This is a genomic window from Dyadobacter sp. HNCC25DJ183, from assembly GCF_056895175.1.
Genome location: NZ_JBXHAP010000002.1, coordinates 57,672 through 173,014, shown reverse-complemented (window position 1 = coordinate 173,014; position 115,343 = coordinate 57,672). Strand labels below are relative to the sequence as shown.

108 protein-coding genes, 1 tRNA gene and 1 riboswitch (2 of these 110 cut by a window edge) are annotated in these 115,343 nt (G+C 45.4%); of the genes, 57 read left to right on the top strand and 52 right to left on the bottom strand.

Annotated elements, in window-relative coordinates; translation table 11 throughout:
* From AC1XTG_RS04760 to AC1XTG_RS04735, 6 genes are all read left to right on the top strand, one after another.
* On the top strand, positions 1–930 hold the 3' portion of the coding sequence (locus AC1XTG_RS04760; protein ID WP_484841199.1) for an ABC transporter ATP-binding protein. The gene continues 882 nt to the left of window position 1, outside the view; only the last 930 of its 1,812 coding nucleotides appear in the window; the start codon falls outside the window, past its left edge; it ends in the stop codon at positions 928–930.
* Positions 930–2,759, top strand: a complete 1,830-nt coding sequence (locus AC1XTG_RS04755) for a MutS-related protein (RefSeq protein ID WP_056279632.1) — start codon at positions 930–932, stop codon at positions 2,757–2,759. The genes AC1XTG_RS04760 and AC1XTG_RS04755 overlap by 1 nt, the downstream gene beginning before the upstream one ends.
* A 134-nt stretch (positions 2,760–2,893) precedes the next feature.
* On the top strand, positions 2,894–4,210 hold the full coding sequence (gene rseP / locus AC1XTG_RS04750; protein WP_484841198.1) for an RIP metalloprotease RseP: 1,317 nt from the start codon (positions 2,894–2,896) through the stop codon (positions 4,208–4,210).
* Entirely contained in the window at positions 4,185–4,748 is a 564-nt protein-coding gene (locus AC1XTG_RS04745) for a DUF6702 family protein (protein ID WP_484841197.1), read from the top strand. Before rseP ends, AC1XTG_RS04745 begins: the two co-directional genes overlap by 26 nt.
* Before the next feature lie 164 nt (positions 4,749–4,912).
* Positions 4,913–7,390: an endopeptidase La gene (lon, locus tag AC1XTG_RS04740; RefSeq protein WP_200942712.1), complete on the top strand. Its 2,478-nt coding sequence runs from the start codon at positions 4,913–4,915 to the stop codon at positions 7,388–7,390.
* Positions 7,391–7,501: 111 nt separating this feature from the next.
* A complete protein-coding gene (locus AC1XTG_RS04735) occupies positions 7,502–8,998 on the top strand; it encodes a tagaturonate reductase (protein ID WP_484841196.1) in 1,497 nt (498 codons plus the stop codon).
* A 70-nt stretch (positions 8,999–9,068) separates the two neighbouring features.
* On the opposite strand, the gene AC1XTG_RS04730 is transcribed toward AC1XTG_RS04735, so the two are convergent.
* From AC1XTG_RS04730 to AC1XTG_RS04710, 5 genes are all read right to left on the bottom strand, one after another.
* Positions 9,069–9,734 (bottom strand): bifunctional 4-hydroxy-2-oxoglutarate aldolase/2-dehydro-3-deoxy-phosphogluconate aldolase, encoded by a 666-nt coding sequence (locus tag AC1XTG_RS04730; RefSeq protein WP_056279621.1) that lies wholly within the window; start codon positions 9,732–9,734, stop codon positions 9,069–9,071.
* A gap of 39 nt (positions 9,735–9,773) precedes the next feature.
* A complete protein-coding gene (locus tag AC1XTG_RS04725; protein WP_056279619.1) occupies positions 9,774–10,769 on the bottom strand; it encodes a sugar kinase in 996 nt (331 codons plus the stop codon).
* Positions 10,770–10,917: 148 nt separating this feature from the next.
* The gene (uxaC, locus tag AC1XTG_RS04720; protein WP_484841195.1) at positions 10,918–12,342 is read right to left on the bottom strand and encodes a glucuronate isomerase; all 1,425 of its coding nucleotides are present in this window, start codon (positions 12,340–12,342) and stop codon (positions 10,918–10,920) included.
* A gap of 54 nt (positions 12,343–12,396) precedes the next feature.
* On the bottom strand, positions 12,397–13,590 hold the full coding sequence (gene uxuA, locus AC1XTG_RS04715) for a mannonate dehydratase (protein ID WP_484841194.1): 1,194 nt from the start codon (positions 13,588–13,590) through the stop codon (positions 12,397–12,399).
* A gap of 171 nt (positions 13,591–13,761) precedes the next feature.
* Positions 13,762–14,373: an RNA polymerase sigma-70 factor gene (locus tag AC1XTG_RS04710; protein ID WP_056279613.1), complete on the bottom strand. Its 612-nt coding sequence runs from the start codon at positions 14,371–14,373 to the stop codon at positions 13,762–13,764.
* Positions 14,374–14,651: 278 nt separating this feature from the next.
* On the opposite strand from AC1XTG_RS04710, the gene AC1XTG_RS04705 reads away from it, so the two are divergent.
* Positions 14,652–15,671, top strand: coding sequence for a LacI family DNA-binding transcriptional regulator (locus tag AC1XTG_RS04705; RefSeq protein WP_056279612.1), 1,020 nt, complete (start codon positions 14,652–14,654; stop codon positions 15,669–15,671).
* Positions 15,672–15,693: 22 nt separating this feature from the next.
* On the opposite strand, the gene AC1XTG_RS04700 is transcribed toward AC1XTG_RS04705, so the two are convergent.
* Positions 15,694–16,974: a DUF349 domain-containing protein gene (locus tag AC1XTG_RS04700; RefSeq protein WP_056279610.1), complete on the bottom strand. Its 1,281-nt coding sequence runs from the start codon at positions 16,972–16,974 to the stop codon at positions 15,694–15,696.
* 71 nt (positions 16,975–17,045) lie between these two features.
* Here AC1XTG_RS04700 and ettA point away from each other — a divergent pair, with 71 nt between their 5' ends.
* From ettA to AC1XTG_RS04675, 5 genes are all read left to right on the top strand, one after another.
* Positions 17,046–18,713: an energy-dependent translational throttle protein EttA gene (gene ettA / locus AC1XTG_RS04695; RefSeq protein ID WP_056283128.1), complete on the top strand. Its 1,668-nt coding sequence runs from the start codon at positions 17,046–17,048 to the stop codon at positions 18,711–18,713.
* A gap of 152 nt (positions 18,714–18,865) precedes the next feature.
* Entirely contained in the window at positions 18,866–20,251 is a 1,386-nt protein-coding gene (locus AC1XTG_RS04690) for a UDP-N-acetylmuramate--L-alanine ligase (RefSeq protein WP_484841193.1), read from the top strand.
* Positions 20,252–20,268: 17 nt separating this feature from the next.
* The gene (locus tag AC1XTG_RS04685) at positions 20,269–20,865 is read left to right on the top strand and encodes an LOG family protein (RefSeq protein WP_484841192.1); all 597 of its coding nucleotides are present in this window, start codon (positions 20,269–20,271) and stop codon (positions 20,863–20,865) included.
* Between the two features lie 14 nt (positions 20,866–20,879).
* Positions 20,880–22,466, top strand: a complete 1,587-nt coding sequence (locus tag AC1XTG_RS04680) for an OmpA family protein (protein ID WP_484841191.1) — start codon at positions 20,880–20,882, stop codon at positions 22,464–22,466.
* 51 nt (positions 22,467–22,517) lie between these two features.
* Positions 22,518–23,735, top strand: a complete 1,218-nt coding sequence (locus tag AC1XTG_RS04675; protein WP_484841190.1) for a TCR/Tet family MFS transporter — start codon at positions 22,518–22,520, stop codon at positions 23,733–23,735.
* Here the strand turns inward: AC1XTG_RS04675 and AC1XTG_RS04670 are convergent.
* From AC1XTG_RS04670 to AC1XTG_RS04660, 3 genes are all read right to left on the bottom strand, one after another.
* Positions 23,729–24,340 carry a cytochrome c oxidase subunit 3 gene (locus AC1XTG_RS04670; RefSeq protein ID WP_056279600.1) on the bottom strand — a complete coding sequence of 204 codons (612 nt, stop codon included), beginning with the start codon at positions 24,338–24,340 and terminating at the stop codon, positions 23,729–23,731. The two genes, AC1XTG_RS04675 and AC1XTG_RS04670, sit on opposite strands and share 7 nt — an antisense overlap.
* A gap of 80 nt (positions 24,341–24,420) precedes the next feature.
* Entirely contained in the window at positions 24,421–25,230 is an 810-nt protein-coding gene (gene ispE / locus AC1XTG_RS04665) for a 4-(cytidine 5'-diphospho)-2-C-methyl-D-erythritol kinase (RefSeq protein WP_056279598.1), read from the bottom strand.
* Positions 25,231–25,240: 10 nt separating this feature from the next.
* Positions 25,241–26,704 (bottom strand): M28 family peptidase, encoded by a 1,464-nt coding sequence (locus AC1XTG_RS04660; RefSeq protein WP_484841189.1) that lies wholly within the window; start codon positions 26,702–26,704, stop codon positions 25,241–25,243.
* A 318-nt stretch (positions 26,705–27,022) separates the two neighbouring features.
* On the opposite strand from AC1XTG_RS04660, the gene AC1XTG_RS04655 reads away from it, so the two are divergent.
* Positions 27,023–28,507: a xylulokinase gene (locus tag AC1XTG_RS04655; RefSeq protein WP_484841188.1), complete on the top strand. Its 1,485-nt coding sequence runs from the start codon at positions 27,023–27,025 to the stop codon at positions 28,505–28,507.
* Between the two features lie 59 nt (positions 28,508–28,566).
* Here the strand turns inward: AC1XTG_RS04655 and AC1XTG_RS04650 are convergent, their stop codons facing one another.
* The 3 genes from AC1XTG_RS04650 to AC1XTG_RS04640 all read right to left on the bottom strand — a co-directional run bounded on the left by AC1XTG_RS04650 (position 28,567) and on the right by AC1XTG_RS04640 (position 31,179).
* Entirely contained in the window at positions 28,567–28,902 is a 336-nt protein-coding gene (locus AC1XTG_RS04650) for a single-stranded DNA-binding protein (RefSeq protein ID WP_484841187.1), read from the bottom strand.
* A 587-nt stretch (positions 28,903–29,489) separates the two neighbouring features.
* Entirely contained in the window at positions 29,490–30,047 is a 558-nt protein-coding gene (locus AC1XTG_RS04645) for a DUF4411 family protein (RefSeq protein ID WP_484841186.1), read from the bottom strand.
* Positions 30,031–31,179: an ImmA/IrrE family metallo-endopeptidase gene (locus AC1XTG_RS04640; RefSeq protein ID WP_484841185.1), complete on the bottom strand. Its 1,149-nt coding sequence runs from the start codon at positions 31,177–31,179 to the stop codon at positions 30,031–30,033. Before AC1XTG_RS04640 ends, AC1XTG_RS04645 begins: the two co-directional genes overlap by 17 nt.
* 287 nt (positions 31,180–31,466) lie before the next feature.
* Between AC1XTG_RS04640 and AC1XTG_RS04635 the strand changes: the two genes are divergently transcribed.
* The 7 genes from AC1XTG_RS04635 (at position 31,467) to AC1XTG_RS04605 (ending at position 35,684) form a co-directional block, all read left to right on the top strand.
* Positions 31,467–32,390: an IS1595 family transposase gene (locus AC1XTG_RS04635; RefSeq protein ID WP_484841184.1), complete on the top strand. Its 924-nt coding sequence runs from the start codon at positions 31,467–31,469 to the stop codon at positions 32,388–32,390.
* A 3-nt stretch (positions 32,391–32,393) separates the two neighbouring features.
* Positions 32,394–32,540 carry a hypothetical protein gene (locus AC1XTG_RS04630; protein WP_484841183.1) on the top strand — a complete coding sequence of 49 codons (147 nt, stop codon included), beginning with the start codon at positions 32,394–32,396 and terminating at the stop codon, positions 32,538–32,540.
* A gap of 131 nt (positions 32,541–32,671) precedes the next feature.
* On the top strand, positions 32,672–33,580 hold the full coding sequence (locus tag AC1XTG_RS04625) for an Abi family protein (RefSeq protein WP_484841182.1): 909 nt from the start codon (positions 32,672–32,674) through the stop codon (positions 33,578–33,580).
* Positions 33,581–33,583: 3 nt separating this feature from the next.
* On the top strand, positions 33,584–33,838 hold the full coding sequence (locus tag AC1XTG_RS04620) for a hypothetical protein (protein WP_484841181.1): 255 nt from the start codon (positions 33,584–33,586) through the stop codon (positions 33,836–33,838).
* A 23-nt stretch (positions 33,839–33,861) separates the two neighbouring features.
* Positions 33,862–34,038 carry a DUF1737 domain-containing protein gene (locus tag AC1XTG_RS04615; RefSeq protein WP_484841180.1) on the top strand — a complete coding sequence of 59 codons (177 nt, stop codon included), beginning with the start codon at positions 33,862–33,864 and terminating at the stop codon, positions 34,036–34,038.
* Positions 34,039–34,417: 379 nt separating this feature from the next.
* Complete coding sequence (locus tag AC1XTG_RS04610) at positions 34,418–34,777, top strand: hypothetical protein (RefSeq protein WP_484841179.1); 360 nt, start codon at positions 34,418–34,420, stop codon at positions 34,775–34,777.
* A 31-nt stretch (positions 34,778–34,808) separates the two neighbouring features.
* Entirely contained in the window at positions 34,809–35,684 is an 876-nt protein-coding gene (locus AC1XTG_RS04605; protein WP_484841178.1) for an aldo/keto reductase, read from the top strand.
* A gap of 85 nt (positions 35,685–35,769) precedes the next feature.
* Here AC1XTG_RS04605 and AC1XTG_RS04600 read toward each other — a convergent pair whose 3' ends face one another.
* Positions 35,770–36,351 (bottom strand): hypothetical protein, encoded by a 582-nt coding sequence (locus tag AC1XTG_RS04600; protein WP_484841177.1) that lies wholly within the window; start codon positions 36,349–36,351, stop codon positions 35,770–35,772.
* Positions 36,352–36,468: 117 nt separating this feature from the next.
* On the opposite strand from AC1XTG_RS04600, the gene prfA reads away from it, so the two are divergent.
* Positions 36,469–37,542, top strand: a complete 1,074-nt coding sequence (gene prfA / locus AC1XTG_RS04595) for a peptide chain release factor 1 (RefSeq protein WP_484841176.1) — start codon at positions 36,469–36,471, stop codon at positions 37,540–37,542.
* 6 nt (positions 37,543–37,548) lie between these two features.
* Here the strand turns inward: prfA and AC1XTG_RS04590 are convergent, their stop codons facing one another.
* The 4 genes from AC1XTG_RS04590 to AC1XTG_RS04575 all read right to left on the bottom strand — a co-directional run bounded on the left by AC1XTG_RS04590 (position 37,549) and on the right by AC1XTG_RS04575 (position 39,756).
* Positions 37,549–37,941: a hypothetical protein gene (locus tag AC1XTG_RS04590; RefSeq protein ID WP_484841175.1), complete on the bottom strand. Its 393-nt coding sequence runs from the start codon at positions 37,939–37,941 to the stop codon at positions 37,549–37,551.
* Complete coding sequence (locus AC1XTG_RS04585; protein WP_484841174.1) at positions 37,938–38,135, bottom strand: type II toxin-antitoxin system HicA family toxin; 198 nt, start codon at positions 38,133–38,135, stop codon at positions 37,938–37,940. Before AC1XTG_RS04585 ends, AC1XTG_RS04590 begins: the two co-directional genes overlap by 4 nt.
* 95 nt (positions 38,136–38,230) lie before the next feature.
* Positions 38,231–38,791: a thioredoxin family protein gene (locus AC1XTG_RS04580; protein ID WP_484841173.1), complete on the bottom strand. Its 561-nt coding sequence runs from the start codon at positions 38,789–38,791 to the stop codon at positions 38,231–38,233.
* 41 nt (positions 38,792–38,832) lie between these two features.
* Positions 38,833–39,756, bottom strand: a complete 924-nt coding sequence (locus tag AC1XTG_RS04575; RefSeq protein WP_484841172.1) for a DMT family transporter — start codon at positions 39,754–39,756, stop codon at positions 38,833–38,835.
* Positions 39,757–39,818: 62 nt separating this feature from the next.
* A riboswitch (cobalamin riboswitch) is annotated at positions 39,819–40,020 on the top strand.
* A 59-nt stretch (positions 40,021–40,079) separates the two neighbouring features.
* Here AC1XTG_RS04575 and AC1XTG_RS04570 point away from each other — a divergent pair.
* Both AC1XTG_RS04570 and AC1XTG_RS04565 read left to right on the top strand, forming a co-directional pair.
* Positions 40,080–42,026 (top strand): TonB-dependent receptor plug domain-containing protein, encoded by a 1,947-nt coding sequence (locus AC1XTG_RS04570; RefSeq protein WP_484841171.1) that lies wholly within the window; start codon positions 40,080–40,082, stop codon positions 42,024–42,026.
* Positions 42,027–42,060: 34 nt separating this feature from the next.
* On the top strand, positions 42,061–43,137 hold the full coding sequence (locus tag AC1XTG_RS04565; protein ID WP_484841170.1) for a YncE family protein: 1,077 nt from the start codon (positions 42,061–42,063) through the stop codon (positions 43,135–43,137).
* Positions 43,138–43,212: 75 nt separating this feature from the next.
* Here AC1XTG_RS04565 and AC1XTG_RS04560 read toward each other — a convergent pair whose 3' ends face one another.
* The 4 genes from AC1XTG_RS04560 to AC1XTG_RS04545 form a co-directional block, all read right to left on the bottom strand.
* Positions 43,213–43,956: a tetratricopeptide repeat protein gene (locus tag AC1XTG_RS04560; RefSeq protein WP_056279580.1), complete on the bottom strand. Its 744-nt coding sequence runs from the start codon at positions 43,954–43,956 to the stop codon at positions 43,213–43,215.
* A gap of 68 nt (positions 43,957–44,024) precedes the next feature.
* Positions 44,025–45,362, bottom strand: a complete 1,338-nt coding sequence (locus AC1XTG_RS04555) for a DEAD/DEAH box helicase (RefSeq protein ID WP_484841169.1) — start codon at positions 45,360–45,362, stop codon at positions 44,025–44,027.
* 111 nt (positions 45,363–45,473) lie between these two features.
* Positions 45,474–48,116 (bottom strand): valine--tRNA ligase, encoded by a 2,643-nt coding sequence (locus AC1XTG_RS04550; protein WP_484841168.1) that lies wholly within the window; start codon positions 48,114–48,116, stop codon positions 45,474–45,476.
* A gap of 75 nt (positions 48,117–48,191) precedes the next feature.
* A complete protein-coding gene (locus AC1XTG_RS04545; protein WP_484841167.1) occupies positions 48,192–50,009 on the bottom strand; it encodes a sensor histidine kinase in 1,818 nt (605 codons plus the stop codon).
* A gap of 171 nt (positions 50,010–50,180) precedes the next feature.
* Between AC1XTG_RS04545 and AC1XTG_RS04540 the strand changes: the two genes are divergently transcribed.
* The 15 genes from AC1XTG_RS04540 (at position 50,181) to AC1XTG_RS04470 (ending at position 66,494) form a co-directional block, all read left to right on the top strand.
* Positions 50,181–50,981: a T9SS type A sorting domain-containing protein gene (locus tag AC1XTG_RS04540; RefSeq protein WP_484841166.1), complete on the top strand. Its 801-nt coding sequence runs from the start codon at positions 50,181–50,183 to the stop codon at positions 50,979–50,981.
* A gap of 150 nt (positions 50,982–51,131) precedes the next feature.
* The gene (locus AC1XTG_RS04535) at positions 51,132–51,707 is read left to right on the top strand and encodes an adenylate kinase (RefSeq protein WP_484841165.1); all 576 of its coding nucleotides are present in this window, start codon (positions 51,132–51,134) and stop codon (positions 51,705–51,707) included.
* 27 nt (positions 51,708–51,734) lie between these two features.
* Positions 51,735–52,742 carry a GTPase ObgE gene (obgE, locus tag AC1XTG_RS04530; RefSeq protein ID WP_484841164.1) on the top strand — a complete coding sequence of 336 codons (1,008 nt, stop codon included), beginning with the start codon at positions 51,735–51,737 and terminating at the stop codon, positions 52,740–52,742.
* A gap of 75 nt (positions 52,743–52,817) precedes the next feature.
* Positions 52,818–55,994 (top strand): T9SS type A sorting domain-containing protein, encoded by a 3,177-nt coding sequence (locus AC1XTG_RS04525; RefSeq protein ID WP_484841163.1) that lies wholly within the window; start codon positions 52,818–52,820, stop codon positions 55,992–55,994.
* A 161-nt stretch (positions 55,995–56,155) separates the two neighbouring features.
* Entirely contained in the window at positions 56,156–58,291 is a 2,136-nt protein-coding gene (locus AC1XTG_RS04520) for a T9SS type A sorting domain-containing protein (protein ID WP_056279567.1), read from the top strand.
* 194 nt (positions 58,292–58,485) lie between these two features.
* Positions 58,486–58,860: an NADH-quinone oxidoreductase subunit A gene (locus tag AC1XTG_RS04515; protein ID WP_056279563.1), complete on the top strand. Its 375-nt coding sequence runs from the start codon at positions 58,486–58,488 to the stop codon at positions 58,858–58,860.
* Positions 58,861–58,886: 26 nt separating this feature from the next.
* A complete protein-coding gene (locus tag AC1XTG_RS04510) occupies positions 58,887–59,429 on the top strand; it encodes an NADH-quinone oxidoreductase subunit B (protein ID WP_056279561.1) in 543 nt (180 codons plus the stop codon).
* A 5-nt stretch (positions 59,430–59,434) separates the two neighbouring features.
* Complete coding sequence (locus AC1XTG_RS04505; RefSeq protein WP_484841162.1) at positions 59,435–59,935, top strand: NADH-quinone oxidoreductase subunit C; 501 nt, start codon at positions 59,435–59,437, stop codon at positions 59,933–59,935.
* 18 nt (positions 59,936–59,953) lie between these two features.
* Positions 59,954–61,180: an NADH dehydrogenase (quinone) subunit D gene (gene nuoD / locus AC1XTG_RS04500; RefSeq protein ID WP_056279557.1), complete on the top strand. Its 1,227-nt coding sequence runs from the start codon at positions 59,954–59,956 to the stop codon at positions 61,178–61,180.
* Between the two features lie 29 nt (positions 61,181–61,209).
* The gene (locus tag AC1XTG_RS04495; protein ID WP_031528927.1) at positions 61,210–61,707 is read left to right on the top strand and encodes an NADH-quinone oxidoreductase subunit NuoE family protein; all 498 of its coding nucleotides are present in this window, start codon (positions 61,210–61,212) and stop codon (positions 61,705–61,707) included.
* Between the two features lie 27 nt (positions 61,708–61,734).
* Positions 61,735–63,075 carry an NADH-quinone oxidoreductase subunit NuoF gene (gene nuoF / locus AC1XTG_RS04490; RefSeq protein WP_439558743.1) on the top strand — a complete coding sequence of 447 codons (1,341 nt, stop codon included), beginning with the start codon at positions 61,735–61,737 and terminating at the stop codon, positions 63,073–63,075.
* Between the two features lie 32 nt (positions 63,076–63,107).
* The gene (locus AC1XTG_RS04485) at positions 63,108–64,223 is read left to right on the top strand and encodes an NADH-quinone oxidoreductase subunit G (RefSeq protein ID WP_056279553.1); all 1,116 of its coding nucleotides are present in this window, start codon (positions 63,108–63,110) and stop codon (positions 64,221–64,223) included.
* Between the two features lie 27 nt (positions 64,224–64,250).
* On the top strand, positions 64,251–65,330 hold the full coding sequence (nuoH, locus tag AC1XTG_RS04480; protein WP_056279552.1) for an NADH-quinone oxidoreductase subunit NuoH: 1,080 nt from the start codon (positions 64,251–64,253) through the stop codon (positions 65,328–65,330).
* 18 nt (positions 65,331–65,348) lie between these two features.
* Complete coding sequence (locus AC1XTG_RS04475) at positions 65,349–65,942, top strand: NuoI/complex I 23 kDa subunit family protein (RefSeq protein ID WP_484841161.1); 594 nt, start codon at positions 65,349–65,351, stop codon at positions 65,940–65,942.
* 33 nt (positions 65,943–65,975) lie between these two features.
* Positions 65,976–66,494 carry an NADH-quinone oxidoreductase subunit J family protein gene (locus AC1XTG_RS04470; protein WP_056279547.1) on the top strand — a complete coding sequence of 173 codons (519 nt, stop codon included), beginning with the start codon at positions 65,976–65,978 and terminating at the stop codon, positions 66,492–66,494.
* Positions 66,495–66,566: 72 nt separating this feature from the next.
* On the opposite strand, the gene gcvP is transcribed toward AC1XTG_RS04470, so the two are convergent.
* The 3 genes from gcvP to AC1XTG_RS04455 form a co-directional block, all read right to left on the bottom strand.
* Positions 66,567–69,461 (bottom strand): aminomethyl-transferring glycine dehydrogenase, encoded by a 2,895-nt coding sequence (gene gcvP / locus AC1XTG_RS04465; protein WP_484841160.1) that lies wholly within the window; start codon positions 69,459–69,461, stop codon positions 66,567–66,569.
* A 132-nt stretch (positions 69,462–69,593) separates the two neighbouring features.
* Complete coding sequence (locus AC1XTG_RS04460) at positions 69,594–69,797, bottom strand: hypothetical protein (protein ID WP_056279543.1); 204 nt, start codon at positions 69,795–69,797, stop codon at positions 69,594–69,596.
* Positions 69,798–69,891: 94 nt separating this feature from the next.
* Entirely contained in the window at positions 69,892–71,148 is a 1,257-nt protein-coding gene (locus tag AC1XTG_RS04455; protein ID WP_484841159.1) for a metallophosphoesterase, read from the bottom strand.
* 157 nt (positions 71,149–71,305) lie between these two features.
* Between AC1XTG_RS04455 and AC1XTG_RS04450 the strand changes: the two genes are divergently transcribed.
* On the top strand, positions 71,306–71,527 hold the full coding sequence (locus tag AC1XTG_RS04450) for a hypothetical protein (RefSeq protein ID WP_229238527.1): 222 nt from the start codon (positions 71,306–71,308) through the stop codon (positions 71,525–71,527).
* Here the strand turns inward: AC1XTG_RS04450 and AC1XTG_RS04445 are convergent.
* Positions 71,524–72,084 carry a YqgE/AlgH family protein gene (locus AC1XTG_RS04445; protein ID WP_056279539.1) on the bottom strand — a complete coding sequence of 187 codons (561 nt, stop codon included), beginning with the start codon at positions 72,082–72,084 and terminating at the stop codon, positions 71,524–71,526. The genes AC1XTG_RS04450 and AC1XTG_RS04445 overlap by 4 nt on opposite strands.
* A 151-nt stretch (positions 72,085–72,235) precedes the next feature.
* Between AC1XTG_RS04445 and AC1XTG_RS04440 the strand changes: the two genes are divergently transcribed.
* The gene (locus tag AC1XTG_RS04440; RefSeq protein WP_484841158.1) at positions 72,236–72,757 is read left to right on the top strand and encodes a gamma carbonic anhydrase family protein; all 522 of its coding nucleotides are present in this window, start codon (positions 72,236–72,238) and stop codon (positions 72,755–72,757) included.
* Here AC1XTG_RS04440 and AC1XTG_RS04435 read toward each other — a convergent pair.
* Entirely contained in the window at positions 72,754–73,389 is a 636-nt protein-coding gene (locus tag AC1XTG_RS04435) for a DedA family protein (RefSeq protein WP_056279537.1), read from the bottom strand. The genes AC1XTG_RS04440 and AC1XTG_RS04435 overlap by 4 nt on opposite strands.
* Before the next feature lie 51 nt (positions 73,390–73,440).
* Positions 73,441–75,324 carry an ABC-F family ATP-binding cassette domain-containing protein gene (locus tag AC1XTG_RS04430; RefSeq protein WP_484841157.1) on the bottom strand — a complete coding sequence of 628 codons (1,884 nt, stop codon included), beginning with the start codon at positions 75,322–75,324 and terminating at the stop codon, positions 73,441–73,443.
* Between the two features lie 139 nt (positions 75,325–75,463).
* Here AC1XTG_RS04430 and AC1XTG_RS04425 point away from each other — a divergent pair, with 139 nt between their 5' ends.
* The 3 genes from AC1XTG_RS04425 (at position 75,464) to AC1XTG_RS04415 (ending at position 78,203) form a co-directional block, all read left to right on the top strand.
* Positions 75,464–76,450: a formylglycine-generating enzyme family protein gene (locus AC1XTG_RS04425; RefSeq protein WP_056279533.1), complete on the top strand. Its 987-nt coding sequence runs from the start codon at positions 75,464–75,466 to the stop codon at positions 76,448–76,450.
* A 27-nt stretch (positions 76,451–76,477) separates the two neighbouring features.
* On the top strand, positions 76,478–77,821 hold the full coding sequence (locus AC1XTG_RS04420) for a Gfo/Idh/MocA family protein (protein WP_484841156.1): 1,344 nt from the start codon (positions 76,478–76,480) through the stop codon (positions 77,819–77,821).
* 187 nt (positions 77,822–78,008) lie between these two features.
* Positions 78,009–78,203, top strand: coding sequence for a hypothetical protein (locus AC1XTG_RS04415; RefSeq protein WP_082489056.1), 195 nt, complete (start codon positions 78,009–78,011; stop codon positions 78,201–78,203).
* 1 nt (position 78,204) lies between these two features.
* Here the strand turns inward: AC1XTG_RS04415 and aroC are convergent, their stop codons facing one another.
* Positions 78,205–79,284 (bottom strand): chorismate synthase, encoded by a 1,080-nt coding sequence (aroC, locus tag AC1XTG_RS04410; RefSeq protein ID WP_484841155.1) that lies wholly within the window; start codon positions 79,282–79,284, stop codon positions 78,205–78,207.
* A 3-nt stretch (positions 79,285–79,287) separates the two neighbouring features.
* Positions 79,288–80,589, bottom strand: a complete 1,302-nt coding sequence (locus AC1XTG_RS04405) for a BatD family protein (RefSeq protein WP_229238526.1) — start codon at positions 80,587–80,589, stop codon at positions 79,288–79,290.
* A gap of 185 nt (positions 80,590–80,774) precedes the next feature.
* Between AC1XTG_RS04405 and AC1XTG_RS04400 the strand changes: the two genes are divergently transcribed.
* Positions 80,775–80,978 carry a hypothetical protein gene (locus AC1XTG_RS04400; protein ID WP_031528945.1) on the top strand — a complete coding sequence of 68 codons (204 nt, stop codon included), beginning with the start codon at positions 80,775–80,777 and terminating at the stop codon, positions 80,976–80,978.
* A 73-nt stretch (positions 80,979–81,051) separates the two neighbouring features.
* Here the strand turns inward: AC1XTG_RS04400 and AC1XTG_RS04395 are convergent, their stop codons facing one another.
* The 6 genes from AC1XTG_RS04395 to AC1XTG_RS04370 form a co-directional block, all read right to left on the bottom strand.
* Positions 81,052–82,803, bottom strand: a complete 1,752-nt coding sequence (locus tag AC1XTG_RS04395; protein ID WP_484841154.1) for a tetratricopeptide repeat protein — start codon at positions 82,801–82,803, stop codon at positions 81,052–81,054.
* An 88-nt stretch (positions 82,804–82,891) separates the two neighbouring features.
* Positions 82,892–83,848, bottom strand: coding sequence for a substrate-binding domain-containing protein (locus tag AC1XTG_RS04390; RefSeq protein ID WP_056279523.1), 957 nt, complete (start codon positions 83,846–83,848; stop codon positions 82,892–82,894).
* 221 nt (positions 83,849–84,069) lie between these two features.
* Positions 84,070–84,894, bottom strand: coding sequence for an energy transducer TonB (locus AC1XTG_RS04385; protein ID WP_056279518.1), 825 nt, complete (start codon positions 84,892–84,894; stop codon positions 84,070–84,072).
* Between the two features lie 31 nt (positions 84,895–84,925).
* Positions 84,926–85,507 (bottom strand): ExbD/TolR family protein, encoded by a 582-nt coding sequence (locus tag AC1XTG_RS04380; RefSeq protein WP_056279516.1) that lies wholly within the window; start codon positions 85,505–85,507, stop codon positions 84,926–84,928.
* Between the two features lie 37 nt (positions 85,508–85,544).
* Positions 85,545–86,159: an ExbD/TolR family protein gene (locus AC1XTG_RS04375; RefSeq protein ID WP_056279515.1), complete on the bottom strand. Its 615-nt coding sequence runs from the start codon at positions 86,157–86,159 to the stop codon at positions 85,545–85,547.
* Between the two features lie 64 nt (positions 86,160–86,223).
* Entirely contained in the window at positions 86,224–87,063 is an 840-nt protein-coding gene (locus AC1XTG_RS04370) for a MotA/TolQ/ExbB proton channel family protein (protein ID WP_056279512.1), read from the bottom strand.
* A 625-nt stretch (positions 87,064–87,688) separates the two neighbouring features.
* Between AC1XTG_RS04370 and gatC the strand changes: the two genes are divergently transcribed.
* Positions 87,689–87,976: an Asp-tRNA(Asn)/Glu-tRNA(Gln) amidotransferase subunit GatC gene (gatC, locus tag AC1XTG_RS04365; protein ID WP_056279510.1), complete on the top strand. Its 288-nt coding sequence runs from the start codon at positions 87,689–87,691 to the stop codon at positions 87,974–87,976.
* Positions 87,977–87,982: 6 nt separating this feature from the next.
* Here gatC and AC1XTG_RS04360 read toward each other — a convergent pair whose 3' ends face one another.
* From AC1XTG_RS04360 to ruvX, 3 genes are read right to left on the bottom strand one after another with little or no spacing between them, the layout of a single operon-like run.
* A complete protein-coding gene (locus AC1XTG_RS04360; RefSeq protein WP_484841153.1) occupies positions 87,983–88,774 on the bottom strand; it encodes an amidohydrolase in 792 nt (263 codons plus the stop codon).
* A gap of 40 nt (positions 88,775–88,814) precedes the next feature.
* The gene (gene def, locus AC1XTG_RS04355; RefSeq protein ID WP_484841152.1) at positions 88,815–89,396 is read right to left on the bottom strand and encodes a peptide deformylase; all 582 of its coding nucleotides are present in this window, start codon (positions 89,394–89,396) and stop codon (positions 88,815–88,817) included.
* Between the two features lie 12 nt (positions 89,397–89,408).
* Positions 89,409–89,846 (bottom strand): Holliday junction resolvase RuvX, encoded by a 438-nt coding sequence (gene ruvX / locus AC1XTG_RS04350; protein WP_056279505.1) that lies wholly within the window; start codon positions 89,844–89,846, stop codon positions 89,409–89,411.
* Between the two features lie 115 nt (positions 89,847–89,961).
* Between ruvX and recJ the strand changes: the two genes are divergently transcribed.
* Positions 89,962–91,692, top strand: coding sequence for a single-stranded-DNA-specific exonuclease RecJ (recJ, locus tag AC1XTG_RS04345; protein WP_484841151.1), 1,731 nt, complete (start codon positions 89,962–89,964; stop codon positions 91,690–91,692).
* 10 nt (positions 91,693–91,702) lie between these two features.
* Complete coding sequence (lptB, locus tag AC1XTG_RS04340; protein ID WP_056279500.1) at positions 91,703–92,434, top strand: LPS export ABC transporter ATP-binding protein; 732 nt, start codon at positions 91,703–91,705, stop codon at positions 92,432–92,434.
* 351 nt (positions 92,435–92,785) lie between these two features.
* Here lptB and AC1XTG_RS04335 read toward each other — a convergent pair whose 3' ends face one another.
* Together AC1XTG_RS04335 and recO are read right to left on the bottom strand one after the other, a co-directional pair.
* Entirely contained in the window at positions 92,786–93,505 is a 720-nt protein-coding gene (locus AC1XTG_RS04335) for a hypothetical protein (RefSeq protein WP_484841150.1), read from the bottom strand.
* 72 nt (positions 93,506–93,577) lie between these two features.
* Positions 93,578–94,273, bottom strand: coding sequence for a DNA repair protein RecO (recO, locus tag AC1XTG_RS04330; protein ID WP_484841149.1), 696 nt, complete (start codon positions 94,271–94,273; stop codon positions 93,578–93,580).
* 297 nt (positions 94,274–94,570) lie between these two features.
* Here recO and AC1XTG_RS04325 point away from each other — a divergent pair, with 297 nt between their 5' ends.
* Positions 94,571–96,463 (top strand): amidophosphoribosyltransferase, encoded by a 1,893-nt coding sequence (locus AC1XTG_RS04325; RefSeq protein WP_056279494.1) that lies wholly within the window; start codon positions 94,571–94,573, stop codon positions 96,461–96,463.
* Between the two features lie 102 nt (positions 96,464–96,565).
* Positions 96,566–97,081, top strand: coding sequence for a DUF6265 family protein (locus tag AC1XTG_RS04320; protein WP_229238525.1), 516 nt, complete (start codon positions 96,566–96,568; stop codon positions 97,079–97,081).
* A 53-nt stretch (positions 97,082–97,134) separates the two neighbouring features.
* Here AC1XTG_RS04320 and AC1XTG_RS04315 read toward each other — a convergent pair whose 3' ends face one another.
* The 7 genes from AC1XTG_RS04315 to AC1XTG_RS04285 all read right to left on the bottom strand — a co-directional run bounded on the left by AC1XTG_RS04315 (position 97,135) and on the right by AC1XTG_RS04285 (position 105,185).
* Complete coding sequence (locus AC1XTG_RS04315) at positions 97,135–97,581, bottom strand: DMT family transporter (protein WP_056283106.1); 447 nt, start codon at positions 97,579–97,581, stop codon at positions 97,135–97,137.
* Between the two features lie 38 nt (positions 97,582–97,619).
* Positions 97,620–97,931: an NADH-quinone oxidoreductase subunit NuoK gene (gene nuoK / locus AC1XTG_RS04310; RefSeq protein ID WP_056279492.1), complete on the bottom strand. Its 312-nt coding sequence runs from the start codon at positions 97,929–97,931 to the stop codon at positions 97,620–97,622.
* On the bottom strand, positions 97,928–98,449 hold the full coding sequence (locus AC1XTG_RS04305) for an NADH-quinone oxidoreductase subunit J family protein (RefSeq protein ID WP_484841148.1): 522 nt from the start codon (positions 98,447–98,449) through the stop codon (positions 97,928–97,930). Before AC1XTG_RS04305 ends, nuoK begins: the two co-directional genes overlap by 4 nt.
* A gap of 28 nt (positions 98,450–98,477) precedes the next feature.
* Positions 98,478–99,809 carry a 4Fe-4S binding protein gene (locus AC1XTG_RS04300; RefSeq protein ID WP_484841147.1) on the bottom strand — a complete coding sequence of 444 codons (1,332 nt, stop codon included), beginning with the start codon at positions 99,807–99,809 and terminating at the stop codon, positions 98,478–98,480.
* 130 nt (positions 99,810–99,939) lie between these two features.
* The gene (locus AC1XTG_RS04295) at positions 99,940–101,184 is read right to left on the bottom strand and encodes a glycosyltransferase family 4 protein (protein ID WP_484841146.1); all 1,245 of its coding nucleotides are present in this window, start codon (positions 101,182–101,184) and stop codon (positions 99,940–99,942) included.
* A 3-nt stretch (positions 101,185–101,187) separates the two neighbouring features.
* Positions 101,188–102,906: a heparinase II/III family protein gene (locus tag AC1XTG_RS04290; RefSeq protein WP_484841145.1), complete on the bottom strand. Its 1,719-nt coding sequence runs from the start codon at positions 102,904–102,906 to the stop codon at positions 101,188–101,190.
* A 176-nt stretch (positions 102,907–103,082) separates the two neighbouring features.
* Entirely contained in the window at positions 103,083–105,185 is a 2,103-nt protein-coding gene (locus AC1XTG_RS04285) for a bi-domain-containing oxidoreductase (RefSeq protein ID WP_484841144.1), read from the bottom strand.
* Between the two features lie 70 nt (positions 105,186–105,255).
* Between AC1XTG_RS04285 and AC1XTG_RS04280 the strand changes: the two genes are divergently transcribed.
* The 3 genes from AC1XTG_RS04280 to AC1XTG_RS04270 all read left to right on the top strand — a co-directional run bounded on the left by AC1XTG_RS04280 (position 105,256) and on the right by AC1XTG_RS04270 (position 107,713).
* Positions 105,256–106,413 (top strand): Gfo/Idh/MocA family protein, encoded by a 1,158-nt coding sequence (locus AC1XTG_RS04280; protein ID WP_484841143.1) that lies wholly within the window; start codon positions 105,256–105,258, stop codon positions 106,411–106,413.
* Positions 106,414–106,424: 11 nt separating this feature from the next.
* On the top strand, positions 106,425–107,330 hold the full coding sequence (locus tag AC1XTG_RS04275) for a sugar phosphate isomerase/epimerase family protein (RefSeq protein ID WP_484841142.1): 906 nt from the start codon (positions 106,425–106,427) through the stop codon (positions 107,328–107,330).
* Positions 107,331–107,494: 164 nt separating this feature from the next.
* Positions 107,495–107,713 (top strand): hypothetical protein, encoded by a 219-nt coding sequence (locus AC1XTG_RS04270; protein ID WP_484841141.1) that lies wholly within the window; start codon positions 107,495–107,497, stop codon positions 107,711–107,713.
* Positions 107,714–107,836: 123 nt separating this feature from the next.
* On the opposite strand, the gene AC1XTG_RS04265 is transcribed toward AC1XTG_RS04270, so the two are convergent.
* The 3 genes from AC1XTG_RS04265 to ubiE all read right to left on the bottom strand — a co-directional run bounded on the left by AC1XTG_RS04265 (position 107,837) and on the right by ubiE (position 109,424).
* Positions 107,837–107,911: transfer RNA gene (locus tag AC1XTG_RS04265), tRNA-Val, on the bottom strand.
* Positions 107,912–108,018: 107 nt separating this feature from the next.
* On the bottom strand, positions 108,019–108,753 hold the full coding sequence (gene porT, locus AC1XTG_RS04260) for a type IX secretion/gliding motility protein PorT/SprT (protein WP_484841140.1): 735 nt from the start codon (positions 108,751–108,753) through the stop codon (positions 108,019–108,021).
* Positions 108,702–109,424 carry a bifunctional demethylmenaquinone methyltransferase/2-methoxy-6-polyprenyl-1,4-benzoquinol methylase UbiE gene (ubiE, locus tag AC1XTG_RS04255; RefSeq protein WP_484841139.1) on the bottom strand — a complete coding sequence of 241 codons (723 nt, stop codon included), beginning with the start codon at positions 109,422–109,424 and terminating at the stop codon, positions 108,702–108,704. Before ubiE ends, porT begins: the two co-directional genes overlap by 52 nt.
* Before the next feature lie 153 nt (positions 109,425–109,577).
* On the opposite strand from ubiE, the gene AC1XTG_RS04250 reads away from it, so the two are divergent.
* Positions 109,578–110,393, top strand: coding sequence for a hypothetical protein (locus AC1XTG_RS04250; protein WP_484841138.1), 816 nt, complete (start codon positions 109,578–109,580; stop codon positions 110,391–110,393).
* Positions 110,383–110,955, top strand: coding sequence for a hypothetical protein (locus AC1XTG_RS04245; protein WP_484841137.1), 573 nt, complete (start codon positions 110,383–110,385; stop codon positions 110,953–110,955). Before AC1XTG_RS04250 ends, AC1XTG_RS04245 begins: the two co-directional genes overlap by 11 nt.
* Positions 110,956–110,996: 41 nt before the next feature.
* On the opposite strand, the gene AC1XTG_RS04240 is transcribed toward AC1XTG_RS04245, so the two are convergent.
* Entirely contained in the window at positions 110,997–111,254 is a 258-nt protein-coding gene (locus tag AC1XTG_RS04240; protein ID WP_484841136.1) for a hypothetical protein, read from the bottom strand.
* Positions 111,255–111,453: 199 nt separating this feature from the next.
* Positions 111,454–112,038, bottom strand: a complete 585-nt coding sequence (locus AC1XTG_RS04235; protein WP_484841135.1) for a hypothetical protein — start codon at positions 112,036–112,038, stop codon at positions 111,454–111,456.
* Positions 112,039–112,478: 440 nt separating this feature from the next.
* Here AC1XTG_RS04235 and AC1XTG_RS04230 point away from each other — a divergent pair, with 440 nt between their 5' ends.
* The 3 genes in view from AC1XTG_RS04230 to AC1XTG_RS04220 are tightly spaced (at most 9 nt apart) and all read left to right on the top strand, a layout consistent with a single transcriptional unit that may run on beyond the window.
* Positions 112,479–113,747 carry a site-specific integrase gene (locus AC1XTG_RS04230; RefSeq protein WP_484841134.1) on the top strand — a complete coding sequence of 423 codons (1,269 nt, stop codon included), beginning with the start codon at positions 112,479–112,481 and terminating at the stop codon, positions 113,745–113,747.
* 2 nt (positions 113,748–113,749) lie between these two features.
* The gene (locus AC1XTG_RS04225) at positions 113,750–114,439 is read left to right on the top strand and encodes a hypothetical protein (protein WP_484841133.1); all 690 of its coding nucleotides are present in this window, start codon (positions 113,750–113,752) and stop codon (positions 114,437–114,439) included.
* Between the two features lie 9 nt (positions 114,440–114,448).
* On the top strand, positions 114,449–115,343 hold the 5' portion of the coding sequence (locus tag AC1XTG_RS04220; protein ID WP_484841132.1) for a virulence RhuM family protein/type II toxin-antitoxin system death-on-curing family toxin. 65 nt of this gene lie beyond the right edge of the window; only the first 895 of its 960 coding nucleotides appear in the window; it begins with the start codon at positions 114,449–114,451; its stop codon lies beyond the right edge, outside the window.

The following is a 115,343-nucleotide window of genomic DNA, read 5'->3' as shown; positions in this document are numbered from 1 at the left end:
TCTGATCTGTTTACTTTCATACTGTACACCACTTTCATCGGCGCCTCCATTGGCGGAATGGGCGATCTGTATGCGCAGGTTAACAAGACAATCGGCGCATCGGAGCGTATCTTTGAGATCCTGGAAGAAGAGCCTGAGATTACCATTGACAGGGCGAGGAATGCAGGTACCAGTGTTGTCCGCGGGGATATTTTGTATGATAATATCCACTTCTCCTACCCTTCCCGGCCCGATCTGCCTGTACTGAGAGGAATATCGCTCCGCATTCATGCAGGCGAAAAAATCGCGCTCGTAGGATACAGCGGCGCGGGCAAGTCTACTATTGTCCAGCTGCTGATGCGCTTTTATAACTATCAATCGGGGCGGATTATGATTGACGGAAAAGCATTGTCGGAGTTCGGGATTTCTGAGCTGCGCAAAAACATCGCGATCGTACCTCAGGAAGTGATGCTTTTTGGCGGTACTATTTACGAAAACATCTCCTACGGAAAGCCTGATGCCACCAGGGAAGAGATTTACGATGCTGCCAGGCGCGCCTATGCGCTCGACTTCATTGAATCGTTTCCGGAAAAGTTTGAAACTGTGGTGGGCGAAAGGGGTATCAAGCTTTCAGGCGGACAACGCCAGCGAATTGCAATTGCACGCGCCATTTTGAAAAACCCGAAAATCCTGATCCTTGATGAAGCAACCAGCTCTCTCGACGCAGAGTCTGAAAAGCTGGTACAGGTTGCATTGGACGAGTTGATGAAAGATCGTACCACGATTGTAATTGCGCACCGGCTGGCCACTATCCGCAAAGTGGATATGATCTATGTGATCCGCGAAGGAATGATCGCCGAATCTGGCTCGCACAATGAATTATCGCTGCTGGATAACGGATTGTACGCCAATCTGATCAAATTGCAGTTTGAAACTGCCCAAAGCAATTAATGGAAAATACCACCGCACAAGACCCGCCCGCAGCTTTTTTCGAGGCCAGGCTCAGAGATGCCCGTGTAGCAGAAGCCGCCGCTCAGCAAAAGTCTAACGAACTTTCCTTTGCCCGGCTGGCTGTGTTCGTGACTATCATTCTTTTTGTCTGGTTAATGATCCGGTCAGGTGAAGCAGTCTGGGCACTTGCGATTGCCGTACTCGTTTTTGCGTTTTTGTTTCTCATGCGAAAACACCAGCAGGCTAAGCAGACGCGCGATTTTCACAAGAACCTGCAAACTGTGAATGAAGACGAACGGGAAAGACTTTCACTACGCTTCAAACGCACTGACAACGGCATGCAGTACACCGAAAAGCAGCATGCTTTCCTTTCGGACCTGGATATTTTCGGCGAGTATTCCCTTTACAAACTACTGAACCGCACACGCACTTCCGAGGGTAGTAAAAGACTTTCAAACTGGCTCAAAAATCACGCGACTACCGCAGATATACTGGCGCGCCAACAAGCCTCGGCCGACTTCAAAAAACACCCCGAGCTGATGCAAACCTGGGAAGCGACTGCATTGCTCCACGAACATGCAGCCGCGCAGGTAGGTGCATTCCGCGCCTGGTCTACAGAAACCCTTGATCCCAAACTTGCGACGCTTTTGAAAATGCGGTGGTTCCCCGTGGTAACGCTGTTGGTAATTATTCTGGCTGTTTCGCAAATAATTCCAATTTGGACAGTACTGGCCTGCTATGGAGTCCATTTCTATATTTTGAAACAATTCCAGGCTGTAATCCAGATTACTACAAACAAGACAACCACGCTTGGCAAAACATTGGTTGCCTATGCAGATCTGTTGAAAATAGCAGAATCTGCGCCTTACACTTCCGGTTGGTGGATGCAGAGAAAAGCGTTGATACAAGACTCTTCCCAATCGCTGCACCGTGCCGGCGCATTGTTCGAGCGGCTCGACTACCGCAACAATCCTTTTTTCAGCCTCGTTGTAGGTATACCTTCCTTATGGGACGTGCATTGCCTGGCTGGTCTGGAAAAATGGAAGCAGGCCAACCAATCAAAAATGTGGCACTGGCTCGATGTGCTCGCAGATGCCGAAGCGATGAACTCACTGGCGGGGCATGCATTTGCAAATCCTGAATATGTTGTACCCGAAGTGACTGAACATGCAGCAGTTTCTGTCCGTACAACAGCCATGGGCCACCCGCTTATTCCTGCAGAAAAGCGTGTGAGCAATGATTTCGAATTAACCGGAACTGGCTCAACGATGCTGGTGACAGGATCAAATATGTCTGGAAAAAGTACATTCCTCCGCACAATCGGGCTTAACCTGGTCCTGGCGCAGATTGGCGCAGTGATCAGTGCAACTGCATTCTCCTGCTCGCCGCTACGTGTTTTCAGCAGCATGCGCACCCAGGATTCGCTGGAAGAAAGTACCTCATCTTTTTACGCAGAGTTAAAAAGGCTCAGATTACTTCTTGAACTATCCGGTGAAAACGCAGCGCCCGTTTTCTATCTTCTTGATGAAATCCTGAAAGGTACCAATTCAGCAGACCGGCACCGCGGCGCTGAGGCGCTGATCAGACAATTGCACGGTAAAAATGCATCAGGACTGGTTTCCACGCATGATCTGGAACTGGGCCAATGGGGAGAAACAGAGGGGTACGTGCATAATTTCCATTTCCGCTCCGACGTAGAAGAAGGCAAACTGCATTTTGACTATCGGCTTTACAAGGGCATTTGCCGGAGTTTCAATGCCTCCGAATTGATGCGGATGATGGGGATAGAAATCGCGGTTCCCGACAAAAATACCGCTGCATCAGAGTAAGGGGCCATTTTTATCCTTATCAAAGCTTTTACGTAACTTTACTGATTACATTTACGTTTCTAATGCGGGAGCGTAATATCCGCCTGGATAAGCTTAATAAATAAATTACCAATAACGATTACGAAAAAACCTGAATGGAAGTATTAATAATGGCCGGACAGCTCATCCTGGGCTTGTCCATCTTGGTAGGACTACACGAATGGGGACATATGGCCGCGGCCAAAATGTTTGGAATGCGGGTTGAAAAATACTTCATTGGTTTTCCTCCTAAAATTTTCAGCATCCAGCGCGGCGAAACAGAATATGGAATAGGCGCTATTCCTTTGGGAGGTTTTGTGAAAATATCAGGTATGATCGACGAATCGATGGATACCGCTACAATGAACCAGGAGCCACAACCCTGGGAATTCCGCTCGAAGCCAGCCTGGCAGCGCCTGATCGTGATGCTGGGAGGTATTATCGTGAATGTGGTTGTCGGGATCTTCATTTTTATCCTGATCGCTTACCGTGAGGGAGACCAGTTCCTGTCGAGCTCGGAAGTAAATAAATATGGTATTGTTGCAGGTGAGCTTGCACAAGAGATCGGGTTGAAGACTGGTGATAAGATCGTAAAGGTGAATGGAAAACCTTTTACGAATTTCAGTGAAATCGTGAGCTCGGAAGTTTTTCTGGGCAGCAACAGTTCTTACACAGTCAATCGCGACGGAAAGGAAGTAGTAGTTGAAATACCTAACAATTTCATCGAAAAACTCTCGGACCCGAAAGAAAAGGGAAATTTCATTCGTGCACAGGAACCGTTTACGATTGGAGAACTGATCCCTGGCTTGCCTGCTGAGAAAGCTGGTCTGCAAACAGGAGACAAAGTACTTTCGCTGAATGGAAAACCGATCCAGTTTTTCCACCAGATGCAGGACGAGCTGAACAAGGTAAAAGGAAAGCAGGTTACCATAGTTGTTCAGAGAGACGGTGCACAGAAAAGCATTCCAATGAATGTTTCAGAAGATGGAACAATCGGATTTTACAGAAACAGTCTTTTGAAATATACAACAGTTGAATACACACTTGGCGAAGCGATATCAGTGGGTACCAAAGATGCATTCAATGTTGTTTTTGATAATATTAAAGGTTTTGGTAAAATCTTCCGCGGTGAAGTTTCCGCTTCAAAAGCATTGAGCGGCCCAATCGGTATTGCGCGTATGTTCGGCGGGATCTGGGACTGGAGCCGCTTCTGGTATCTGACCGGCTTGCTCTCCATGGTACTTGCGTTCATGAATGCACTCCCGATCCCCGCGCTTGACGGAGGTCACGCGGTTATACTATCTTACGAACTCATTTCCGGCCGTAAACCTTCCGACGCATTCCTCGAAAATGCACAGAAAGTGGGTATGGTATTACTGCTCGGGCTGATGGCATTTGCGATCTTTAATGATGTTTGGAAAGCTGTTTTTTAAAGGGGAGAAAGGACGAAAGGGAGGATGGAGGAAGGGATTGAGTGTTCCCGCCTCCTTCCTCCTTTTCTCCCTTTCCTCCTTCCTCCTTCTCACCTCCTTTGCCTCGAAGCATGAGTACCACGTTTCGGTAACGCACATGCAGTTCAATCCTGCTCAAAAATCCTTTGAGGTGAGCATCCGGATCTTTACCGATGATCTTGAAAAAGGATTGTCCCTGAGCAACGGGAACCAGCGCTTTGTTTTAAAAGACAATGACAAGAATGATCCGCTGGTTGAGAAGTACATCCGAAAAGGCTTTGCACTAACGGACGCGGGTAAAAATCCTGTGGCTATGCATTACGTGGGAAAAGAGCAGGAGGACGACGCTACCTGGATCTATCTGGAAATTCCGTTTCAGGGAAAAACCGAAGGTTACCGTCTACAAAACAGCACACTGATGGAGGTGTTCGACGATCAGGTGAATATGACGAATTTGAAGCTTGCATCGGAGAAAAAAACCTTTCTTTTCAAAAAGGGCCAGACCGTACAAGCACTTTAAAAACCGCCAAAACCGACCTGACAAGCACCAATTGGCATAGCTATTTTGTTTTATTATTCCCTTTCTTTTGAAAGGCCTTATTTATATATTGGGAAAAGATTATCTGTCATTTTGACAGAATGCCTATGAAATTTGAACCTTCTGACTTATATAGTCGGCTACTAATGTCTGATTCCGACATGGATAGCCTCGAAATTGTTCCACTTGGCGGACCCGACGGTTCCGATGAGCCTTTTGAACTTCCGAATGAACTTGCCATTTTACCAATCAGACAGACTGTACTCTTCCCGGGAATGGTTATTCCTGTGACCGTAGTGCGCCAAAAAGCGATCCGTCTGGTTAAAAAGATATATCGTAATTCTGATATCAATCAGCGCATACTCGGTGCCGTGACGCAGGCTATTCCTAACAAGGAAGATCCTACCGCGGAAGATCTTTACAACATTGGTACAGTTGCCCAGATCCTGAAAATGATCACGTTGCCCGATGGAAATGTGACAATTATCGTACAGGGAAGGCAGCGTTTCGAAATCAAGAACATCATTCATGAAGAGCCTTATCTCACAGCGGAAGTGCGTGCGATAGAGGATTCGTTCGTGGGCCCAACCAAGAAAGAGTCGAAGGCGCTGCTTCAGTCGCTGCGCGACGGAGCACACAAGATCATGCGGCTGAACCCTGAGATTCCTCAGGAAGCGCGCATTGCATTGGACAATATCGAAAGCCCTATTTTCCTGATCCATTTCCTTTCTTCCAACATCAACGTGGAGGTTGCTGACAAGCAAAAGCTCCTTGAAGAAAGAAACGGTCACAAGCAGGCCACGCTCCTGCTCCAGTATATGATGCGGGAAATTGAAATGCTGGAACTGAAAAGGGAAATCCAGACAAAAGCCAGCTCAGATATTGACCAGCAGCAGCGCGATTATTTCCTTCGCCAGCAGATCAAAGTATTGCACGATGAGCTTGGAATGGATAGTCCCGAGCGTGATCTCGACGAAATACGCCTGAAAGCCAGTCAGAAAAAATGGTCTGATCAGGTTCGCATTCATTTTGACAAAGAACTGAACAAACTCCAGCGGATTAACCCGATGGCACCTGAGTACCCGGTAACAATGAACTACCTGGAAACGCTGGTTGATCTGCCCTGGGGACAGTATACCAAAGACAATTTCGATCTGGTACGCGCACAGAAAGTACTTGATGCGGATCACTTTGGATTGGAAAAAGTTAAAGAACGAATTATTGAGTACCTCGCGGTTTTGAAGCTGAAAGGTAATCTGAAAGCGCCTATCCTCTGCTTGTACGGACCTCCGGGAGTGGGTAAAACCTCTTTGGGCAAGTCCATTGCAAAAGCATTGAACCGTGAATACATCAGAATGGCGCTGGGTGGGGTACATGATGAAGCCGAGATCCGCGGACACAGAAAGACTTACATCGGCGCAATGCCAGGTAAGATCATCCAAAACATTAAAAAAGCAGGTTCAGCAAATCCGGTCTTTATCCTGGATGAAATAGATAAAGTAAGCTCCGATTACCGAGGCGATCCTTCTTCTGCATTGCTGGAAGTGCTTGATCCTGAGCAAAACTCTTCTTTTACCGACAACTACCTGGAAGTTGAATACGATCTTTCCAAAGTATTGTTCGTAGCGACAGCCAACTCGCTGGATACGATCCACCCTGCATTGCGTGACCGGATGGAGATTATTGAAATGACGGGCTACACAATTGAAGAAAAATTGCAGATTGCAAAACGCTACCTCGTTCCGAAGCAGCGTAAAGACCACGGGCTAAAATCGGGCGACCTGAAAATTGACGATACTGCATTGCTACGCATTGCCGAAGGATATACGAGGGAATCAGGAGTGCGGAACCTTGAACAGAAAGTAGGTACCGTCGTGCGGAAAATTGCTAAGTCGGTGGCAATGGAGCAGGAATATCCGAAAACCCTCCGCGCTGACCATGTTGAAAAATTCCTGGGTCCGGAAATATTTGACAAAGATCTTTATCAGGACAATGATTTTGCCGGCGTAGTAACCGGCCTCGCCTGGACTTCGGTGGGTGGCGAGATCCTTTTTATTGAAACAAGCCTGAGCCGTGGAAAAGGCAACCTTACCTTGTCCGGTCAACTGGGCGATGTAATGAAGGAATCAGCGGTAGCTGCATTGTCTTACCTGAAAGCGAATGCAGACAGGCTCGACATTGATTACCGGATCTTCAACCAGTACGATCTTCACGTACACGTTCCGGCAGGAGCTGTTCCGAAAGACGGACCTTCGGCCGGGGTGACGATGGTAACTTCAATGGCGTCCATTTTCACGCAGCGCCGGGTTAAGCCTTATATCGCTATGACCGGTGAGATCACGTTGCGCGGGAAAGTGCTTCCGGTAGGAGGAGTGAAAGAAAAGATACTCGCAGCGCGCAGAGCGGGCGTTAAGGAGATCATTCTTTGTCTTAAAAACCGGAAGGATGTAGAAGAAGTACCGGCGAACTACATTAAGGACCTGTCGTTCCATTATGTTGACACGATCGACGAAGTACTTGCGATTGCATTGCTGCCTGAGAAGGTTAAAAATCCGATCAAGTTTGTTTTCCCTGACGAGAAGAAAGAAAAGGAAGAAAGTGGCTTTGTTACCATTGATGCTTAGGCTCGGTTTTTTAGGATATAGATAATTGAAGAGGCGCTTGATGGCGCCTCTTTTTTGTTAGGGGTTACCATTTGTAATTGGCGTCACATTAATGTACTTATTTCTTTAAAAATGTCTTTACCGCAACTTTCACCCGAACTCCTGGATCAACGTCCTGACCTGCTGCCAAATCACCGGCAGCCGCTTGCTTTGCCCGAAAAAATCATCCAGTTTGGCACAGGCGTGCTTTTGCGTGGCTTGCCCGATTATTTCGTAAATAAGGCTAATCAGAAAGCGATTTTCAATGGAAGGATTGTGGTTGTAAAGTCCACCGGAAGCGGCGGAACAGACGCATTTAAACAACAACAAAACCTGTACTCGCATAGCATTCGCGGGATCGACAACGGGCGGCAGGTGGACGAAACCGTCATTAATGCTTCAATCAGCCGGACCCTGAGCGCCAGTACGGAATGGGCCGACATATTAAAATGCGCTGCTGATCCCGCAATACGAATTGTGATATCCAATACCACGGAGGTGGGCATTCAGCTGACCGATGACGATATTTTTGCCTCACCTCCTGCTTCATTCCCAGGTAAGTTAACCGCGTATTTGTATGAGCGCTTTAAAACTTTCGGCGGGTCAGAAGAATCGGGAATGGTGATTGTACCTACGGAGTTAATTGTAGGAAACGGGCCAAAATTACGCTCGATTGTAATGGAGCAAGCTTCGCGTCACCAGCTTGAAGATGCATTCATCAGCTGGCTCGAAAATGCAAACCATTTTTGCAGCTCGCTTGTAGACCGTATTGTTCCCGGTAAACCTGATGCAGAGAGTATAGAAGAACTTTCAGGAAAGCTTGGTTTTCAAGATGATCTGATGATTATATCAGAAGTGTACAGCCTATGGGCGATTGAAGGCGATGCATATATCCGCTCCGTGCTCAGTTTCGCGGAAGCAGACAGCGGGGTCGTGATTGAACATGATATCGATCTGCATCGCGAGTTGAAGCTGCGCCTGCTGAATGGTACGCATACATTGTCTGCGGGACTCTGCTATTTGCATGGACTGGAAACTGTGCGTGAGAATATGGAGACACCAGAAACTGCCAGTTTTGTAACAAACCTGATGCTTAATGAGCTTGCCCCTGCAATACCTTACCCGGTAGACCCGGCACGCGCAAGGGATTTTGGAAGCCAGGTACTGGATCGTTTCCGCAACCCATTTATCAGGCACCAGCTGATTGATATTACCGTACAATACACGGCGAAGATGAAAATGCGTAACGTTCCTACTCTGCTGGAACACTACAAGCATTCAGACCAGCCGCCGCTGCTATTTGCAAAAGGCTTTGCCGCTTTTCTGAAATTCATGAAACCGGTGGTGCATAAAGACGGCAACTATTACGGAGATCTGGATGGACGCCCTTACTCGATCCGTTGCGACTCTGCCGCTTATTTTGACGAGAAATGGAGGAATGCCGCTTCACCGGTGGACCTTGCCGAACAGGTAATGAGCGATATTGAGTTATGGGATACTGACCTGACATTGCTCCCCGGCTTCGCCAATGCAGTAAAGGAAAACATGGCTGAGAATGCAGAAGTACTGACAATTATTCCTAAGAATTAGGAGTTAGTTCCAGGCGGACCGGAGTGCTGATTTCTGGTCCGCCTGAGAAGTTTTATTATGCCAAAAGCTCCTAGCTGTTCTGACGGAATTCTTTGACGAGCGCGATACTTTCGGCTACTTTTTGCTCGATCCAGGGATAGTTTCCTTCTGCAACAATGTCCTTTGGAAACAGGTTGGAACCCAGGCCGACTGCATATACGCCAGCGCCAAACCACTCGCTAATACTTTCGCGTGTCGGCTGCACTCCGCCGGTTACCATAATCTTCACTTTTGGCATTGGTCCACGAATAGCCCTTACAAATGCGGATCCTACAACATCTCCCGGAAACAACTTAACTACCTCTGCACCCGCCTGCTGCGCATTATATATCTCTGTAAGCGTAGCCACGCCCGGAATCCAGGGTATATTCGCCTGTGCGCAGGCACTCCCAACTGCCGGGTTGAGACAAGGTGTTACAATGAAATCTGTCCCCGCATCTATGAATTTCTGAGCAGTCTCAGCATCATAAATGGTACCAATTCCAAGGGAAAGTCCTGGCAAGCTTTCCTTCGTATATGCCAGCAGTTCCTTGAAAACGGTAAATGCGTTCTCCCCGCGATTTGTAAATTCAATTGCTCTCGCGCCGCCACGGTAGCTTGCATTAACAATCTCCTTGGCAACTTCTATATCGGCATGATAGAACAGGGGCACAATACCCACTTCGTTCAATAGTACCAGTGTTGTTTCTTTATCCATAATAATGCTTGTGACCCCGCGTTACCGGGTACCTGATTTTTATCTTTTAATTCTACCCGAAGTTTCACCCTGCCTGATCGCTTCCACTTCGTCAATCGTCGAGATCAATGCATCTCCTTCTATCGTATGCTTCAATGCGGACGCTGCAACTCCGAACTCCAATGCTTTTTGCTGATCGTTGAAAGTGATCAATCCGTGAATCAGACCGGCAATAAAAGCATCTCCGCCTCCTACCCTGTCAATAATCGGGTTAATCTCGATATCCTCTGTTTCCAGGAGTTCGCTTCCATTCCACAAATAAGCCCGCAGCAGATTGTGGGAGGCACTTATAGAGGTTCTTTTTGTATCGACAACTGTGCTAACCTGCGGATAAGCCTTCTGTAAGTTGACGCAGGACTCCCGGAAATCGTTTCCTTCAATGCCGAAAATCTCTTTAATATTCTCCTTGTTTGCAATCACGATGTCAGTTCCCGCAGTAAGCTCCGGCAAAATGTCTGATGGCTTTTTGCCGTACTTCCACAGATTCGCCCGATAGAATATATCTCCTGAAACGGTCAGTCCGTACTTTCTGGCAACTTTGATCCCGTCCAGCAATGCATCTGCTGCGCCTTGTGACAATGCAGGTGTAATCCCTGCCCAGTGGAACCATTTGGCATCTTTCAGGATACTTTCCCAATCAATTTCTTTCGGATCGATTTCCGCCAATGAGGAATTCGCGCGATCATACACGATCTGACTTCCGCGCAATGCAGCTCCCATTTCAAGAAAGTATACTGCCATTCTCGGCCCGCCGTAGATGATATGTGAAATATCAACACCGTGAAATTGCAGGTACTGCGCCGCAGCCCGACCAATTGGAGAATCAGGAAAACGGGTTACGTGAGCAGTATGATGTCCCCAGTAAGCAAGTGCCGTTGAAACATTCGCCTCGCCGCCTGCATAGGTAACGTTAAGTTGCCGTGCCTGTTCAAAACGGGAGAAACCGGGAGTGGAGAGCCGCATCAGGACTTCACCGAAAGAAACTATTTGAGCCATATTTTAGATAATGCCTTTCGTACAAATCAGCTTTGAAGAGGCGTTGGTAAAGGTTAAGAATTGATCAAAAATAACACTTAACATCAAAATAGCCCACAACTAAGAGTCTGGGCTATCTAATTACATTTTATGAGAATCTAGTTTTTTTTCAAAAATCAAAATACCTGCTGGCATTGTGATACGAGATATCCTGTACCATTTTACCCAGCCACGGAATATCGTTTGGCAACTCACCGTTGTCCACATCGTTCCCGATCAGGTTACACAATATCCTTCTGAAATATTCGTGACGCGGATAAGACAAGAAGCTGCGCGAATCAGTCAGCATTCCAACAAAGCGGCTGAGTAGTCCCATGTTCGATAATGCATTCATTTGCCGCTCCATTCCGTCTTTCTGGTCCAGAAACCACCAGCCCGAACCGAATTGCATTTTGCCCGCTACGGTACCATCATTGTAGTTGCCCGTCATTGTGGCCAGCACTTCGTTATCTGCCGGATTGAGGTTATAGAGTACTGTTTTAGCAAGTTGATCGGTAGAATCCAGCTTGTTCAGGAACTTCGATAGTGCCTGCGCCTGGCTATAATCTCCGATAGAATCCCAGCCGGTATCAGGTCCAAGTTCCCGGAGCATTCGTGCATTGTTGTTCCGCAATGCACCTAAATGGAATTGCTGCGTCCACGACTTTGCATGGTCCATTTTGGCAAGATCAAAAAGTAACATTGACTTGAATGCAGTACGATCCGCCTCACCTGCAAGCTGGCCCGATCTGGTTACATTGAATGCATTTTTAGCTGCCTCCTCGTCGAAGCTCGCGTAAATATGTTCCAGTCCATGATCAGAAAGCCGCCCACCCATGGAAGCAAAGAAATCGTGACGGTTTTGAAGCGCCGCCAAAAGATCGTTATAATCTGAGATTGACGACTTCCCGGAACTTGCCGCCAGTTTCTCCAGATAAGCATTGAAATCTTCCGGACTATCGATCAGGAGCATCGCCTTGTCCGGCCGGAAAGTTGGAAGGACCTTGATATTAAGCCCGCTTTGTTCTATCAGCTTGTGATATTCAAGAGAATCTGTCGGATCATCCGTGGTACAGATCACCTTCACATTCATTTTATTAAGCAAGCTTTTTACTGAGAAATCAGGCTGCTTCAATTTGGCAGAGCACTCTTCATAAATTTCCCGGGCAGTATCCTTATTGAGCAGGATATCCACATCGAAGTACCTGAGCAATTCAAGGTGGGTCCAGTGGTAGAGCGGGTTCCGCATCGTATAAGGTACCGTAGCGCCCCACTGCTCAAACTTTTCCCAATCGCTTGCCTCACCTGTACAGTATCGTTCATTGATACCATTGGCCCGCATTGCCCGCCATTTGTAATGGTCGCCATACAACCATATCTGCGTAAGATTATCGAATTGCCTGTCCGCTGCGATCTGGTCGGGCGGCAAATGGCAGTGATAATCTATGATCGGCATTTCTTTCGCATATTCATGGTAAAGAACACGCGCTGTTTCTGAGCGAAGGAGAAAATCTTCGCTAATGAATGTCTTTTGTGCGGTAGCGATTGTTGTCATCTTAGTGAGCTTTTTCTCTTATACCCCCTGCCCCCTTTGGGGGGTTCGGGAGGTTCAATTATTCAACCCTCTTTCAATTCCGTATTCCAGTCCACGTAGTTCCGCAAGCCCACGCAAGCGGCCGATTGCTGTATATCCGGGATTAGTACGCTTTCCGGTTGTCAGGTCATCGAGCATGCGGTGTCCGTGATCTGGTCGAAAAGGCATGCGGAGGTCAGTTCTCCCTTCTTCTTTTCTCCTTTTTTGTTCCAAAACAAGCCCCTTCATGACACTGTACATATCTACGTCGCCGTCCAGGTGATCGGCTTCGTAAAAGCTCCCGTCGCGTTCTCTCCGCGTCGCGCGCAAATGAATGAAATGAATCTTGCTTCCCAGTCTTTCCACCATTCCTGCCAGGTCGTTATCCGCCCGAACACCATACGATCCCGTGCAAAAACAAATGCCGTTTGCCTGGTTATCGTAAGCTTCCAGCAGCATCATCGCGTCGGTTTCAGTACTTACCACGCGCGGCAAACCCAAAATAGGATACGGAGGATCGTCAGGGTGAATGGCCAGTCTGATACCCGCTTCTGCTGCTACGGGACCTATTGCCTGAATAAACTGGTACAAATGCGTTCTCAATTCCAGATCGCCGATTTCCTTGTAAGTGTCAAGCACTTTCCGGAACTCTTCGATTGTAAAACTCTCTTCGGAACCCGGTAATCCCGCGATTATATTCCGGACCAATCGCTGCACGTCTTCTTCCCTGGCAGCATCAAGCCAGCTTTTCGCTTTTGATTTCTGCTCGTCGGTATACAGTTCCTGCGCTTCCGGCCTGTTTAGCAGATAAAGATCAAAGGCAGCAAACTGCGCGGCATCAAACCGTAATCCTGTCGATCCGTCTTTCATAGGCGCGTCCAGGTCCGTTCTTGTCCAGTCGAGGATCGGCATGAAGTTGTAGCAGACCGTGTCAATACCGCATGCCCCAAGGTTGCGGAGACTTTGCTGATAATTGAGAATATACTTTTCAAAATCTCCCGTACGCGTTTTGATAGCCTCATGCACAGGCACACTTTCGACTACAGACCAGGTAAGCCCGGCCTGCCCGATCATTTCTTTTCTTGCTAAAATTTCATCTACCTCCCAAATCTGACCGTTGGGGATGTGGTGCAATGCTGTTACGATTCCGGTGGCGCCTGCCTGTCTGATATCCTGCAAAGAAACAGGATCATTAGGCCCAAACCACCGCCAAGTTTGTTCTAGGGACATTTTTAAGGGGCTATCGGCTTTCGGCTCTCGGCCGTCGGCTTTTAGCAGTTTTAGTTAAATGCTTTTCAGAATGACCTGTCAGCAAAAGTGATTATTATGGTTGTCTCAAAAAAAAAGCCGATTGCCGATTGCCGACAGCCGAAGTTTCTAAATTTCCGACAGCCGAAGTATCTAAGCTACCAACCTATGCTCAGGAACGCGCTCTCTTAGTACTTTCAATGCGCGGCTCATCTGAGTTTCAACTGTTTTGACCGAGATGGCGAGTTTTTCGGCTATGTCACGATAACGTAGCCCTTCTTCGCGGCTCAGCCGGAAAATCAGCTGGCATTGTCTTGGCAGTGCCTGAATGCAATCTTCCACGTGCTCGTAAAACTCGTTGAACGACAATTCCTCGCAGGGAGAAAAGTGGTCAGCGTGGGTCATGTTCCATTGCACGGAATCCAGCGATTCCCGCTCATTCTGCCGGTGTATCCTCAATTTGAGATAATCCAGCGCCTGGTTGCGTACAGCGCGGTAAATGTAAGCCTGAAAAGAAGTATGCACTTCGATCTGCTCGCGATTTTTCCAAAGTTTCACAAACACATCCGAAACAACTTCTTCGGCGATTTCGCGGGTGATTACTACACGCATGGCGTAGTTGCAAAGTGATCTGTAATGGTGGTTGAAGAGCTCGCGGAAAGCATGGTAGTCGCCGTTCGCCACTACTTTGCCGAACAGGTTCTCCAACAAATTTTTCTGATTTGTAGCAGAAGATGTTTTACAGGTAAACGATTTTGCTTCCATGTATTCAGGCTGGGTTGGTTTAGAAAATTTCCGTGATTGGTAGTGGTGTGCAGTAGCTGATCTTCGTCAACAGTGAACCGAGTTTAACCATTGATTCAGTGATACACAAAAATAAATCTTGAAAAAAAGCAATTATTTCACGCAACCGTTCCCGGAACCGTTCCCGTTCCCGGAATTTTTCCCGGAACTTCTGCTGTAATGCGGTAAATTGTGCAACCATCCGACTTTGGTGCATTTCACAGGTTTTTTAGTAAGATTGCATTATTCCCATATCCTCCATGAAAAAGGTTTCCATTACCATCAAAGAGATTGCACGACAACTGAATATTTCCAAATCGACAGTGTCGCGCGCATTAAGGGATAGCAGCGAAATCAGCGAGGAAACCAAGAAGAAAGTCATCAACCTGGCTGAGCAGCTCAACTATTACCCCAACCCTATTGCAATCAGCCTGCTGAAAAACCGTACACAAACGATCGGGGTGATCGTGCCGGATATTGCCAACCGTTTTTACTCTTCGGCTATCGGCGGTGTTGAGGATATTGCTTACAGCCGCGGGTATCATACCATGATTTATCAGAGCCACGAACTTTTAGAAAGAGAGCGTTCTGCTTCCAGGCACATTGCTTCCAGGAGGGTCGACGGACTGGTGGTTGCGATTTCAAGTCAGTCTGAGAATATTGACCATTTCGTCTCCCTGCAGGAACAGGGTATTCCGGTCGTGTTTTTTGACCGGGTAAGTGAGGCAATGCAAACGCATAAAGTAAGAGTAGACGATTACAAAGGCGCATTCGAAGCCACAGAACATCTGATCAGTCAGGGCTGTCGCCGGATCGCGCATATAGCCGGCCCAAAGCCCGTTTCCATTACACGGTTCCGTTTGGAAGGCTACAAAGATGCATTGCGCAAACATGGGATTGATTTTCAGGAAGAATGGGTACTGCATAGCGAGATTACCCAGGCAGGTGGTACCGAGCGTACCTATCAGTTAATGGCACTCCGTGAAAGGCCCGACGCTATTTTCGGCGCAAGTGACCGTATTACAATGGGCGTGCATTCCGCATTGCGGCAGCTCGGCTACCGCATGCCCGACGATGTAGCAGTGGTAGGCTTTTGTGACCTGGCCATGTCGTCGCTGCTCGATCCGCCGGTGAGCTCCATTACCCAGCCCTCCTTTGAAATGGGGCAGCAGGCCACTTCTTTGTTACTGGATTTGATAGAAAGCAAAAATACCCCGGCCGAATTCGAGACCAGGGTATTGCCTTCTAATTTGGTGATCAACAAATCTTCTATGAAGTGATCGTATCGTTAACCGGTGAACGTCACCCGGTAATGGTTTTCAACTTTCTGTCAAATTCAGCCAGAATGCGTTCTTTCATCTGAACCTTACGCTTCTGAATATTGATTCGGCCTGCTGCCTGCTTGTCTAGCTCAGGATCGCCGGTAGCTGTTCTGTCGAATTCAAGGATTGCAAATTCAAGATCGCTCTTTTCACGTTTTGCAAGCCATTCCAGCTCCCTATACTTGGTGCGAAGCTGTTCCTCCTGACTTTTCAGTTCAAATGCAGGGTACTTTCTGCTGATCACGCGCGCCAGGTAGCTTAACTCAAATATTTTATCGCAAACCATTCTGAAACGCTCCGCAAGCTCCTTGTCGGCCAGCTTGAATGGTATTTTGATCTCTTTCCACTTGCTAAGCAGCACTTTCGCTTCCTGCGATGCTTCAACGATATCCTGTGAGCGCAGCAGTGTTTCTGCTTGCGCCAGCAGCTTTTGTTGTTCCACAATCCGCGGGTCTACGCGTACTTTCGGTTCAATGCCTTTTGCAAGATTGTATTTATCATAAAACAATTTCAGGAAGTGCCTGTAAGCCTTGTTCACTTTGAAAAAGCGCTTCGGCGGTACTTCTCCTACATTATTCCACGCATTGCGCACATCGCGTGCCTTGGCATAAGCATCGTCCAGATCGCGTGAATAGCTGAGTGTTTTCGTAATCTTAATCAGCTTTTCGTACTCTTCAATGCGTTGCTGGTTAATCTTATTCTGTTCGTCGAAATAGTCACGGCGGCGCTGGAAGAAATCGTCGAGTATCTGCTGGAATGTGCTTTCCACTTCCTCCTGATACTCTTTTTCAACCGGCCCCGTACGGATCCATTTTGCTTTTATTTCCTGTATCTGATCGGTTGCGGCAGCATAGTCTTCAATGGCGGCAGCCACTCTGACATCCTCGATCAGTGCACGTTTTATTTCAAGATTTTTGAGCTGGTTAACTTCGATCAAGCCTTTCAGGTACTCCTCTTTCTCTTCCAGTCGCTGCAGCAGAGGGACAAAATCCCCGAGTGCGTCAAAACCTTTAAGCTTACGTTGCAGCTGGATCAGTTTGGTCAGATAAGAGCCTTTGTTGAGGGCTTCATCTATTTCCTTCTCCAGTTGCTCGACTTTGTTCAGGACGATATTAAACCGATTTTTAAAATAATCTATCGCCTCCTGCTCTGTCCTTTTAACTTCTCCAATTTGCCGGTCGGGGAAATCTAAATACCCCTTTAAAAATACTTTGCTGTCCTTAACGTAGCCGTATTCATCATTCAATGTGGCATTTTCCATTCTTCCAATTTTTTTATCTGCTAAGTGTAGGGATATATAACGATATTTGTTACGCACAAATTAAACAAAAAATGAGTAACGAAACCATTATTTTCTCAATGTCTGGGGTCAACAAAATCATTCCTCCCAACAGGCATATTATTAAAAATATCTATTTATCCTTTTTTTATGGTGCAAAAATCGGGGTTCTTGGATTAAATGGTTCAGGGAAATCAACGCTGCTGCGGGTTATTGCCGGAATCGATAAAGACATCCAGGGAGACGTCGTTTTCTCGCCCGGTTACTCCGTCGGAATGCTTGAACAGGAGCCTAAACTAGACCCAACCAAAACCGTCAGAGAAGTTGTTGAAGAAGGTGTTCAGGAGATTGTCGATCTTTTAAAAGAGTTTGACCAGATCAATGAAGCCTTCGGTGAGGAAGATGCAGACTTTGACAAATTACTTGAAAGACAAGGTGAGGTTCAGGAAAAACTAGACGCAGCTGACGCGTGGAACCTTGATAACCGTCTTGAAATTGCAATGGATGCATTGCGCTGCCCACCTTCGGATGCGCTGGTATCGACACTTTCGGGTGGTGAAAAACGCAGGGTAGCATTGTGCCGGCTCCTGCTCCGCCAACCCGACGTGCTTTTGCTGGATGAACCAACCAACCACCTTGACGCCGAGTCGGTACTCTGGCTTGAAGAGCATTTAAGACAATATAAAGGTACTGTCATTGCGGTAACCCACGACAGGTACTTCCTCGACAATGTAGCCGGCTGGATCCTGGAACTGGATCGCGGCGAGGGAATTCCGTGGAAAGGCAATTATTCTTCGTGGCTGGAACAAAAGCAGGAGCGACTGAAAAAAGAAGAGAAAACAGAATCAAAACGCCAGAAAACGCTGCAACGTGAGTTGGAGTGGGTTAGAATGGGCGCAAAAGGCCGTCAGGCGAAGTCTAAAGCACGTTTGGGCGCATACGAGAGATTGCTTGGAGAGGAAGGACGCGAGAAAGAAGAGAAATTGGAGATCTTCATACCTGCCGGACCAAGACTGGGTAACAAAGTGATTGAGGCACATAATGTTTCAATGGGCTTTGGTGACAAGCTGCTTTACGAAAACCTCAATTTTGCATTACCTCCAAATGGAATTGTTGGTATTATCGGGCCAAACGGTGCGGGTAAAACAACGCTTTTCAAACTCATCACCGGACAGCTGAAACCACTTACAGGCCACTTCGATGTGGGCGAGACTGTGGAGCTGGCTTATGTTGATCAGGAACACGATAATCTTGACCCTGTTAAAACAGTATATCAAAGCATTGCCGACGGAAATGACTGGATTATGATCGGCGGCAAACAGTCGAATGCAAGGGCTTATGTGAGCCGGTTTAACTTCGGTGGCGGCGATCAGGAAAAGAAAGTAGGCAACTTGTCTGGTGGAGAAAGAAACCGGGTACACCTTGCCATGACGCTCAAAGAAGGCGGTAACCTGCTGCTGCTCGATGAGCCGACCAATGATTTGGACGTAAACACATTACGCGCATTGGAGGAAGGTCTGGAAAATTTCGCGGGTTGCGCAGTAATCATTTCCCACGACCGGTGGTTCCTCGACCGCGTAGCTACCCATATTCTGGCATTCGAAGGCGATTCGCAGGTGTATTGGTTTGAAGGAAACTTCTCTGAATACGAAGAAAACAGGCGCAAAAGACTTGGCGGAGACGCCACGCCAAAGCGCATTAAGTACAAAAAACTGGCTTAGCCGTCGCGTTGAGCAACGCCTTGTCACATTGAGTTTGCAAGCTTGTCACGTTGAGCGCAGTCGCGTTTCGACTGCGCTCAACGTGACAAGCTTGCTCATTTGCTCAAAGATCAATTCTTGCTAACTTTCGGACAAATCAGTTTTCCCAATCAATGAGTCCAAATTCGTCCTTGCCTAAAATACACTTCATCTCAATAGGTGGCAGCGTCATGCATAATCTTGCCATCGAGCTTCACCTGAAAGGATATATCGTTACAGGATCAGACGATGAGATATATGAACCTTCGGCCAGCAGGCTTGCTCAATACGATCTCTTGCCTGCTGTTACTGGTTGGTTCCCTGACAAGATAACTTCTGATCTTCAATCCGTTATCCTGGGAATGCATGCCCGCCAGGACAACCCTGAACTTGCCCGTGCGCGGGAGCTGGGGATCAAAGTGTACTCCTACCCTGAATACATCTTTGAGCAAAGCCAGAGCAAGCAGCGCGTGGTCATTGCCGGAAGTCACGGCAAAACTACCACCACATCCATGGTCCTGCACGTTTTAAAATATAATAACCGCATTTTCAATTACCTGGTAGGAGCGCAGATCGAAGGTTTCGATAACATGGTGAAGCTATCCGAAAATGCACCGGTGATCATTGTCGAAGGTGATGAATACTTTACCTCCCCGCTGGATCCTACCCCGAAATTCATGCATTATCAGCCGCATATCGCATTAATCAGCGGCATTGCGTGGGATCATTTCAATGTATTTCCAACCTGGGAGTCTTATGTGAAGCAGTTTGAGCTTTTAGCAGATTCCTTGCCAAAGGCGGGCGCAATCATTTTTGACGAAACCGATGATATGCTTAATGTGATCGGACAAAAAGAGCGTCCGGACGTAGCGAATATCGCTTATAATGTACACCCCAACAAGATTGAAAATGGTAAAACAATCCTGCTTACCGCAGAGCAGGGTGAAGTGCCGGTTTTGGTTTTTGGTAACCATAACATGAAAAATATCAGCGGCGCGAAGGCTGTATGCGAGCGGCTGGGCGTGACCGATGAAGAGTTTTACAATGCCATTCAAACATTCAAAGGCGCATCCAAGCGGCTTGAACTCCTGGGCAGCTCCGACTCGGTGAGCGTTTACCGCGACTTTGCGCACGCGCCGTCCAAAGTGGAAGCAACCACTGCCGCATTAAAAGAGCAGTTTCCCGACCGGCAGCTGGTAGCCTGCGCCGAGCTGCACACTTTCAGCAGCTTGAACAAAGCATTCCTGACTCAGTACAGAAGAAAGCTGAAAGCAGCCGATGTTGCGGTTATTTACTACAATCCCCAAACCGTAGAACATAAGCGGCTTGAAGCGCTTTCGGAAGAAGATATCCGCGCTGCATTCAAGAGGGATGATTTGAAGATTTTCACTGATGCGAGGCAGCTGGAAACATTCCTGAAATCGCTAACCTGGCAGAATGCGAACCTGCTCATGATGAGCTCTGGTACATTCGGTGACTTAGATTTGAAAGCATTGAGCAATGCGATTCTTGAAGCATAATCCACAACACTGATACCATGCAATCCATCGTAGTTTATTGCGGATCAAACCCCGGGAAAAAACCTGTTTATGCTGAAAATGCCTACGAACTCGGGCACGAACTGGCTAAACGAAACATCAAACTGATTTACGGCGGTGGCAATATGGGCTTAATGGGCCGGGTTGCCGACGGCGCAATGGATCACGGCGGTTTTGTCACGGGGATCATACCCAACTTTCTGTCTAAACTTGAAAATGCCCATAAGACACTTTCAGAGCTGCATTTTGTAGATACCATGCACGAGCGGAAAGCCAAGATGGTTTCGCTCTCAGATGGTGTGATTGCGATGGCTGGCGGGTATGGGACTTTCGATGAATTGTTTGAGATACTAACCTGGGCGCAGCTCCGGATTTTCCACGGACCCATTGGCCTGCTCAATGTAAATGGATACTACGATTTGTTACTTCTTCAACTGGACAAAATGGTTGAAGAAGGCTTTTTACATCCGCAGAATCAACAGTTGCTGGTAGTTGCTAATAATTCTGCTGAACTATTGGAGAAAATGGAGATATTCCGACGCGAAAATCCGGAAAATAAGCCTCTTGATAGCTCGTTATATGTAGATAACAACTAGTTAGCCTCCCCTGCATGATTCGTATTTCAATTTTGTACCTTTTTGTATACCTGACATCTCTCAGTGCTTTCGGGCAACTGGAAAATCTTGGAAAAACTGTAAATACAGAATACAACGAGATCAGCCCCATTATCTCTCCTGATGGAAAAACCATTTACTTTTCGAGGGTAAGTCACCCGCAAAATACGCACGGGGCAAAAGGCAGTCAGGATATCTGGTATTCTGAATTGAAAAATGATAAATGGACACAGGCACGGCGGCTTCCTTCTCCATTGAACAAGGAAGATTACAACTCGTTATATAGCATTACTCCCGATGGAAATACGCTTTTGTTAAAAGGCGCTTACAAGAACGGCGTCTACGAGACACGGGGATTTTCAACAAGCAAAAAGACGGCGCGGGGTTGGTCGGCACCGAACAAGATCGAAATTCCGGGTTATGCCAAGATCAGCAAAGGCCAGTTTGACTGCGGTTATCTGTCCACAGATGGCAAAACGCTCGTTATGTCTTTCAGCGAAAAAAAGAACAGCAAAGTCGATAATATGTACGTCAGTTTTAAACAGAAAAACGGTACATGGACCAAGCCGATGGATTTGGGACCCGAAATCAATACGAACGAATTCACTGAAACTACACCATTTCTCGCACCCGACGGCGTTACCCTTTATTTTTCGAGCGATCGCAAAGGCGGGCAGGGAAACAATGATATTTATTACAGCAAACGGATCGATAAATCCTGGAAGAGATGGAGCCGGCCTGTGAATCTCGGACCTGCCATTAATACCGATGGTTATGATGCTTACTACACCATTTCAGCGCTGGGCGACTATGCGTATATGGTGTCTTTTAAGGATACCGAAGGGAAAGGAGACGTTGTAAGATTTGATCTCCGGCCTAAAACAACACCTGGCGACACAGCTTCCGAAGCTCCCATTGCAAATATCCCGGCAGCTGACCCCGTGGTGATGATCAGCGGAAAAGTGATCGATTCCAAAACGGGCAAGCCTGTTGAAGCCACAATTGTGTATGAAAATCTGGCTGACGGAGAAGAAGTAGGTACCGCAACTACCAACCCGACTACGGGCGAATACAAGATTGTACTTCCGTACGGCTACAAATACAGCATGCGCGCTGTTGCGCCTAATTTTATAGCAGAAGGTGAAAATGTCGATCTGACAGATTCGACAACCAATGGATCCGGAAAGAATTTCCGGGAAATTGCAAACAAGTCTTTGAAGCTGATTCCGATTGAAGAAGGCCAGATCGTCAGGCTGAACAATATTTTCTTCGCGACCGGGAAATCTACATTGAACAAGGAATCTTATCCCGAGCTCGACAGGATTTCTCTGTCTATGGTGGAAAACAAGACACTTACCATTGAACTCGGCGGACACACAGATAACACAGGCAGCGCGGCATTCAACCTGCAATTATCGCAGGAACGGGCGGATACAGTACGTGAATACCTGATTGGCAAAGGCATAGAGCCTGACCGTGTTGCGAGCAAGGGATATGGTGAGACTGTGCCGGTCGCCAAAAACGACACACCCGAAGGTCAGCAGCTCAACCGCAGAGTAGAGTTCAAGATTTTGACGAAATAGTCATTGCAGGCATTAAAATTTTAAGGTACCAAAGGCCTAAACTGCATCATCATGTCTGCAAACCGTTCCCCCGCGATAGGTTTCATTTTTGTTACACTTCTTATTGACGTAATCGGGCTTGGAATCATTATTCCGGTTATGCCCAAGCTGATCAGTGAACTGACCGGCGACACAATCAGCCAGGCTTCACGTGACGGAGGCTGGCTTCTGTTTGCCTATGCGGCCATGCAATTTCTTTGTGCACCCATTATCGGCGGCATCAGTGATCAGTTTGGCAGGCAGCCCGTTTTGCTGGCTTCTCTTTTCGGTTTTGGGATTGACTACGTCTTCCTTGCTTTCGCGCCTTCACTCGGCTGGTTGTATATGGGACGCATTATTGCAGGAATTCTGGGCGCCAGTTTCACTACTGGTGCTGCCTACATCGCTGACGTGAGTACGCCTGAAAAACGGGCGCAAAACTTCGGCTTGCTCGGGGCTGCATTTGGTCTCGGCTTTATCATTGGGCCCGTTTTGGGAGGTTTACTGGGGCAGTTTGGCACGCGGGTTCCATTTATGGCAGCAGCGGGATTCTCATTTATTAACTGGCTCTACGGGTACTTCATTTTACCAGAATCATTGAAGCCCGAAAACAGGCGGAAGTTCGAATGGACCAGGGCGAATCCGATCGGATCATTGAAAAATCTGAAACGCTACCCGGTCATTTATGGATTGATCTTTTCGCTGGGTCTGATGTACATCGCCATGCATGCTGTGCACAGCAATTGGTCGTTCTACGTGATTGAAAAATTTAAATGGGGTGAAGCTGAAATTGGTTACTCACTTGGTGTAGTCGGTGTGCTGAGCGCATTGGTACAGGGATACCTTATCAGGCTTATTATTCCAAAACTCGGCCAGAAACGCGGAGTGTACCTGGGTTTGCTGCTTTACGCGATCGGCTTTCTGCTATATGCATTTGCCACAGAAGGCTGGATGATGTACGTATTCACAGTACCCTATATCTTCGGCGGAATTGCCGGTCCTTCTTTGCAGGGCATTATATCAACACAGGTAGCGGCGAATGAACAGGGTGAAATACAAGGTGCATTGACAAGCCTTCAAAGTCTGACCTCTATCATTGGACCGCCACTGATGACAAACCTTTTTGCGGCTTTCACTAAATCGTCTGCGCCAGTCTACTTACCTGGTGCTCCGATGATCATGGCCGCAATCCTCACCTTGTTGGCTACATTCCTGGCCCGGAATAGTCTCAAAAAGAATTTTGATCAATAAAGAAGGATCAGGACTACAAAGACAATCAGCCAGAGTGCGCCGGTAAAATGCCAGTACCTGGTAAATAGCTTGATCCGCAGCCGGTTTGGCGGGTTGACACTGTAGACAAACGCGTCAACATAAGCCCGGTTCTTAACTGCTTTCCTGAATAAATACACCAGGTATCCTACTCCGCACAGCATGTGCAGGAGGTGTAAACCTGTGAGAAGATAAATGAAGCCTTTCGAATTGCTAAGATTGCTGAAAATCTGAGTATTGACCATCTCGAACCAGCCGCCTACCTGCAATGCGATGAACATAAAACCCAGGAACATCGTCGCGCAAAGAAAGACTCGGTAATGCAGGAACCTTTCGTTTGCGAACGCCAGGTTTGCCTCATGAAGGGTGATACTGCTGAAAAGGATTACCAATGTACTAAGCCAGAACATATCCGGCAGTGAATCGAGCTGCCCGGCCTCCTGACGAAGATTTATAAAGAAGATAACGAATATCGACAGGAAGAGCAGCGAGCTTCCTGCTACACACAGCCAAAGCATAAACCCGAGTGGTTCGCGGCGCTTTGTGAAGGGACTTTCCCTCAGTTTCGTGGTAGGTTTTGGGCTCATCTTCTGGTCGATTTTCAGTCTTACATTCTGTTGAATTATAACGCTGGCGAAAGGTTGTTACACATATTTACAAAGAATTATTAACCCATAGTTCCCTGCCATACCTTGAACTGACTGAATTGACCGGCCAGATCTGCTTCCTGCTCAAAAATCCCGAATATGGTAGATCCTGAGCCACTCATTGATGCATATTGTGCACCGTGTTTATACAATTCTTCTTTAATTTCCTTTAAAAGAGTGTATTTAGGAAAAAGCGTTGCTTCAAAATCATTTTTAACAAGATCTTTCCACGTTTCTATCGGCCTGCCAAGCAACGCTCTAAGATCTGCTTCACTCTTTTGCGGCTTTATTCCCGAATACGCCTCCACTGTAGAGATATGAATTCCGGGATTCACAAGCACAATCCACTTCCCTTTGAGATCAATGTCGATGTGCTCGAACTCGTCACCTTTACCAAAACAGTACGCTGGCTGATTGAGAATGAAAAAAGCACAGTCACTGCCTAATCTACGTGCGTATGAAAGTTGTTTTTCAAAAGAAATATTCAGATCAAAAAACGCATTTAATGCCTTGATAGTGAAAGCCGCATCTGCCGAGCCTCCCCCTAAACCTGCCCCGATAGGAATAGCTTTCAGCAAATGGATCTTAACAGGCGGTAAATCAAAATCCGCGGCAAGTTGCTGATATGCTTTTACGCAGATATTATCCGCTTCGCTGCCGGGTATCGAGATACCGTCAAATTCCACTGAAAAGGATTCTGTCCGCGTAATTTCCAATGCATCTTTCCAGCCGACAGGGTAAAAACAGGATTCAATGTTATGAAAACCATCGGCCCGCTTTTCAACAATATTCAAGCCGATGTTAATCTTCGCATTTGGGAAAACAAGCATTTCAATTCGTTTAGTGCTCCCAGCGCCATTCCTGACCAATCACCAGTTCTTCTTTCAAACCCTGTGAAATCAGGAAATCGCGCGTTTTTTGATCTGATAACTTTTTAACTGCGATTTGATCGGCGCTGGAAAGTGCAAATAAGTACATAGCTCCAATGCGAACTGTAGTTTCCAGCTGCTCTTTGTTCACCAGACTGAAGTCATCACAATCCGCATGATAACATTGCAGCACATTCGGATCCAGATGTCCCGACAAGCCTGCAATAGGCACACCTTCCAGCATAAACGGCTGATGGTCACTATGCAATCCTGCGCGATTGATAATTTCGTTCTTGAAATTCGAGTCTACTGAATGGATCGCATTGCCCACATTCGCAAAAAACTCGCTCATCTCATCACGCCCAAAGGCATTCACTCCCTTGGGATCATTGGTCATATCAAGATTCATCATGTAAGTGACCTTGTTGATATCTCCCGATTTTTTAAGCTCGCTTACAAAATGTTTCGAACCGAGTAGTCCCTGCTCTTCGCCCATAAACAGAACAAACTGAATTGTTCTTTCCGGCTTAACCTTCAAAGCTTTGAAAGTCCGTGCAATATCCATTACTGCAAAGGAGCCAATTCCATTGTCGATCGCTCCGGTAGCAAGATCCCAGGAGTCCAAATGCCCGCCAATGATAACGCGGTCATCCGATTTCCCTTTAAGCGTTGCAATTACATTGCGGGCTTTGATCTGCTTGGAGGTGTTGTGCATTTCAATGTGCGCTTCCAGCGGTCCTTCTTCTTTCAACCATTTACGTACTTCAAAGCCGCTTTCACTGGATATGCAGACTGCCGGGATAGATATAATTGCACCTGTAACGGAAGCTGTTCCTGTAAGCAGGATCTTTCCGGGTGCGCCGTTGACCATGATTACGCCGGTAGCTCCGTACTTAATAGCCAACGCTGTTTTCTCGGAACGGTGGAGATTCTTTTTACCAGTGACGCCTACTAGATTGATATTGGCAAGTGCTACTTTGCCCTTGACTTTGTCTTTGACAGCCTCAAAGTCTTCTTCCAAACCATTACCCACATCCACGATTTCACCTTGTAAGTTGGCTTCTACAGGAGAATGTGCCAGCGAGACCACTGGTACGTCCCTGAAATTATCTGAACTGGAAGGCGCAATGGACAGCGTAACCGTGTCCCGCATCCATGCTTCAACTTCAAAAGGCTGATATTTAACGTCTGTGAAGCCGTAGCTTTTCAGTAGCTTAAATGCATATTCCTCTGCCTTTTCCCCATTGGCGCTGCCTGTCAGGCGGTGACCGATTGTTTTGGTAGCATTCTCAAGTGTGACGTAAGCTTTGCTGTTCTTTCTTACTTCACTGTCAATCTTCGCAAAAGACTTATCCCACTTCTTTTCACCCGGACTTAATCCGAGCAACGACACGATACAACTGCTCACCAAAAAGATCCGTACAATTTTTTTCATAGTTCCTGATAAAGGATGTATCCAACTGATTAGAATACAAATATCCACCTGATATTTGAGCTTATGCAAGATAAACACAAATCAAACTACAATTTGCTCGGTCTGGTTTCATATGCGAGTTCAATATAGAGAATTTTTTCTACACGGGATTTTTTCCAACGTATTGAAAAAATGACATTTATCCTGCGGACTAAACTTTAATTGTAAACATTACACTTAATGGCATTGCTTTGTGATTTTAAGTGAACATTTTTGTACTTTTCAGCAGTTATAGCATAGCTGTTCAGCATTTAGCAATCAATAAATACTCGTAACATAATGTATTTTCTGGGATTCGATTTAGGCAGTTCTTCTGTTAAAGCATGTTTGGTCCATGCAGATACCGGCGCAGTCGCAGCGTCCGCGTTTTTTCCGGAGCGTGAAATGACAATTGACGCTCCTAAACCTGGCTTTGCAGAACAACAGCCAGAAAACTGGTGGAAAAATGCGTGTCTTGCTTCGCAGGCAGTTGTCAAAAAGGCTGGAATTAAGCCGGAAGAAGTTGCTGCGATCGGGATTTCTTATCAGATGCATGGTCTGGTTGTGGTTGATGAAAATTTAAACGTACTCCGTCCATCCATTATCTGGTGTGACAGCCGGGCAGTTGAAGTGGGTAACACCGCCATGCAGGAACTTGGAGAAGAATACGTGCTGCCGCATTTGCTGAACTCTCCGGGCAATTTTACAGCAGCAAAACTAGGCTGGGTGAAGCAGAATGAACCTGATGTCTACGCGAAAGTCTACAAGTTCATGCTTCCCGGTGACTATCTGGCAATGCGAATGACCGGTGAAGTTGTGACAACGCCCTCAGGTCTTTCCGAAGGTATCTTCTGGGATTTTGTGAACAAACGTCCCGCCGACTTCCTGTTTAATCATTTTGGCTTTGATGCCGGTCTTATCCCCAGTGTTCTGCCTACATTCTCTGATCAGGGGCACATTACCGCCGAGGCAGCAGAGGCACTTGGCCTTAAAGCAGGCACTCCTGTGACTTACAGGGCGGGCGACCAACCTAATAATGCATTCTCGCTCAATGTACTGGAACCTGGAGAAGTGGCTGCTACTGCGGGCACTTCGGGCGTTGTTTACGGTGTGAGTGAACAAATCAAATTTGATCCGAAATCAAGGGTAAATACCTTCCTGCACGTAAACCCCATTTCGGAAGTTGACCGCTACGGTGTTCTTCTTTGCGTAAATGGTACCGGCAGCTTGAATGGCTGGCTTAGAAACTCCCTTTTTCAGGGGAATATCAGCTACCCGCAAATGAACCAGCTTGCATCCGATGCACCTATTGGATCAGACGGACTGTATTGCCTCCCATTCGGCAACGGCGCGGAACGTATGCTTGAAAACCAGGATCCGGGAAGTACATTCAAAGGTCTGCAATTCAGTCGTCACGGATTGCCGCATTATACGCGTGCTTCCCAGGAAGGAATTGTTTTCGCATTGTACTATGGAATGGAGATCATGGAAACCGTGGGTGTTTCTCTCAAAAATATACGTGCGGGAGAAGCCAATATGTTCCTAAGTCCAGTATTCCGCGAAACTTTCGCCAACGTGTCAGGAGCGACAGTAGAGTTATACAATACCGATGGTGCCCAAGGAGCTGCCCGTGCAGCTGGTTTTGGCCTTGGTTATTACAAGAACCGCGCAGACGCGTTTAATGGCCTTAGTGCATTACAAACCATAGAACCTGATGCTCAGCACAGCGCCGCTACCAAAGATGCTTATGCTAAATGGAAGGAAGCGCTGGAAACAAGCCTTTAATATACTTGCTGGTCTCACAGATAGCGGTGAGACCAGCAAGCTTTTTTCGTGAGCCGGTTTCAGGCAGTTACCTCTGTGCTTTTTACATATTCTTCAATTTTGAAAGCCACTATCTCGGCAACCTTGACAGTGTGATCATCTTTATTCTGGTACTGCCGGTAGTTTATCTTGCCCTCCACGGTTACCATTTTCCCCTTTTCCAGCAACGATTCACACTTTTGCGCCAGCGGTCCCCAGGCTACAATGGAGTGCCAGGCCGTTGTTTTAACTTCTTCCTTGTTCCTGTTCGTATATACCTCGTTAGTGGCAAGTGAAAAGGTGGCCATCTTTCCTCCGTCAAAATCTTTTACATTGATTTCACGTCCTACGTTACCGACCAATTTTACTGAGTTCATGGTAATGATGTTTAGAATTGAATAGTTATCTACTGTCGATCCGGCGACAATGCAAAGATGTTTGTGAGCTGGAAATTGATTCGGTTGTTAATCATTTATAAGGCAACTATATACGACTTGGGACAAGAGAGGCTACGGGCATAAATTCATTATCTTGCCTATTATTCACTCTATCCTATACGATTATGAATGACAAAGTGTTAGTAGCAGTAATATTTCGAGAGCTACCCTCAGAAGAATATTTTTATAAGGAAATTTGGTTTCATCCCGCTAATATTCCAAATGTTGGGGACAGGATTCATTACACAACTGAGAACGACGAGGGGGCGGTTTTTGAGGTGATTTCTAAAACGTTCGAATTATCCCATCACAGCAGGGAGGATGGGAAAACAGCTATCGAGCTTAAATATCTTCATAATTAGCTATTACCTAGCCTACAAATAGCAAAAAGCAGATCGCTATGATCTGCTTTTTCATTCGTGCGCCTGGAAGAAGTTGGGGCCACTTCCAGGCGGGATTCGAACCCACAACCTTCCGCTTAGTAGGCGGCTGCTCTATCCAATTGAGCTACAGGACTGCTTTAAATGCTATACTTGATTAAAAGAAAATTCAATATTCATATCACAATGATGCCTCAGAAACGTAGTCGTTGAGCAACATTGCAATTTAAGGTTTTCACAAATAAATGGAATTTTTGCGAATATTTTCCCGTCATTGGGAAATTTAGTTTCTTCTGTAACTATAATTGGATTTTGATCTATTATTGACAATCCATATATTATCATTTTAGCGTCTGCACTATCCAGATAATCGCTTTTCTCTATGTCGTATTTAAACTGATCCAGGTTTTTCTTTCGTATTATATCTTTATTGCAAAAACTATTATCAAGCTGATTGGAAAATTTTTGAGTTGGAAGAATATCGTTTGTGTTCAATATTCTCTTTTCCCTCTCTATAAATGGAAGTTCCCCTAAAACATCTACTCGCCTGAAATTTTTTGACTCGTTGAGTACCTTGTCTATTATGATTATTGATCCGTCCAGATACAATTCAGTGAATTTTAACCGAAACTTATCTTGTAAATCAAAGAAGGTATAATACTGCGCAATAGAAACTAACGAAGAAGTGTCAATTATAGCTCTCATAGAGAAGTTCTTCCATTTTTTCAGGCTTAATATTTAGTTTTTTGCAAAAGACAGTTTCATCTATAACTCCATCATAAAGCGCATTTTTCAAAGTACTTACGTATAGAGGAGAAAGGATTGGTACAGGCAGTTGCCCGCGAGGGGGCTCTTTCCCTTGGTCAATAGCTTCCTGCTTCTTCCTGTCTATCTCATCCTGAATTGCTTTTTGATAGGCCCGTATCTGGTCATAAATTTCAGATGTAATAGCCTTATAATCCTGAGGAGATACTATATCTAGCATCAGAAATCTTGTATATATCGCAATGGTACTTAAGTGAGTATTCTGGGAAACCTCGTTTACAATTCTGTGGTGGTAATCATTGTTAGCCGATGCTTTGTCTAGTTTATTTATTCTATTACCGTAGTCTCCAGCTAGAAAAGAAAATGCAAAATGATTGCACCAAAATTCAACATCGGTACCATTCCCCTCTTTGTAAGTCTCTCCTGTAACCCCTGAATCAATGGACTCTTCCGCTAGCAAATAGTGACCTAATTCGTGAACTAGCGTGAAAATTTCTCTTTTAAAGTATTTTTGATTTCTCTTTAAAACAATAGTGTTTGGGTTAAGAAAGAACCCTTCTATATTAATCTTCTCTTTTAATGCGGGGTGCTCAACGTATTCAAAAACCAAAACACCGTGGTCACTTAAAGCCTCAATCAAATTTTGTAAATATTTCCGCTCTCTCGTGTCGAATTGAGGATTTATACTTTTTCTTATTTGTAAGCCTACACTTACTGGATTGTCTTTCAGCGAAAAGACTGGAATGGTACGTGGTATCTTTTGATCCGACAAAGCAGAGATAGTTTCAAATGAAGCTTTCAGTTCTTCAAACTTGCGGACTAGTCTCCTGGAACTTAAATTTAAATCCGCATTAAATTCTTGCTTTCTAAAAAAAATACTTTCCCTCTGATTCTTTACTGGATCTGATGGATCAATATAATAAGAAAGCCCTTTTTCAAATATTTCGTCAATCTGTTTTAAATGGCTTAGTTTTATTAGCCCACCAAAAATCTTATCAGGAGCTATCTTACGCACTTTACCCTCATTGATCTTATCCAATAGGTCTTTTTCTGTCAATTTAAGGATTGACATTAAGTGATAAAGACGATTAACGTTGAACTCTATTGTTGGTATTTTCGCCATTATTACTGCTAATTTCCAAGTGTTTTACATTTACCTGAAGATAGCTAAATTATTGATATTAAACAAGTTATATCATAAAAACAATTTCACAGCAAATCTACTCATAAAACTGGCAATATTAACCCGAACGAATTAGTTAACGGTAAATGTTCACATTATTGAAAATAAATCTACTAAATCTTGTCCCAATAAGTTATTAATTTGTATATTTGTACAGGTTAAACGGACAAGCAAAAATGACTTCTCAATTCAACAGTTTACTTCAAGTGCTCGACTTCTTCAAGGATGAAGAAACTTGCAAAAACTACCTAGCTGAACAGCGTTGGGGTGTTGAACGCAAACCCGTTTGCCCTCACTGTGGACACACTCATGTTTATACTACTTCACGTGGTTATAAATGTGCTAATAAAGAGTGCTATAAGAAGTTTACCGTAATCAGCGGTACAATCTTCGAGAACACTAAAATTGGTCTGCGTACTTGGTTCGCTGCAATGTATCTATGTACTGCACACAAAAAGGGTATCTCTTCTTTACAGTTGAGCCGTGACCTGAATCTCACACAGAAAACTGCTTGGTTCGTTCTTCACCGTATCCGTGAAATGCTGACTGAGAATGCGCCTGAATTGCTAGAAGGTACTGTTGAAGTTGATGAAACTTACGTAGGTGGCAAAAACAAAAACCGCCACGCTAACAAGAGAAAAGACGAGTCACAAGGCGGAGCGGGTAAAGTGCCTGTTGTTGGTGTTCTTGAAAGAGACGGTAAAGTAAGCACTTACGTTGTTGATGAAACAACCGGCGAAGTCCTTCAAGGGATTATGCGGGCAAAAGTAAGCACGTCAGCTACTGTGATCACTGACGCTTATAAGTCATACGCTGGATTGGCAAGGGACTACAAACACATTACTGTTAAGCACTCCGAAGGGAACTATGTAACAGATAAAGTGTTACATACCAACAACATAGAAAACTTCTGGAGCCTTCTTAAAAGAGGCATTATCGGTATCTATCACAACGTCAGCCCGAAACACTTGCACAGATATTGCAATGAATTCGGTTTTCGTTATAATAGCAGAAAGATTAAGGACACTACCCGCTTTGAACTGTCGGTAGCACGTGCAGAAGGCAAGCGCCTTAGATATGTTGACCTTATAAAAATGTGACCTATGGGAGAAGAAAAAAAGCCAAAGAAAAGGGCGGAAAAATACGAAACGAAGGTTGCCGTAAAAGGCACCTTCGAAGATATGATTGCGGCGGCGATAAAGCCTAAGAAGGAAGAAGAGGACGAAAAAAAAGTCCCATCTAATGATTAATTTCCCTCTAAATATTAGGACTATGTCGCAAAATAGTTCTTATCTTTGTGAGGATAATTCCTCGCACGCCTCTGGTCTCTTTTGATTAAGCGCAATTTGCGAGGCTTTTTTTTGCCCTCTCTTTTCTGAAAATGAACTATACCAAGCCGCCCTACACCTGCGAGGAGCATATTAACCTCTTGATAGAGAGAGGATTAAATGTTAACGATCCCGAAAAGGCAAAAAGGTATATTGCCAATATTGGCTACTACCGGTTGACAGGATATATGTACCATTTGCAAAATGGAGATGGCAGCCATAGATTTAAAAAAGATGTCTCATTTGATGATGTTATTACACATTACAGGTTTGATAAGAGCCTGAGAAATTTATTAGGGGATTACATTGAGCGCATCGAGGTAGCGTTACGTGCTAAGATGACCGATAAGTTTAGCGTTAATCATGGCTTCTATTGGTATGCCAATAGAGATCTATACGCTAATATGGAGACTTATGAGATAATAAATAAAGAAATAACAGATCGCTTTAATAATACGCAAGAGCAATTCATTAAGGCGTTCAAGTTCAAATACATAAATGAGCAACTGCCTCCTTGCAATATGGCGCTTGAACTTCTTAGTTTTGGAAAGTTATCGAAGCTATACGAAGGCCTGAAAAATGATTCGGAAAAACAGGCTATCGCTAGTGACCTTAATTTGATAAATAATATATTATCCTCTTGGCTAACGCATCTTACGAATGTGAGAAATGTTTGCGCACACCATTCAAGGCTCTGGAATAGGCTATTTACTGCTAATCAACCAATCGTACCATCTAGAGAAAAATTTAAATTTCATGGAGTAGTCCCAAATAATTTCAGCTCCACGATCTATGGCGTGGTCGCAATTATTGATAGATTATTGAGTTACATAAACCCGGAAAATGCATTTATTGAGAAGCTGACAGCGTTAATAGACCGCTTCCCAACTATCAATATTAATTATATGGGATTTCCAAACAATTGGAAAGAGTCTCCCGCGTGGGCAAGTAAATCCGTCTAGCTTATGCAGTACGAATTCCGAGAAAAGATTGAGCGATTCAACTTAGAAGCTTACTTACCCCTCCTAGGCTGGATTGGCGACAAGCCATTAAAGATTTATAGCCAAGATGGAACAGATAGGTTTTTCTTGCATGACGAGCGAAGCGATAGGCTTTTCGAATTTGAAGCCGATGATCCAAAAGGGCTGAATAGTAAAGAAGAGTACGAAAATGTAGTACGGACGTACTTGGTAGCTTACCCTTATAATGAAAACATGTAATTTCCAACAACACAAATTAAATCATGGACAAGATCTTAGAATATAAAGTACTGTCAGCAGAAACCCCTGCAAAGTTAACCGATGCTGTTAATAACTACGTCAACAAAGGATGGACTGTAAGTGGATCAATAGCAGTGAGTACTTACAGCGTAAACGGCGTTATGGCTGCTATATATATTCAACCAGTGGTTAAAGTCTAGTTCAAAAAAAACTTTTGCATAATCCCCAACCCCGGTACTGACCGTACCCTAGGAGACCTGAACTAGATGAAGGATCTATTAGGAGGTTGACCCCGCTCTTTGAAACCTAGGTTTCTACCCCGACAATGAGAAGGTCTAAGCGTATTGACGCTAAGGGATTGAGACCTCTTCAAAAAAAGTCCACTCTTAGGGCGTTCGCCCGTTTTTGCTCTCTTGTCCCAAGTCGTATATAGTTGCCATTTATAAGCATATGAAAACATTTGCAGCCATTTGCAAACGGAAAAGCGCGTTTATTGGTGTCAAATGAATTTTACTATATTGCATTCAGAGAGGTATGCACACTGTAAAAGGTCCTTCCGGGATCTTAGCAAAATATGGAATGATGAAGAATTGCCTTGAATGCGAAAAACCGTTAATGGGGAGAGTAGATAAGAAATTCTGCTCCGATATGTGCCGGAACAGCTACAACAACCGGCTCAATTCAGATGCTTACAATATCGTAAGAAACATGAACAACCAGCTCCGGAAAAACAGGAGGATCCTGGAAGAATTTTGCCCGGAGGATAAATCAAAGACCACTAAAAGTGCATTGCTGAGCAAAGGTTTTGACTTCAACCTGATCACAAGTATACGCCCCACCCTGAAAGGCAGCATTTACCATTTCGTTTACGATTATGGCTATCTTGAACTCGAAAACGATTTTTATCTGATCGTGAAAGACAAACGTCTCGAGAAATAAATATTTTTGCACCGAATCAAATATCCCCGGAATGAAAAAAGTAAGCCTGAGCGACTCCGGTCCAAAAGTGTCAGAAGCGATTTACGGCTTCTGGAGATGGGCGGATGAAGGTACCGCGACTACCTCACAAATCGAAAAAACAGTTAACCTCTGTCTGGAACTGGGTATCAATACTTTTGACCACGCGGATATTTACGGAGATCAGACAATCGAAGAACATTTCGGGAAAATCATTCACAATAAATCTTTCAAGCGTGAAGATATTGTCCTATTCAGCAAATGCGGCATCAGGCATTCCGGGAATAAATATTCGAAGTATTACGACACTTCGCGCGACCATATCGTCGAGAGTATCAATGGCTCCTTAAAAAGGTTACGGACTGATTACCTTGATATTTTTCTCCTGCACCAAAGTGACTTTCTTTCAGATCCCGAAGAAACTGCGACGGCATTGGCAGAGATAGTAAAGTCCGGCAAGACGAAGCACATTGGTGTTGCCAACTTCACCGTTTTTCAGCACCAGTTGCTGGCGTCCTACCTACGCATTCCGATTGTGACCAATCACATTGAGCTGAACCTGATGAATACGTCGGCGATAGAAGACGGCCGCATCGATTTTATCAAACAGAGTTTTAGCAAGCCACTGGCCTGGGCACCACTTGCCGGAGGGAAGATCTTGAACGGTACTGAGGAAAAAGCAGTGCGCTTACGGGCGAAACTGGAAGAAATCGGCCGTAAATACAATGCGAATATCGAACAAACTGCTGTAGCCTGGTTAATGAAACTCGGAACCCTGCCCATTATAGGCTCGCTCTCAGAAGCACGGATCAGAAACGCTGCCAGTGCATCGGATATCAAGCTGAGCCGGGAAGACTGGTATGAGATCTACCACGCTTCCGGAAAATAATTTTTAAAAGCTATCGGGTAAGTAAAGAGCGCCATTTGTCGCTGCTGCTTACCCGTTTTTCTTTTTGCCTGTCTTCCGTGCGTAACTATTTCTTCAGCTGTTTCGCATCCAGTTTCCGGATAATGTCTTTTTTGTTAAAAAGTAATCTCCATACCGCAAAAGCCTGATCAGGGTTATCTGAGCAGCTTTTACATACCAGGCTTTCGGCCGCTAACGGCGCATTGTATACCATTAATGTATCGCCCAACCTTTGCAGGTTGTCGCCCGCATTGGCTTTGTTCTTGGCACTGTACAGGTAGGCACCGAGCAACTCCCGCTCTTTAGGATCCAGTTTCACATTATTCAGATCACTTGCGCCAAGCAATTCGATTTTCACCCCATACTCCTTCTGTAAAGCAGCCACCACGGGAATCTGGTCCAGAGCCCCGCACAATTGCTTTCCTTTTACCGGATCTTTTTCCAGCTCTTTCTGCAGTGACTTTTCCGTGATCTGAGCTATTTTCTTGCCCCATTCATTGGCTGAATAAACGAGCTGCGTATTCGTTACACGCTTGATCTCAACCGATTTCATCTCGCTTTTCAGCTCGCTGGTTTGCTCTATCCTGTTACTTGAATTACAGGCAGCGACCAGCATTGCTACCATTAAAATGTATACGGCCTTTTTCATAAAACTTCTAATCTTTTGTATTTGCCCGATGCAGTGACCACTGTCTCAACGGTTCATTCCAGCTAAAATGCGTATCTTTGTGCCCCAAATACAGCGTGCCAAAGATATTCAATAAAGATGATCGATAAGTTAGCAGCCATAAAAGAACGCTTCGAAGAGGTTTCCCAACAGATAATTCAACCGGAAATCGTATCTGATTCCAGCCGGTACTCCAAGTTAAGCAAGGAGTATAAGGATCTTGGCAGGATCGTGGAGCATTATGAGCTTTATCAAAAAATCCAGAAAGATATCGCTGGCACCAAGGAGCTTATCGCCAACGAGAAAGATGAAGAGCTGCGTGAAATGGCAAAGGAAGAGCTCGATGAGCTCACTCCTAAACTGGAAGAATTGGAGCAGGTTATTAAAGAATTACTGATCCCGAAAGATCCGAATGACAGCCGGAACATAATCCTGGAAATCCGCGGTGGTACCGGTGGAGACGAGGCTGCTATTTTCGCCGGCGATTTATTCCGGATGTACCAGCGCTTTTTTGAAAAAATGGGCTGGCGCTCTTCCATTATGGATTTTACAGAAGGTACGAATGGCGGCTACAAAGAGATTATCTGTAAGGTAGAAGGCGAGGATGTGTATGGCAAGATGAAGTTTGAATCGGGTGTACACCGTGTGCAGCGCGTTCCTCAAACGGAGTCTCAGGGCAGGATTCATACATCGGCTGCTTCAGTAGCTGTGCTTCCCGAAGCTGAGGAGGTTGACGTACAGATCAATATGAATGATGTGCGTGTAGATACTTTTCAATCGTCAGGCGCAGGTGGACAATCGGTAAACACGACTTACTCAGCGGTTCGATTGACTCACATTCCCTCTGGTCTGGTTGTAAGCTGTCAGGACGAACGTTCGCAGCTGAAAAATAAGGACCGTGCATTGAGTGTACTTCGCTCGCGACTGTATGAGATGGAGCTTAAAAAGCATAACGACGCGATCAGTTCGCAACGCAAATCCATGGTAGGGAGCGGCGACCGCTCTGACAAGATCCGGACATATAACTACCCTCAGAGCCGCATTACCGATCACCGCATTGGATACACAGTTTACAACCTCCCGGCTGTAATGGAAGGGGATATCGCTGAATTTATCGAGCGATTAAGAATTGCCGAGAATGCAGAGAGAATGCAGGAAGGAGAGGCGGTGTAAACCTGGTCAGAGTAAAAACTGAATAGCAGACAATTCTCTACCCACTTGCTGAACACCTTCGAGAATACGCTTCGTTTGTGATGAAGACGGCTTTTTAGTTCCATTGATGTACTGAGCAAGTAAGCTTTGGTTCATATTTATCCTCTTGCTCAACGCGTTGACATTGATGACCTTATAGAATGCAAAGAAGCTCTGCAAATCGGGCCTCAGTACAAGTTCATCGATCTCATACTTAAATCCGAGATCTTCGAATGCTAGGTTAGCAGCTTCAACAATATTTTTTTTCAGCTCTTCAAAATCATCTCCCTGAGTAGAAATAAATCTTTCATTTTGAGAAGCAGTGGCGCTATAACCCACTTCTTCCTTAATGATGTTGACGATTAATATTGGCTTTTTCATCGCTTCGTTGTTTGAATTTCAGCCGCTTTAGGGATAGAAACCAGCAAGCCTTTCTTAACATCTTTTGGCCCGTGGTTAGGGACAGTCAGCTGCCCTTTTTTACTAGGATGCTGCATTACGATGTGGCTACCGTTTTGCCTGACATGAAACCAACCATCTTTTTTAAGCAACCTTAAAAGCTCACTACACTTCATACAAAAGTAATAATTTTATTACCTACATACATTTCGTATCCAGGTAACTAGTTGAAAAACTTATTGCAGGAAGTTGAGTGATGAATTAACGAACCTTACTTCGCAGGATACTTCTCCTTGTAAGTCTTAGCCTTATAGCTTTCGAACTGTTCTTTTTTGTAAAAATCGCCGCCAATAAAGGTGATTACCTCGTGGAATTCTTTGGGTTTAAGATAACCCGCAAGCGGCTGGATCATGTTGAATTGATCGTCTAAGAAAACGGTCGTGGGGTAACTTGGCTGATTGTTGGTCAGCGCCAATGCAATCTCATTAATCCCCTTGCTTCCCTGCGGCAGGAACTGAAATTTTTTATCCCCCAATGTAATCGTCGCTTTTTGCTCTGCGTCGAGCTTCACAGCATAGTAAGTCTTGTTGACGTACTCGACAACTGCCTTGTTCTTGAAAGTTTCGCGGTCCATTACTTTGCACCACCCACACCAATCGGTATAAAGATCGATCATGATCTTCCGCGGCTCTTTCTGGATTTTTGTATAAGCCTCTTCAATCGTCATCCATTGGATCTGCGCTGTATCTTTTTTCTCCGTATCGGATTTAAAACCAGTTGACATAAATGCAACAGATGCAACGATCAGGCTGTTTAAAACAAGGTTTTTCATAGATCTTAGTTTCTAGCCAAAGAACAAGAATTACCGCCGGTTTATTTCACTATAACCTTGGATTTGGCAAACGATATAAGAATGCCGCCAGCAACAATCAGCAGCATACCAGCCAGCATCGGGACAGAAGGAATTGCTTCCCCCATTAAAAACCCAATCAGGACCGAAAAGAGAATGTTGGAATAACCAATCGCCGCCACCCGGCCTGCTTTGTCGAATGTAAAAGATTGTGTCAGCATTTTCTGGCCTGCCAAAGCAGTTAATCCGAGGGCCAGAAATCCCAGCCATTGCCACGCATTTTCAGGCCATTTAAATGTACCGATCAGAAAATCGAGGTGTTCGACAGGATAGTAAGTACCTACCAGCATGGAGATAATGGGCATTACGATCCCGCTGAGCATAAATGACAAAATGATGGCGCGGGTATCATAAACCAGCCCGAGCTGCCGGATAGACAAATAGGAGACGGCTGTTAAAAGTGCATTGCCCAGTCCAAGCGCATTGTCACGCAGGGAAGTGGATAGATCCGGCCTGAACACGAGCAGGATACCTGTGAAGCCAATGAAAATCGCAGCCCACTCACCTCCATTCAGGGTTTCTCCAATCAACAACCAGGAAAGTAGTGCCAGGAAAATCGGGTAAGTATACTGATAGGTGGAAGCCCGCCCGAGTCCGAGCGTTTGAATGGCATAAAAAAGCATGTACAGCGACAGCGTACCTACAACTCCCCTGAAAATCAGCAACCCCAGCTTCCCGCCTTGCTGAACCAGCGGTCGCTGCCGGATACTGCTGAGCACGAAAACCACGCCGACTATATTCCGGAAGAACACCAACTGAACAATATGGAAATCACGGCCCAGCCACTTGGATAATGCAGAAGTCAGCGAAAAGAAGAATGCCGCTCCGAGCATGAGGTAAATGCCTTTTCGGGACGCGTTGACAGGAATGTTTACAGAAGGGGCCACCTTTTAGATTTTGGGACAAAGATAAGCGATTGCTCATTCGGTCGTAAAACGAATGCAATTAGCTACCTTTGCGACTGTTTGGTGCCCGCAGCAATTTCCATATTGCTTTTCGTGGCTTAATAGGGAATTCCGTTAAAACCGGAAGCTGTCCCCGCAACTGTAAGTCTGTTCCATTGACCCGATCTTCGAAGCCACTGTTGAAAAACGGGAAGGCACCGGGTCAAAAGGCGAGCCAGGAGACCTGCCAGATCATTCGTGCTACAACGCTTTCGGAGGAAAAGCAGCGGGCCTGTTACTATCCAGAGAATACCCAGGTGATTTTTGTGAAGCGGATTTTGATTACGGCGGTTATTGCGGCAGGGACTTTTCTTCCGGCTATAACCCACGCCCAAACGGATTCCATTGCCTTGCAGCCGGTTAATATCAAGGGTTTTGTGCCCGAAAAGTTCATGAGCGGATTGAAAGTGCAGCGGATTGATTCAGCCAGCCTGCTCGCCTTTCAATTTCAGAATATCAGTGATCTGCTGGCAATTCAAACACCGGTTTCTTTTAACAAATATGGACCGGGACAACTTACCACTGCTTTCTTCCGCGGAACCTCTGCCAATCACACGGCTGTACTCTGGAATGGACTGAATATCAACTCTCCCACATTGGGCCAAACCGATTTTTCGACCATACCTGTCGCTGGCTTCGATGCGCTTTCCATTCAATATGGTTCAGCTGCGAGCATTGTAGGAACCGATGCAGTAGGCGGCAGCATTTTACTGAACAGTGCTGCGGGAGAGAATGGGTTTAAAGTTTTACTGGGACAGCAGGTCGAAAGCTTTCACAATCACCAGACCCAGGTTGCTGCCCGCTATGGGTCCGCGCTACGGAACAACTGGCGGATTTCGGGAAAAACGAGTCTTTACGACAATCGGATGAACAACCAATTTCCCTATCGACAACGGAGGGAATATGCATTGCTGCCTTCCGAAGCATTCCAGCGCGGTCTGGTTCAGGATATTTTTATTAGTGGCAAAAACAATCAGGAAATCTCTGCGCATGCCTGGATTACCAGCAACAAACTGACCACCTCACCAGCCGACACTGCTGGTCGCGAGCTTACATTAACCAAAGCTTACCGGGGAATGCTTAGATACAGTGTCGGGGATTTCACAGCACGTGCCGCCTGGGTGCGGGATATCATCGATTATGCGAAAGGCAATTATCGCCAGCTCGACCATGCTGTAACTGATAAATTTTCCAACCGCATTGAAAAGGATTTCGACTTTATCCTGAATCAAAACAGAAGCAACATATCCATTAAGGCGGGAGCCGAATGGACGCATTACCGGACCAGGGTACCTGGCTACGAAACGCCGGTTATCACAGAAAACCGCGGCGACTTCTTTCTTCTCACCCGCTGGCAGGTCAATGCACCGCTGGTCGTGTCCGTGAATCTCCGCCAGGCGCTGGTAACAGGGTACAACCCGCCTTTTACCCCCTCACTGGGCGCTGAATACCAGTTGATTGAACTGCCCGGATACAAGCTGAAAATAAAAAGCTCGGTTGCCAGAAGCTACCGTGTACCTACCTTGAATGAACGTTACTGGAAAGTACTGGGTGACCCGAATATCAGGCCTGAGAATGGCTGGAACAAGGAAGCCGGCATAGAACAGGCCTTCGTTATTTCTCCCAAGAGCCAGCTGGATGTTTCGGTAACAGCTTATCACAACCGGATCAAAGACTGGACTTACTGGAATCCTGTAAAAAATTATCGCATCGAAAACTTACAACAGGTACTTGCCCGCGGCGTGGAAATACAGGCAGGCTGGCGCGGGAGTATAGATGTAACGCAACTTGGAACGAACATTACTTATGCTTATAATAAAAGCATTCAGGAAAGAGCTTACGACGCATACTCTGTTGATGTGATTGGAAAGCAGCTACGTTTCGTGCCGCTTCATACTGCCGGGCTGAGTACATTTGCACAGTACCGCAACACAAAGCTGACAGGCCAATTGCAATTTGCGGGCAAACGGTACACTACTTTCGACAATTCCACTTTTTTGAAAGAGTACGCGCTGTTGCATCTGCTGGCGGAAACTTCCGTTTCATTTGGGAAAGTATATTTGCGGGTGCAGGGGCAGATCAACAATGTAACAAATACGTTTTACCTGAGCGTACAAAACAATGCATTGCCTGGCAGAAGCTTCGCGATCAACCTCATTGCGGCATTTGATTCAAAAACAAAACAGGCGCGGGTACGACAAGACGAGTTTTAAATTTGCAATACAGTTATATATAAATCCAATTAAGATGAAACAACGATTATCAAGAGTACTTTACTTCATCGCATTCTCAGCAGCAGTATCGTCATGTAATCAAAGTGATCCCGAGCCGAAGGGGGATTTTGCGAAAGGCGTTTTCGTGGTGAACGAAGGTAACTTCAGTCAGAATAATGGCGCTATTTCATTTTTGAAACGCGAAAATACCACTGCCGAAGCCGATATTTTCTCCAAAGTAAATGGCTCCGCGCTGACCGGCGGTGTACAAGGTTACGCAGCTACGGGTGAGTACGGTGTGATTCTGGTTGACAATTCCAATGCAGGAATGGACAAGATTGAATTCGTTAATGCCTATACTTTTCAAAAACAAGGCACTATCGGCGCGCCGGATATTGAGAACCCGAGGGAAGTTGTGGTTGCAGGAAATCGCGCCTATGTATCCTGCTGGGGATCTTACACAAGCGATTATAGCTCCGGTTATATTGCTGTGGTTGACATTGCTACAAGAAAAGTAACAAAGAAAATCCCGATTGCCGGCGGACCGGAAAATCTGGTATTTACAACAGGTAAACTGTTCGTGGGAACAGTTTCCTATGGCGAAGGCAAAACTTTGTATGTTATTGATACCAATGCAGAAACGGTCACCAAAACAATTGCCCTGGACGCTACACCGACACCGATCGGTTTGGATGCAAACGGCAAGCTTTGGGTAGGTGCCGGTATCAAAGCAATGAAAATTGATCCGACTTCCTACGCGGTGGAGACAACTTTGCCGATAGGAACTGATGCAAACAAAATAGCAGGCAATTTTGCATTGACCAATGATCTGAAATCCATTGTTTTCACATTGTCCTACTTTGACGCCAACTTCGTTTCACACGGAGAAACCTACAAATTTGGGATCAATGATACGCAGATCAGCCTTGCGACTCCGCTCATCAGAAGAATGTTCACCGGACTTGCAGTGGACCCTGCGCAAGGTTTAATCTATGCAGGTGTAACACCATCGTACGCGCAGGCAGGTTACGCGATCCGCTACCGCGCCGACGGCTCGGTAGTTGATTCTGTGAAAGTAAATGTTGCCCCAACAGGATTTTTCTTCCAGTAAGCTCATTTCATATAACAACAAAAAAAGCGCCTCTGAACATTCAGGGGCGCTTTTTTGCATCATATATCTTGATAACTATTTGAAGAACCCCTGCGGATCTGGCATTTTGGCTTTCAGTAGTTCCACAAATTCGAAATTCATTTGTGATAAATCCAGCACTCTGCCTTTATGTAAATGCTCCCAGGACTTATCGAGCTCATTAAGGTTATAATGCAAAAGAGACAAATTATACTGACCAAGCGCGTAAGTTGAATCCACCGCAGTGGCATGTTTCAAAAGCTCGGCAGCTTCATCCAGCTCTTCTTTCCGGCTGGTAATTGCATAAAGTTTAAGATCAACGGTAGAAAGATCCACCAGCAAAGGCACATTGTCGCCCTGCAAGCTCACTCCCTTACTCAACATCCGTTTCGCATCCACCCAGTTTTCGCGCTGGTAAGACACTACTCCCAAGCCCCAGTAAGCCTCCACGTTCTTGTCATTCAGAAGCTGCGCAAGATTGAAACGGTAGCAGGCAGTATCCAGTGAACCCTCCTGCAAATACTCCCACGCACGCGCAGCGAAAAAGCTGCTTGCCTCAGTGCGGCTCGAAAAGGACTTGTCGCATTCACTCAGGAATTTAATTTCTTCGTCGATCTGCTCGGAAGTTTTACTTACCTCGCCAAACAGTGGAAGAATACGTCTTTCTTTTAATTCAAGAGGTTTTTTCTGTGCCGTGTTCGTACCCGAGCTGGCAGCGCCGGCGCTTGCAAGATGCGTGTTTTGCGCAAGGCCGAAGACAGGTATAAGCACCGCAAGCCAAACAAAAACAGATTCTTTCATATGAAACTAAATAGAGAAACAGGTTTTCTATTGTCCAAGTTAAACGGTTTTATCGGGAATGTATTGCATTATTTACGTTTACTTCTTCCCGTAGAACCTTTGCGTTTTTGCCCGTTTTTTGACAAATCTCTGGGCTTGCTGTGGAAAACTTTTTTCTTCTCGTGGAAGGCGCCAAGGAAGGTAGGATCTTCTCTACGCTTCTGATTATCGATTTCGCGGAGCATATCCTGTCGCTCCGGAATGGGCGTCGGCGCAATTTCCAGATCCTCTGGCAATTCTGCTCTGGGAATCTCCATTCGTATAATCTGTTCGATCTTGCGAATGTGATATTCGTCGGCCATTGTCATAAAAGTAATCGCTTCCCCTATCTTATTCGCGCGCCCGGTTCTGCCGATCCGGTGCACATAATCCTCATAAATCAGCGGAACATCGAAATTGATCACGTGGCTCACTTCGGTAATATCAATCCCGCGCGCTACCACGTCCGTAGCTACCATGACGCGCACAGAGCCGGCGCGAAATGCTTCCATTGCATTGATCCGTGTATTCTGGCCTTTGTTGGCGTGGATTACTTTCAGTTCATTTTCCTTTACAACCCGGTTGAGCAGGTTATCGTGTACCAAACCTGCCACTTCACGGCTTCTGGTAAATACAAGTACGCGGTTGAAATCCTCCCTGGTTTTCAGGAAATAGGAAAGCAGGTTGATTTTTGTGCGGAAATTAGGCACTTCATACAAAGTCTGCGACACCATTTCCGCCGTAGTCGCCTGTGGTGTAACTTCTATACGTGTTGGAAATTCAAGGAATTCATGGGATAGCCGCTCCACTTTCTCGGAAAAGGTCGCTGAGAAAAGCATATTCTGACGCTTCGTCGGGATGATTTCCAGCAGCTTTCTGATCTGCGGCATAAAGCCCATATCCATCATTTTATCTGCTTCATCAAGTACCATTACATTGAGGTGCTTCACTACAATCTCTTCCTGGAAATACAGGTCCATGAACCGGCCGGGCGTCGCAACGATGATATCAACCCCTTTTCGCAAATTCTCAATCTGCGTTTTGGGACCAACTCCCCCGTATAAAACTACGGTGCGGATATCTGTATACTTCGATAATGCATGAATTGCCTCAGAGATCTGCATGGCAAGTTCCCGCGTCGGGGCCATAATCAATGCACGCGGATGTTCACCCTGCGCAAACTTGATGCGCATTATAAGGGGCAAGGTATAGGCGGCCGTTTTGCCGGTGCCCGTTTGTGCAATGCCTAAAATATCCTGTCCTGCCAATGCAAGCGGGATCGCCTGCTCCTGAATGGGCGTCGGTTCTGTGTAGCCCGCTTCTTCAATTGCATTCAGTAATTGGCGGTTGAGCTTGAACTGCTCAAATTTGTTTTGCGTAGTCTGCATTCTGCAAAGTTACGAAAACTAATACAGTAGTGACCTTTAAGCCACTTACTAGTCAGGCCAACAAAAAAAGCACGGTGCTTTCACACCGTGCTCCCCTGAGTTTATCAAGCCTTAACCTAACCTGGCCAGCGCTTCTTTTAAAGTTTCAATTTTTGCTTCTGCATCAGCCTGTTTTTGCCGCTCTTTTTCGACAATATCTCCTTTTGCATTCTGGACAAAACGCTCATTGGAAAGCTTCTTTAATACAGCATCAAGAAATCCCTGCGTGTATTCCAGTTCTTTCAGCAGATTTTCCCGTTCTGATTCGGGATCCACCTCGTCTGCCAGATTTACAAAGAATTCATCTGATTTTACCCTGAATGAAGTTCCCTCGCCTTCGCCGGTCACATAGTTGATCGCCTCTACATTGGCGAGCTTCCGGATAAGACTTTCCAGACGGTTATAGCGTTCTGCGGCGTCGGTACGGATTGACAATGGGAGCTCAATCTTAGGACTGATTCCTTTCGTATTCCTGATATTACGCACAGACGATACCAGCTCGAAAAGTATCTCAAAATCCGTTAGCAGCGCCTGATCACTTTCTTTTGCCTGCGGATAAGGAGCAATGCAAATAGAATCGTTCTGTGCCCGCTCAATGATATTCTGCCAGATTTCTTCCGAAATAAAAGGCATAAATGGATGCAGGATTCGCATTAAACGATCGAAGAATTCAAGGGTTGCATTATATATCTCCGCGTCGATCGGCTGTTCGAAACCCGGCTTGATCATTTCAAGATACTGCGCACAGAAATCATCCCAGATTAATTTGTAAACCGAATTCAGCGCATCGGAAATACGGAATTTGGAAAAATGATCGTGTACCTCCGCCAGAGTTTGGTTCAGCTTGCTGTCAAACCAGCGAACCGCCAGTAACGAGCCTTCCGGACTGGCAATCTGAGTATCGACAGTCCAGCCCTTTACAAGCCTGAATGCGTTCCAAATTTTATTACCAAAATTCCTGCCTTGCTCCACCAGCTTTTCATCATAAGGCAAGTCATTTCCTGCCTGCGAGCTGAAAAGCATTCCGGTACGGATACTATCGGCACCATATTGTTCGATCAGGTCAATGGGATCAGGTGAGTTACCGAGTGACTTGGACATTTTGCGCCCCTGCTTGTCTCGTACTATCCCGGTCAGATATACATTTTTGAAAGGGTACTGACCTCTGTACTCGTAGCCCGCGATGATCATTCTCGCAACCCAGAAAAACAGGATTTCAGGCGCAGTAACCAGATCGTTCGTCGGGTAATAGTAATTTACCTCTTCATTCTCAGGCTCTTTAATTCCATTGAAAATAGAAATCGGCCACAACCACGATGAAAACCAGGTATCGAGTACGTCGGGGTCCTGGGTAATATCTTCTTCTGTCAATGCAAAAAGCTGGTACTCGTGCTGCGCTTTACGCAAAGCTTCTCTTTTGGACTTGGCAATAATGACCGTCCCGTCATTCAGATAATAAGCCGGAATGCGGTGGCCCCACCATAGCTGGCGGCTGATGTTCCAGTCACGCACATTCTCCATCCAGTGGCGGTAAGTATTTTTGAATTTAGGCGGGAGCAGCTGAACAGTATCGTTCATTACATTCTCGAATGCAGGCTTGCTGATTTTCTCCATCTTCAAAAACCATTGCTCCGAAAGCCGCGGCTCGATCACTGAGTTGGTGCGCTCCGAGTGGCCCACATTGGATTTATATTCCTCCGTTTTAACGAGGTTACCCGATTCTTCGAGGAGTTTAATGATCTTTTTACGCGCTGTAAAACGGTCTTCGCCAACCAGGATCAGCGCCTTTTCATTCAGCGTACCATCTTCATTGAGCAAATCAATGATTGGCAGGTTATGCTTTTTCCCAAGCTCATAATCGTTGGTATCGTGTGCCGGCGTCACTTTTAATGCGCCTGTACCAAATTCCATTTCTACGTACTCATCCGCAATAACCGGTATTGCGCGATTGACCAAAGGGATCAGGACCTTTTTACCAATCAAATGCTGGTAACGCTCGTCATTGGGGTTCACGCAAATCGCTACGTCCGCCATGATCGTTTCCGGCCGGGTTGTAGCAACAACAACCCCTTCCTCCGTACTCCCTCCTCCATTCTCCCCTTCCAAGGGATATCTGAGATAAACCAGTTTCTGATTCACCTCTTTCATGATCACTTCCTCGTCAGAAACAGTAGTTCGTGCCTGCGGGTCCCAGTTGACCATCCGGTGGCCCCGGTAAATATCTCCTTTATTATATAAGTCAATGAAAACGTCGATCACCGAATCGTACAGATCCGGCTCCATTGTGAAGCGCGTACGGTCCCAGTCGCAGGAAGCGCCCAGCTTGCGGAGTTGTTTAAGAATGATGCCGCCATATTTGTGGGTCCATTCCCAGCAATATTCAAGGAACTCCTCGCGCGTAAGATCCTGTTTGTTAATCCCTTTTTCTTTGAGCATTGCCACTACCTTGGCTTCGGTGGCAATAGAAGCATGGTCGGTACCCGGCACCCAGCAGGCTTCTTTGCCTTCCATTCTGGCTTTCCGGATGAGGATATCCTGAATCGTATTATTAAGCATGTGGCCCATGTGCAGTACGCCTGTCACATTGGGAGGGGGGATTACGATCGTGTAAGGCTCTTTGTCAGGATTGGGTTTTGAGTTGAAAAAACGGTTATCTATCCAATAAGAATACCATTTGTCCTCAATTTCCTGGGGAGCGTATGTTTTGGAAATCATTGTGTAGTCAGAAATTTACCTTAACTGGCGATTGCGCATTAAAAGCAGGCAAGTTAGGATTTGCGGCTGATATTTCTAAGAAATCGCCGCTTTGGTTAGTGGCAGCCAAACCGTAAATACACTGCCTTCGCCCGGTTTGCTCTGGACTTTAACAGTGCCTTCGTGCGCCTCAACCATTTTCTTGACATAACTTAATCCCAGCCCGAAACCCTTTACATCGTGTACATTTCCGGTAGGTACCCGGTAGAATGTGTCGAAAATGCGCTGCTGCTGCTCGCGGGTCATTCCTATTCCCTTGTCGGCTATCGAAATGGCAATACCTTCATTTTCATTCCAAGTTCTTATAGCGATATGCAGCTTTTCGGGCGAATACTTGATCGCATTGTCGATCAGGTTGTTCAGGATATTGGAAATGTGTACTTCGTCTGCGGCCACAATTTCCTTCGTTGCTTCAAAATCAAGATCTACATCTCCATCCTGCTGCTCGATCTGTACGCTTTGTCCATTCAATGCTTTTCCGATCAGGTCGTGCATATTGGCTTCGCTGATTTTCAGCTTCACGTGCCCTTTATCAAGCAACGCCATTTGCAGTACTTTCTCCACGTGCGTTCCCAAACGCTTGTTCTCCTCCCGAATGATACCCAGGTACCTGTCGAGCCGGGAGTTACCTTCCTGAGGTTGCCTGGCCGAATTCTCATGCGCCATTTCTGCTGCCAGTGCGATGGTTGAAATCGGCGTTTTGAACTCGTGGGTCATATTATTGATGAAATCATTTTTGATATCTGAAAGCTTTTTCTGGCGAAGGATCGTGGTGACAGCCATGTAAAAACAAGCCAGTATCACCAGAATCAGAATACCTGATCCACCAAACATCACGCCCATATTGCTCAGGATATACCGCTGCTGATCCGGGAAAAACACATATAAAGCGCTTTGTGCATTGAGGGTTTCACTTGGAAAGAGGGAAGCTTTATAGGATTTCTGCTCCCATTCACCCGGCCGCAGGCTGGCAGTGGAAAAGATCAGGCTATCGCCCGCCTGTCCGCGAACTGCAAATTCATAAGGCAGACTGATCCCGTTCTGCACCAGTTGCTTTTTGAGCAAAGTATCCAGCAAAAAGCGATTGACGCGTTGTTCAATAGGTCTTTTGGTGTAAATGAAATCCTTCATTACCTCTTTCAGCAACTCAGCCCGGTCGGGCTCGCCTACATTCATGGTAACACCCGGCCTGCGTCCCGATTTGCTGCTGGGCAAAGCGACTTTCCGGTTTGCAATGGAACCAGATACTGAATCCCGGCCTGAGTTTGACTTTACGCCGTTCTTCGAAAATTCCGGATCATATACACCTCTGAATGCATTCCCGAGCCTTTTTTCATCATCCAGCCGGCGGCGCATAAATTCGTCGATCCCCGCCATACCATATTGCTGGGCCTGAAAAAACTCCTCCATGATGCGCTGCTGATGATCCACCATAATGCGAAAATTGGGACTCAGCACATCGGTAGGTACCGCTTCTGTAATAATCTGATAATGGATTTCCTCTCCATTCGGCCCGATCGCTATTTCAAGCTTGGGCTGTACCACCCTGGTTTGCTCCGGCTTCGGCTGACTTGTTTGCGGCGTCACGCGTTTCATCGGCATATTTCTCAACTGCGCGATGCGGTCGAGCTTGCTTTTTTGTTGCTCTGCTTCGATCCTCCTTTGCAGGAGATACATCATTTCCTGCTTTTCAAGCCGGTGTACCACTTCCTGCACCGACTCCGAGACTTTCTGGTTGAACTGGTCATTGCGGATCGCGATAGCCTCCCGGATCCAGTACCACTGGAAGCCGATGAGGCCAATCAATGCAATGCACATCAAACCAACTATTATCTGAATTTTCCGCTTTGTCATAAAATTTCATTTCGCCGGTGCAACACCTTCCTCCACTTCACCGACATTCTTGCTGTAACAAATTTAAGGTATCAGGTTCTGCCGCATTTGCTTTTAACATTATTTAACAGCAGCCAGATCCTGCTCCTTATAAGGGTATAATCCATTCATACACATAACCAAATGCAACCTATGAAAGCTGTTTTTATGCAAAAGCTCACCCTTTCAATGATGGTAATTTCTGCCCTGACCGCGAATACCTTGTACGCCCAGTCAGACAATGGACAAAAGCAGGAAGAAAAAGGAGGAAAGTCACGGATTCACATTCAGGTTACCGAAGATGAAAATGGGAAAATCAGGAAAATTGAAAAAAACTATGAAGTTGGCGCAATGACGCGGGAAGAGAAGGACAGGTTTGTTGAAAAAGTACTCGACTCTTTGAATGTAGATAACAAGAAAAAGCAGACAATCTCCATTACAATGGACGACGGAGCCGATAATACAATCACAAAAAAGCGCAGGAAAGCAATTATAGATTACCGGGACGACCGGGAACCGCTGGCATTTCACTGGGACAATAATTTTTCCTACGATTTTGACTCAGAAAAATTCCGCAATAACTTCCGGAATTTCGAAAGAGAAATTGGTCCGAAAGCAAAAGTTTTTATGCGGGATATGGAAGATTTTGGCAAAAGCATGGGCAGCGTATGGGAGAAAGGATCTGCCAAACCGGCCAGCGTACGTGCATTGCAGGTTTACGCCAATAATCCTGACAATGGAACAATCAACCTCAGCTTTGATGTACCTGTAAAAGGCGACGTAAAAGTAACGGTAACAGACACCAGAGGCAAAGAAGTTGGCAGCAAGGAGATCAAGGATTTTGAAGGTGAATTTGTAGGCCAGGTAGAGCTGAAAAAGAACACGAAGGGTACCCTGTTTGTCACAGTTGTACAAAACGAAGACGGGGCCGTAAAGCGGATTGTGATTCCCTGAACGTGCAGATTACCCCTGTAATCCCCTCAAAATAAACATTGAGGGGATTTTTTATTTGTAAAATTTATTGGACAATTAGGCTGACATTTAGTAAGAATTGTAAATTTGCCGAAAATCACCACAGACTGCGACATCAATTTCCAGAGCAATATGCTGAATCTTATACTGTTTGGCCCTCCCGGTGCGGGCAAAGGTACCCAGAGTGAAAAAATCATTGCCAAGTACAACCTGATCCACCTTTCAACCGGCGATTTACTCCGTTCCGAAATACAGGCGGGATCTGAACTGGGGCTGAGAGCCAAGACGTTAATGGATCAGGGCATTCTGGTTCCTGATGAAGTGGTGATAGGAATGATTGATAATAAACTGAAAGAACATAAAGATGCTGCGGGATTTATTTTTGACGGATTTCCGCGGACTGTAAAGCAGGCAGAAGCACTTGATCAGCTGCTGGCTACTTACAACGAAAGCATTTCTGTGATGATCGCATTGTCTGTAAGCGACGACGAGCTGCTTGCGCGCTTACTGAACAGAGGTAAAACCTCTGGCCGCCCGGATGATCAGAATGTAGAACTGATCAGCAAGCGTATCCAGGAATACAATAATAAAACAAGACCTGTGGCCGATTACTACCAGGAACAAGGTAAGTTTGTAGCCATAGACGGAATCGGTGAGATCGAACACATTTTCAGTGAGATCACTGCCAGCATTTCAAGTCTGCAGTAACCGTTCTGAATTTACACTGTACTACACATGGCCTCCTCCAACTTCATCGACTACGTAAAAATAAATGCCCGCTCGGGTGCAGGCGGAGCTGGTTCTCTTCATTTCCGGCGTGAAAAACACGTTGAAAAAGGAGGTCCAGACGGCGGAGACGGCGGTCGCGGCGGTCACGTAATCCTGAAAGGAAACGCACAGCTCTGGACATTACTCCACCTGAAATACACCAAGCACGTTAAAGCTTTTGACGGAAAAGGTGGTGAAGGGGGAAGAAGAACAGGCGCAATTGGTAAAGATATCATCCTCGAAGTTCCGCTTGGGACTATCGCCAAAAACGGCGAGACCGGTGAAGAGCTGTTTGAGATCACCGAAGATGGACAGGAAGTAATCCTGCTCAGGGGCGGGCGCGGCGGAATGGGGAACGACCATTTCAAATCCGCTACAAACCAGACTCCCCAGCACGCTCAACCCGGAGAACCCGGCCTTGAAGCGTGGATTATCCTCGAACTTAAAGTGCTTGCCGACGTAGGTCTGGTAGGCTTTCCTAATGCAGGAAAATCGACATTGCTTTCGGTTGTTTCTGCTGCAAAACCTGAAATTGCCGATTATCCCTTTACTACGCTTGTCCCTAACCTTGGTGTAGTGTCCTACCGCGACTATAAATCCTTTGTAATGGCCGACATTCCGGGTATTATCGAAGGCGCTTCGCAGGGCAAAGGTCTGGGATTACGCTTCCTTCGCCACATTGAAAGAAACTCCATTCTACTGTTCCTGGTACCTGCTGACAGCGAGGATATTAACGCTGAATATCAGACCTTGCTACAAGAACTAAAGATTTATAATCCCTCCCTCCTAGACAAAAATCGTATCCTCGCCGTTTCTAAGACTGACGTCCTGACAGACGAAGAAAAAGCCGGTCTGAAACACCAACTCCCTCAAAACATCCCCACAATTTTAATTTCAGCAATAACCCAAGAAGGAATTGAACAATTGAAAGACAAAATATGGGAGCTGATCAATTCGCCGTTTTCCGTAAAATAATAATTTCTTGAAACAAGCAACCAACTGACGCATCTTGTGTGTCCGGTTAGTTACGTAATAGAATATACAGCCACTATGAAACACTATCTACCATACATTATCTGGGTAGGAATCAGCCTTTTATCATTCAATACTTTCGGACAAATAAGCATCGATTATCCGTCAGACCGCCTGGTCTTTCAACGTGATAAAAACAATTTGGCGACTATTTACATCTCAGGAAGTTATACAAAAGTTGTTGATAGAATTGAAGCAAAGCTCACCCCGAGAAACGAAGGACAAGGCTCCCCTGTGGATTGGAAACCCATTAAGTCCGATCCCAAAGGCGGCTTCTACTCAGGCAGGCTGGATGATGTGAGAGGCGGCTGGTACAATCTGGAAGTAAGAGCCTGGAAGGGCGATCAGATTGTCGGTTCATCGCGGGTTGACCACGTTGGCGTGGGAGAAGTTTTCCTTATTGCAGGACAATCAAATTCACAGGGTTATCAGAATATGGGTGCACAAGGTGCTCAGGATGACCGCGTAAATTGTATCAGGTACAACAACACAGATGCTCCTAGGCTTTACGAAGATTTACCCTATCCGCATTTTGAACATTTGGGTGCCGATTCTGAAATTGCTCCCCGCGGCTTCTCGGCCTGGTGCTGGGGCAAGCTGGGTGACAATCTGGCTGCCCGCCTCAATGTGCCGATCCTTTTTTATAATGCAGGCTGGTATGGTACTGCAGTGAAAACATGGCGGGAAAGTATCAACGGAACTGGTTACTCTGTTTATACAGGCGTCCCCATAGAGCCCAGCGGAATGCCTTACGGCAATATGCGCTCAGTTGTGCAACGGTATGCCCCGATAACAGGATTGAGAGGAATTTTATGGTTGCAAGGAGAAGCTGACAATGATATAAATACCTCCACAGACAATTATGCAAACGATCTTAAAACGGTTATTGAAAGTATAAGAAATGAATCCGGGCACAATATATCATGGGTGGTTTCACTCACATCTTACAACAACAGGAACGGAATAGATCAAAGGGTAATTGAAGGCCAGCGCAGGGTAATCAACAACGTAAACCAGGTATTTGAAGGACCTTCTACTGACCAGATCCAGATTCCCCGCATTGATGGTGAGGGTGTGCACTTCATGAACGAAGGCCTCTCCCAACTTGCAGACGCCTGGACTCAGCAGCTGAATGATAACTTCTTTGCTAACTCGGAACCGTATAAGGGTGAGAGCCCAATGCGTATTAACAGTTCCTGTGCGGGGAATGGGAATATTACACTGACTATTGAGAATGACAATCTCAATTCCTTTAACTGGAACAACGGTCAGAATTCCAATAGTATCCAGGTGGGAAATGGCAGTTACCGTGCGTATGCGAGAGACGGTCGCGGAAACTTCATTTACTCTCCCGAAATCCGCGTTTATGAAAGCATTCAGCCAAACCAGCCGACAATTTCAATTGAAGGCAGTAACCCGGTTTGCCTTGGCAACACAGCAGTTCTGGTTTCGAGCACCTCCGAAAATATAAGATGGAACAACGGATCAACGGGTGACCGACTGAACGTGACGACGGGGGGCGATTATTTTGTGACCACCACAAATGTGTACGGCTGCGAAGCATCTTCGGATAAAATCAATATGAAAGTCCTGAACTCGCCACTGCCAGCGAAACCTAAGATTGCTGCTTCCGGCGCAATTACCTTCTGTGACGGCGGCGAGGTAAAACTAACTTCCGACTCGAAAGAAAAGAACGTTTGGTCTAATGGAGGTCAGGAATCCAGTATTGTTGTCAGATCATCAGGTGCATATACGGTGCGCGCATTGGACGAAGTAGGCTGCTACTCCCCTGCTTCTGACGCAGTTGACGTGAAAGTAAATCCGCTGCCTGCAAAGCCTGCTATTGCTGTGAGCGGCGACACTGAATTCTGTGCAGGTGGAAACGTAGCATTAACATCCAGCTACGAAACCGGAAACATCTGGAGTACCGAGGCAACAACGAAGTCCATTTCTGTTACAACAACCGGGAATTTTACATTAAAACAACGCGACGCCAATGGGTGTGAATCTACTTCCGATGCAGTATCAGTAAAAGTAAATCCGCTGCCGGGTACCCCTCAGATCACAGCACTCCGACCAACTACTTTCTGTGAACGCGATTTTACCACGCTAAGAAGCAGCGAGGCATTCTCATACTTGTGGAGCAACGGTGAAAATGGACGTGACATCGAAATCCGGGAATCCGGCAACTTCACTATCGCTGCAAAGGATGAAAAAGGGTGCGTGTCACCGGTATCCGCAGTTGTGCGGGTAGTAAAAAATCCGCTACCGCCGACTCCGATGATCAAAGCCGACGGTCCGACTACCTTCTGCGCGGACCTGAGTGTAAACCTGCAATCGACACAAGCTGCAGGATTTCTGTGGAGCAATGGCGCTGCAACACAAACTTTAAAGGTGACTCAAGCTGGTACCTATTCCGTTCAGACGATCAATGAATTCCAATGCTACTCGGATCCAAGTAACCAGATCACTACGAACACGCTTGCATTACCCCCTTCACCGATTGTACAGGCACTTAGTGCAACTACTTTCTGCGATGGTGATACAATTACATTAAAGGCAAGGAATGGGAGTTTATTCTTTTGGAACAACGAGGAACAAGGTCCTGAGATATCGGTTTTCAAGTCGGGCAGCTATGCGGCTAGGGTAAAGGATGAGCAAGGTTGCTATTCGCCTTATTCGGCTGCTGTTGCTATTGAGGTAAAACCTTCGCCAAGTGCGCCGGAGATCAGGCAGATCGGGCCATTTACATTGTTTGCAGAAAATAACCTGAATGAAGGTGATCACGTTTGGAAGCTTAACGAAATCACGTTAACTGAAAACAGCGCGACTTTGAAAGCAATCCGGTCAGGCAGTTATGTGGTTAACAATACAATTGTTTACAGCCCCACGCTCACCTGCTTTTCCGACTTCTCGGCTCCGTTTACATTCTATGTTGATACCAAAAATCCTGGTTTTGTGGCATTTCCAAATCCAAATGCGACAGGCAGGCTTACTGTTGAGACACTTACAAACGTCGTTAATGCAGAAGTACAGATTATCGACAGCAGAGGTGTAATCCACAAGAATTTCAGGGTAGCGAAGTTCGATCGCCAGCACTTCTTCAATTTATCGGGACTTTCCAGTGGTATTTATATCGTCCGTATAGTTTCTTCCAGTTTTAACGCAACTCAAAAACTGATAATAGTGCAGTAAATCACGTTTAAGATAAGCGGCTGATCAAAAAAAGCAAGTGGTTATATTTTAGCCAAAATAATCATTTACATTTGTGACCGTTTTGCGTTTGAATACGTTAGAATAATCCAATAAACCCAGGTTGTCCGGAGATAGAAACTTTACCCGTATAAGAATTCCCAATGCATTATAGAATTATCCTTCAGGTAGTGGCAAAGGCACTGCTGTTGATCTGTATCATTACGTCGGCAGCATTTTCTCAGATCAGAATCACTTCCCCCTCACTCCAGTCAGTTTATCAGAGAGATATTACTGGCCAGCGTCAAGTTTCAGTTACCGGTACGTTTACCGTTCCAATGGACAAAATAGAGGTACGCGCTGTGCCTGTTGTTCAGGGACAAGGAGTTGACGCACCTTGGAAAGATCTTGAAGTAGCTTCCAAGGGAGGTACTTTTTCAGGTACTATAACCCTTTTTCAGGGTTGGTACACATTGGAAGTAAGAGGTTCTTCAGATGGTAAAATCGTCGGCAGGGACGTTGTTTCCCGATTCGGCGTCGGAGAGGTTTTTATTATTGCAGGCCAGTCTAATGCACAAGGATTGAGAGAATATCCGGGCCCCGGAGCCAATGACGACCGTGTGATCTATGTTTCCAATTACGAGAACGATGAATTGGGAATGTACAAAGACTTGCTTACCGATCCGGTTCCGCCTGTTTTTTCAAAACTGACAACAGGTCTTAAAACCATGTCTCCGCGCGGACAAACGCCGTGGTGCTGGGGAATTCTGGGCGACTTGCTTGTGCAAAAGCTGAATATGCCGGTTATGTTCATCAATACAGCCTGGGAAGGTACGGCTGTGGAAAACTGGGCGCGCAGTTCTCAGGGATTGCCAACAGACAGCTATTATGGTTATCATTACGCTCCGCAAATGCCATATGCCAACCTTCGTGTTGCTGCCCGTAACTATGCCAATCAATATGGCGTACGAGCCATTCTCTGGATGCAGGGTGAAACAGACGGCGCTTTCGGAACTACGGCGTCATTCTATCAGGCTAACCTGCAGATGATCATCAATCAGCTGAGCAGCGATACAAACAAGCGCATTACCTGGGTAATTGCCAGAACCAGCCGTGCTTCACTGGACAGCAGAGTGCCTTCGAAGGTATATCCACAGATTATCGCTGCACAAAATGCAGTACTCGCAACCGATTTCAACCCGACTTATCCTGGTCCCGAAACCGATCCGCTTGTTCCTAACAGACCAGATGGTATCCACTTCGTTGGTGTAGAAGCATTGACTATTCTTGCAAATGCCTGGAACGAGACTCTTGACGGAAACTTTTTCGCTACTGTAACACCAAGTGCGCCTGCTCCGGTCCCAACGGTTGAAGCCGCCTGCGTTACCGAAAACAATGCAGTAAGAATATCGCTTCCTACGGGCTTCCAGTCTTACGAATGGAGCACCGGAGAAAAGAGCAGCAGCATTACTGTTTCAGCAGCCGGCACATACCGGGCTACTGTTAAAGATGCGGCAGGCAACTCGCTTCTTTCCTCTGTTGTAGTTCTGGACCATGAAGCCAGACCTTCCCGCCCTAGTATTTTACAACAGGGACAACAACAAGCTTGTGCCGATTCATCTTTCCAATTCTCGGTAGCAGAAGGCAGTGATATATACAGCTGGTTCAAGCAAGGTTCAACAACGCCGCTGGCAACCGGCCCGACGGCCAAAATTGCCGAGGGCGGTGAATACTTTGTTCGCGGCGCAAACATATTCGGATGTGTTTCTGAAAATTCAGCCAATTCTTCGCTTATTATCAGACCAAAGATTTCGAAACCGGTTATCTCAGCTTCCGGTCCATTCAGCATTACTGCCAGCATCAGCGAAACAGGGTTGAACGAGCAATTTGCATGGAGAAGGCCTGAGACGGAAACCGACACAATTGCAGATATTATTAAGATCGTTAAAACAGGTGTTTATTCAACAAGAGCACAGGTCGTGTTCTCGATCAATGACAACAACCGGATTACCTGCTATTCAGATACTGCTTCGCAGGAATTTAAAACAAACGAACAAAACGATGTGGTAATTTACCCGAACCCAAGCGAGGGTAACTACATCTACATCGAATCCCGTGACAACATTGCCGAGGCAGTTGTCACTATATTCGACCTTCATGGCCGCGTGATCAAAACAACCAGCCCGAAATTGCTGGATAGCCGGATGCAGGTTAATCTTGGGTATCTGCCAACCGGCAAGTATATCCTCCGCGTTACGGGTCAGGGACAAAGCTTAACCAAGCAGATTGTAATCAGATAAGTATCTCTTGCCGATATTGATTAAATAAGCCCCGCCAACACGGGGCTTATTTAGTATGATCCTAATTAGAAAAAAGAAAAACTCAAGAATTTGATTGATAAACTTGCAAAGGCTAATTTTGAGATAAACGACAGGATACAACCCTGCCTCGTTTTTTTCAGGATTTTTAAAGATTTTGGTATAGCACTCGTGCAATGAAAAACACTTATCTCCCATCGGATTATCTTCCCATTTTGGTCCAGTTTTTCCTGGCGGCGGCTTTCATCGGTGGAACGATGATCGTAACTCACATGATTGGTCCGAGCCGTAAAAGCAAGCTGAAAGATGATCCATTTGAATGCGGTATCGAGTCGGTAGGTGATGCCCGTACTCCTATCTCAGTAAAGTACTTCCTGGTAGCAATTCTTTTCGTTTTGTTTGATGTGGAAGTAATTTTTATGTATCCATGGGCCGTTAATTTTAAGGGACTTGGAATGTTTGGTTTCATTGAAATGTTATTGTTTATGGCCTTACTACTGTCCGGTTTCTATTACGTGATCCGTAAGGGAGTACTGAACTGGGAAGAGTAGCCTGAACCTTTGATATACAGGAAATTATGAAAGAAGTAACGATTGTGGAGGCTCCGCAGGGGCATAGTGGTTCCGGTTTTTTTGCAACATCATTTGATGAAGCTATTGGTTTGGCCCGCAGCTATTCGCTGTGGCCTTTGCCGTTTGCTACCTCTTGCTGCGGCATTGAGTTCATGGCAACAATGGGTGCGCATTATGATATTTCCCGGTTCGGTTCGGAAAGACCGAGCTTTTCACCCCGTCAGGCTGACTTGCTGATGGTAATGGGAACAATCGCCAAGAAAATGGCGCCTGTAGTGAAGCAGGTATACCTGCAGATGGCAGAGCCGCGCTGGGTAATGGCAGTTGGCGCCTGCGCTTCCAGCGGGGGTATTTTTGATACTTACAGCGTATTGCAGGGAATTGACCGGATTATCCCTGTCGATGTGTATGTGCCGGGCTGTCCGCCGCGGCCAGAGCAGATTATTGACGGGTTAATGCAGATCCAGTACCTGGCACAGAATGAGAAGCTGCGCCGCCGCAATACCGACGAATACCAGGAATTATTAGCATCTTATAACATTCAATAACCCATATGCTGACTAACCAGGAAGTTGCTGAGGCGCTTTTGGAAAAATTTGGTGACCAGGTTTTTGATTTTGAAGAACCATACGGGCTTCTGACACTTTCTACGACCCGCGAAGAGATTTTGCCGATATTGGAGTTTCTCCGGGACCATAAAAACTACCAGGTTATATTCCTGACCGATCTTACAGGGATACATTATCCTGAAAATAAGAACAAGGAATTCCAGGTAGTCTACCACATGCACAGCTTTGTGCATAATTTCCGTATCAGGATTAAAGTTTCATTAGCTGAATCAGATCTGCACATTCCTTCGGCGACCGGACTTTTTGCGTGCGCCAACTGGATGGAGCGTGAGACTTATGACTTTTTCGGTATTCTGTTCGACGGGCATCCTAACCTGATCAGGATCCTGAATATTGAAGAAATGGACTATTTTCCAATGCGGAAAGAGTTCCCGATGGAAGATGCCACGCGTGAAGACAAAACTGATGCCCTTTTCGGCCGTTGACCTTATACTGAGTAAAATATGGCAGATATTGAATTATTACCCCATAACGTCCCTTCTCAAACCGAGCTGCCTGAACTGGTTGAAGAATTAACCACCCTTAACCTCGGCCCTACTCACCCGGCGACACACGGTATTTTCCAGAATATCCTGAAAATGGATGGAGAAAAAATCGTTTCGGGCGAGCAGACGATCGGATATATACACCGTGCATTCGAGAAAATAGCCGAACGGAGGCCATTTTACCAGATCACCACGCTTACTGACCGCATGAACTATTGCTCTTCCCCAATCAATAACCTGGGGTGGCACATGACGGTCGAAAAGTTGTTGGGCGTCGAAGTGCCTAAGCGGGCACAATACATCCGCGTGATCATGATGGAGCTGGCCAGGATCACGGACCACATCATTTGCAACAGTATTCTTGGTGTTGATACAGGTGCTTTTACCGGCTTCCTGTATGTAATGCAGAAGCGCGAGGAAGTTTACGAGATTTACGAAGAAGTATGCGGAGCCCGTCTAACCACAAATATGGGCCGACTGGGCGGTATGGAAAGAGACCTTTCCAATACAGCTATCCGTAAAATTCACGAGTTCATCAAATCATTCCCGGCTGTGTTGCGCGAGCTCGAAAAGCTGCTGAACCGTAACCGGATATTCATGGACCGAACCATTAACGTCGGTCCTATTTCAGCGGAAAGAGCTTTGTCATACGGCTTTACTGGTCCTAACCTCCGTGCTGCGGGTGTAGACTATGATGTGCGTGTAATGAACCCCTACTCTTCTTACCAGGATTTTGACTTCGAAGTACCTATCGGCCAGTCCGGAGATACTTTTGACCGTTATATGGTCCGGAATGAAGAAATGTGGCAGAGTTTGAAAATTGTAGAACAAGCGATTAACAACTTGCCGGAAGGTCCATACTACGCGGATGCCCCTGAATACTATCTTCCTCCTAAAAACGAAGTGTACAGAAATATGGAGGCATTGATCTATCACTTCAAAATTGTGATGGGTGAAATCGATGCACCGGCTGGTGAGGTTTACCATGCTGTGGAAGGTGGAAATGGAGAATTAGGTTTTTACCTGATCAGCGATGGTGGAAGAGCTCCCTATCGTTTACACTTCCGCAGACCAAGCTTTATCTACTACCAGGCTTATCCTGAAATGTGCAAGGGAAGTACACTTTCCGACGCCATTTTAACCATGAGTAGCCTCAATGTGATAGCCGGCGAACTGGACGCCTGAGTTTTTCTAAAACAGATTACATTTAAGAAATGACCGAAACACCCAATTTCGTAGCCTTTACCCCAGAGCGGCTTGAAAAAGTAAAAGAAATCATTGCACGTTATCCGGAAGGCCGCCAGAAGTCGGCCCTTTTGCCTGTTTTGCACGTGGCACAGGAGCAGTGGGGCTGGCTGAGCAGCGAGGTAATGGATTACGTTGCCGGTATTTTGAGCATTGAACCTGTCGAAGTATATGAGGTGGCGACGTTTTACACGATGTACCACCTCGATCCTGTCGGAAAGCACGTAATTGAATACTGTCGGACAGGACCTTGCTGCCTAATGGGAGGGGAAGATGTTTACGGGTATTTGAAACAAAAACTTGGTGTAGAAGCCGGACAAACAACTGCTGACGGACTTTTTACTTTAAAGGAAGTTGAATGCCTTGCCGCTTGTGGCTGGGGGCCTGTTTTCCAGATCCGCGAGCAATTTTATATGAACCTTACGAATGAGAAGGTTGATCAAATTATTGAAGATTTAAGCAAATAGGCTTTCGGCTTAAAATAGTATCCTGAAATGGCTAAGAAAATATTAACGGAGCACATCAATGTACCTGGTATAGAAACCTTCGATGTATATCGGAAACAAGGTGGATATACTGCCGTTGAAAAGGCTATTAAGACCATGACGCCCGAGGAGGTTGTGGAAGAGGCGAAGAAATCCGGTGTAAGAGGAAGAGGTGGAGCAGGATTTCCGATGGGTATGAAGTGGGGCTTTCTGGCAAAACCGGAAGGAGTACCCCGCTATCTGGTCTGCAATGCAGATGAATCAGAGCCAGGCACATTCAAGGATCACCACCTGATGAAATCGATTCCTCACTTATTGATCGAGGGAATGATCATATCAAGCTTTGCCCTTGGTGCGAACAAGTCATTTATCTACGTACGTGGTGAATTGATGTACGTGATCCGCATTCTTGAAAAAGCAATTGAAGAAGCCAAGGCGCAGGGTTTTCTTGGCAAAAACATTCTGGGTTCAGGCTATGACCTGGAACTGGTTGTTCAACCAGGCGGAGGCGCATATATCTGTGGTGAAGAAACTGCATTGCTGGAATCTCTGGAAGGCAAGCGCGGAAATCCACGTAACAAACCTCCATTCCCTGCTGTAAAAGGTTTATACCAAAGCCCGACTGTTGTTAATAACGTAGAGTCAATCTCTAACATGCCATGGATTATCAACAATGGCGGTGACGCGTATGCAGCAATTGGTGTAGGTCGCAGTACCGGTACAAAGCTGATTTCTGCTTCCGGGCACATTCAAAAGCCGGGTGTTTATGAAATCGAGCTGGGTGTGAGTGTTGAGGAATTCCTTAATTCCGACGAATACTGCGGCGGTATCAGGAAAGGTCATCATTTGAAAGCATTGGTAGCTGGTGGTTCTTCTGTTCCCATTCTGCCTGCCCATTTGATCATGAAAACAGCGAATGGAGAGGACAGGCTGATGAGCTATGAATCTCTTTCCGACGGCGGTTTTGCAACAGGTACCATGCTCGGTTCAGGTGGATTTATCGTTTTCGACGAAACAGCCTGCATTGTCAGAAATACCTGGAACTTCTCCCGTTTTTACCACCACGAATCTTGTGGCCAATGCAGCCCGTGCCGTGAAGGTACCGGTTGGATGGAGAAAGTTTTACATCGCATTGAACACGGCCATGGCAGTATGCACGACGTTGATCTGCTGGTGGATATATCTAAAAAAATTGAAGGAAATACAATTTGTCCGCTCGGAGACGCAGCAGCATGGCCGGTGGCTAGTGCGATACGTCACTTCCGCGACGAATTTGTCTGGCATATAACAAACCCGCATGAAGCTACTCAGCCCGGCGCCGTTTACCGCGGTGAAATGGAACTGGCGTAACCGCTGATTGAGATTTTTGAACATTGTTTCGCATGGAAGAAATAAAACCCCAATTGATAAAGATTACTTTCGACGGAATTGAGGTCGAAGTAGAGCCAGGTACTACTATCATGCAGGCGGCACGAAAAATCGCGGAGGCTGATGAAAGTCAGGCTTCACTGGTTCCGCCGGCAATGTGCTATTATAAACCGCTTAATGCTTCGGGTGGAAAATGCCGCGCTTGTCTGGTGAAGGTTGCACAGGGATCTGCCAAAGATCCTCGTCCGATGCCTAAACTGGTACCATCGTGCATTACACAGGTACAGGAAGGAATGGTGGTTGAAAATACAACTAATCAGGGTGTACTGGATACGCGCAAGAGCATCGTAGAGTTTCTTTTGATTAACCACCCGCTCGACTGCCCTATCTGTGACCAGGCCGGAGAATGTCATTTGCAGGATTTCGCATTTGAGCACGGTTCTGTAAAAACGAGGTATGAGGAAGAAAGACGGACTTTTGACAAAATAGATATCGGTCCTTATGTGCAGCTGCACATGACACGCTGCATTCTGTGCTATCGCTGTGTTTACACAGCCGACCAGATCACGAACAAACGTGTTCACGGCGTGATGAACCGCGGAGATGCTTCCGAAATCAGTACCTACATTGAGAAAGCGATTGACAACGATTTCTCAGGAAATGTTATTGACGTTTGTCCTGTAGGTGCATTGACCGACAAAACTTTTCGCTTTAAACAAAGGGTATGGTTTACTAAACCGGAAGATGCGCATCGTGACTGTGATAAATGCTGTGGAAAAGTGACACTCTGGTATCGTGGCGATGAAGTGCTCCGCGTAACTGCCCGCAAGAATACATGGGGAGAAGTCAACGATTTCATTTGCAATACCTGCCGTTTTGATAAAAAACAAACAAGCGACTGGGTATTGGAAGGACCAACAAAAGTGAAACGCAGCTCAGTGATTTCAGCTAATAAATACCGCGCTGACCTAGTTAAAAAACCTGATTTTGCATTGAAACTAGCGGCTTCACAATACAAACCAGTTGATGACGACCGTGCTTATGTGACTGACGAAGAAACGATCCGTCAACAAAGTATTGAGAATAACGAGAAGGCGAACCATCGTTCGTTGCTGGCAAAGAACAACTAACAAGCTGATTATAATTGCTGATAATAAATGGATTTAACTGAATTTCTAGTTAAGACAGCAACGATTTTCGTTGTTTTCGTACTTACCCTGGTGATCGCGATGTACTCGACCTGGGCTGAACGTAAGGTTGCAGGCTTTATCCAGGACAGGATGGGACCTAACCGCGCCGGCTGGGGAGGCTTGTTACAGCCGCTTGCCGATGCGGGTAAGATGTTTTTTAAAGAAGATTTTATTCCTGCTTTGGCCAACAAATGGCTGTTTATCGCAGGTCCAAGTTTGGCTATGCTCACTGCATTGCTGGCGAGCGCCGTAATTCCTTTTGGAAGTACTTTCCGCATCAACGGGCACGAAGTGGTGCTGCAAGGTGTTGAATCCAACATTGGTATTCTCTATGTTTTCGGTGTAGTTGCATTGGGAGTGTACGGGATAATGGTTGGAGGCTGGGCTTCCAATAATAAATTTTCACTACTGGGCGCTATACGTGCGGCTTCTCAGAACATCAGCTATGAAGTAGCAATGGGCCTTTCGCTGATCGCCATTCTGATGATGAGCAGCTCGCTGTCACTTGGAGAAATCGTGGCGCAGCAGCATGGAATGAACTGGAATATCTTTTATCAGCCACTCGGATTTTTGATTTTTATTACCTGTTCATTCGCGGAATGTAACCGCGTTCCATTTGACTTACCTGAATGCGAAACTGAGCTGGTAGGAGGATATCATACCGAATACGGAAGTATGAAGCTGGGTTTCTACCTGTTTGCCGAGTATATCAACATGTTTGTTTCCTCAGCAATTATCTCCGTACTGTATTTTGGTGGGTACAATTATCCCGGAATGGACTGGGTTTACAGCCAGCTTACCAGCGCATTAGGTTCGGAAACCGGGCATAACATTGCCACATTGATCGGTACTGCAGTATTCTTCGGAAAAGCATTGTTCTTCATATTCTTCTATATGTGGGTACGCTGGACAATCCCTCGTTTCCGTTATGATCAATTGATGAACCTGGGATGGAAAAAGCTGATTCCGCTGGCTATTTTCAACATCATTATCACAGGCGCGGCTGTGCTCTTTTTAAAGCCGGTAATTACCGCCTGGTTGAATTAATATAAAAATTACGTTGCTATGCAGTTGACAAATCGCTCCAAGCAGGTTAGCAATAAAGAAATGACATTGATGGAACGTGCCTATATTCCGGCCATTGTGACGGGTTTGGGTATTACCATTAAGCACTTTTTTGCTAAGAAAGTTACGATTGAATACCCTGAAGTAAAGAGATACCTCGGGCCTGTATTCAGGGGCAGACATATTTTAAAGAGAGACGAAGACGGTCGTGAGCGCTGCACTGCGTGCGGCTTGTGCGCGGTAGCTTGTCCGGCAGAGGCCATTCAAATGGTTGCTGCTGAGAGAGAAAAAGGCGAAGAAAACCTGTATCGTGAAGAAAAGTACGCAGCTGTGTACGAAGTGAATATGCTTCGCTGCATTTTCTGCGGTCTTTGTGAAGAGGCTTGCCCGAAACAGGCTGTTTATTTGCGTCACGACGAGTTTGTACCCGTATTTACTGAAAGAGATCAGGTAATCTGGGGTAAAGATCTTTTGGTTGAGGATATGACTAACCGGTATACCAGAGAAGCCTGGACCAAAGAAGAAGCCCGCGCAATTGACGCGAAGAGAGCCACAGGCGAAGTTACAAACGTTGTTCCACGAGCTATACCCTGATCCATTATCCAGGCTGTTCAGCAGTTACATATTATGAATCCATCTGTTTCTTTTTTCTATTTCCTGTCGTTTCTGACCATTCTGAGCGCGGTAATGGTGGTAGTGTCACGTAACCCGATCCACAGCGTTCTTTACCTGATCCTCACATTTTTTACACTCTCAGGTCACTACATTCTATTGAATGCGCAATTTCTGGCCGCGGTGAACATCATTGTTTACGCGGGCGCGATCATGGTACTCTTCCTGTTTGTGATCATGTTCCTTAATATGAAACAGGACCATGAGGAATCGAAGACAAACCTGACCAAAGTAGCTGCCACAATCGTTGGCGGGACCGTTTTTGTAATCTTGTTCGGGGCGTACCGCAAAACGGCTATACCTGCTTTTAATCCTGAAAATTTCGATTCTCAGGTGGGAATGATTGAAAACCTCGGACATATGTTGTTCCGTGATTACCTTCTTCCATTCGAGCTGGCTTCTATTCTGCTGCTGGTTGCTATGGTTGGAGCGGTAATGCTAGGAAAACGCGAGATTGGAGAGAGACATTTCTGATCCTGATATAGACTTAAGCATAAAGGGGAGACGCACTGAGCGTCTCCCCTTTATGCTTTTATGTTCTTATAATTAGTTAACTTCTGCATCTGTATAAGCCTCCACAGGGATACATGAGCAGATCAGGTTACGATCACCGTAAGCACTGTCAACGCGGCTCACACTTGGCCAGAATTTGTTAAAACGAAGGTATGGGAGCGGGAATGCAGCCTTCTCTCTGCTGTAAGAACGGTTCCATTCTTCGCTGAGCAGTACTCTTGAAGTATGTGGTGCATTCTTCAAAACATTGTCTGTACGATCTGCGCTGCCCTCCTCTATCTCCTGTATCTCTTTCCGGATCGCGATCATCGCATCACAGAAACGATCGAGCTCTGCTTTCGATTCTGATTCAGTTGGTTCTATCATCAGCGTTCCGGCTACAGGGAAAGACAATGTTGGTGCGTGAAAACCGTAGTCCATCAAGCGTTTTGCCAGATCCTCGGCCTCTACACCGGCTGCTTTAAACGAGCGGCAATCCAATATCATTTCATGCGCACAGCGGCCGTTTGTACCTGTATAAAGTACTTCGTAATGCCCGCTCAAACGTTCTTTAATGTAGTTGGCATTCAAAATCGCATATTTTGTCGCATTAGTCAATCCTTCTCCGCCCATCATCGCGATGTATGCATAAGAAATGGTAAGAATGCTTGCACTTCCATAAGGTGCCGCAGATACAGCTCCTGCCTCTCCCTCGGGAAGATGCTCACCCTGTACATTGAAGTTGACATGGCCTGGCAAAAACGGCATCAAATGCTCTGCAACGCCAATCGGGCCTACACCAGGTCCGCCACCCCCGTGAGGAATGCAAAATGTTTTGTGCAAATTCAAATGGCAAACATCGGCACCGATGCTGGCCGGACTTGTCAAACCCACCTGTGCATTCATATTAGCACCGTCCATATAAACCTGTCCGCCAAATGAATGGATCATTTCGCAGATCTCAATAATACTTTCCTCATACACACCGTGCGTAGAAGGATAAGTGACCATCAGACAGGATAAATCATTGCTATACTGCTCAGCTTTCGCACGCAGGTCAGCTACATCGATATTTCCTCTTTCATCACATTTGGTAACAACCACTTTCATCCCGGCCATTACAGCAGAAGCTGGATTTGTCCCGTGCGCCGAAGAAGGTATCAAAGCCACATTACGGTGATGATCGCCGCGGCTGGCGTGGTAAGCACGAATCGCCATTAAGCCTGCATATTCTCCCTGTGCACCTGAATTTGGCTGGAAAGACATTGCTGCAAAGCCCGTAATCTCACATAGCCAGGTATTGAGCTCGCTCACCAGCTGTGCGTAGCCGCCTACCTGATTGGTGGGTGCTAATGGATGTATTTGTCCGAATTCAGGCCATGTAAGCGGAATCATCTCTGATGTTGCATTCAGCTTCATAGTACAGCTGCCCAGCGAAATCATCGAATGCACCAAAGAAAGGTCTTTGTTTTCCAATGATTTCAGGTAGCGCAGCATTTCATGCTCGGTATGGTGCGTGTTGAAAACAGGGTGCGTCAGGTATTCAGAAACACGTGCAAGATTTTCAGGAAAGGCAAATTCGAATTCTTCATCTATTACCATTTCACCTTGAAAGCCCGAAACTTCTGCGAATACATTCAGCAATGCGATCACATCATCAAAAGACTTTGCTTCGTCGAATGCAATCGTGATACTTTCGTCTTTATTATAACGGAGGTTAATCCCCCATTTCAAAGCCTGCTCACGTACTTTCCTCGTTAAAGGCGTTTTGATGGTAACCGTATCGAAAAACTCTTCTGTTACTACTTCGTAATTGAATTTCTTGATGGTATCAACAAAAAGCTTTGCCAGTCCGTGAATACGGGCCGCAATTGACCTGATACCTTCTGGTCCATGATATACGGAATAAGCTCCGGCAATTACCGCCAAAAGAACCTGGGCAGTACAAATGTTAGAAGTCGCTTTTTCACGGCGAATGTGCTGCTCACGTGTTTGCAGCGCCATTCTTAACGCGCGGTTACCTTCTCCGTCTACCGAAACTCCGATGATACGGCCCGGAATATTTCTCTTGAATGATTCTTTCGTAGCAAAAAACGCCGCGTGCGGACCGCCATAGCCCATTGGAACACCAAACCGTTGTGATGAACCTACCACCACATCCGCTCCCATTTCTCCGGGCGATTTTAACAATGCAAGCGACAGCAAGTCGGCAGCAACTGCTACTGAAATGTTGAGCTCATGCGCTGCGGCGATAAAATCAGTATAGTCAATTACATCCCCATTTGTGGCTGGATATTGTACCAGAACGGCATATATGTTCTCGTCTGTCAAATCAACAGTAGCGTGATTTCCCACAACCACTTCAATGCCGATTGGCCTTGCCCTGGTATAAATCAGGTCAATGGTTTGCGGGTGACAAAGTTCTGAAACAAAGAACGTATTTGCCTTTTTCCGGCCGCCTGCGCGCAGGCTGTGCAGCATTGTCATCGCTTCCGCCGCTGCTGTTGCTTCATCGAGTAATGATGCATTCGCAATCTCCATTCCGGTCAGATCAGTTATTACTGTCTGAAAATTCAGCAGCATTTCAAGCCGACCTTGCGCGATTTCAGCCTGATAAGGTGTATAAGCAGTGTACCAGGCTGGATTTTCAAGAATGTTACGCAAAATTACTTTGGGCGTAATTGTATCGTAGTAGCCTGTGCCGATATAAGATTTCAGGACCGCATTCTTGCTTGCCGTTCTTCTGATCCCTTCCAGAAACTCCTGTTCCGATTTTGGTTTAGGAAGATTAAGCGGCTTTTGTAAACGTATCGCTGAGGGAAGTGTTTGATCTATCAGTTCGTCCAATGACGCGGCGCCTATCGTACTCAGCATCTCCTGCAATTCCTGCACATCTTTCCCGTGATGCCGGTTTTCAAATTTATCTTGATTTCGAAGGTTAATTTTCATTCAGTTTTGGACCAAAAAACGTTCGTGATTACTAGTTTTAAAACACAAAAGTAAGCAAATCCGACCAAACTTTTGGAGAATGATCTCAATGCTTACTCTTGATTATGTACAAATTTGTAGCGCCCTTGCAAATCAATGATTCGGGCAGCCGCAATCCGTTTTGCGTTTGAAAATACCAAGTATTTTTTTCGACTTGGGCTTCTTATAACCCTTGTATTTTTTCTTCTTTCCCATTAGCTCCATCTTGGAAGTAACAGGCTTTGCTTGGAGTTGTTCAATGCCGGAAAAGCCAAGTGTCAGGCCAAGTACCAGTATGCAGGGAATGATTTTCTTCATGATTATGGGAGCAGTGAAAACAATATCTAATATTCAACGCGCTGAATGCAAAAACCTGTATAGCATCTGATTATAAATCGTTTATTTCCGGCACTCAGGCTTTTACCAGTTCTAAGATAGTAATTTCCGGCAGGATACCTACCCTTCCCGGGTAACCCAGGTAACCGAAACCACGGTTTACATACAGGTATTGCTCATCTTCCTTATACAATCCTGCCCAGCGTTTGTACCTGTACTGCACCGGGCTCCACTTCAATTTACCAATTTCCACGCCAAACTGCATTCCGTGCGTGTGCCCTGCCAATGCGAGGTCAATATCCTTGTACTTGGGAAGTACCTGCTGATCCCAGTGACTTGGATCGTGGGAAAGCAGGATTTTAACAGGGTAATCACCTGTATTCTGATAGGCTTTGGCGAGATCGCCATATTTGGCAAAATTGCCGGCACCCCAGTTCTGAATACCAATCAGGCCAATTTCTTCACCATCTACACGGATTGGACGATGCTCGTCGAGCATCAGGTTCCACCCCAGCAGCTTATGCGCTCTTTGCAGATCAGCAAGGTTATTGGTTTTCGCTTTCAGGTCGGGCCACTGGTAGTAGTCGCCGTAATCATGATTCCCGAGAATGGAATGGACGCCGAGCGGCGCTTTTACCTTATCGAAAATGGAGATATAATCTTGCACCTCCAAAGCCCTGTCATTGACCAGATCACCTGTAAAAAAAGCGATATCCGGTTTTTCTTTTAACAACATTTCAACGCCTCCCTTGACAGCTGTCTTGTTGAAAAAGCTCCCTGAATGAATATCTGACAATTGTGCAATTTTCATTCCGTGAAAAACACCTGGAAGGTTCTTCAATGGAACCTTTACCCTGCGCACCCGGTAATCGTGCGCTCCCGATAGTATCCCGAATGCAAAAGTACCCATTAAGCCTGTTCCGGCTACTACCGCAGTCGTCGCCAGAAACTGTGATCTCGGGATAGTAGGCTCGCCTGTTTCCGGAGACGGAGTAGCAGCGCCAGGGTAAACGAAACTCACAATCCACTGAAAGAAGCGGCGCACATCATCAACCAGCAGGATCAGGACTGCCAGTAATTTGGACAAATAAGGAATTGCGATAAAAGCAACGACGAAGGTCCGCGTAGTACCTTTGAAATAGTCGGGCGGCAAAAGCTGCATGGCAATGTAAGCCAGCAAGGTGATAAGCGTGAAACCCCAGTAAATACCTCCGATCCACCTTTGGGAAACCTGGGATAAATTGCGGGTAGCAAATCGTAAACCTTGCCAGACGTAGAAATCTATTGCTATCAGAATAAAAGTCAGCAATAAAAAAAAGACTGTTCTGGGCATTTTAAATGATCGTTTTCATATTGCATGTAAACGTTTGACCTTGTTTTCTCGTTCGGTTATCTCGGGAGATTGTTGAGGTTTGTACAGCAGAGGTTTTCACCATCCTTTTAAAGGCAAAAATCGCCTGTTTAATGGTTTTCAAATACATATAAATACAATGGGAAATTTCGATTTCAAAAGATTTCATATCAGATCAATGAACGCAGGCACAGCCGAGGAGCGCGCACAGATTAATCAGGAGCTGAAAGAGCTCTATAACGCCCTGCCGGAAGATGAAAAGAAAGTCTTCAATGAAGAATTACAGTTCTTTCTGACGAAAGAAGTCGCCCGCATCAAATCTGACTACGAATCGGTAAAAGGATTGGACCAACCTAACTAATTCAGGCGCGGATCAATGGGATAATGCGCAATGGAACGGTACTCGCCGCCCATATTCCGCAGGATCTCGCGCCAGAAGTTGCCCGGCGGAGTTGTAAAAAGGAAATCAGAGTTGGTATGGGTAATAATCCAGGAATCCTGGCTGAGCTCCTCTGCGAGCTGCCCTTCTCCCCAGCCCGAGTAGCCGATAAAGAAGCGGATATCTTCCTGGTTGAGGGTATTGAGGTTGAGCAGTGTTTTCACCGTTGTAAAATCGCCGCCCCAGTACACATCATTCATGATTTCAGCACCGCCGCTGATCAGGTCGGGGCGCCTGTGAATGAAATGAAGCGTGTTCTTTTCTACGGGACCTCCGAGATGCAGTGTGATATCCTGGTAAATCGTTTCTTCAAGCACATCGCCGAGAAATAGCTCCGTAGTTTGATTCAGCACAAAACCAAAGCTGCCGTGATCGTTGTGTTCACACATCAGGATCACACCTCTCTCAAAATTTGGATCGCCCAAAAACGGTTTGGCAATTAGCAGGCTTCCTTTCGAGACATTCATGCTTGTAGACATATTCTGACGAAACTTTTTATGCTGAACGAATATATTTTATTTTTTGGTAACATTAACCCCGAAACAATCAAAATTGAATAGGTTTCCGGCAATTTTTCCTGCAAACCAAAAAGCATACCATTGCATTGCAAAAACCAACGAAAACAAGATTATGGCTTTAATTAAATCCGTGCGGGGGTATCAGCCGCAATTCGGCGAAAACTGCTGGTTTGCTGAAAATGCAACAATTGTGGGTGATGTGGAAATGGGAGAAAACTGTACTGTCTGGTTCAATGCCGTCATCCGGGGGGATGTGAACAGCATCCGGATCGGGCACCATTCCAATGTGCAGGACGGCGCGGTTATCCACTGTACTTACCAGCGCTTTTCCACCACGATCGGCAACTACGTGTCTGTTGCGCATAATGCAATTGTGCACGGCTGTACAATCGAAGACCATGTGCTGATCGGAATGGGAGCCATTGTAATGGACGGAGCGGTAGTAGGAACAGGCTCTATCGTGGCAGCCGGAGCAATTGTGACGCAGGGCACCAAAATCCCTCCCGGCACCATTTACGCAGGAAATCCAGCCAGGTACCTGAAAGATGTTTCTCCTGAACTGAATGCGGCTATCGACAGAACTGCCAACAACTACATTACCTATTCGGGCTGGTTCAAAGAAACGGAAGATTAGCCTTCTCCCATTTCCTTTCTCGCATTCAGATAACCTTTAATAACAGTAAACGTCGTGATCGCGAGGAAGAAAAGGATAATGTACTGCACGTAATCAACGATCCAGGGGAAACGCTCTCCGAAGAGATATCCGCCGCCAGTCAAAGAACCGATCCAAATGGCACCACCGGCAACATTGTTGATCAGGAATGATACAAAAGGCATTTTGACTAACCCCGCAAGAATAGGCGCGAAAGTTCTGACAACAGGTAAAAACCGGCTGATGATCAGCGTGCGGCTTCCATACCGTTCAAAGTAGTTGCGTGTGGTTTCAATGTGTTTTTTCTTGAAAAAGAAGGAATCGGGCCTGTTTTCAAACATATCACCGAAATATTTACCAAAAATATATCCGAGCAAGGAGCCCAGTACTGCGGCCGTAAACATGCACAACAGCAAAATTCCGATCGGCACATCCAGAATTCCTGTACCGCAGAATACGCCAGCCAGGAAGACCAGGTAATCGCCGGGAAGGAAGAATGCGAAGAACAATCCATTCTCGGCAAACACGATGAATGTGATAACCAGCAAACCGCCGGTACGGATGATCTCCTCGGAGTTGAGTATATATTGGAAAAATTCGGTAATTGAATTCATAATGTCAGGATAAAGGAACAAGCTCCATACTAACTATGGAGCTGTTCAAATTTAAGCATTTTCCGATAGTTCGAGCCAGCGCATTTCCTTGTCAGCCTGACTTTCGGTTAATGTCTCGATTTCTTTCGACCAGCTTGCCAGCTCATCGTGCGAGCCGCCGGTGTTCAGTTTTTCCACCAGAACCGCTTTCTGCTTTTCCATTTTAGCTATATCAGCTTCAAGCTGCTCCATTTCCTTTTGCTCTTTGTAGCTCAGCTTTTTTTTGGCTGTGATATTAGCAGCGGGCGTAACTTCCTGAACCGGCTCAGGAGCTGCAACCGGCGCGGGCTTGGAACCTGCACTCTTTTTCTCTGCTTCCTGCTCATCCTGGTAATCCCGCAGTTCGGTATAGTTTCCGGGAAAGTCGCTGATTTTACCCTCACCTTCAAAAACAAATATGTGCTCAACCAGTCTGTCCAGAAAATACCGGTCGTGGGATACGATCATCAGACAGCCAGGGAAGTTCATCAGAAAATCTTCGAGTACATTCAGGCTCGCAATGTCCAGATCGTTGGTTGGCTCATCGAGGATCAGGAAGTTTGGTTGCTTGATCAGGATCAACAAAAGCTGCAGCCTCCGTTTTTCACCTCCGCTCAGTTTTGAGATAAAATCATATTGCTTGGAAGGGGAAAAAAGGAATGCTTCGAGCAGCTTACTAACGGTGACCGATTCGCCGGTACCCAGCTGCACTACCTCGGCCACATCTTTCACGATATCTATTACCCGCTGATTTTCATTAAAAACCAGGTCAGACTGCTTGTAATAGCCGAACTGTACGGTTTCCCCTTTCACAATCGAACCCTGATCTGGAGACAGCTCGCCGGTGATCATATTCAGGAGCGTCGACTTGCCCATTCCATTCTTACCAACAATCCCAATCCTGTCTCCTTTGCGGAAAGTATATTCAAAATCCTTGATCAACTGCCGGTCCCCAAACCCTTTACTTACCTTTTCAAGCTCGATGATTTTGCTGCCCAGTCGCGACGTGCGGACATTCAGCTCCATTTTCGTATCAAATTTCTTCTGACTAGCTTTTTCTTTCAGCTCCTCAAAAGCATCGACGCGGTATTTTGCTTTGGTACCCCGCGCCTTTGGCTGTCGCCTGATCCAGTCAAGCTCTTTGCGCATCAGGTTTCTGGCTTTATCAATGCCCGCAGCCTCCATTTCCTCTCTTTCTGCTTTCTTCTCAAGGAAATAAGAATAGTTACCCTTATACGGATAAGCTGAACCGTGGTCCAGTTCCAGCATTTGATTACAAACAGTATCCAGGAAGTACCTGTCGTGAGTTACTACCAGCAAAGTAGTATTCGACGTATTCAGGTAATTTTCAAGCCACTCTACAGTGTCCAGGTCGAGGTGGTTGGTAGGTTCATCGAGGATCAACAAGTCGGGATCTTCAAGCAAAACCTTCGCCATTGCTACTCTCTTACGCTGGCCCCCTGAAAGTGCGCCGTACGGAGTATCTGTATGATGGATGCCCAGTCTGCCGAGAACTTCCTTTGTACGGTATTCAAAGTCCCACGCATTATATTTATCCATATCCTCCATTACCTCGGCAAGTTCGTCGTGGTTGTCGGTTTCAATGGCGTGTTCATACCGTTTCACCACTTGGGCTACCGGATTGTTGGAAGAAAAAATCACTTCCAGCACTGGCAGACTTTCGTCGAATGCAGGACTTTGGTCAAGATACCCAATGCGAATGTCCTTTCTGAAACTCACCTCGCCTTCGTCTGGCGGTATCTTACCTGTGAGAATATTGAGAAATGTTGTTTTCCCTGTTCCGTTTTTCCCGATCAATGCGACTTTATCGCCGCGGCTGATTCCAAAACTGATATTTCTGAAAAGCCATTTGTCAGCAAATGACTTTGCTATATTTTCTGCTGAAAGATAATTCATGATTAAAGCTAAAATTCAATGTCTGCAAAGTTAGAACAGATATCAAACAACTTAGAAAAAATTCGTTTTCATAGGGTAAATAGGCTAATATTGCCACTTATATTCAGTTAGATGGTTCCAACCGACTCGTTTTATTATTATGTCTAAACAATCTCTTTTCTTAATCTCAACGCTCCTATTTTCCTTCAACGCACTAGCCCAAGACGCTAATTTTAAGAATTACACACAAAAAATCGGAGGTAGCCCAAAGGTATATGAAATGGTCGCTATTCCCGGCGGCGAGTTCATGATGGGAAGCCCGGCCAGCGAAAAAGGCCACAAAGCCGACGAAGGTCCTCAGCATAAGGTGAAGATCGAACCTTTCTGGATGGGAAAATTTGAAGTGATCTGGGATATCTACGATTTGTATTCTTTCAAAAATATGGAGAAAGAAATGGCAGCCCGCCACCCGGATCCTGAAAAATCAGTTCAAAAAACAGATGCAAGTACCCGCCCGAGTCCTCCTTATGTGGATATGTCATTTGGTATGGGCCGCGAAGGTTACCCGGCGATAAACATGACGCAGTATGCGGCTATTCACTTTTGCAAATGGCTTTATGAAAAAACAGGTGTTTTCTATCGTTTGCCGACTGAGGCTGAATGGGAATATGCCTGCCGCGCAGGTTCTAAAACTGCTTACTCTTTCGGTGACGACGCTTCTAAGCTGGGAGAATATGCATGGTTCCGTGGCAACAGCGACGCTGCTTACAAAAAGGTAGGTCAGAAAAAACCGAATGCATTCGGGTTACACGATATGCATGGAAATGTAATGGAATGGACGCTGGATCAGTATATCCCTGATTATTATGCTAAAAAGCCAGCTGGTGAAAAGTACGCGCCGGTTACTGAGCTTTACCCGAATTCTGTACGTGGCGGATCATGGGATGATGAGCCTTCGGAACTGAGAAGTGCTGCAAGAATTCCTTCTAAGGCTGACTGGAAGATCCTCGACCCGCAATTGCCAAAAAGCGAATGGTGGCTGACCAGCGCTTCTTTCGTTGGGTTCAGAGTGGTAAGACCTCTGAAAACACCTTCTCCGGAAGAAATTAAAGCTTATTACAGCCCTAAATTAATTGAAGACTATTGATCAACTATAACTCTTAATTTTTGCATAATGGAACAAAACAGACGTAATTTCTTAAAAGCATCGGGCCTGATCGCCGGCGGTGCGATATTGAATCCTCTGACAGGATACGGCTTCAATAGTTCTGTAAACGAAACAATCAGAGTGGCACTGATTGGCTGCGGAGGAAGAGGAACTGGAGCTGCTGCACAGGCATTGAGCACATCTCAGAACGTGCAGATCGTGGCAATGGCCGATGCATTTAAAGACCGTCTGGATGATGCATACAAAAACCTTACTGCAAAGAAATACAAAGATGCAGCAGGCAAAGCTGTTGATACCGCTACGAAGGTTAACGTTCCTGACGACCGCAAATTCGTTGGTTTTGACGCATTCAAAAAAGCAATCGCATTGAAAGATGTAGACGTGGTGATCCTGGCAACACCTCCGGGTTTCCGTCCGTCGCACTTCGAAGAGGCTGTGAAGAATGACAAGCATATATTTATGGAGAAGCCGGTTGCCACCGATGCACCAGGTATCCGCAAAGTGCTGGAAATTGCTGAGCAGGCTAAGAAGAAAAAGTTGAATGTAGTGGTTGGTCTGCAGCGTCACTATCAGGCCAATTATATTGAGGCAATCAAAAGGATTCACGACGGAGCAATCGGTGATATCGTAGGCGGCCAGGTATACTGGGTTGGAAGCAGCCCCTGGATGAAGGAGCGCCAGCCAAACCAGACTGAAATGGAGTACCAAATGAGAAACTGGTACTACTTCAACTGGCTATGCGGCGACCACATTTCAGAGCAGCACGTTCACAATATTGATGTTGCCAACTGGGTGAAAAAAGGTTACCCTGTTGAAATTCAGGGAACAGGCGGACGTCAGGTTCGTACTGGTAAAGCCTACGGTGAAATTTACGATCACCATACATTGGATCTGGTTTATGCTGACGGAACGGTTATTTCAAGCCAGTGCCGCCAGTTTGAAGGAACCTGGAACCGCGTTGACGAAGCATTCGTGGGAACGAAAGGCCGGATCGACAGCTTTGACGGCAAGAGAACAGCTTTGAAAGATTATAAAGGCGGTGTTATCTATCAACATGACGGCAAAGCTGATAAGAACCCGTATCAGGTAGAACACGACGAATTGTTTGCTGCTATCGCGAAAGGTGAATACAAATTTGCTGACGCAGAAAATGGCGCGAAAAGTACAATGACTGCAATTATGGGTAGAATGGCTACTTACTCCGGTAAAATGGTGAAGTGGGATGAAGCGCTTAATTCAGACATCAATTTGTTCCCTGACAAACTTGCCTGGGACGCTTCTCCGAAGATCATGCCAGGTGCAGATGGCCTTTATCCAGTTGCAATTCCTGGTAAAAGTCAGGTTATCTGATCTTTATTCTAAATATTACAAAACAAAAAATGGCTCGCAAGGAGCCATTTTTTGTTTAAGTCAGCTGCTATTTTGCAGTAGTAAAATCAATAAAAACTTCACAGATCAAATAGCATTTACCGAAACAATTTTTTACATTCGGTAAGAGATCTTCTACGATCTTATTGTGGAACGAAACAAATAGTCAGTGAAACTTGGATTAGGAAACGCTGCACTTATTCTACTTACCGGTATGATCGTAGTACTTACCGGTGTATTCCTTAACACTTCTCAAAAGCACGTTAGTAATCCCATTATCCTTGCCGGCCTTTTAATTGAATTCCTGGGAACAATCTGGCTTGTGCTAAGTCTCAACCAGCGCCGCAGAAAACACCGCCTCTAAGCTAGATTTTACTCGATTTGTTCCTGAGGTAAAAATCGGCCAGGACCAACGCTGCCATTGCTTCCACAATCGGCACTGCACGGGGAACAACGCATGGATCGTGACGGCCTTTTCCCTGCACGATGACCACATTTCCATCCTGGTCTACACTTTCCTGATCCTGCATGATCGTGGCAACAGGCTTGAAAGCTACATTGAAATAAATATCCTGCCCATTGGAAATACCTCCCTGCACGCCGCCGGAGTGATTTGTTCTGGTGTGTACCTTTTCATTTTCGTCTACAAAAAAGGCGTCGTTATGCTGCGATCCGAGTAGTTTAACACCGTCGAACCCGCTTCCATATTCAAAGCCTTTTACTGCATTGATACTTAGCATTGCCTTTCCGAGCTCTGCATGCAGCTTATCAAAGACCGGCTCACCCAATCCCACCGGAGTACCCGTAACTACACAGCTTACTATTCCGCCAATTGAGTCGCCTGACTTTCGCACATTATCGATATAATCAAACATTTTAGCGGCCATTTCCGGGTCAGGACAGCGCACTGCATTTTCTTCTGCCAGCGAAAGATCCAGCTCATGATAGGCTTTATCGAGCTTCATCTGTCCAACCTGCGATACGTATCCGGTTATCTTGATGTTCATTTTCGCCAGAAACAGCTTTGCAACTGCACCAGCTGCGACCCTTGCGGCTGTTTCACGCGCCGAGCTCCTTCCGCCGCCGCGATAGTCTCTTACTCCATATTTCTCCTGGTAAGTGTAATCCGCGTGTGATGGTCTGTATTGTGTGGCGATGTGAGAATAATCCTTGCTACGCTGATCTTCATTGCGGATGATCAATGCAATTGGAGTGCCGGTTGTTTTGCCCTCAAAAACCCCTGAAAGAACCTCAAATTCGTCGGCTTCCTTACGCTGGGTTGTGATCCGGGACTGTCCTGGCTTGCGCCGCGTCAATTCGCTTTGGATAAAATCAGAATCGAACTCCAATCCGGCCGGGCAGCCCTCAATAATTACACCTATACCGACTCCATGTGACTCGCCAAACGTGGCTATTTTGAATACCTTTCCGTAAGTACTTCCCATTGTTTATTTTCTAAAAACCCATATCAGCGTAGCCAGCAAAATGATGACGATCGCATTGGTTACTTCCTTTAATATTTTCTTGTAATCGGTTCCCTGCTTACTGCTGTCGAGGCTTTCTATATTGTCGTACAAGCCCGATGAACCTGACAGGGAGAGGTTCGCAATCTTGTAATCTTCTCCTTTTACTTCCAAAGACTTAGCAGAACGCAGAGTATCATATTTGGCAAGATGCGAGTTGAAGTATATCCATTGAAAATACCTCCCGAGCGGAAATGTACCATCTTTCCGGGGCACAACAAAGTAGTCGAAAGTCTTTTCTCCAATTACATTCTGATAACTTCTCTTGATCACCTGACTTACCTCTGGCGGATAAATGTCCAGATTGGAGTTGCTCAGGACCAATGGGGTGGGCAAGGCAGCAATGTTTCCCACACCTTCCACCTTGAACATATATCGAATGCTCTCGCCCGGATACACCAGCGCAGCTGATAGTGACTCCCTTAAACTATACTGCCCAACAGCAACCTGGTCTCTCAATGGATGTTCCGGCAGTTGCTTCACTTCTACGGTTACCGCTTTTGAACGAAAGGTTTTTACGACCTTTTTATCAACATTTACGGCCGCGGTATTGTCCGACACCAGCATATCAAGCCGGATTTTCGGAAAAACGATTTTCTCAGTAGTGATAGGGAAGAGCCTTGCCTGGTACATATTGTATTCAGTATATCGCTTACCCTTGATCGTGATTCTTCTCTTAACAATCTCTTCGATCCCAACATTTTCTTCCCAGCAATTAGCTGGACGCAGTGTTTTCAAAATAGATTGAAACTGTTCATTAAACCGGTAGAACTCCATATCCACCGGCGCATTCTCGGCTATATAAAGCGATATCTTTAATGCAAAGCCCTCCCGTATGAAAACCCGTTTCTTGTCGGTTTGCACAGCCAGGAACACGGCTTCATTGTAATTCTCGATTTCAGCTTCAGAAACATCTGCAACGGGCTTTGTTGCATTATCATCCACATCTTCAGAAGCCGAAAATACCGCCATCGTTTCATCGGATCTCAGTCTCTGCCCATTGATGTTTAATGTAAATTCAGGAATGAGATAGCTGCCGGCCTTTGAAGCGTAATATTCCTGCGTAATCGTCTGGATAACTATTTTTTTACCATCAACAGTACTGATTGAGCTTGTTGCCGATTTGCTTCTTTTTTCCAGATCACGAATGTCCGGGAAGAGTACCGCCGGTCTTGTTTCTGCATCCCTCAGAACCACAGAAATAGTGAATGGCTGATTGAGTGTCAAGTTCTTAGGACCAAGTTCAACAGTAGCATCGCTATTTTGAACCTGAGCAAAGGAGATAAAAGAATAACACAAAAAAATATTCAATAACGCATATAATCTCATTAAAATATTTCGTTATCTTTATTAGCAATTGCTATGTCGGAATGCATTTTCCGCCTCCCTAAACCACAAAATTAAGTAATCATATGGCCTCGATGCTTGAATACATTAAAATTATTCTGCAAAAAGTGAGCTTCGATCGCAGATTGTTCGAGAAAGAGCTTAAAAAAGCGATTCGTATGTTGATGCCGGCTGAGGTTAAGCGTTTAAAGCAGTGGTGCTATGATCATTATGCCTCTGTGCATCTTCCTGTTTTGAATACCTGCTTTGCACGGGTTACACCTTCGTAGTTTTTTGTAGTTTTTATAAAAAGAACAGCCGCCTGGAAAATCCGGGCGGCTGTTCTTTTTATAACTCACTTGATTATTTCTTCTTTGGAGTTGCAGTAGCAGTCTTAGTCTTACCTGCTGCTTGTCCAGCCTCAGGAGTTGCAACAGCAAGGCCCAGTGCCTCCTTAGCCGACGCATTATCAGGGTCAACTTTCAAAAGCTTCTCCCAATATTCCTTCGCTTTTGCCGGATCTTTTTGGGTAGTTTGACTGTAAAACGCCAGGTAACCATATGCAAGTCTTAAATAAGATTTATACTTGGATGGATCAGGATCTTTCTCAGCCAGTTCGGCCAGCTTGGCATAATATGGAGCTGAAATACCTTTGTCGATATTTTCTTGTCTGTCGTATGCATTGTACAGCGTACTAGCTCTCCAGTAATATCCATATGGCCATTCTGGCAACTTCTGGGTAACAATAGCAAAGATCGAATCCGCTTTCAGATACAGGTTCTTCTTATCCATTGCAATTCTCGCGCTGTCAGCATAATTCGAGTCAGCAGCAGTTGGTACAACGAAGCTTGAAGCTCTCTGGAAGTTAGCCAAACCTGTATAATAGTAGTCGTTCGCACTAGCTTTTGACGTATCAAGGGCAATACCTTTTTCATACGCAGAAGCAGCATTTGGATAATCCTTAGCAGCATAGTAAAGCGCAGCAACCTCTTTATAGGTAGTAGCAGCTTCTGCCTTACTGGTATCCATATCAGCACCTTTTAGAATGTAAAGCACACCAGTTGAATCGTAGCCTTTCTCGCCACCATTTTTCTGGTTGTAAGCACGTCCCAGATATTTATAATCATCGCCGATGATCTTATCCGGAGCAACTTTCATGAACTCGTTCAGGTTCTCAATTGCTTTGTCTGGATCGTTTTGCTTAAAGTAAGACCAACCGTACATACGCAATGTAATAGGGTTGTTGATTTTACCTTTAATCTCTTCCAGCAATTGCAGTGACTTTGCATAGTCATCAGCAGTAAATGCAAACTGAGCAGCACGCAATTTCATCTCAGGGTCAGTAGTACCGCTTTTCTGAATGTACATATCGAAGTTCTCAGCCGCTTGTTTGTATTTCTGAGCGAAGAAGTACAACTCAGCAAGGTCCTTGTAAGCAGGTGCGAAGTTCGCATCGGCTTCAATTGCCTTCTTATAGTTTTCAAGAGCCAGGTTGTAGTTTTTACCACGCAGGTAAATTTGACCAATGCGGTTGTGAGCTACTGCATAGTTAGGCTTTGCAGTCAATGCATATTCATAGGCTGTAACTGCATTACCACCTTCATTACGCAACATTAATGCATCACCTTTTGCTATGTAAGCATCAGCCAAGTTCTTGTCTCTTTTTACAGCTTCATCCAACAATCTGATTGCTTCCGCAGGATCATTTTGTTTTTCGAACAAAGTGTAAGCTTCACCTATGCGGTAAAGAACCTCAGCATCTTTTTTCTTCTTCTTTTCTGCTTCGTCGAAAAGCTCCTTCGCCTTAGCTCTGTCGCCTTTTCCAAGCGCTACGGTACCAAGACCAACTTTGTTCAAATAAGATTTGTCGTCAACCTGCAAACCTTTTTCAAACGCTTTCTGCGCCTCATCCAACTGGTTAGTTATAACATAATAATATCCCAGATAATATTGGTTATCGCCGGAAGGAGTGCCCTCAGCAAGCTTTTTAAATACTTCGCCTGCTTCATTGTAACGTTCTCCGTGTATCAATGCCAAGCCATCCTGCACCGTTTGCGCATGTAATTGCACAAACGCCAATAATCCAAATACTAGTGCTACTAATTTCACTTTCATGTTTCTGTTCATTTTTTACCCGGTTAAAATAGTGATAAAAAATTTGGCTTTTTCAATAACAAATCCAAATCTATTAAAATTGTTTACTTTAAAAGTTTGCCCCGGTAGTGACCTCGAGTTCACGCGGGTAAGGTACTGTAGGAAGCAATCCCATCTTCTGAATAATCAATCCTCCTACGTCCCTGGCTATATAAGTCATCAATCCACCACCTAAACCTGAGTAGCCTTCGCGACTGATGATATATAGGTCCCTATGCAAGGGATATCTTTTAAATTCCAACCCACTTTGAAACGGTTGTATGTAATCCGACAAAGAATCCGGATTTGTTTTCTTGGAGACTCCTAACACATGAATGCCTTTAGACAGTTCCTCAGATGCCAATGAATGCCCATCGCTGATCCAGTTCACACCAATAAATCCGAGATGTAATGGATTTTTTCTAACGTCCTCAATTACCTTCTCGTTGGAACCTGCTGAAATAATCCTCAAATTTCTGATATCCCTGACCTTAAACTTCTCAAGAATATAATTGAGGTTACTTGCGTTGGCATTATCAAAAACGAGTGTAATCAAACCTTGCTGATTACCATCCTTCAATTGAGCCCAATCCTTAATCTTTCCTTCCATAATGGCCTGCACTTCGGCCATTGTGATCAGGCTGTCGGAATTAGATTTGCTGACAACCAATGCCAGACCATCCGTAGCGATATGCTGATACTTTTGGCTGCCTTTTTGACGTTTAATGATTTCTAACTCCTTCTCATTCAGCTGTCTGGTAGCAAAGATAATACGTGCGCTATCGTTCAGTAACTGCCTGATTGCCTCTTGCTCCGGCTTATAGTCGATCTTAAAATGCGTGTTAGGATAAATCCCTTCATAAGCATTAGTAAGCGAGTTAACCAGCGGCTTGAAAGATTCATCAGAAGCAACGGTGATTGTACCCTGTCTCGGGTTGTCCAGATTACCATTTCCAGACCCGCAATTCAGCAAACCGAATACTCCGCTAATACCTAATACTGCAAGCCCTAATAACCTGAATCTCATAGTTCTTCCTGATTTCTTCTACGCCAGACCCTGTATCCTCTGTAAGCACCATACAAAATAAGTGTGCCAGCAAACGCGTATCTGGGTACGCTTCCAACTGGTAACAACCTAAAAGACAAGGAGGAGAGGATCAAAAAGACCCCTCCTCCTATGTATGTCAAAGCCATCAACACAGAGGTCAGATCACCGATCTTCTCATGCAATGGTTTTTCCCTCATGAGTTACTCCAGTTGGAAATTGATCGGCAGGTTATATTTAACACGAACTGCACGTCCTGATTGCTTACCTGGTTTCCACTTCGGCATTGCTTTCACAACACGGATAGCTTCTTCATCGCAACCAAAACCCAATCCTTTTAACACTGACACATCCTGGATACTTCCATCCGTATTTACAACGAATGACATGAAAACCCTTCCGGAAACGTTCGCACGAGATGCTGCACTTGGGTATTTAATGTTTTTACTTAAATACTTGTACATCTCAGTAGTACCTCCTGGAAACTCAGGTTGCTGCTCAACCACTGTAAAAACCTTTTCAGGCTCAGGTGCCGCTTCAACTACCGTACCCTTACTTGGGGCTGCAACCGCTTCCGGAGCTACAATGATCTCGTTCGCGTTAGGATCTCCTTCGATGGTCTTGTCAGCAACAACAGCTTCTTTAATCTCTTCCACTGTTGGTGGTGGTACCTCTTCAGGAACTTCTTCATCCTTTTTAACCTCGGGAGGTAAGAACTTCACCGTGTTCACCTTAGGCTGCTCTACTGGCGGCGGTGGTGGCGGTGGTGGTTCTGCCGGGTCAATTGGCGGCGGTGGTATTTTCATTAAATCCACTTCAACCATTACTTCTTCTTCTTCCTGCCCTGCTGTCAATCTATTGATGATAGACGGAGTAAACATTGCAAGAACAAAAAGTGCAGCTCCGATCAGAGTGGCCTTCGTAACGTCAGCACGATAGCCTTTACGAAGTTCAAATGCACCGTACGCCTTATTACGATCAGCGAACACTATATCATCCAGTGTTGCATTCGGGCCTAGTTCTGCCATGGCGCGTATTAGTTAATAGGTTAGTTAAAAATTATTGGTCTTTCGGAACAATCTTGTCACCCAACAGCTTCTTTTCAGAATCCGTCAAAGTTTCCACAAGCGCATACCTTTTGGATTTCGTAATTGCCATTTCATCCAGTACGTCAACCATATTCTTGTATGTTGAAACTGGAGTTGGCTTAATTACCACCACGAAAGCATCGTTTCCTTTCTCATCCTTCGGGTTCGCAGCATTGATACGTTTCTGAGAAGCAAAAATTACACTTCTTAAATCAAATCCGTAACGTGTTGTTTTCAAAGACGCTTGCGCCTTATCATCATCAGCAGCTACTCCATCCAGATAATACACATCATCATTAGCACCCATGAAAAGGGTCAAAACTTTTGATGCTTTTAAAGGTTCGGTCTTTTCCTGATCTTCCTTGTCAGTTTTATCGGGTACTGCCAACGACATCGATGTAGGTTTCGACATTGTTGTTGCAAGCATGAAAAACGTGATAAGCAAAAATCCCAAGTCCACCATTGGTGTCATGTCTACGCGAGTAGACATTTTCTTACCCCGAACCTTACCATCGCCTTTGCCACCACCACCCGATTCTTCAATTGCTGCCATTTCTTGCTTTAATTAAAATGAATTACTTAATAACACCCTAATCGTTTGTGTAGCCGGCAGGCGCTTGCTCACTACCTGTAATCAGGTTGAACTTGTTAATGTTCTGTGACTGTAAATTAGCCAGTACATCCTTGAACACAGGGAACTTCGCCAGGTTATCTCCTTTCAGAGCGATACGAAGCTGACTGTTAGCTTTACGGGCCGCATAAACCCAGTCAGCCAATTCGCTGGCACCTGTTGAGTCAACAGGGATACCAGGTTGTTTAACTTGGGTCATTTGATCCTTCGGCATGTTCAGCCAGGGTTTCAATTGATTCAAAGGAAATCCAAAACTAGACTGTACCGCGAACTTAGCCTTTTCAGTATCTGTGAATGTAATCCCTTTTGATTGTCCAATGTTTTCCAACATTGCCGCTCTCGTGGGCTGGGCATCCACGCCAAAGAACACTTTACCTGCTTTGTCAATACTAATGACCATGATATCATCATCCGGAACTTTGATCTGAGAAATCGAAGATGGAGTGGTAATCTCAGCATCGTTCGACTTAAAAGTCGCCGTCATAATGAAGAAGGTCAATAGTAAGAACGCTACATCAGTCATCGCCGTCATATCGGTATGCGGGGCGTGCTTCTTAGGTCTTACCTTTGCCATAAATCAAATATATAAGTTTTTTTTATATTAACGAAACTTCACTATCAAATAGTTCATTAACCTATCAATAATGTGCAGCAAAGTTTGACTGAAGGCTCATGCCAATTTCGTCAATGCTGTAAGTAAGATCGTCAACACGGCTGTTCAGGTAAGCGTATGAAATAGTAGCAATCGCCGAAGTACCGATACCTAATGCAGTATTGATAAGGGCCTCAGAGATACCAGTCGCAAGAGCCGCTGAGTCAGGTGAACCTGATGTACCAAGAGCCGCGAACGCTTTGATCATACCGATTACCGTTCCAAGAAGTGCAAGAAGAGTAGATGCACCCGCAAGTGTTGCAATAATCGTAAGGTTTTTCTGAAGCATTGGAAGTTCAAGCGTAGTAGCTTCTTCGATTTCTTTCTGAAGAGCCGCCAGTTTTTGCTCTTTATCCAAGCCAGTTTCAGTAGTAAGCTGTCTGTATTTTAAAAGACCTGCTTTAATTACGTTACCAACAGAGCCTTTTTGTTTATCGCATTCTCTGATTGCTTCTTCGATTTGGTTTTTGTCCAAAAGGCTTCTCACCTTACGAACGAATGAATCGATGCTGCCTGATCCGCTTGCTTTGTTCAATGTGATCAAACGCTCGATTGTAAATGTTAATACAATTAGGAAACAGGTCATCAAAATTGGTACGATAGGACCTCCTTTGTAAACGATTCCGTAGTAATCACCATCGATTGGACCTTTTTCGTGATCACCATCTTTAAAGTGTTCGGGAGCTCCCAGAACGAAAATGTACACGCATAATGCAATCGCAAATAGTAGAGGGATTACCAATGCCGGGTTTAAACCGCCTTTGCCTTTTGTTGCCGCCGCAGCAGGCTTTGGAGCAGGTGCCGGACTTGTAGCTTTCTTTTCCATCAGACTTACTTTTAAAGGTTAAATTGAGATTTTGGTTGTGAATTAAATAAAATTTTTGGTAAAAACTGGTTTTGGTAAAATAAAATTTCGATTGCTTTTTTCAGTTATCGACATCTACAAAAGTATGAGTTTTCCTTTTAAAAAAAAGCAAGCTTTTGGTCAGATTTTTTATTCCTGATTTCAACTGAATGCTGAAAAATTGAATATTTTAAAGATCGCATTGCCCACTATTTTCTTAAAAAATCTGAGTTTAGTACTGATTAAGAACAAAATATCGATCTTTCAACATCATAACTTAATTGTACTCTTTGCGCCAAAGTCTTCATACATGTTTTTTAAACCAGCATTTTGCATTTCAAAATATTTCAAGAATAACTTAGAAAAGCAAATATTATTTTTCTCCTACTAAGTGTCTTAACAACAATTTTTAAACTATCATTTCAGACTTGACACTGTTTGTGTCATTATTGACAAAAATCAACATCACCCGAAGCTGAATTTTTCAGCAAATACGTCAGCTAAAAACATGCCTAATTATCCTGCCACAGTAGCGGTTTGGCAAAAATGAGGTAATTTTGACTTTCTGCCAGTAGGTACCACAGCAACTTAACAAATTCATAATATCATGAAAATCGATCGCGACGCACTTTACAAGGTAGCCCACCTGGCCCGCCTCGAAATACGTCCTGAAGAAGAGGAAGCGACATTAAAGAGTATGGATTCGGTATTAAACTGGATGGACCAGCTCAATGAGATTGATACCGAAGGAGTGGAGCCGCTGACCCACATTCTTGATGAAGTGAATAACTGGCGCAGCGACGAAGCTGCTAATACGCTGACCAGAGAAGATGCGCTTGCAAATGCGCCCCTCAAAAATGAGCGCTATATTATGGTGCCGAAAGTGATTGAATAATCCTGGTCAATGCAGGGTAAAAGGATCGGCGTCGGATAATGCAGGGAAAGCATTCCGGTAAGTTTGGAGCTCATTCTTTGAAAAATGTACGACCTTGATCACTTCCTTCTCGCCGAGCATACAGGCTGGCTCTCCCAGATAATCCAGCGCAACAGAGTCTCCCTGGTACTGTAAACCATTTGCATCTTCCCCTACCCTGTTCACCCCTACAACGTAGCTTTGGTTCTCGATAGCCCGCGCTTTCAACAAAGTATTCCAGGCGTGCGCCCTCTTAGCCGGCCAATTTGCTACATATATAAGTATATCAAAGGGATCGGCAACATTGTTTCTGCTCCAAACCGGAAACCGGAGATCATAACAGATAAGCGGTGTAATCTTCCAGCCTATCCAGGTTAATGTAAGCCTTGTATTTCCTGCCTTATACGAAAGGTTTTCCTTTCCCATTGTAAAAAGATGGCGCTTGTCGCTGTAAACAAACGAACCGTCAGGCTTTACACAAAATACCCGGTTATAGAATTTTCCGCTCTCATTCACCGCAAAACTCCCGATCAGCAATGCATTAGTCTGGGCCGCAACCTGCTTCATCCATCGCGTAGTGGTCAGATTAATGGGTTCTGCGACAGCAGTATTCATCGTGAAACCTGTATTAAACATTTCAGGTAACACAATCACATCTACCATCTCGGGGATCGCAGCAATTTTTTCTTCGAGCGAAGCCAGATTTGCCGTAACATCCTCCCAGTACAAGTCTGTCTGGACCAGTGCTACCGATAACAAATCTGAATGAATCTCGCCCATAATACCTTGCTGCTAAGAGTGGCTATATATATATATGTACCTACCGCCGGCTGGGAAATCGCATTCTGTAATCCGCGTCCACATTGCCTTTGGAAATGTCGGTCAGTTTCTTTTTGATAAACTGTCTTTTCAGAGTGGGAAGATAGTCGACAAACAACTTACCAAGCAGGTGATCGTATTCATGCTGTATTACCCTCGCGGCCATACCCGAATATACTTCTTCATATTCATTCCACTCGATATCACGGTATCTGATGCGCACGGTTTCGGGCCGGTACACATCACCGCGTATTCCCGGAATGCTCAGACAGCCTTCTTCAAATGCCCATTCTTTTCCGGTTTCTTCGAGGATTTCGGGATTAATGAAGGTTTTCTTGAAATCAGCGAGTGACAAATCTGGCTCGTCATCCTCATCTTCCTTCTCTGCAAAAGGTGTTGCATCTACTACGAAGACCCTCACGTTCAAACCAATCTGCGGCGCAGCCAATCCAACTCCATTCGCTGAATGCATTGTTTCGAACATATCTTCCGAAAGCTTCTTCAAGTCCATTTCATCTTTCTCGATAAATCTGGTTGGCTTTCTTAAAATCGGGTCACCGTAAGCTACAATCGGGTAAATCATTGGTTTTTAACTTTATTGACTACTAAAATTTCTTGCATTGCCCCTGCTCTCCATAAACGACTGGAGAATGATAGTGGCACTTACCTTATCTATATTTCCTTTCTCTCTCCTGTCACTCTTCTTGGATCCGGCTGAAATCATGGATTGAAGCGCCATGGAAGAGGTAAATCTTTCATCGTGCGTATGAACAGGTATTTCAGGAAAGTCTTTTTGGATCAACTTAATAAAAGCCTGAACCCTGGCGGCATTTTCACTATCGGTATTGTCCATTTTTTTGGGCATACCTACGATAAAAGCCTCGACTTGCTCCTGTGAAGTATATTTTTTCAGGAAGGTTCTCAAATCGTGCGTTGGTACCGTATCCAGCGCCGTCGCGATGATCTGCAATGGATCTGTCACGGCTATTCCGCTGCGTTTGGATCCATAATCAATTGCAAGTAATCGCGCCATTTCTTAAAGATTGTTAACAGGTTGCAAAGATAAGACCTTTCAACTAGCTTTTCCCGATGTACGAACGGATAATCCGATTTGAAAAGGGGTCACAGAATCCAGTTATATTTGCGGCATGATTGACAAGCGTTGGATACACCATCCTGAATTTACATCTGAGCAGCAGCAGACTGTTGCAGAACTTGCCGCTGCCCTGAACCTGAACCCTTCGCTGGCATCCTTACTGGTGCGCCGGGGCATACTCGATTTTGAGCAATCCCGAAACTTTTTCAGACCTGAACTTACCCATATTCACGATCCATTTCTGATGAAGGATATGGATCTGGCAGTCGAAAGGCTCATCGAAGCGATTGACCGCGGCGAGAAGATTTTGGTTTACGGAGATTATGACGTAGACGGAACCACCTCGGTAGCATTGTTCTATGGTTTTTTGAAAAGGTTTTATTCAAACCTTGACTACTACATTCCCGATCGCTATGAAGAAGGTTACGGAGTTTCGTGGCAAAGCATTGAATGGGCAAGCGAGCATGGATTTTCTTTGATAGTTACTCTCGACTGCGGTGTAAAATCAGTTGATAAGGTTGAAGCAGCTACGGAAAAAGGCATTGACTTCATTATTTGTGACCACCATCGGCCCGGCGCGGAACTGCCCAAAGCAGTGGCTGTACTTGATCCAAAAAGAGAAGATTGCGAATATCCCTACAAAGAACTGACCGGCTGCGGCGTCGGTTTTAAGCTTTTGCAGGCTTTTTGTATAAAGCAGCACATTGATATTGAATTGTTGTTTGAATACCTGGACTTGCTCGTTGTCAGCATTGCCGCTGATATCGTGCCAATTACCGGAGAAAACAGGGTACTGGCATTTTATGGTTTAAAAAGGCTCAATGCATCCCCCAGAACTGGCATCAAAGCACTGATCCAGGTTTCTGGAATGAGCGGGCATTTGGATATCACAAATGTGGTATTCGGATTGAGTCCGCGGATCAATGCTGCCGGCCGGATCAAGCACGCGAAAGAGGCGGTAAGATTGCTCCTTTCCGAACAGGATGAAGAGGCAATGGAATTTGCAATGGAAATCAACAGGCATAATACAGAGCGGCGTACATTCGATTCCAGCATTACGGAGCAGGCTCTTTATATGATTGAAAACGACAATTGGTTTTCAACAGCCAAAAGCACCGTGCTCTACAAGGAAGACTGGCACAAAGGTGTGATTGGGATCGTAGCAAGCCGCTGTATTGAAAAATATCACCGCCCTACGATCATATTAACCCATTCACATGGAAAGGCTGCAGGATCAGCCAGGTCAGTGCCGGGTTTTGATGTGTACGAGGCGATAGAAGAATGTGCAGACCTGCTTGAACAATACGGCGGACATACTTTCGCAGCCGGACTTACGCTGCCGCTGCACAACCTGGAAGCATTCAGATCACGCTTTAATGAAATTGTGAGCAGCAGGATTCTTCCGGATCAAATGGTGCCTATGATCAATATTGATACATTGCTCCATCTTGAAGCGATCTCCCCGAAATTCTACAATATCATCCGGCAAATGGGCCCGTTCGGTCCAGGGAATATGACACCCGTTTTTGAATCCAGATTAGTGACTCTGGCAGGCAGACCGAGCATTATGAAGGAAAAACACATCAAGTTTGATGTAAAACAGGGCAATTCCCAGGTTTATACCGCGGTCGGTTTTGGGCTGGCCCAGTTTTATCCGGATCTTGTCTCGGGTAAGCCGTTTTCTATCTGCTATTCGCTGGAAGAAAATAACTTTCGCGACAAAAAAACGTTACAACTCTCTTTGAAAGACATTAAGCTGCACGAAAACGATGCAGTAATCTGAATTGACGGACATGATACTGAAAACCGAGAACCTGGTTAAAAAATACGGCGCGCGACTCGTCAATAATAATGTAAGCTATCAGGTAGAACAAGGCGAAATCGTAGGATTGCTCGGACCAAATGGTGCTGGCAAGACTACCTCTTTTTATATGGCGGTGGGGCTCGTTAAACCCAACAGCGGGAAAGTATATCTGGATGATAAGGACATTACAAGTCTGCCAATGTATAAGAGGGCGCGGCTCGGGCTGGGTTATCTGGCGCAGGAAGCTTCCGTTTTCCGGACTCTTACCGTGGAGGAAAATATCAAGGCGGTACTCGAAATGACTGATTTGTCGCGCAATGACCAGAAGTTGAAAGTTGAAGAGCTCATTGAAGAATTTCACCTGGGGCACGTGCGAAAGAGCAAAGGAATGGTATTGTCGGGTGGAGAAAGAAGGCGAACCGAAATTGCCCGCTCACTTGCCGTAGATCCCAAGTTTATTCTGTTAGATGAACCGTTTGCGGGAGTTGACCCCATTGCCGTGGAAGATATTCAGAGCATAGTTGCCAGATTGAAACATAAGAACATCGGTATCCTCATTACTGATCACAATGTAAATGAGACACTTTCCATCACGGACCGTGCTTATCTACTATTTGAAGGCAAGATTTTGAAGCAGGGAACGGCAGAAGAACTTGCCGAAGATGAAGTAGTGCGACGGGTTTACCTGGGCCAGCATTTTGAATTGAAGCGCAAAGTCTGACAGGCGGAAAATAGAAAAGGGAACGCTACCAGGCATTCCCTCTCTTATAATTATTCACCATGAACTGTATTACAAGCTGTCAGGCTAACTGTTCATCATTTCTTGGGGCATTTTTTGCAGTGCTTTCCTTTCTTCTTATACTTCTCACAGCACTTTTTAAAGACGCATTCAGACTCTCCTATCATTGATTTCATCCACAAATCACTCTGCTCCGACACCATACTGCATTCATTTAAAACAAAAACGCTCATCCCATTGACAGTTATAACCCGGACAAATGTAAGAGCTATTTAGAATGATTCAAATTTTTACGCTTAATTATTTTGAACAAATCTAAATAAGTTCATTTGGCTATTTAATTTTTTCCCAGATCTCATGAATAGGTTTTCCTTCGCTGCTTTTCCCGCTGTGGTCCCACCTTCCATTATCAAGCTTGAAATCGAAGCTCAATGAGCTCCCTACCCGATTATTGTCTTTCGAGAAGAACTGGATCTTTTCGGTGTATTTACCATTCTTGGCTGTATAGGTTCCACCACCGGTTGCATAAAAACCTTTTACCGCAGGATCAATCGCAAACCATTGGAACCTCGTTGCAGATAGCAGTTTTAAGGTTTTACGCGTTCCCTCCTGATGAATTTTCACAAGTTCTCCCTGCGCGCCATTTGCCCGTTCGGTGATATGCCACGCGCCAGCCATAGGAACATTCGTGGCATCGTCAACACGCATCCATACCATCGCCTCCTCATATCTCAATGTCAGGATATCGTCTTTCACAGTGACCGTAAAAACAATAGGAATCCCGATCTTGGCCGTATCTGCCGAATTGAATTCAGGTGTGTAGGTCATCTGGTCGCCGCTCATCGTGAATGGTCCGCCTTCGGTGCGCTCGAAGTATTTATTACCTACACTGTAAGAGGCAATTACCATATAATTATCTGCGACAATGAGAGTCGATGCGCTTCCGGTTGGTTCCTGTGACTTCCACGCGCCTTTGGGTACCTGCGACAGGCTATCCTGCGCAAAAGCAATCATTGAAATCAAAGCCAGGGTGGTTGTAAGTATATGTTTCATTTTTGACTGGATTTGTTGGTAGTATATACGTCATCAAAATTATGCCAAGTCTACACCTGAGCTGCGATTACACTACCTCAGGATTTCTTTCAGAACTTCCAGCGACTTGATTTCGCCAAGTCCGTCCAAATGTATTTTGTAAAAGAAAATAAGCTTCTCAAGAATTTTTAGCCGACGACTTCTGTCCAATACAATGCGCGTGCCAAAGGTTGAATACAGTAAATGCTCGGAAGCCGCATGCTCAGCCGTATCAGCCGAATGCGGGTAATTGTTTTCTTTCAGCTCATTTTCCAGGTCCTCGATTGTTTCGATTCCAAATCCCAGAAAAGATGCGAGCTGCAACAGGAACTGGATGTGGAAGTTTTCAAAGCTACCCTCCGCATTGTCGAGAAATAGAACCGATTCTTCGATATAATGGAACAAAAGTTCATTCCGCTCTTCCTCTCTTAAAGTTTTCCCAAGAATTTCAGTAACAAACAAGGCAAGACTCGACTTGATCACATCAAATGGGATACTGTGAAACGGGGCATAGCATTTCAGCTCCGACAACCTGTGAATAGTATCCTCCTTGCTTTTATGATACACCACCATATCCAAAAGTGTAAGTGGCTGGAACAAAGCAATTTTATTAGACTTTGACTTCGAACTTCTTACACCGTTCACTATGTAGGTCTGTATCCCAAATGCCTCCGTATAGATCTTCGAGATAATGGAAGATTCCCGGTAGCGAATGTAGCTCAGTGCAATTCCTCGGGTTTTATGAAGCATACCGGATTCTTTTTGACCAAAAATACTTATCTTTCTGTTAGATAGGTTTCCATCTCAGCCGCAGCGGCGCACCAATATAAATATCTGCCGTTGTTATTGTGATAAACCGTTCGCCGTTTTGAAGGGGTTAATAACTCTCTAAAAATCGCCGATGTTTGAAATTTTTTGAGCTAAAGGATTTGTACCTTTGTAAGAAGAAGCGAACTAAACCAAGGTTTAAATTCGTTCAAGTTAACATTAAGGTAATACGCTTTGCGTAGCTGCAAACATTCATATTTGTAAAGCATTCCTCTTCCTATGAGCGACGCCATTAAGCATGAGTGCGGCATAGCACTTATCCGTCTTAGAAAGCCCTATCAATACTACATCGACAAATACGAAACGCCCCTGTACGCCGTACACAAGCTTTCGGTGATGATGGAAAAACAGGTAAACCGGGGACAAGACGGAGCCGGAGTAGCCAACATTAAAATCGAAGTACCGCCCGGGAAAAGATACATTAGCAGATACAGATCCGTAGAACCTCAGCCACTTACGGATATTTTCTCCAAAATCCACAAGAAATTTCGCAAAGGTCTTAAGAATCACAGAGACCGCTCCATGGATGCCAAATGGCTTCAGGAGAATCTTGCATTTACCGGAGAAGTGTGGCTGGGACATCTTCGTTACGGTACGCACGGTACCAATGAGGTTGAAAACTGTCACCCGATGCTTCGTCAAAGCAACTGGAGAAGCCGCAACCTCGTGATGGCCGGGAACTTCAACATGACAAATGTTGACGAGCTTTTTGGAAAACTGGTCTCACTTGGCCAGCATCCGAAAGAAAAAGTGGACACCGTTACCGTAATGGAGAAAATAGGACATTTTCTGGATGAAGAAAACCAGCGCGTGTTCGAAAGGTTCAAAGGAATCTATGAAAATCCGACACTTTCCGATGTAATAGAAGACAACATAGATCTGCAGCGCGTATTATATCGCTCGTGCCGCGATTTCGACGGAGGTTATGCGATGTGCGGATTGACAGGCTATGGCGCATCATTCGTGATCCGCGATCCTGCCGGTATCCGTCCCGCATTCTATTATGCTGATGATGAAGTTGTTGTTGTAGCCTCCGAAAAGCAGGCTATTAAAGCTGCCTTCAATGTAGACTACGATCAGATTACCGAAATCACACCGGGATCTGCATTAATTATTGACAAAAACGGAGAGTACAATGAATTCCCGATCCTGCCACGTCTGGAAAAACGGTCGTGCAGCTTTGAGCGGATTTATTTCTCAAGAGGAACCGATCCGAATATTTATTACGAGCGCAAGCAGCTTGGTAAATTGCTGATACCGCAAATATTGAAGGAGATCAATTATGATCTTGAAAACACCATTTTCTCCTACATTCCCAACACCGCCGAAACTGCATTCCTCGGAATGATTGAAGGTTTGGAAGAATATCTTGCGAAAAAACGCAAGCAGGCGATCATGGAGGGAATTCTTTTTGAAGAAGACCTGGAAAAAGTACTCTCATTCCGTCCGAGGATCGAGAAGCTGGTAACAAAAGATGTAAAATCAAGAACTTTCATTACCGCCGACGCACTGAGAGACGATATGGTATCCAGCGTTTACGATACCACATTTGAGGTAGTTCGTAAGAATGTGGACACGGTTGTGATCATAGACGACTCCATTGTACGTGGAACAACATTGGAAAAGAGCATATTAACCATGCTTGACCGTTTGAAACCAAAGAAAATAGTAGTCGCATCCTCAGCACCGCAGATCCGTTTCCCTGATTGTTACGGAATCGATATGTCGAAAATGAAAGACTTTGTCGCATTCCGTGCCGTTCTCAAACTGTTGGAAGAAAGAGATCTCGAATATCTTCTGGAAGATGTTTACACACGGAGTGTAACTTCCATTGCGACTAAAAATCCATATCACACCAACTTTGTAAAAGCACTTTACGAGCCTTTTACAGACGAGGAAATATCTCAGAAAATCGCCGAAAGCATTCGTCCGAAAGATTTGAATGCAGAGCTTTCAGTAGTTTTCCAAACAGTTGAAAACCTGCACAAAGCCTGCCCTGATCACCTGGGAGACTGGTACTTTACCGGAAACTACCCAACCCAAGGCGGTAATAAGGTGGTAAACAAAGCATTTGCCAATTCTTACGAAGGAAAGCTGGAAAGAGCATATTAATTCATAAACACATTACTAATAAGCCGCTTTGGAAACAAGGCGGCTTATTTTTTTTAAACGCCGCATTCGCCTAAATTGCCTGCTAAAATAAACCTGTAACCAATGATGAATTTCAACCTGACCAGATCTGTAAAGATCTTCTCTTTTCTAATTGCGCTCTCGCTCGTGAGCACATTCTCCAAAGCACAAACAACCACAGGAACCTTAAACGACATTGCTTTTCTTGAAGGTCACTGGCTTGGTACTTACAATGGCGGACCCATCGAAGCTTCATGGACAGCCCCTGCCGGCAACAACATTATGGGCTATATCCGTATGATCAAGGATGATAAGCCTGCTTTGTACGAAGTATTTGCATTTGAACAAGGCGATAAAGGGCCGATTGCGAGAGTGAAGCATTTCAAACCCGGTCTGATTGCACTGGAAGAGAAGAATGTGTCGGACACCTACAACTTTATCGAAGCAAAAAAGAACCAGGCTTTGTTTGAGAAAGATGACGTTTCTGTAAGGATCATTTACGAAAGACGTTCACAAAATCAGCTGGTGATCCAGAGAGGAAAAATGGAGAACAATAAATGGGAGTTTGTTGACCTTTTTGTTTTCAACCGCATTCCATAAATAGCTTTACAGCTATAAAAAAGGTGATAGTTGCCCCGCAGCTGTCACCTTTTTTAGTTTTTGATGATCAGGTAAACGCCCGCAACGAGTAAAACTGCTCCCAGTATCCTGGGCATTGAAATCTGGTGAACAACGAAGCCCTGCAAACCAAAGTGATCGATTGTCATTACCGCTGCCATTTGTCCGGCCACCACTAGGCAGATCATATTTGCGGAACCAATGTGACGAATGATCATAATCACTGTCAATACATAAAAGGCACCCAGTACACCGCCCATAAATCGTGTCCATGGAACCTGTTTGATCTCGCTGAATGAAGGAACAGGATTTTGATTGAAGCAGGCATAGGCGATGAGCAGGACTACCAATCCTCCAAAAAATGAAATAATGGCCGCCAGGATCGGATTGTTGATAGACTCGCGCAGCTGCACATTCACACCGGATTGTACCGCATTAGAAATGCCGATCAGGAATGCCAGGATCAGAAAAATCCAGTTCATTTTCGAGGTTTTGATAAACATATTATTAAGCAAGCGACCTATTGTTGCAGCTCATCCAGATCGTCGGGATCAACGGTTTTGTAATGACCGTACACGCGCAGAATGATCGCAAGTGCCACCGTTACCTCCGCAGCAGCAACTACCATGACGAACAATGCAAACAATTGTCCACTCAAACGCTCCCCATCGTACCGACTGAATGCCACCAGATTAACATTAACTGCATTGAGCATTAACTCAATACCCAGGAGCATTCCGATAAAATGGCGCTTGGTAACAGCAATGCCCAGTCCGGCCGAGAACAGAATCGCACCTACGATCAGGTAATGGTAGATTGTGATGGAAGTCATTTGGCAGGATTTCGGTTCATAGCGAGATATGCGGCGCCAACAAGCGCTACCAGCAGCAAAATAGCCGTAATTTCAAAAGGTAACAAATGGCTCGTCATCAATTCCACCCCTATGGTTTTGATCGTGGATCGGTTTTCGACAGCTTCGCCTGCCATTCTGAAGTTGGCCGAGAAGATAATCCTGAGTAAAACCAGTCCGCAGCCAACACCTGCAATTACTCCCGCAACTTTACGGGATATCGGTACCTCAACTCGGTTATGTCTGGTCGGATCACTATTTCTGACAGCCTTTTGCGTGAGCATGATACCAAAGATCAGCAGCACCAGAATTCCTCCTACATAAATCATGATCTGCGAAACGCCCAGAAAATCTGCGCCCGCAAGAACAAACAATGCACCTACTCCCAGGAATGCCAGAAACAGCGCAAATGCGCCGTAAATGAGGTTCTTCGAAAAAAGAATAAAGAGCGCTGCCAAAATCGCAATAAGAGAAAAGGCGTAAAATGCTGCTGCTTCCATGTTGTTATTATATAAAAATCACCAGCACCTACTCTTTTGGCGGCTTAGGTTTCATTGTTGGTCTGAATGCAGGCTTCGCTGGCGCCGGAGCTTCTGTGGGCGTTTCCGAAACCGGCTTTTCCACATCTTCGTCCGCAACAACCTTCGGCTTCATGGTTGGTTTAAATGCAGGTTTCGCTGGTACCGAAGCTTCCGCAGGTGTTTCTGAAACCGGCTTTTCCACATTTTCGTCAGCAACAACTTTCGGCTTCATGGTTGGTTTAAATGCAGGTTTCGCTGGTACCGGAGCTTCTACAGGTGTTTCAGAGACCGGCTTTTCCACATTTTCGTCAGCAACAGCTTTTGGCTTCATTGTGGGTTTAAATGCAGGCTTCACTAGCGCCGGAGCTTCCGCGGGTGTTTCAGAAACTGGCTTCTCCACATTTTCGTCCGCAACAGCTTTTGGCTTCATTGTTGGTTTAAATGCAGGTTTCGCTGGTACCGGAGCTTCCGGAGGCGTTTCTGAAACCGGCTTATCGCTGTTTTCCTGAGGAACTACTTTCGGCTTTAGTGTAGGACGAAAAGCAGGTTTCGGATCTGGTGTCGCTACGGGTTCAGCAGCAGGATTCTCGCTAGCTGTACTATTATCGACAGGCTTTTTAGGTTTGAAAACCGGCCGTGCTGGCTTCGGCTCTTCCGCATTCATAACTGCTTCTGCCGGCTTCTCTTCAACCTGTGGTTTAGGCTTGATCGTAGGCTTGAATGCAGAACGTGGTGCTGTGGGCTCTGCTGGCTGTTTTGCCTCCACCGGTTTGGCAGCTTTTGCAGCCTCTTTTTCCTTTTGAAACTGTTCCAAAAGCGCACGTTTCTCGTCGGCCTGCTCAGGTGTGAGATTGGAATAATTGTAAACCATATCCCGCACATCAAACTCACTGTAATCAAACGTTTTGGTCATTGTAAGACACTCCGTGGGGCAAACCGTTGTACAAAGGCCGCAATAGCAGCATTTGGCCATATCAATGTCAAACTTAGCCGCATACAGCCGGATCGGCGAACCGTCGGAAGCACGCCCAACCTCTTCCACAGCCCGGATAGGCTCAATTTCAATGCAATCGACCGGGCACACTTTCACACATTTATCACAGACAATGCAATCGTCTATTTCATTGTGAAGCCGGTACCGCCCATTGTCAGGAATTGGAATGGTTTCAAGAGGATACTGAATGGTGACCATCCCATCATTCTGACTATAAAAATCATCAGAGCGGATATCAACCAGCTTTCTCCTGTTTCTCGCACCCCACAAATGCCGCAGCGTCAGCCGCAATCCCGTCATTGTGGTTGTAATTCCTTCTGATATATTATTAAAGTAAGTCGACAAGTCGTTTTTGATTTTGGGATTCTACCCTATTGCAAAGATAGAGTAAGTGAATGAAAACAGACCTTTATACAACTTGCTGATTACGATTTCGGTTCACTCATTTGAATGTAAAAATCGCCAATTCAGCCATTTAACTATCATTCGCTTCAATCAATTTTTGAATAAGGGAGAGGTATTTGTCAGCCAGTTGCGTTCTGTCGAAATGCTGTCTGGCATATAAATAACCATTGTTTCCCTGTTGCTCAGCAAGTTCCGGATTTTTAAGGTAAAACCGCACCTTTGCTGCAAGATCTTCGGGATGCTCGGGTTCAACAAATGTGCCCGCATCGGCCTGGCTAACCAATTCCTTTGATATTCCGTCGATACCAATCAGCACCGGTTTTCTGCAAGAAAAGTAATCGAAGGTTTTGTTACTATAAACAGTCTTGAAAATTTCCGCACGCTTTAATACAGACAAGCCTGCATCTGCCGCCAGAATGTATTCAAATACCTTCTCTTTTGAGACTTGCGAAATAAAAGTCACATTCTTCAAACTTCTTCTTGCAACCTCATTCATCAGCCTCTGCTTTTCAGCGCCATCGCCTATCAGCAGGAAATGCGCGTGGGTATCGGTAAGCAACTCTGCCGCATCTATGAGCTGCATCAGCGCATTTGCAACGCCGTGCGCGCCTACATAAATCAGCACAAAAGCATCTTTGAGCCCCAACTTTTGCCTGAATGCAACATTGTCAAAGTTTGAATTAATCTTCTCCGACAATGAAAAGTCCGCCGCATTTGGAATAAAGCAGATTTTCTCCCTTTCTACATTCTTTTGATTGATTAACACATCCCGGAATGCAGGAGTAAGTACATTAATCATTTTTGCCCTCTTATATAAGAATTGCTCAAAAGCATAAGAAACCTTGATCAAGCGCTTGCTCGTAAGAAGTCCGGCGCCTATCGCCGATTCAGGCCACAAATCTCTTATCTCCAAAATGAATGGAATCCTTTTCAATCGAGCCAGCAGCCAGCCCGAAAAACCGATGAAGAGCGGCGGAGAAGTTACCAAAACTGCATCATACCTCTCTCTCGCGTAGAAAATGCCGCCAAAAATTGCTGAGAAGACAAAGGAGAAGTATCCTATTAACCTGCCAGAGAAGCCGGAATGGTACTTTTCAGAAACAAAACAACGAATTACCCGCACGCCAACCGCATTGGTAGTATCAGTAAACCACCTCTCTCCCGCCGCATTTTCTGAGTTCATATAATGCACATTTCCCGCAAGTACCGTCACCTGGTGGCCCTGCCCGATCCATATCCTGCTCATTTCATTCCACCTTGACCCGCCCCCTTCATTGTCTCTGAGAAAGAACTGGTGTATCAACAAGATATGCATACTTTATAAGCTAATGTGCGAGATTTCTGTTCGGATGTAGCTGCCGGTAAATGGAAAAACCAGCGCAGTGCATTCTGTTTTGCTGCCGTAAAATTCGGAGAAATAGCCGGGTAGCTTTTCGGGAACAATGCACTTGTTTCCGTGATCAACCGCAGTGATGCGGTAATTTTCGAAGAATGCATTGTCCGGATGCCAATGCTGTTTTGATACCCTATTGCCGGGTACGTTTTCAAGCCAGTCTTCAACAATCCAATGCAGCCTGCCGATCGCCTTTGACACCCGCCTACGGTGGATAACAGGCTTTTCCAGAAAAGTAAATCCTGTGAATTGTCCTTCCAAAACAGACTCTTCACCACAACAGAAAGCCGATCCATTTGCATCCCGCACCCAATGAGACCATGTAAATCCCGGACCCTTCTGCATTTGATCACATTCCCCAAGCGTAACCGTATTATGCGAAGTGGTGCCCGCGAAATAGCCCGCCCAGTTTGCTTCCGTATTGTAAGAGTAACTCCCGGCATCACGAAGAATGTTCCGCCCTCCAACCCAAATGTCAAGATGCAGGTTGTCAGCCTGAAATGGGCGATTACGATAAGCAGCACAGCGAAGTAAAGTAACAGTTTGGTCATCACGGACTATATAATAACCTCCAATTTTGAAGTCTTTGCCAGGAGCTATAGCTGAGTAAGATTTGTGCTCCACTTTCGGCCGGACAATGCCAAACCAATGTGCCTCTTCATCCCAGCTGCCACTGCCGTATTGATCGGGCATATTTAAAAGTGCTGCTAATGCATGTAACTGTGGACGGAAATCGCGAAAATGGCATTCGGTTAATGGAAAAAACAAGGCTCCGTCGTTGTTACCCAGATTGGCCAGTTGTCCACTTTTTTCATCCTGACACATTTGGAGAAACGCAACAGTTTTCTGGGCTTTCCGGTAAGTTTCATTATTAAATCGATCGCTATTCAACTCCCCCAGGCGCAGTGCCCAGGTCAGCAGTTGTACTGCTACGCGGTGGTAGTTCATTGAAAACTGAATGTAAGTCCCGTCTTCAAAAATCTGAGAGGCAATTTCAGCTTCAAATTCCCTTTTACCTTGCCGCCGCCAGGTATTGCCTTCCGGGAAAAAGGGAAACAGTATACCAGCGGAATACAAGGCGACTGCTTCGGTAAGTGTGTGATTATTGTGCAGAATAACCCGCGAATACCTGAAATGGGCAGATACACGCCGCATTTGGGCATAAATGCTAGGTATGATCTTACTGAAAATAGCCGGCGTCAATGCTGGCGAATGCTGGTAGTAATGCAGCGCAAAGATCCAGTTGAGCACGCGTAGTGAAATTTCCTGACTACAAACCCAGTGCGGGCCGCGGTTAACAGGATTATGATCAATCCAATCTTCAATGCAGGAGAAAACCTGATCCGACTGGCTTACCCCGGAGTGAAAATCAAAGCGGATCAAGTCGTATAAAAAGCTGAATCTTGCCTTTTCCCAAACATACTTAATATCTCCGGCTGCGGGAGACAATGTCGCAATTTCCGTCCAATGCTGATTTTTCGGGTACTTGAAACGAGACTTGGGATTGGTATGCCAATCATCTACTCTGATCCATTCATTAGAGAAAAATAGCTGCTCACCCTGCGCAATTCTGTTGACTCTTTCTTTTAAGATCTGATGGTGTGTGTGCGGCATTTCAGCTTTAACCGGTACAAAAAAGCGCACATTTGATCGCCGCCAATCTACCAGAGAGATAGAGGACTCCAGTACGTATTGATCAGGAAAACGCCACCGCAAAATTTTTAACTTACGGCAAATTTCGTAGATAGTACGAAAAGCTACGTAGCTAAACCCCATTTCTAGGAGAAAATGCTTATAGTGAAGAAAGTTGCGTAGTATTTTCATCTTACTTCAATCCAATGGCCAGTTTTCAAGCTCTCCACTGCTGCAAATGTGGCCCGCGTCGTATTCACAACTTCTGCTATGCTGATTTCGGCTAGATTTATGTTTTTTTTATCCTGGCTGAATTGCGAAAATTGCCGTTTATGGCCTTTGTCCTTACCTACACTCAGCTTATTGAAATTTTTAAAACCATAACCAACCAGGAATTTGAAATCATCGAGTACTAACGTGCAACCGCCGGAAAATACTTCCACCCGCTCCTTCTGATACTTACTGCTGCCGTTAGAAAAATAGTTAACTACTCCTGCCGATCCATTCAGATACCTGAGCAGAATGCTTACATTTTCATCAGCCTGCCCCGTCTGGTTTCGCATGGCATTACTGCATACAGCCGTCACGCGACTCTGTGTAAGACAAGTAACCAGATCAATAAAATGGCAGGCTTCTCCCAGTATTCTTCCGCCACCAATTGCCGGATCTTTCAACCAGGAGTCAGCAGGCAGGCTGCCTGCATTTACCGTGACGGTCACATTCATCTGAGCACCCGCCAGCAATTCGCGCATTTTGCTTACATACGGCGAGTACCGGCGGTTAAATCCGATGGAAAGTTGCATTCGCGCGTTGTGCTGCGCTTCAATAATCCCGTCGAGCTCTTCCGGGTAAATAGTTAGTGGCTTTTCAACAAATACCTGTTTACCTGCTTCTAATGCTTCTATGACCAATTTTCCATGCTGATTATGCCGGGTTGCAATAATCACCAGATCGATTTCGGGATCATCTAAAATCTGATGGTAGTCTGATACCGGACGAGCGATTTTATATTGCCTGGCCAGATTATAAGCGTTAAGCCCACCAGCACTCGCAATGTATTTAACGGCCGCTCCTTTTAGATTGGGCAAGAGCGTCATTCTGACGAAATTGCCCGCACCGATTATGCCGATGATGGGAATGGAAGATTTGCATTTGAAAGTTTTCAGATCTCCCTGTCGCCCCTCAGTTGTGCGAGTGGGATAATTGATAAGTGTAGCCACATTTCCTTTCTCCTCCTGATTGTAAAAAGCCGGAGTCTCCTGCAACGCGATCGTCGCCGAAATCAATGATTTTACTTCTAATCTTCCCTCTTGCAAGAGTTGCAGTACCGCTTGAAAATTCCTGTTTTCAGTCCAGCGGACATAGGGAAAAGGGTAATCAATGCCTTCTTCTTCATACATCTGATCATAACGGCCAGGTCCGTAAGAGCAGGAAACCTGAAAGCTCAACTCTTTTTTGTAAAACTCACTTCTTTCCAGATCCAGCCCGGCTGTGCCTACCAGTACAATCCTGCCCCTTTTCCGCGCAATGCGCGCTGCCTCGCTGATAATGAAGCCAGACTTTCCCGCTGTTGCAATGATGATACCATCCGCGCCGTGCCCCTCATTCAATGCAGACAAACCTGATTCAGGATCTGCAAGGCTATTGTCAAAAACCTTAAAACCCCGTTTCGCCGCAAGCTCCCGCCTTTGCTGATCCGGCTCAATGCAGATAACCTGACAACCATTGATCCGCAGCAGCTCCGCTGTAAGTAAGCCGATCAACCCAAGGCCCATAACAACGATTGTCTCACCTAATGTCGGCGCCAGGAGTCGGATTGACTGCAGACCCACAGCAGCCAGAACCGTGAATGCAGCCTCTTCATCAGATACATTCGCGGGAATTCTGGCGACCAGGTTTACCGGCACACATACCACCTCGGCATGGCAGCCGTTACTTACAACCCGGTCGCCTATACAAAATCCCTCAACACCCGCACCTACTGCAATCACTTCGCCCGCCTGCGCATAGCCGAGCGGTATCAGCTGGCTGAGTTGATTTGAGATCAGCGAGATTGCATTGGTAATGCCTTCTGATTTGATTTTGGCCAAGGCCAGTCTGAATTTCCCGGGCTCACGCATTGCTTTAGACAACAAACCGGCCTTGCCGAAACTGACAAGCATTTTTTCAGTACCTGCCGAAACAAGGCTCTTTCGCGTCCTGATCAGCACGCATCCTTTGCGGACAAGTGGCGCGGGGACTTCGTGCAGCATTACTTTACCCGTGCGCAGATGAAGCGCAAGTTGTTTCATCGTGTATAGTGTGTTAATTATTACCTAAATTTCAGCCTCACATTTAATTAGTAAACAGACCTTTTTAGCAATGACAAGAGCGCTCAATATCGGTATTATTGGTTATAAGTTCATGGGCCGGGCACACAGCAACGCGTGGCTCAAAGCCCCTCAGTTTTTTGACATTTCCGTGAAACCTATCCTCAAAGCTGCATGCGGAAGAAACCAGTCGTCGGTTACGGAATTTGCAGAGAAATGGGGCTGGGAAGAGACTGAGACGGATTGGAAGAAGCTGATCGAGCGCGACGACATTGATATTATTGACATTGCATTGCCTCAAAACCTCCACTACGAAATTGCACTTGCCGCAGCCAGGGCAGGCAAACACATATTTTGCGAAAAGCCCCTTTCAATGAGCAGCCGGCAAGCCGAAGAAATGCTGAAAGCGTGCGAAGACAACAAAGTTGTGCATTATCTCAACCACAATTACAGACGCGTACCCGCAGTAGCGCAGGCGAAGAAAATGATTGAAGCCGGTAAAATCGGGCGCATTTTTCACTGGCGGTGCTGCTATCAGCAGGATTGGATCGTAGACCCGAATTTTCCATTAACCTGGCAGCTGCAAAAAGAAATCGCGCAGGCTGGACCGCAATGGGACCTTAACTCGCATGCAGTAGACCTGGCGCATTTCCTCGTAGGTGATATCACTTCGGTTTCCTGCCTTACAGCCAATTTCATCAAAGAACGGCCGCTTGCAAATGAAGGAACATCTGGTAACCTGTCGGCAGAAGCCAATGCAACTGAAAAGGGAGAGGTAACAGTAGAAGACGCCGCTTTGATGATGGTAAGGTTCAAAAATGGCGCTGTGGGTTCATTCGAGGCGACAAGACTGGCGACGGGGAGAAAAAACCGTTTGTCGTTTGAAATCTATGGCAGCGAGGGAAGTCTTGTATTTGATTTGGAAAAAATGAATGAACTGCAATACTTCTCGCTTGCCGACGATGAAACTGCGCAAGGGTTCCGGAACATACTTGTAACCGAATCTGCACATCCCTATGTAGGTAACTGGTGGCCAGCGGGGCATATTATTGGCTACGAACATGCATTTGTACACGCAGTAGTTGATTTCCTGAAAGCTGTGGATGAAAAAACTGAGATTAAGCCCGACTTCTCTGACGGTTTGAAAATTATGCGGGTATTGGAAGCGGGAATTCAGTCGGCGGAAACGGGTCAGCAAGTTCATCTATAAAATTTCTGAACATGAACAGGTACAAACAAAGCGTTTCAATTTCGGCTAAATGCATTCTTCTGATTGCATTGCTGACGAGTTCGGTGTATGCCCAAAAGAGCATTTACAGGAAAGACAACCTGATTGCCTGGTGCATTGTACCATTTGACAGCAAAAACCGCGGCCCCGTCGAGCGATCAGAAATGCTCAATAAACTTGGCATTACAATGCTCGCTTACGATTGGCGGGAGAAGCATATTCCAGAGTTTGATAAAGAAATAGAGTCGCTGAAAAGCCACCATATCAAATTGCAGGCATTCTGGCTGTATTCAGGCCCGGACCCGCAAAACGATAAGACTTTGCCGATCATTCTGGAAGTGCTGAAAAGGCATCAGGTCAAAACAGAAATCTGGTGCATGATTGCGGGAATCAAGGACTTGGATAAAATGTCGCAGCAGGAAAAGATCGAGGCACATGCGAAACCACTTGCCTATATAGCCGACAAAGCGGCGGAGATTGGCTGCAAAGTGGGCGTGTATAACCACGGAGGCTGGTACGGAGATCCCGAAAATCAGCTACAATTGATCAGGTATGTCAATAAACCGAACATCGGGATTGTTTACAACTTCCACCACGCAGAAGCTGATCTGGAAACATTTCCAACCTTTTACCCCAGGATACTGCCGCATTTACTGGCAATTAACCTGGCGGGCTTAAAAACAGGTAACCCGGTGAAAGTAGTACCTGTTGGCCAGGGCGACGCGGAGCTGGAAATGATGCAGATCATCAGGGAAAGCAGCTACAACGGTCCGATAGGCATTATCAACGAAGAATTCGCCCCGGATGCAGAAGACGGATTGAAGGTGAATATAGAAGGACTGAAAAAGCTATTAGGTGAGCTTGGCGATCAGGAAGGTTTGAAAAGCTACCGTAAGTAGAAGCTGGGTGGCTGGATCACTGGTTTGCGAAGACCTATGAAAAAGAGCAGCCGATTGTTTTCAGAGTGATTAATAACTCGGCAACTTACAATGTGTTTTTCGGCTGTAAGCCCGGGATTGTGCCTCAGGTGATTAATTTTTCCAAGAATTCACTGCTTGTCGGTATGAAAGCAGATTTCAGTAAGCCTGTCAACTCACCAGTTAACATCCATAAAATGACGCAGAATCTTTCTCAGACTACAAACGGCGACTACACGTTACAGGTAACTGTAACAGGCCGCCAAGGTGGCGCGACCGGCGGTGGCGAATGGTTCGGCTTTACCTCATTGGTACCAAAAATACAGAGCACTGTAAAACTGGAAATGAAGTATGAGTTTGATTGAAGTGTCATTCATCCGTTTGTCGCCTCCTGACTGGATAGATAACAAATGCAGATGTGATCTGAACGAAATGCTGATGCTATGCAAAACAAAAAAGGCGCTATTGCTAGCGCCTTTTTGTAATCGTGGGAGTTGAGGGATTCGAACCCCCGACCCTCTGCTTGTAAGGCAGATGCTCTGAACCAACTGAGCTAAACTCCCTTTTTCCCGTCGTTTGGGAGTGCAAATATGTGCGACTAAATCTAGGTCTGCAAACTTTTTTAGAAAAAAAATTAAAAAAATTTACAAGCAACTGAAAATCAATATACCTACTCAAAGTTCAAATAAAGCGTGACTGTGTGAGTTGACATCCTGCCGATCCCCGATCCGACTGAATTTTTTGAAGGCTGTAACATATTCGTCAATCCATGCGAGAAACGGAGTTCCGGGGCGAATTTGAAGAACTCAAAGAACTGCTCATAACCCACTCCATAATCAATCGAGAAGTCAGTGGATTTTGTATCCAGCTTTGCCGAGCCGCCTCCGCGATTTCTTTTGACATTGGTTTCAACTCCAAAAGTCACCCCCGCGAGCATATACATGCGTGAGTTTACCCTGCGAAGTGATTTGTATTTCAAAAGCAATGGGACTTCTATCCAGGTTGATTCGCGCTTTTCTACTCTGTCTGCTGCATTTGGATAACTGAACTTAACCTGTCGCTCATACAAAGAGACCGATGGAGTTGTACGAAGGTCAAAATGATCTGTCAGGAACGCATTAACGGTGAAGCCCATGCGAAAGGATGCCTGCGTGGGCGATTGGATCACATATGCAGAATCTCTTTGCAGAAAATCATCATTGTGCCGGATATTAAAGCGGGTAAATGGTACGGCGAATAAAATTCCGTAGTGAATGGGCTTATCGTCGTAATATTCCAGGTGCTTTCGCCTGTATCCAATACCCTGCGCCATGCAGTCCTGCGCCGCTATCAGCAGCACGAGCATTCCTAATATTACTTTTGCCCGATGTAAATTGAACAAATCCCGAAGGTAAGTGATATGCATTTGGTATTAGTAAAACCTGCTTTTCTATAAATTTCCAGGAAAGCTTCTCCGTCGGGAAACGCCTGGACTGATTCGGGCAGATATGTGTAAGCCGAACTATCCTTTGAGACGGTCTTTCCTATGATTGGTAATATGTATTTGAAATAAAAATTGTAAAACTGCTTAAAAGGGAAGCTGCGCGGCTTGGAAAACTCTACTACCACACAATTTCCGCCCGGCTTCATCACGCGGTTCATTTCTGTCAGGCCGGCCAGCAAATTCTGAAAATTCCGTACTCCAAACGAAACGATAATGGCGTCGAAATAATTGTCCGCAAAACTCAAACTTTCCGAGTCGCCCTTTTGCAGGGTAATCACATTTTGCTTGCCCATTTTGGCAATTTTCTCACGACCAACGGCAAGCATTCCTTCTGAGATATCTACCCCAATAATACGCTCCGGATTAAGCGAAAGCGCCTCAATGGCGAAGTCGCCGGTACCGGTTGCAATATCGAGTATCACTTTTGGCTGCTGCTTTCTGAGCAGTTTGATCGCCCGTTTTCTCCAATATATATCCACGCCCGCGCTGAGTACGTGGTTAAGCAAATCATATTTCGGCGATATGTTGTCGAACATTTCGGCAACCTGCTCTCTTTTGCTGCCCTCCTTGTCCTTGTAAGGTACTACACTCATATTCTTTTCTGATAAATGCAACTATGAACAAAACTAACAGATAATTGCGGTTTCGCGTTGACGAATGGGCTGTATTTACGGTAAGTGGCTGACGAAAAGCGTAAACCGTCGTCTAAATGGGACGACACTTTTCAACTTCTAAAACCCACTTCTATGCAGCATCTATATCTGATAATGGTTTTATGCTTTCTGCAACCGGCTGCTTACGCGCAAAAACCTTCGCGCCCCTACTCTTCCAATGGAATAAGCGGGAAGAAAAGTTACAATAGAAAGCAGAAAAACGACATCTTCATCGGGGTTCGCGGCGGACTTACTCAGTTTTTCGGGGAGCTGAACGGACAGGATATGCGCAGTATGACCGGAGTAGGCATTGGAAAAGCATTCACCAAAGAATTTTCTGTTGAAATAGATTTTAGTGCGGGAAAAGTTGGTGGGGAACAATCAGAGTTTTTCAACTCTTACTTTATCAATGAATATAATGCAATCGAACTCCTGGCTAAATGGGATATCACAGAACAGTTCAGCGCATTTGAACCCGGACCGTTGCATTTAACTGTCTACGGCGGCGTTGGGCAGCTGTATTTCAGCGCCAATGCATTTGACCTGGATAGTGGAGAATTGCTGCGGTTTACCAACAGCAAGCTAAGTGCCAGGAATCCGTTATTTCTACGCTGGGGGCCAGCCAGTGGACCTATGGGCATTAAAAGGACGCGCGAAGGTATGCTACCGCTGGGCACTTCTTTGGAATTTGCATTGTTGCCTGCATTGAAAATAAGCGCCGATTACCGTTTTTATTTTGTGAGAACAGACAAAATGGACGCCACATCGGGACGGAGGCTGATCAATCCGGAGGAAAGCGAGTCTTACAGCGACACGCCGGATGATAAATTCAGTTTTATGGGAATTTCACTTACTTACCACTTCGGCAAACCGGGTAAAAAGAAGCAACGCATTAAAAATGGCAATTAACTACAAGCTATATCCCTCTATTCTTAATTGTTTTGACCGCTTTGAAAAAGGACATTTGACTGAACAGGAGCTAATTGACAGAATCAATCGCGTTCCTATTCCGCAAACAGAAGCGCAACGAAAAGGGGTTTCATTTGAAGAAGCCGTAATTAAAGGAACAGACGAAGAAGCTTTCGACCAGGAAATACTTGACCAAGTCCGCGCATTGCTTCCCAGACCAATGCTGCGCACTCAATTTTACTGCGAGTACCAGCTGAACAATGTGCTGCTTTACGGTTATGTGGATGTTTTAGGTAAAATGTTCGCGGCGGACATTAAATCTACAAGCAACTATAAACCAGGTCAGTACAGTCAAAATCACCAGAACTTCTATCTCCCTGCACTAAGGGCAAAAGGAGTACGCAGCCTGCGCTACATCATTACCGACTTCCAGCAGGTTTACCAAGAAGAATACGACCACGCCCTTGATCTTTCAATGCAGGAAATGCAGGTAAAATCATTTTGTGAATTTCTGGAATCGCACCGGGAGGCGGTTACTGATAAGCGGGTTTTTGGGGGCTAGGGGGTTATGCAGCGTTACTCAGGTAATACGACCTCTCGATATCAATCTACCCAAATTCTCTCTTCTTTAAGGCAATGCTGTAAAAAGCTCCGTGCTGACGTTTCCGAATAATCCGCCACAAATCGCTGCGCATAACTCCCATTGACAAATCTCGCCCGTGTTTCCAACATCAACTCAATACCATCAGAATTTGTCACGAATGTTTTAATACAAACAATTTCGTCGCCTGCCTCATTGCAATCGCGATGAAGGCAGATTTCGCTTTGGGCTTCGGGGAGATTGATGATTTTGAAGTTCATGGGATGCGTAGGTTTTCTGTGATTGAATGTCTATACAAAGTTCGACACAGCTATTTAGAAACTACACAACCGATATGTTGTTATCTCAGGGGGAGTAATAAATAGTTATTCAATTGACAAACCCAAAAGACTTATTGACAAAGTTGTAGGCTATATAAGTGGTACTTGAATCTTTATTGCTCTTACCCTTACTAAATCGTCAGCGAAAACTACCTTGCTCCAAGACTTTAATGCGCTTCTCCCCATCCCTAATTGTTTGCTCCAATTCAACTTGCTTTTTTGCAAGCAAGCTATCACTGATTCTTTTTTGAGCCGATAGTCTTAAACCAAGCATTCTCACCTTCGCTTCTTCTGACTCAATTATAAGCTTTTGTTGCTGAATTTGAATTTCTTTAATATCCTTCTCTCGTTGGTTTTCATACGTTAAATAGCTAAGAAAAATTACAGCTAGTGCATTAGTCGCTCCTGCTATAATTTTCACAACTTGCCAAATTTGAACTCTTAAGTCACGGACATACAAGTTTGTATAACCTCCCTCGTGTACAAGAAAGTTATACCCCTTATTGGTGATAGTTGCTATATATTCCTGATGACTCGCCAATCCTTTTCCGCTAACGGGTATTAGCTTAAGGAAGTCGCTATCCGCTAACTTTTCGCAGTAGAACGCGGATGTTTTCCGTCCAATACCCAAATTTAAAGCTAATAGCTCCGTTGTGCCTCCGTTTGAATCAACGAATGATTTTAACACACGATCTAGCATTTTTGCCTCGTTCTTTGAGATCATTTTCGAAGTACATTAGTAAATTCACGTATGCGACACGATAACGCCTATGATATCCTATGTTCAATTATACAGCAAAGCCCGCTTAGAACATCAGTTATTTAGAAGCACTGTCGTTGCACAATATAATTATCACAGAATGGATCAGGGATTATTAAGTATTTTCCTATAACAACTAGCTACCACAAAAGATCTGAGGATAGAAAAACAAAAAAGCCGCTGCGATTGCTCGTAGCGGCTTTAAGTTGTGGTGATGGACGGAATCGAACCTTCGAATGACACTTTCATGAGCTTTTCGTTAAAATATTCTGATTCAGAGCTACTAACGGCAAATATATAAAATTGGGTTAGACAATATACAACCTCGCAAAGGATTTTTATCGTAAACCATTTTGTAAACCAAATCAGTTAAGATAGATTTGTGTAAACTAAGTTGTCGCTTAATGGCCACTTCAAAATACTATCTTAAAAAGCCAAAGCCAAATGGCAATTGCCTGATTTCCCTGTACTTCCGCTATGGAACGGAACAGGTTGTTGTTTCTACAAATCATTTTATAAAGCCCAAATCCTGGGACGCCAAAAACCAGCGGGCGAAAGCAAGCCATGAGGCATACTTGGAACTCAACGCCAATCTGGACCGATGGCGGAATGAAGTTCAGAAGATATACCAGCAGCGGCTTTATCAGAAGCTGCCGATTACTCCCGCCGATTTAAAACCGCTATTTGAGCGCGAGATAAGGACTGACAAATATGAAGCAGCTCCGGAGAAAGGCAAGCCTGGCCTGGCTGATTTCATTGACAAATACATCAAGTCAGTGGAAGGATTCAAAAACGCTAATACGGTCAAGACTTACCGCTCGCACTTGAAGATGCTGAAGGAATACCAGGTCGATGCGAAAAAGAAGAGCATTGCATTCAACGACATCACATTGGACTTCTATCATGATTTCAAACGATTCATGGTAGAGGTTAAGAAGTATAACGAAAACACGCAGAATAAGCACACCGGCCTTTTGAAGTTCTTCCTAAACGAAGCAACCGAGCGCAAGGAGAATGACAACATAGAGTTTAAGAGTCGACGTTTCTCCACCCCTCGCAAAGAGGTGGATTCGATTTATCTCAATGAAGAAGAAATTAAGCTGCTTATGAAGCTTGACCTGTCAGCTGAGCCAAGGCTGGAAAAAGTCCGGGATCTTTTTATTGTCGGTTGCTTCACCGGTTTACGATTCTCCGATCTCACGACAATTCAAGCTGAAAATATATCGCCGGACTTCAAGTATTTGAAGACAAAGACGATCAAGACAGATGAATTCCTGGAAATTCCCATTCACCCGATTGTCAGGAAAGTGATGGAAAAATATAAGGATAAGACGCCAAACCACTTGCCACCCGTGATATCCAATCAAAAGATGAATGAGTATCTCAAGGAAATCGGCGAGAAGGCAAATCTGAGCGATGAAGTCGCTTTATTCGAAAAGAAAGGGAAAGTTCGGACCCAGAAAAAGGTAAGTAAATTTTCATTAATTACGTCTCATACCGCCAGGCGATCGTTTGCAACCAACGAATACCTCGCCGGCACGCCGAGTTACGCCATTATGGCGATTACTGGTCACCGGACCGAAAAAGCATTTTTGACATACATTAAGGTAACTAAGAAACAGTACGCGCGTCAGCTTTCCGAGATATGGAAAGAGCGCTTTAAAGATGAGTGATTATGGCAGAACAAACTGATTACCAATCTGGATACTCTGAATTTGAAAGGTTCAAGAAGCACTTTGGATTAAAGTATCAAGACAGTCTGGAGTTTACTCCATATTTCCGCTTTGAAATTGGAGAGGCGACACACCCATACCATTTACATTTTCCGGAAAGACCCACTCGAAGGAGGTATCAGAACGATATTATTAACCTGCTCTGCTATTTCAGCTCTGTTGAAGAGTCCATCGAGTGTCTTGAATACCACTACCACCATTTCGATGAAAAGGAACGCTTTCTGCGTTACTTCAAATTCTCTCTACCGGCCAGAATTCAGCTGACTTCTGGCAAGGAGGATAAGATACGCCTTCAGACTTGCCTGGAATGGGTTATCGACAACTACGAATCCTATAAGATGGAACCAGTCTATGTCGGAGCCAGAGCTGAAATAAAGGGTAAAGACAGGGACAAAATCCTACGTCTGTTTTCCTTTCTTTTCAATGACATTAAGGATCCAAATGGCTCGGAATATGCGATGAAGGCCACTAGCCTAGGGACTGCCATTGCACTTCACCAGTTTGAGAGCTTTAAAAATTCGGCTTTATCATCATTACAAAAGGAGGCGTCCGAGATTCGGACGGCAACGAATATTCCGGAGCAGTTGCAGGAAGAATTGAGGGCATTTTTCTATGGGCCGACGAGTAAATAACACTACATTATGGAGAGTAAAATCAAGATATATCAAACTAGTGACGGGCAAACCCAGATAGAGGTGAAGTTTGAAAATGACACGGCATGGCTTTCTCAGGAGCAAATCAGTAAGCTATTCATGCGAGAACGAAGTGTCATAACCAAACATATTGGCAATGTCTTCAAGGAAGGTGAATTAGATGAAGAAAGCAATGTGCAAATTTTGCACATTGCTGGTGCAGATAGACCGACTAAGTTTTACAACCTGGATGTGCTGATTTCAGTCGGTTACCGTGTGAAGTCATCACAAGGAACCAAATTCAGAATATGGGCAACTCAGCGGTTAAACGACTATCTGATCCAGGGTTATGCAGTTAACGAACGGAGACTGGCCGAAAAACAGCAAGAAGTCCAATCACTCAGAGACGGCATTCGAATACTGAACAGAGCAATAGAGGATAAAGTAGGCGGAACTGATTTTGCCTGGCTCGCACAGTTTGCAAAGGGATTGGAATTGCTAGATGATTACGACCATGAACAACTAGACGCCAAAGGGATAAGCACGAAAGATGCAGTGTATCCAGAGCTATCCGACTATTATCGTGTAGTTGAAACGATGAAGGCCGATTTCGATTCTGATGTTTTTGGTAAGGAGAAGGATGGGAGCTTCCGGAGTGCATTGGTACAAATTGGTAAAGGCTTTGGTGATATAGACTTCTATCCATCAATTGAAGAGAAGGCGGCCACTTTGCTATACCTTATTATTAAGAATCATGGTTTTGTAGATGGGAATAAGCGCATTGCTGCTGCATGTTTCTTGCTGTTTCTTGAAAGTAATGGCCTTTTAATGTCAAAATCAGGAGATCCCATCATAAGTAATGAGGCTCTTGCTAGCCTGACTTTATTTGCAGCGGCTAGTAAGC

Excerpts from the sequence above, each read along its gene's own strand:
- AC1XTG_RS04755 (WP_056279632.1), top strand. The coding sequence starts at position 930 with ATGGAAAATACCACCGCACAAGACCCGCCCGCAGCTTTTTTCGAGGCC.
- rseP (WP_484841198.1), top strand. The coding sequence starts at position 2,894 with ATGGAAGTATTAATAATGGCCGGACAGCTCATCCTGGGCTTGTCCATC.
- AC1XTG_RS04745 (WP_484841197.1), top strand. The coding sequence starts at position 4,185 with ATGATGTTTGGAAAGCTGTTTTTTAAAGGGGAGAAAGGACGAAAGGGA.
- lon (WP_200942712.1), top strand. The coding sequence starts at position 4,913 with ATGTCTGATTCCGACATGGATAGCCTCGAAATTGTTCCACTTGGCGGA.
- AC1XTG_RS04735 (WP_484841196.1), top strand. The coding sequence starts at position 7,502 with ATGTCTTTACCGCAACTTTCACCCGAACTCCTGGATCAACGTCCTGAC.
- AC1XTG_RS04730 (WP_056279621.1), bottom strand. The coding sequence starts at position 9,734 with ATGGATAAAGAAACAACACTGGTACTATTGAACGAAGTGGGTATTGTG.
- AC1XTG_RS04725 (WP_056279619.1), bottom strand. The coding sequence starts at position 10,769 with ATGGCTCAAATAGTTTCTTTCGGTGAAGTCCTGATGCGGCTCTCCACT.
- uxaC (WP_484841195.1), bottom strand. The coding sequence starts at position 12,342 with ATGACAACAATCGCTACCGCACAAAAGACATTCATTAGCGAAGATTTT.
- uxuA (WP_484841194.1), bottom strand. The coding sequence starts at position 13,590 with ATGTCCCTAGAACAAACTTGGCGGTGGTTTGGGCCTAATGATCCTGTT.
- AC1XTG_RS04710 (WP_056279613.1), bottom strand. The coding sequence starts at position 14,373 with ATGGAAGCAAAATCGTTTACCTGTAAAACATCTTCTGCTACAAATCAG.
- AC1XTG_RS04705 (WP_056279612.1), top strand. The coding sequence starts at position 14,652 with ATGAAAAAGGTTTCCATTACCATCAAAGAGATTGCACGACAACTGAAT.
- AC1XTG_RS04700 (WP_056279610.1), bottom strand. The coding sequence starts at position 16,974 with ATGGAAAATGCCACATTGAATGATGAATACGGCTACGTTAAGGACAGC.
- ettA (WP_056283128.1), top strand. The coding sequence starts at position 17,046 with ATGAGTAACGAAACCATTATTTTCTCAATGTCTGGGGTCAACAAAATC.
- AC1XTG_RS04690 (WP_484841193.1), top strand. The coding sequence starts at position 18,866 with ATGAGTCCAAATTCGTCCTTGCCTAAAATACACTTCATCTCAATAGGT.
- AC1XTG_RS04685 (WP_484841192.1), top strand. The coding sequence starts at position 20,269 with ATGCAATCCATCGTAGTTTATTGCGGATCAAACCCCGGGAAAAAACCT.
- AC1XTG_RS04680 (WP_484841191.1), top strand. The coding sequence starts at position 20,880 with ATGATTCGTATTTCAATTTTGTACCTTTTTGTATACCTGACATCTCTC.
- AC1XTG_RS04675 (WP_484841190.1), top strand. The coding sequence starts at position 22,518 with ATGTCTGCAAACCGTTCCCCCGCGATAGGTTTCATTTTTGTTACACTT.
- AC1XTG_RS04670 (WP_056279600.1), bottom strand. The coding sequence starts at position 24,340 with ATGAGCCCAAAACCTACCACGAAACTGAGGGAAAGTCCCTTCACAAAG.
- ispE (WP_056279598.1), bottom strand. The coding sequence starts at position 25,230 with ATGCTTGTTTTCCCAAATGCGAAGATTAACATCGGCTTGAATATTGTT.
- AC1XTG_RS04660 (WP_484841189.1), bottom strand. The coding sequence starts at position 26,704 with ATGAAAAAAATTGTACGGATCTTTTTGGTGAGCAGTTGTATCGTGTCG.
- AC1XTG_RS04655 (WP_484841188.1), top strand. The coding sequence starts at position 27,023 with ATGTATTTTCTGGGATTCGATTTAGGCAGTTCTTCTGTTAAAGCATGT.
- AC1XTG_RS04650 (WP_484841187.1), bottom strand. The coding sequence starts at position 28,902 with ATGAACTCAGTAAAATTGGTCGGTAACGTAGGACGTGAAATCAATGTA.
- AC1XTG_RS04645 (WP_484841186.1), bottom strand. The coding sequence starts at position 30,047 with ATGAGAGCTATAATTGACACTTCTTCGTTAGTTTCTATTGCGCAGTAT.
- AC1XTG_RS04640 (WP_484841185.1), bottom strand. The coding sequence starts at position 31,179 with ATGTCAATCCTTAAATTGACAGAAAAAGACCTATTGGATAAGATCAAT.
- AC1XTG_RS04635 (WP_484841184.1), top strand. The coding sequence starts at position 31,467 with ATGACTTCTCAATTCAACAGTTTACTTCAAGTGCTCGACTTCTTCAAG.
- AC1XTG_RS04630 (WP_484841183.1), top strand. The coding sequence starts at position 32,394 with ATGGGAGAAGAAAAAAAGCCAAAGAAAAGGGCGGAAAAATACGAAACG.
- AC1XTG_RS04625 (WP_484841182.1), top strand. The coding sequence starts at position 32,672 with ATGAACTATACCAAGCCGCCCTACACCTGCGAGGAGCATATTAACCTC.
- AC1XTG_RS04620 (WP_484841181.1), top strand. The coding sequence starts at position 33,584 with ATGCAGTACGAATTCCGAGAAAAGATTGAGCGATTCAACTTAGAAGCT.
- AC1XTG_RS04615 (WP_484841180.1), top strand. The coding sequence starts at position 33,862 with ATGGACAAGATCTTAGAATATAAAGTACTGTCAGCAGAAACCCCTGCA.
- AC1XTG_RS04610 (WP_484841179.1), top strand. The coding sequence starts at position 34,418 with ATGATGAAGAATTGCCTTGAATGCGAAAAACCGTTAATGGGGAGAGTA.
- AC1XTG_RS04605 (WP_484841178.1), top strand. The coding sequence starts at position 34,809 with ATGAAAAAAGTAAGCCTGAGCGACTCCGGTCCAAAAGTGTCAGAAGCG.
- AC1XTG_RS04600 (WP_484841177.1), bottom strand. The coding sequence starts at position 36,351 with ATGAAAAAGGCCGTATACATTTTAATGGTAGCAATGCTGGTCGCTGCC.
- prfA (WP_484841176.1), top strand. The coding sequence starts at position 36,469 with ATGATCGATAAGTTAGCAGCCATAAAAGAACGCTTCGAAGAGGTTTCC.
- AC1XTG_RS04590 (WP_484841175.1), bottom strand. The coding sequence starts at position 37,941 with ATGAAAAAGCCAATATTAATCGTCAACATCATTAAGGAAGAAGTGGGT.
- AC1XTG_RS04585 (WP_484841174.1), bottom strand. The coding sequence starts at position 38,135 with ATGAAGTGTAGTGAGCTTTTAAGGTTGCTTAAAAAAGATGGTTGGTTT.
- AC1XTG_RS04580 (WP_484841173.1), bottom strand. The coding sequence starts at position 38,791 with ATGAAAAACCTTGTTTTAAACAGCCTGATCGTTGCATCTGTTGCATTT.
- AC1XTG_RS04565 (WP_484841170.1), top strand. The coding sequence starts at position 42,061 with ATGAAACAACGATTATCAAGAGTACTTTACTTCATCGCATTCTCAGCA.
- AC1XTG_RS04560 (WP_056279580.1), bottom strand. The coding sequence starts at position 43,956 with ATGAAAGAATCTGTTTTTGTTTGGCTTGCGGTGCTTATACCTGTCTTC.
- AC1XTG_RS04555 (WP_484841169.1), bottom strand. The coding sequence starts at position 45,362 with ATGCAGACTACGCAAAACAAATTTGAGCAGTTCAAGCTCAACCGCCAA.
- AC1XTG_RS04550 (WP_484841168.1), bottom strand. The coding sequence starts at position 48,116 with ATGATTTCCAAAACATACGCTCCCCAGGAAATTGAGGACAAATGGTAT.
- AC1XTG_RS04545 (WP_484841167.1), bottom strand. The coding sequence starts at position 50,009 with ATGACAAAGCGGAAAATTCAGATAATAGTTGGTTTGATGTGCATTGCA.
- AC1XTG_RS04540 (WP_484841166.1), top strand. The coding sequence starts at position 50,181 with ATGAAAGCTGTTTTTATGCAAAAGCTCACCCTTTCAATGATGGTAATT.
- AC1XTG_RS04535 (WP_484841165.1), top strand. The coding sequence starts at position 51,132 with ATGCTGAATCTTATACTGTTTGGCCCTCCCGGTGCGGGCAAAGGTACC.
- obgE (WP_484841164.1), top strand. The coding sequence starts at position 51,735 with ATGGCCTCCTCCAACTTCATCGACTACGTAAAAATAAATGCCCGCTCG.
- AC1XTG_RS04525 (WP_484841163.1), top strand. The coding sequence starts at position 52,818 with ATGAAACACTATCTACCATACATTATCTGGGTAGGAATCAGCCTTTTA.
- AC1XTG_RS04520 (WP_056279567.1), top strand. The coding sequence starts at position 56,156 with ATGCATTATAGAATTATCCTTCAGGTAGTGGCAAAGGCACTGCTGTTG.
- AC1XTG_RS04515 (WP_056279563.1), top strand. The coding sequence starts at position 58,486 with ATGAAAAACACTTATCTCCCATCGGATTATCTTCCCATTTTGGTCCAG.
- AC1XTG_RS04510 (WP_056279561.1), top strand. The coding sequence starts at position 58,887 with ATGAAAGAAGTAACGATTGTGGAGGCTCCGCAGGGGCATAGTGGTTCC.
- AC1XTG_RS04505 (WP_484841162.1), top strand. The coding sequence starts at position 59,435 with ATGCTGACTAACCAGGAAGTTGCTGAGGCGCTTTTGGAAAAATTTGGT.
- nuoD (WP_056279557.1), top strand. The coding sequence starts at position 59,954 with ATGGCAGATATTGAATTATTACCCCATAACGTCCCTTCTCAAACCGAG.
- AC1XTG_RS04495 (WP_031528927.1), top strand. The coding sequence starts at position 61,210 with ATGACCGAAACACCCAATTTCGTAGCCTTTACCCCAGAGCGGCTTGAA.
- nuoF (WP_439558743.1), top strand. The coding sequence starts at position 61,735 with ATGGCTAAGAAAATATTAACGGAGCACATCAATGTACCTGGTATAGAA.
- AC1XTG_RS04485 (WP_056279553.1), top strand. The coding sequence starts at position 63,108 with ATGGAAGAAATAAAACCCCAATTGATAAAGATTACTTTCGACGGAATT.
- nuoH (WP_056279552.1), top strand. The coding sequence starts at position 64,251 with ATGGATTTAACTGAATTTCTAGTTAAGACAGCAACGATTTTCGTTGTT.
- AC1XTG_RS04475 (WP_484841161.1), top strand. The coding sequence starts at position 65,349 with ATGCAGTTGACAAATCGCTCCAAGCAGGTTAGCAATAAAGAAATGACA.
- AC1XTG_RS04470 (WP_056279547.1), top strand. The coding sequence starts at position 65,976 with ATGAATCCATCTGTTTCTTTTTTCTATTTCCTGTCGTTTCTGACCATT.
- gcvP (WP_484841160.1), bottom strand. The coding sequence starts at position 69,461 with ATGAAAATTAACCTTCGAAATCAAGATAAATTTGAAAACCGGCATCAC.
- AC1XTG_RS04460 (WP_056279543.1), bottom strand. The coding sequence starts at position 69,797 with ATGAAGAAAATCATTCCCTGCATACTGGTACTTGGCCTGACACTTGGC.
- AC1XTG_RS04455 (WP_484841159.1), bottom strand. The coding sequence starts at position 71,148 with ATGCCCAGAACAGTCTTTTTTTTATTGCTGACTTTTATTCTGATAGCA.
- AC1XTG_RS04450 (WP_229238527.1), top strand. The coding sequence starts at position 71,306 with ATGGGAAATTTCGATTTCAAAAGATTTCATATCAGATCAATGAACGCA.
- AC1XTG_RS04445 (WP_056279539.1), bottom strand. The coding sequence starts at position 72,084 with ATGTCTACAAGCATGAATGTCTCGAAAGGAAGCCTGCTAATTGCCAAA.
- AC1XTG_RS04440 (WP_484841158.1), top strand. The coding sequence starts at position 72,236 with ATGGCTTTAATTAAATCCGTGCGGGGGTATCAGCCGCAATTCGGCGAA.
- AC1XTG_RS04435 (WP_056279537.1), bottom strand. The coding sequence starts at position 73,389 with ATGAATTCAATTACCGAATTTTTCCAATATATACTCAACTCCGAGGAG.
- AC1XTG_RS04430 (WP_484841157.1), bottom strand. The coding sequence starts at position 75,324 with ATGAATTATCTTTCAGCAGAAAATATAGCAAAGTCATTTGCTGACAAA.
- AC1XTG_RS04425 (WP_056279533.1), top strand. The coding sequence starts at position 75,464 with ATGTCTAAACAATCTCTTTTCTTAATCTCAACGCTCCTATTTTCCTTC.
- AC1XTG_RS04420 (WP_484841156.1), top strand. The coding sequence starts at position 76,478 with ATGGAACAAAACAGACGTAATTTCTTAAAAGCATCGGGCCTGATCGCC.
- aroC (WP_484841155.1), bottom strand. The coding sequence starts at position 79,284 with ATGGGAAGTACTTACGGAAAGGTATTCAAAATAGCCACGTTTGGCGAG.
- AC1XTG_RS04400 (WP_031528945.1), top strand. The coding sequence starts at position 80,775 with ATGGCCTCGATGCTTGAATACATTAAAATTATTCTGCAAAAAGTGAGC.
- AC1XTG_RS04395 (WP_484841154.1), bottom strand. The coding sequence starts at position 82,803 with ATGAAAGTGAAATTAGTAGCACTAGTATTTGGATTATTGGCGTTTGTG.
- AC1XTG_RS04390 (WP_056279523.1), bottom strand. The coding sequence starts at position 83,848 with ATGAGATTCAGGTTATTAGGGCTTGCAGTATTAGGTATTAGCGGAGTA.
- AC1XTG_RS04385 (WP_056279518.1), bottom strand. The coding sequence starts at position 84,894 with ATGGCAGAACTAGGCCCGAATGCAACACTGGATGATATAGTGTTCGCT.
- AC1XTG_RS04380 (WP_056279516.1), bottom strand. The coding sequence starts at position 85,507 with ATGGCAGCAATTGAAGAATCGGGTGGTGGTGGCAAAGGCGATGGTAAG.
- AC1XTG_RS04375 (WP_056279515.1), bottom strand. The coding sequence starts at position 86,159 with ATGGCAAAGGTAAGACCTAAGAAGCACGCCCCGCATACCGATATGACG.
- AC1XTG_RS04370 (WP_056279512.1), bottom strand. The coding sequence starts at position 87,063 with ATGGAAAAGAAAGCTACAAGTCCGGCACCTGCTCCAAAGCCTGCTGCG.
- gatC (WP_056279510.1), top strand. The coding sequence starts at position 87,689 with ATGAAAATCGATCGCGACGCACTTTACAAGGTAGCCCACCTGGCCCGC.
- AC1XTG_RS04360 (WP_484841153.1), bottom strand. The coding sequence starts at position 88,774 with ATGGGCGAGATTCATTCAGATTTGTTATCGGTAGCACTGGTCCAGACA.
- def (WP_484841152.1), bottom strand. The coding sequence starts at position 89,396 with ATGATTTACCCGATTGTAGCTTACGGTGACCCGATTTTAAGAAAGCCA.
- ruvX (WP_056279505.1), bottom strand. The coding sequence starts at position 89,846 with ATGGCGCGATTACTTGCAATTGATTATGGATCCAAACGCAGCGGAATA.
- recJ (WP_484841151.1), top strand. The coding sequence starts at position 89,962 with ATGATTGACAAGCGTTGGATACACCATCCTGAATTTACATCTGAGCAG.
- lptB (WP_056279500.1), top strand. The coding sequence starts at position 91,703 with ATGATACTGAAAACCGAGAACCTGGTTAAAAAATACGGCGCGCGACTC.
- AC1XTG_RS04335 (WP_484841150.1), bottom strand. The coding sequence starts at position 93,505 with ATGAAACATATACTTACAACCACCCTGGCTTTGATTTCAATGATTGCT.
- recO (WP_484841149.1), bottom strand. The coding sequence starts at position 94,273 with ATGCTTCATAAAACCCGAGGAATTGCACTGAGCTACATTCGCTACCGG.
- AC1XTG_RS04325 (WP_056279494.1), top strand. The coding sequence starts at position 94,571 with ATGAGCGACGCCATTAAGCATGAGTGCGGCATAGCACTTATCCGTCTT.
- AC1XTG_RS04320 (WP_229238525.1), top strand. The coding sequence starts at position 96,566 with ATGATGAATTTCAACCTGACCAGATCTGTAAAGATCTTCTCTTTTCTA.
- AC1XTG_RS04315 (WP_056283106.1), bottom strand. The coding sequence starts at position 97,581 with ATGAACTGGATTTTTCTGATCCTGGCATTCCTGATCGGCATTTCTAAT.
- nuoK (WP_056279492.1), bottom strand. The coding sequence starts at position 97,931 with ATGACTTCCATCACAATCTACCATTACCTGATCGTAGGTGCGATTCTG.
- AC1XTG_RS04305 (WP_484841148.1), bottom strand. The coding sequence starts at position 98,449 with ATGGAAGCAGCAGCATTTTACGCCTTTTCTCTTATTGCGATTTTGGCA.
- AC1XTG_RS04295 (WP_484841146.1), bottom strand. The coding sequence starts at position 101,184 with ATGCATATCTTGTTGATACACCAGTTCTTTCTCAGAGACAATGAAGGG.
- AC1XTG_RS04285 (WP_484841144.1), bottom strand. The coding sequence starts at position 105,185 with ATGAAACAACTTGCGCTTCATCTGCGCACGGGTAAAGTAATGCTGCAC.
- AC1XTG_RS04280 (WP_484841143.1), top strand. The coding sequence starts at position 105,256 with ATGACAAGAGCGCTCAATATCGGTATTATTGGTTATAAGTTCATGGGC.
- AC1XTG_RS04275 (WP_484841142.1), top strand. The coding sequence starts at position 106,425 with ATGAACAGGTACAAACAAAGCGTTTCAATTTCGGCTAAATGCATTCTT.
- AC1XTG_RS04270 (WP_484841141.1), top strand. The coding sequence starts at position 107,495 with ATGAAAGCAGATTTCAGTAAGCCTGTCAACTCACCAGTTAACATCCAT.
- porT (WP_484841140.1), bottom strand. The coding sequence starts at position 108,753 with ATGCATATCACTTACCTTCGGGATTTGTTCAATTTACATCGGGCAAAA.
- ubiE (WP_484841139.1), bottom strand. The coding sequence starts at position 109,424 with ATGAGTGTAGTACCTTACAAGGACAAGGAGGGCAGCAAAAGAGAGCAG.
- AC1XTG_RS04250 (WP_484841138.1), top strand. The coding sequence starts at position 109,578 with ATGCAGCATCTATATCTGATAATGGTTTTATGCTTTCTGCAACCGGCT.
- AC1XTG_RS04245 (WP_484841137.1), top strand. The coding sequence starts at position 110,383 with ATGGCAATTAACTACAAGCTATATCCCTCTATTCTTAATTGTTTTGAC.
- AC1XTG_RS04240 (WP_484841136.1), bottom strand. The coding sequence starts at position 111,254 with ATGAACTTCAAAATCATCAATCTCCCCGAAGCCCAAAGCGAAATCTGC.
- AC1XTG_RS04235 (WP_484841135.1), bottom strand. The coding sequence starts at position 112,038 with ATGATCTCAAAGAACGAGGCAAAAATGCTAGATCGTGTGTTAAAATCA.
- AC1XTG_RS04230 (WP_484841134.1), top strand. The coding sequence starts at position 112,479 with ATGGCCACTTCAAAATACTATCTTAAAAAGCCAAAGCCAAATGGCAAT.
- AC1XTG_RS04225 (WP_484841133.1), top strand. The coding sequence starts at position 113,750 with ATGGCAGAACAAACTGATTACCAATCTGGATACTCTGAATTTGAAAGG.